A 111378-nucleotide genomic window follows, 5' to 3' on the forward strand; every position below is an offset into this window, starting at 1 on the left:
ATCCACTCCTTGCCGACAGAATCGATCTTACCGACGAGCAAACTGTTTGCCGCATACAACTCATCGTCGATGACTTGGAAGCGCAGAACACCCTTTTCGTCTAACACCGAACCATCAGACCGAATTGGCCCCACGGCCGGCGCGATAGGCCAGCGCCCTGCATAGAGGGTGAATCCACCCTTCTTGAATTCCTCAATCATCCCTATCACTCCGATTGGCTAAAGGACGAACTGTAGCTGATCCGAGAAATGTCACCACTCCAATGCCCGGGCATGGCCCGGCAAGGACTCCCCATGCTCACAGCAATTGACTTGTTTTCCGGCTTCGGCGGATGGACCCGGGGCGGGAAAGACGCCGGCCTCAACGTCCTCTGGGCAGCCAACCACTGGCCAGCCGCCGTGGAGTGGCACACCAGGAACAACCCGGAGACGCAGCACGTCTGCCAGGACTTGCATCAGGCTGACTGGTCGCAGGTGCCAAAGCACGACGTGATGCTGGCCTCTCCTTGCTGCCAGGGCCATGCAAAGGCTCGCGGCAAGGCGGCAGGGAACCCGCAGCACGACAACTCACGCTCGACCGCCTGGGCACCGGTGGCGAACGCTGAGGTCAATCGTCCGGACTTCGCTGTTATTGAAAATGTGCCGGAGTTCATGGACTGGATTCTCTACCCGGCATGGGCCGATGCAATGCAGCGCCTGGGCTATTCGTTGGCGCCGCATATCGTGGACTGCGCCGACCTTGGCGTGCCTCAGCATAGGGTTCGCCTGTTCATGGTTTGCTCCCGCAGCAAGGCTCCGCTCCACCTGCAGCTCCAGCAACACCAGCATGTGCCGGCCAGCGAGATTATCGACTTCAACGCAGGCAAGTGGTCGCCGATCATCAAGCCAGGTCGCGCCGAATCGACGCTGACTCGAGTGAAGAATGGCCGGGAACGGTTCGGGGAGCGATTTGTGATGCCCTATTACGGTTCTGGTTCTGGCCTCACCGGCCGCAGCCTGGACCGCCCGATTGGCACTATCACCACCCTGGACCGATGGGCCGTGGTCGACGGTGACCGGATGCGCATGATTACTGCCGATGAGGCCATGGCCGCGCAATCCTTCCCGAAAGACACGCAGCGCCCGGACAACCATCGGCTGACCATGCACATGACCGGCAATGCGGTACCGCCTCTGGCCGGCAGGCGGATACTTGAGGCGCTGAAAAAAACTGCATGATTCACAGTTACCTAAATGACTGACCGCTTAGAAATTCCCACCCCTCCCGCCAAAAGTGTCCTGCATAACCTTATCTATGGCAGATCTAACTGCTGCGTCTACGTCAGATTCGCTGACTACATGGCCACACCCGGCGCAACTCAAGCCGGCAAAGTCAGCTAACGAATGAATTTCCCGACGCTGCGTGTCCGCCATAACAAAAGGCCTGCTCCCACATTTGGGGCAAGCAAGTTCTACATCGACAGCCTCTTCGGATGTATCGCTCATTTCAAAGCTCCTTGATCCGGCCGTATGCCGGGCCATCAATCAATAGTCTACAAAACCAGATCACGCCAGAGCCCGGGTATGTCCCGGCAAGGATTTCCCGTGAAACGAATTTACCTCAGCGGCCCCATGACCGGCCTGCCTGAACTCAACTTCCCGGCCTTCGCCGCAATGACCGACAGCCTGCGCGCCGGCGGCCACACCGTCACCAACCCCGCTGAGATCAACCCTGAAGGAGGAACGTGGACCGACTGCATGCGCCGCGACATTGCCGCCCTGATGGACTGCGACACCGTGGCCACCCTGCCCGGCTGGGAGCATTCAAGGGGTGCCCGCTTGGAAGTCCTAATCGCCGAACGCCTCGGTATGACGGTTGTGAATGCCCATGATCTGGTAACGAGGGAGGCTGTATGAGAAACGTCAAAACGCGTGAAGGCATGGAGTACTGGGACAAGATTTGTTCCCTCAAGCACTACGGCTTCATCCACTCGCCGGACAATAGTCGGGTATTGAAGGCAGAAGGCATCGGCAACTGGATCGACAAGTTCGAAGCACAGGCGATCGTCGATCAAGCTCAGGACGAGATCAACCGTTTCCGCGCCGAGCGTGACGCCCTGCAGCAGCTACTCAACCAGCGTGACGAACAAGTCGAAAGCTTGAAGCTGCAGAACCAGGGCGAGCCGGTGGCGTGGATCTGTCACGGGCCAGAGGGAAGCGGCCTCGTTGCGCTGCAATGGTCGCACTTACCAACGCCGACCGGCCTTGTTCGAAAAATTGGGCTGTGCCTCGAGCAGCCCGCGCCAGCACCCGCCCCACTCAATTACGGATCGCTCGACGCAGTACAGCGCCTGGCTGTGTGTCGGGGTGATGTGGTGCCGGTGAGCGGCTCGACTTGCAACGAGATCCGTGAAGAGGCTGGCCAGCCAATCAACCGTCCGTGCAAAGCCTGCGGCGGCGGCGCCTGTATCGACCGCTAGACGGTAGCGAGTCACAGAAATCCCTAAAGCAGTACATCCGTACTCTTAGCGACAAAACTGTAACCCCTCCCCCTTCAAAGTCAGCCGCTATAGCGGCAAGGACGAAGTCATGTCTGAAGAAAAGAGAACCCCCGACGAAACCTGGTCAGCCAATGAAGAGTTGTTCAATTGCGACAGCCTGGGTGAGTTGCTTGAAGAGAACGACGACCTTGAAATCGGAGCAACCGTTTGGAAGGGAGAGAAATTCCCGATAAACACCGCCGGCTATGTCGATGCGGGCGACGTCATTGAAATGCTCGGCGAGCGCGCCTATGACGATGTGGGCGAATTCGCGGAGGACTGGCCGGATGTTCCTGATGAGGCCCGCCAGGAACTCGACGAACTCCTGTCCGCATGGATAAGCAAGCATTGCACCGCGACGTTCTACCGCGTTCGCAACGTCGTCGAGTACCAGATCACCGCAGAGGATATGGCGGATCGGGTGACGCCATGATCGCCACCCTCTGGTTCGCCTACGTCTTCATCTACAAGGGGCCGAGGCCATGAGTAATTTCAACTACAAATAGTCGGGAAACCGACAGTTCAACGCGCCGACCATTAACGCTCACCCAACAAGGAGAGCCTCATGAGAGCGTTCGCAGAAGCAATTGTCGCCATTGCACCAGTGACCAGCCGCAAATCCAGGAATCGCTTCCTCCGGGAATGCGACAGATGGACCAACCGCCTATGCAGGTGCGGCTTGGTCAGCCTTCAACAACGCCAGGAACTGCGGCGGCAAATCGCAGCGGCGTGCCTGGTGGCGTTGATGTAACCCCAATCCCCCTACATGCCTGCCGGTGAGCGGCGGGCGAACTTCTGCCGCCCAGCGCGGCAAGGACACCACTATGGAAATTCAAAGCGAAACCCTTGCCGAGGAAGAAATCGCGGCAATCACCGGTTACATGATCCCGTCAGGCCAGATCGCCTGGCTCAATCAAAACGGCTGGAAGTATGTGCTGACCCGCGCGCGCCGACCGGTAGTAGGCCGCGTCTACGCCCGCATGAAACTGGCAGGCGTAAAACCATCAGCAGAGAATGTCGCGGCCGAAGCCTGGTCACTGGATCTGTCAAAAGTAGGATAAATCGATGCGAGCAAAAAAGGCGGCAAACAGGGACCTGCCGCCGCGAATGATTCGGCGTGTGCGCACGTTGAAAGGCGGTAAAGAGTGGGTTGGGTATTACTACGACGGGAGGAATGAAGACGGGAAGCGGGTAGAAATCCCGCTCGGGGGTGACTTGGATATCGCCAAGGCTGAATGGGCAAAGCTCGACTGCAAGCCGGTGCCGAAAAAGAACGCCCTGTTGGGCCAGGTATTCGACCGCTACGAGCGAGAGATCATCCCCGGCAAAGCGCCGAAGACGCAGAGCGATAACTTGCTCAGCCTAAAGCAGTTGCGCAAGGCCTTCAGCGATGCGCCCATCGATGCTGTGACGCCGCAGATCATCGCGCAGTACCGAGATGGCCGGACCGCCAAGGTCAGAGCCAACCGGGAGATCTCCCTACTTTCCCACATCTACAACATCGCTCGCGAGTGGGGCATTACCGAGGGCAACCCCGCCACCGGAGTCCGGAAAAATAAGGAAGTACCGCGAGACTTTTACGCTAACGAGGAAATCTGGAGCGCCGTATATGCCGTCGCTGCCTCGGAGCTTCGCGACGCCATGGACTTGGCTTATTTGACCGGGCAGCGTCCCGCAGACGTGCTGTCGATGCGGGAAGCGGACGCGGTTAACGAATTCCTGCAGGTGTCCCAGGGCAAGACGTCCAAAAAGCTGAGAATCCGCCTGACTGCCGCCGGCGTCCTGAACGACCTAGGCGCCCTGGTGGAGCGGTTGATAGGCCAGCGGCGCTCACGCGGGGTGCGAACCCCATACCTGATTATCACCGAGGACGGCAGACAAGTGACCAAGCCAATGCTTCGCCTGCGCTTTGATGACGCCAGGACGCGTGCCATCGCGATAGCCAAGGAGCAGGGAGACGGATTGCTTGCCGCGAGCATTCGGCAGTTCCAGTTCCGTGACATACGCCCAAAAGCTGCCAGTGAAATCCTCGACCTTGGGGATGCGAGTCGACTGCTGGGGCATACGGACAAGCGGATAACCGAGACGGTTTATCGACGCGTAGGCGAGATCGTGAAACCGACCCGCTGAGGTCGAGTTATGCGGAGTTGCGGAAACTGCCTGAAATGATGCGGAAACTATCAATCGATAAGATAGCGACATCACCAAACCCCAGAAACGCAAAAGCCCCGCAATCGCGAGGCTTTTGTGAAAATCTTGGCGGGAAACCAGGGATTCGAACCCTGGGAACGCTATTAACGTTCGCCGGTTTTCAAGACCGGTGCATTCAACCACTCTGCCAATTTCCCTTTTGCATCACAGGATTATAATAGCCCATCCCGTGTCAGCGGGCGCCATAATACCCGAATGAAACACACTGTCAAACTCTTGCCATCGCTTGTTACAGGGCGTCTGTTATGATCCTTGCGACTGAATGTTTCAAAACTGAAGGAGTGTCGCCATGCGCGAACAGAATTACGCAGTGAATGGTCACGCGCAGGCTGAGCAGCTTGAAGTCAGCCGCGTGTTGCGCAATACGTACGGCTTGCTCGCCCTCACCCTCGCGTTCAGCGGCGTGATGGCGTATGTAGCGCAGCAAATGCGCGTTGGCTACCCGAATATCTTTGTCGTGCTGATCGGCTTCTACGGTCTGTTTTTCCTGACCAACAAGCTGCGCGACTCGGCCTGGGGCCTGGTGTCGGCGTTTGCCCTGACCGGTTTCATGGGGTTCATCCTCGGCCCGATCCTTAACCGTTACCTGGGCATGGCCGGCGGCGCGGAAGTGGTCAGCTCGGCCTTTGCCATGACGGCCCTGGTGTTTGGTGGCCTGTCGGCCTACGTGCTGATCAGCCGCAAGGACATGAGCTTCCTCGGCGGTTTCATCACCGCAGGCTTCTTCGTGCTGCTGGCAGCGGTTGTCGCCGGCATGTTCTTCCAGATCAGCGGCCTGCAGTTGGCGATCAGCGCCGGTTTCGTGCTGTTCTCCTCCGTGTGCATCCTGTTCCAGACCAGCGCCATCATCCACGGCGGTGAGCGTAACTACATCATGGCAACCATCAGCCTGTATGTGTCGATCTACAACCTGTTCATCAGCCTGTTGCAGATCTTCGGCATCATGAGCCGTGATGACTGATTGCTAGCGCTATAAAAAATGCCCCGTATCGTGAGATACGGGGCATTTTTGTTTGCGCAGGTTCAGTACCTGTTGGGTTCCATTTCCAGTTCAACCTTGAAGCGCTCGGCAATGTCCTGCTGGATACGCAGCGCCAGGTTGGCAATGTCGTGCCCGGTGGCCGATCCATAGTTGACCAGCACCAGCGCCTGCAGCTTATGCACGCCCGCATCGCCCTCGCGAAAGCCCTTCCAGCCGGCCTTGTCGATCAGCCAGCCGGCGGCGAGTTTCATCTGCCCGTCCGCCTGCGGGTACGCCACCAGGTCCGGGTACAGCGCCTGGAGCTCTGCGGCCAGCGCCTGGGACACCAGCGGGTTCTTGAAAAAGCTCCCGGCATTGCCCAACTCAGCCGGGTCCGGCAGTTTTTCGCGGCGGATGCTGCAGATCGCCCGGCTGACGTCGCTGGGCGTTGCGTCGGTGATCCCCTGCCCGGCCAGGCGCTGCTGCACCGGGCCGTAGTCGAGCTTCAGCTGGCTGGTGCGGCTCAGCGCAAAGCGCACGCGCAGAATCAACCAACGCCCGGTCTCGTGTTTAAACAGGCTGTCACGGTAGGCAAAGTTGCACTCTTGCAGGCTGAAATCCCGCAGCTCGCCGGTCTGGCGATCCAGGGCGGTCAGGCCGGCAAACACATCCTTGATCTCCACACCGTAGGCACCAATGTTCTGCATCGGCGCAGCGCCGACGGTGCCGGGGATCAGGCTGAGGTTTTCCAGGCCGCAGAAACCGTGTTCCAGGGTCCACAGCACAAATGGATGCCAGGCCTCGCCTGCTTCGGCTTCGACCACCACGTGCAAACCATCATCCTGCAGCACGCGAATGCCCTGGGTTGCCATGCGCAGCACCAACGCCTGGATATCCTGGGTCAGCAACAAGTTGCTGCCACCGCCGATCACCAGCAGCGGTAACGCATGGGCAGCCGCGTAGGCCAAGGCTTCACGCACATCGGCATCGTTGTGGGCCTCGGCGAACAACTGGGCGCGCACATCAATGCCAAAGCTGTTGAATGGCTTGAGCGATACCTGCGCAAGCACCTGCAAGGTCATAACCGCCCCTTCAATTCGATCACCAATAAATCACAGGCACGCTCGATCAGGTCGAGGACCCGCTCAAAGCCTTGTTCGCCTTCGTAGTAAGGGTCCGGCACCTCGTCCACTTGCGCCTCATAGCGGCGCAGGAACAAGTCCAGCTCCGCCTTGCCCTGCGCCGGGCGCAGCGCCTTGAGGTTGCGCAGGTTGCTGTGGTCCATGGCCAGGATCAGGTCATAACGCGCAAAGTCGGCGCGCGAGACTTGCTGGGCCCGCTGCGCCGACAGGTCATAACCGCGCACCAGGGCGGCACGCTGGCTACGCTGGTCCGGCGGGTTGCCCACATGCCAGTCGCCGGTGCCGGCCGACGCGACCTCGACCTGGCCCGCCAAGCCCGCTTCGCGCAACTTGTGGCGCAACACGCCCTCGGCGGTGGGCGAGCGGCAGATATTGCCCAGGCAGACAAACAGGACTTCCATCAAGCCCCCAGCAGGCGACGCACGCGCTCAAGGTCTTCCTGGGTGTCGACGCCAGCCGGTGGCGCTTCCAGCGCATCGCCCACATGGATACGCACGCCGTGCCACAGCGCACGCAATTGCTCCAGGGATTCGGTGTTTTCCAACCAGCATGGGCCCCAGCTGACGAAGTCATGCAGGAAACCGGCGCGGTAGGCGTAGATGCCGATGTGACGGCGGTATGGCACGCCCTCCGGCAATACGTCAGGGTGCTTGGCGAAGGCGTCGCGCGCCCAGGGCAGAATCGAGCGGCTGAACGTCAACGCGAGGCCATTGATGTCCGTGACAACTTTAACCACGCTCGGGTTGAGCAACGTGTCGATGTCTTCGATGGGCTCGCTCAAGGTCGCCATGCGCGCTTCAGCGTGGGCCGCCAGGTTGGCGGCCACCTGATCGATCACGCACGGCGGAATCAACGGCTCGTCGCCCTGCACGTTGACCACGATCGCATCCGGCGCCAGGCCAAGCTGCGTGGCGACTTCAGCCAGGCGGTCGGTGCCGGAGTTGTGGTCTTCGCGGGTCAGTACCGCTTCAGCGCCAAAACCCTTGCAGGCTTCGATGATGCGCGGGTCATCGGTGGCGACCACTACCCGTTCGGCGCTGCTTTTGCAGGCCTGTTCCCACACCAGCTGGATCATCGGCTTGCTGCCGATCAATTGCAGCGGCTTGCCCGGCAGGCGGGTCGAGGCGTAACGGGAGGGAATGATAACGGTAAAGGCGGTGGTCATTTATCCAGGCGCTCATCGGTGGTCAGGGTACGGGCTTCGCTCTCGAGCATCACCGGGATGCCATCACGGATCGGGTACGCCAGGCCGGCGCCCTTGCTGATCAACTCGGTTTTGTCGGCGCTGAGCTTGAGCGGGCCTTTGCAGATCGGGCAAGCGAGGATGTCGAGCAGTTTGGTGTCCATGAGTATTTCCTGGAAAAAGCGGTTAAGGCAAAAGTCGGGCGGGCAGCAGGCGCATCAGTTGGGTGTCGAACCAGGCTACAAATGCCGGCGACGGCACCGCGTCCACCGCAAGGTACCACCAGTCAGGCTGGGCAAAGGCGCGGCACTTCACCGCGTCCTTTTCGGTCATGACCAAGGGTAATGACGGCGTGAAATTCAGGACGTCTGCGCTGTAGGGCGCATGGTCGGCAAACGCATGGGGTATTGGCCGCCAGTGTAGCGTTTCAAGGGTATTGAAGAAACGTTGCGGGTTACCAATACCGGCGACTGCGTGCACCTGCTGGCCTGCCGGAAAATGCTCGGGCGGTTGGCGCTCAGCGGTTTTCAAGTTGATCAGCGCCGTGGGCAACAGGCGGAAAGCAAAACCACCCTCGCGATCCGCGGCGGCACCGTTATAGAGCACCGCATCGACGCTTTGCAGGCGCTCCTCGGGCTCGCGCAAAGGCCCGGCCGGCAGGCAATGGCGGTTGCCCAAGCCACGGGCGGCGTCGATCAGCACCAGCTCAAGGTCGCGGGCCAGGCGGTAATGCTGCAGGCCATCGTCGGAGAGGATCAGGTCCAGCGGCTCGCTGGCGAGCAGCGCCTTAACCGCGCGGCTACGATCAGGATCAATCATCAGCGGCACGCCGCTACGTTGCACGATCAGCAATGGCTCATCGCCAGCCACGTCAGGGCTATGGCTGGCCTCGACCCGCCATGGCAACTGCGGCGGTTTGGCACCGTAGCCACGGCTGACCACCCCAACGCGCAAGCCACTGCGCCGACAATGCTCGATCAGCCACAGGATCAGCGGCGTTTTACCCGTGCCGCCGACAGTGATGTTGCCGACCACCACCACCGGCACCGGCGACTGGTAGATCTGGCCCTCGCCCGCCAGGAAGCGCGCACGCTTGCGCTGCACCACACGGCGATACAACGACTCGAGCGGGCGCAGCAGCGCCAGCGCCGGGTGGCCCTCGTACCAGGCTTTGAGCAAACGATCGGAGATGGCCATCAGGGTTGCGTCGCCGCCTCAACGGTGGTCATGCGCAAATGGGTGAAGCCGAGCTTGCCGGCGGCGTCCATCGCGGTGATCACGGCTTGATGCTGGGTTTTGCCATCGGCACTGATCGACAGCGGCATTTGCGTATCACCGCCGGACTCTTTCTGCAGGGCATCCATCAGGCTGTTGAGATCGTTCTTCTCCAGCAACTGGTTATTCACCGAAAACACGCCGTCAGCGCTGATGGCGATGTCCAATTGCTTGACTTGCTGATCCTCGGCCGGCGAGCCGCTTACCGCTTCCGGCAAGTCGACGCGCAGCTGGGTTTGCCGGGTGAAGGTGGTGGTGACGACAAAAAACAGCAGCAGGATGAACACCACGTCGATCAACGACGCCAAATTGATATCGACATTTTCCCGTTGCTTGCGGCGAAACTTCACACTCGGCCCTCGACAAAATCGACATCACGATCGCCCTGCACCACTTCCACCAGCTTGATCGCTTCCTGTTCCATGCCGACCACCAGCTCGTCGATGCGGCGCTGCAGGAAACGGTGGAAAAACACCGAGGGAATACCGACCATCAGGCCCGCAGCGGTGGTGATCAAGGCCTTGGAGATACCGCCGGCCAGCACCGCCGCGTTCGTGGTCATGCCCGAACCCATGAACGAGCTGAAAATATCGATCATGCCCAGCACCGTGCCCAGCAGCCCCAGCAATGGCGCCATGGCGGCGATGGTGCCAAGCGCATTGATGTAGCGCTCCATTTCATGGATGACCCGGGCGGCGGCCTCTTCAATGCACTCTTTCATGATCTCGCGGCCATGCTTGGAGTTGGCGAGGCCGGCGGCGAGGATTTCACCCAAGGGCGAATTGGCGCGCAGTTCCTTGAGCTTGTCTTTGTCCAGTTGCTTGTTCTTGATCCAGCCCCACACCTGCCCCAATAGATGCTCGGGGGTGATGCGGCTGGCGCGCAGGGTCCAGAGGCGCTCGGCGACGATGCCGAGTGCGGCGATGGAGCTCAAGATGATCGGCAACATCATCCAGCCGCCGGATTTGACCAATTCCCACACAGTGAATGTCCCCTCGAAAAAGTGCGCCACTTTACCATATAGGTTCGCCGGCGGGGCTCGTCGGCCACAGACCCGCCCGTCGCCGGCCGCCGCCAATGGTAACGCCGGGTTACAGTAGCGCTTCGCGCCAGAAACGGCGTTGACTGCACGCAACAACCGGGGCTTGAAAGGCGCCCAATTGCAGACGTACGGCGCCCTGCTCGGCGCTGTCGTAGACACGGCTGCCCAAAGCCCGATAACGCTGCATCACCTGTGGATGCGGATGCCCGAATGCGTTGCCACGGCCACGTGAAATCAGCACTGACTTGGGCGCAAGCCGCTCTAGAAAGGGCCCGGATGAAGAGCTGCGACTGCCATGGTGCGGCGCTTGCAGCCAATCGGTCGGTACGGCCAAGGCTGAAGCGAGAAAGGCCTGTTCGGCATCGCGATCAATGTCGCCGGTCAGCAGCAGGCGTTCGCCATTGGCCTGGACCCGTAACACACAGGATTTCGGGTTGCTGTCTGTGGCGCCTGGCCACCTCCATAACTCGAACAACACGCCATCCCACTCCCATCTCTCACCACTGACACACGGCTGAACCGCAAGCAATGCTGGCAACCCTTCGACCTCGCCGCCCACGGCCCGCTTCACCGCCAGCGCGCGGGCGACCGCCGCCGCACCGCCCGCATGATCGGCGTGAGCGTGGCTGATCAGCATCATGTCCAACGCCTCTACCCCGAGCTTCCTCAAGGCTGGCACCACCACGCGCGCGCCCATGTCAAATGCCCCCGAGCGCGGCCCGGCGTCGTACAGCAAGGTGTGATGGCGGGTGCGCAGGATCAACGCTTGCCCCTGGCCGACGTCCAACTGGGTCACCTCCACCTGCCCATGCGGCACCAGTTGCCTGGGTGGAAAAACGGCCAGCAACAGCATCGGCCAACCCAGCAGCCGGAACGGCACGCCTTTGGGCAACAGCAATAACACCGCACCGGCCAGGCTCACCCACCAATAACCCAGCGGCACCTCGGCCGGTATCCAGGCCGGGCTTTGCCCTGCCAACAGTGCCAAACCCCTGAAAAACCCGTCCAGCGCGCCGCCAGCCAACCACAACAGGCCCGCCCCGACCAACGGCACCGCCAGCAACGCAGTGCCCAGCAATGCCAGCGGCAACACCACGAAGCTGATCCACGGCACCGCCAATAAATTCGCCAGCGGCGCACTCAGGCTGATGGGCAACCCCAGCACCAGCAATACCGGAAACAAGCCAATCGCAATCAGCCATTGGGGACGCGTCCACAACTGCCACCAGCTCCAGGCGCCCAAGCGCCCGCTGAACGCGAGCACCAGCACCGCGACGGCGGCGAACGACAACCAGAAACCCGGTTGCAAGCTGGCCAATGGCTCCAGCAGCAATACAGCATCGAATGCCAGCAACAACGGCCACCACACGCCCAAATGTCGAAAGCGCAAACGCCAGAGCAGAACCAGCCCGACCATCACACACGCGCGCTGCACCGGCACGCCGAACCCCGCCAATAAGCCATAGCCCAGCGCGGCGGCAAACGCCAGGGCGCACGCCCATGGCAGCCACGGCAAGGCGCGGGGCCAGCAGCCGTAGCGCGCCAGCCCGGCCACCAAGCCGTAGATCAGCCCCGCCAGCAAACCGATGTGCTGGCCCGAGATCACCAGCAGGTGCACCGTGCCGGTGTCTTGCAACACCCGCCAGTCCTCAGTGCCCAGCCCCGAGCCGTCGCCCAGCACCAGCGCTGCCAAACCCGCCTCGCGGCCCTGGGCATCGACGCTGCTCAGGCGCTGCCGGAGGCTGTCGCGCCAGGCGTTGCGGGCCGGGGCCAGGCGTTGGCCATCTTTCACCGAGCCAGTTGCGCCAATGCGCTGGGCCAGTAGCCAGGCTTCATAGTCAAAGCCATGAAAATTGAGCAACCCGGACGGGCGCTTCAACGTGACCGCCAGGCGCCAACGCTCGCCACTGTTCACCTGCGGGCCACCATGCCAGGATACGCGGATGCGCTTCGGCAGTTGGGCCTTGCGCGAGCGGTTGTCGGTCAACTCGAAACGTACACCGGTGCTTGTCTGTTGCGGCAGCCCGACTACCCACCCCTCTACCCAACGCGTCTGGCCATCCAGTGCTGGCGTAAGGCGATCATCCAGGGCCGACTGTGCGCTGAGGCAGGCCCAACTGATCCCCAGCAGGAAAAACGCCATCGGGTGGGTACGAAAAGGCAACAGCATCAGTGCGACAACCGACATTGCCAGCAGCCAACCGATAGAAGGCAGCGCTGGGAAAAATCGCAGCGACAGTAGGCCAAGTCCGAGGGCAAACATCCCAGTTCTCATGAATCATCCTTTTCAAGTGATCCATCAGTCTTAGTTGGCCCACCCGCACGGCCTATGATGTTTTGTCACAAAGTCTGAATTTTCTGTTTATAGAATGCGGGCATACTTGCCCCTCGAACTGACCTGGACCCCTTATGCCCCGGCGCCTATTCAAACGGTACATGCCCGATCCCACGAGTATCCGGGAACACAAGTCCTTACGATTTCTCGGCAAGTTGCTGCATGACCCCAACCTCTGGCACCTGAACCGGCATTCAGTGGCACGTGCCATGGCCGTCGGTTTGTTCGCGGCATTCATCCCGATTCCCTTGCAAATGTTATTGGCGGCGGTCCTGGCGATTGCCGTGCGCGGCAACATGCCCATTGCCGTCAGCCTGGTGTGGCTGACCAACCCGATCACCATGCCGTTCGTATTCGTCGGCACCTACCTGACCGGCGCCTGGCTGATGAATGTGCCGCCGCGCAGCCTCCCCGACAACCTGACCTGGGAATGGATCAGCAGCCAACTGAGCACGTTGTGGCAGCCGTTCCTGTTGGGCTCGGTGGTCTCGGGCCTGGTGTTGGGGGCACTGGCCTATTGCCTGACCATGGGCTATTGGCGTTGGTGGGTCGCGCACCAGTGGAAGAAACGCAAACAGCGTCGCGCGTGACGGTCACAAGCGCCCTTCCCCTGATCGTCAATAAACCCCGCCAACCCCGCACCACGCCTCTACAGGCACGCATTGCCTGCTCTCCCAATCGCCTAAAGATTGCCGCATAACATTAATTTGCGAGATTCCAGGCCGCGCAAATGGCTACACTGCGCAGGTGGCGTGGGCCGGATGCCTGCGCGGATGATTGAAATCAATGTGGTAGCAGGAGAGTGGCGTGCTTAGAAGAATGGGGATAAAAGGCCGCGTACTGTTGCTGACGTTATTACCGACCAGCCTGATGGCCCTGTTGTTGGGGGGCTATTTCACCTGGATGCAGCTCTCGGAGTTGCAAACCCAATTGCTGCAACGCGGCGAAATGATCGCCGAGCAACTGGCGCCATTGGTGGCCCCGGCCCTGAGCAGCAGTAATACCGACTTGCTCGAACGTATCGCCACCCAATCCCTGGAGCAGCCCGATGTACGCGCAGTGTCATTCCTCGCGCCGGACCGCTCGCCCCTCGCCCACGCGGGCCCGACCATGCTTAACCAGCCACCGGTCGGCAACAGTTCCCACCTGCTGCAGCGCACCGGCAATGACGCCACGCGTTACCTGCTGCCGGTGTTTGGCCGCCACCGCAACCTCGCCGGCGAGCTGATCCCGGACGAAGCCGACCGCCTGCTGGGCTGGGTCGAGGTGGAGCTTTCCCACAACGGCATGCTGCTGCGCGGCTATCGCAGCCTGTTCGCCAGCCTGCTGTTAATTGCCATCGGCCTGATCTGCACCGCCGCGCTGGCCCTGCGGATCAGCCGCACGATCAACTCGCCGATCGGCCAGATCAAACAGGCCGTGGCCCAGCTCAAGGACGGCAACCTGGAAACACGCTTGCCGCCGCTGGGCAGCCAGGAACTGGACCAGCTCGCGTCGGGCATCAACCGCATGGCCGAAACCCTGCAAAATGCCCAGGAAGAGTTGCAGCACAGCATCGACCAGGCCACGGAAGACGTGCGCCAGAACCTGGAAACCATTGAAATCCAGAACATCGAGCTGGACCTGGCGCGCAAGGAAGCCCTGGAGGCCAGCCGTATCAAGTCAGAATTCCTGGCCAATATGAGCCATGAAATCCGCACGCCGCTCAACGGCATCCTTGGCTTCACTCACTTGCTGCAAAAAAGCGAGCTGTCGCCGCGCCAGTTGGATTACCTGGGCACTATTGAAAAGTCCGCCGACAACCTGTTGGGCATCATCAACGAGATCCTCGACTTCTCGAAAATCGAAGCCGGCAAGCTGGTGCTCGACAGCGTGCCGTTCAACCTGCGCGACTTGCTGCAAGACACCCTGACCATCCTCGCCCCCGCGGCCCATGCCAAGCAGCTCGAACTGGTCAGCCTGGTGTACCGCGACACGCCGCTGGCGCTGGTCGGCGACCCGTTGCGTCTCAAGCAGATCCTTACCAACCTGATCAGCAACGCGATCAAGTTCACCCGCGAAGGCACCATCGTGGCCCGGGCAATGGTCGAGGACGAACAGGAAGACAGCGTGCAACTGCGCATCAGTGTGCAGGACACCGGCATTGGCCTGTCCAATCAGGACGTGCGCGCGTTGTTCCAGGCCTTCAGCCAGGCCGACAATTCGCTGTCACGCCAACCGGGCGGCACCGGACTGGGCCTGGTGATTTCCAAGCGCTTGATTGAGCAGATGGGCGGCGAAATCGGCGTCGACAGCACCCCGGGCGAAGGCTCGGAGTTCTGGATCAGCCTGAGCCTGCCCAAGACCCGTGACGACGTTGACGACCTGCCTTCTGCGCCGCTGCTCGGCCGCCGCGTGGCCGTGCTGGAAAACCACGAACTGGCGCGCCAGGCCCTGCAACACCAGTTGGAAGATTGCGGCCTGGAAGTCACCCCGTTCAACACCCTGGAAAGCCTGACCAACGGCATCACCAGCGCGCACCAGACTGAACAGGAGATTAGTTTGGCCGTGCTCGGCGTCACCGCCAATGACATTCCGCCCGAGCGCCTCAACCAGCATCTGTGGGACCTTGAGCACCTGGGTTGCAAGGTGCTGGTGCTGTGCCCGACCACTGAACAGATGCTGTTCAACCAATCGGTGCCCAACCCCAACAGCCAATTGCAGGCCAAGCCGGCCTGTACGCGCAAACTGCGCCGCGCCCTCGCCGACCTGATCAGCCCGCGCCCCTCGCGCAGCGAACCCGGCGAGCCACTGTCCAGCCGCGCTCCGCGAGTACTCTGCGTGGACGACAACCCGGCCAACCTGCTGCTGGTGCAAACCCTGCTCGAAGACATGGGCGCCAAGGTCCAGGCCGTGGAAAGCGGTTACGCCGCCATCGACGCCGTGAAGCAGGAAACCTTCGACCTGGTCTTGATGGACGTCCAAATGCCCGGCATGGACGGCCGCCAAAGCACCGAGGCGATCCGCCAATGGGAAAGCGAGCGCCACGGCACGCCGTTGCCGGTGGTCGCCCTCACCGCCCACGCCATGGCCAACGAAAAACGTGCTCTGCTGCAAAGCGGCATGGACGACTACCTGACCAAACCCATCAGCGAACGGCAACTGGCCCAGGTGGTGTTGAAATGGACCGGCCTGGCCCTGCGCAATCAAGGGCCGGAACGCGTGACCGACGGTGTTGGCAGTGGCGCGCAACTGTTGGTACTCGACCATGAAGAAGGCCTGCGCCTGGCCGCCAACAAAACCGACCTGGCCGCCGATATGCTCGCCATGCTGCTGGCGTCCCTGGAAGCCGACCGCCTGGCCATTACCGTCGCCCGCGAAGCCAACGACAACAACGCCTTGATCGAACGCGTCCACCGCCTGCACGGCGCCACCCGCTACTGCGGCGTGCCGCAACTGCGCGCCGCCTGCCAACGCGCGGAAACCCTGCTCAAGCAAGACGACGCCAAGGCCATGGCCGCGCTGGACGAACTCGACATGGCGATCGCCCGGCTGGCCAGTGAGGCGCGCGTCAGCGCGTGAGGCTACTTGCCTGGGGGACCGCCTTGTGTGGGAGCGGGCTTGCCCGCGAATACGGTCTGTCAGCCCAGGATGTATTGACTGACCCACCGCATTCGCGAGCAAGCCCGCTCCCACAGGGGTAATGTATTTAGTGAGTAAGAGCAGGAAGCTATTTTGATGCGCGTGATTCTATTCAGCAGCCAGACCTACGACCGCGACAGTTTTCTCGGCGAGCCACTGCCGCCGGGCCTTGAGCTGCAATTCCAACCTGCCCGGCTTAACCTCGACACCGTGGCCCTGGCCGAACACCACGAGGTGGTCTGCGCCTTTATCAACGATGACCTCAGCGCGCTGGTGCTGGAACAGTTGGCCGCCGGCGGCACACGCCTGATTGCCCTGCGCTCGGCCGGTTATAACCATGTCGACCTGCCTACCGCCAAGCGCCTGGGCCTGACCATCGTGCGCGTGCCGGCCTACTCGCCGCACGCAGTGGCCGAGCACGCCGTGGCGCTGATCCTTGCCCTTAACCGCCGCCTGCACCGCGCCTACAACCGCACCCGCGACGGAGATTTCAGCCTGCACGGGCTGACCGGTTTCGACTTGGTGGGCAAGACCGTCGGCGTGGTCGGCACCGGGCAGATCGGTGCCACCTTCGCCAAAATCATGGCCGGGTTCGGCTGCCAGTTGCTGGCGTACGACCCCTTCCCCAACCCGCAGGTTCTGGCCCTCGGCGCCCGTTACATGAGCCTGCCCGAGCTGGTCGCCCAAGCGCAGATCATCAGCCTGCATTGCCCGCTGACTGCCGACAGCAAACACCTGATCAACGCCCGCTCCCTGGCCCGGATGCAACGCGGCGCGATGCTGATCAACACCGGGCGCGGCGGCCTGGTTGACACGCCGGGGCTGATCGACGCCCTCAAGGATGGCCAACTCGGCTACCTGGGGCTGGACGTGTATGAAGAAGAAGCCCAGCTGTTTTTCGAGGACCGCTCCGACCTGCCGCTGCAAGATGATGTGCTCGCGCGCCTGCTGACCTTCCCCAACGTGATCATCACCGCGCACCAGGCGTTCCTCACCCGCGAAGCCCTGGCGGCCATCGCCGGCACCACCTTGAGCAACATCGCCGCGTGGGCCAAAGGCCAGCCACAAAACCTCGTTGAAGGATGATCAGCGGTCACATACCAGGCTCATGATGAGCGGGCACCCGTGATAGGATGCCGCGCCTATTTGGAGGATCCATGGCCGAACACGATTTCCGCTTCAGCTTGCTGAGCCCGCAACACACCCTGATCGAATGCCGCGCCCTGGTGCCGGGCCGTTATCAAATCACCGGCAATGGGGGTTCGATCAAGCATGGCGACGTGCTGATCGTCACCCTGCGCGGCAGTAAAACCCTGTCGATGCGCCTGACCGTCGAAGGTGATGCGCGCTACTCCATCCGCCCGGCGGGCCAGTGGGTCGCCATGGCCCAGGGGCCGAAATTCGGCGAGCTGGAGATTCATACCTGGAAGGTCAACTGCGACAGCTGCGACAGCGTGCTGGAGTTTGAATTCGCGGTAGAAACCAAGCTGACCAAAGAGCCGCTGCAGCCAGCTGCCAACGCACGCATCCAGGAACTGGGCTGGGCGAGCATGGGCGACAAGCACCGCTGCCCGAAATGCCAGCAGGCGGCACAATGAAAGGCCTGCTTCTGCTCGCGGCCGTTGGCGTTGGCCTGACGGGCTGCGCTGGCGATGCAGTGAAGCTCAAGCAGGATCACAGCTACGTGGTGGAGTGGATTGGTGAGCGGCCGTTGATGGATTACGCGCACCTGACCGTCACCCTCGGCGCCGATGGCCGCGCCTACGGCAATGGCGGTTGCAACCACTGGTTTGCGCCGTACACCGTGGAGGGCGACAAGCTGAGCTTCGGCAAGATCGGCAGCACCCGCAAACTCTGCGCCGAGGCGTTGATGGAGCAGGAGCACCGCTTCTTCCAGGCTCTGCAAGGCGTCGAGCGCTGGGACATCTCCCCCCTCGAACAGACGCGTTTCTGGCCCGCTGAAGGCAAGCCGATTCGGCTGTGGCTTGAAGAAGGCTGATAATCCCAATCTGCGGATGGGTGGGATCTAAATGTGGGAGCGGGCTTGCTCGCGAAGGCGGTGGATCAGTCAGCTAATGTATTGACTGACACACTGCATTCGGGAGCAAGCCCCCTCCCACATTTGATTGGGTACAACTCTCTAGCCGCGCAAGGCCTTAAGTTTCGCAAGCACCCCTTCCGCCGTCTGCTCGCCCATCAACTGCTCACGCACCTTGCCCTTGTCATCAATGATGTAGGTCACCGGCAGTGCCTCGCTGCGCGGAATATCGAAAATCTCCTCCGGGTTCTGCGCCAGTACGGTGAACTTGATCCCCAGTTTCTCGCTGGCAGCCTTGAGTTCTTCACCCTGCACGTTGTCGAAGTTGACCCCGAACACCCCCACATTCTGCCCTTTCAACTGCTCGGCCAAGGCATTCAGTTGCGGGATTTCCGTGCGGCACGGGCCACACCATTCGGCCCAGTAGTTAACCACTACCCATTGCTTGTCCAGGCGCTCGGACGCGACTTTCTTGCCGTACTGGTCAACGCCGTAGTCGTTACCGCAGCCGCTGAGCAGCAGGGTTGTGATGATCGCCAATGCACCGATCAGTCGCCTTGTCATGGGGTAATCCTTTGCAAAAAAATGAACGTTGGCTGCGACCTATCGCCTCTTACGGTTTAAGGACGGGACGCTGCGCAGGTAGAATACCCGCCACCTTACGCAAGATGCGACCCGCACATGACCGATCTGACGCTTTATCACAACCCGCGCTGCTCGAAATCCCGCGGTGCGCTCGAACTGCTGGAAGCCCGTGGCCTGACGCCGACCATCGTGCGCTACCTGGAAACGCCGCTGAATGCCGCGCAAATAAAGGCCTTGCTGGGCAAGCTGGGCATCAGCGCACGCCAACTGCTGCGCACCGGCGAAGACGACTACAAAACCCTCAACCTGGCCGACGCCAGCCTCAGTGAAGCGCAACTGATTGTTGCCATCGCCGAGCATCCGAAGTTGATGGAGCGCCCGATCCTGGAAACCGCCGATAAAGCCATCATTGGCCGCCCGCCCGAAAACGTGCTGGAGCTGCTGCCGTGACCGCGCCGTATGTGCTGGTGTTGTATTACAGCCGCAACGGCTCGGTCAGCGAAATGGCCCGGCAGATTGCCCGCGGCGTCGAGCAAGGCGGGCTGGAAGCACGCTTGCGCACCGTGCCGGCAATCTCCACCGAGTGCGAAGCCGTGGCGCCAAGCATCCCCGACGAAGGCGCGCTGTATGCCAGCCTGGATGATCTGAAAAACTGCTCGGGCCTGGCCCTGGGCAGCCCGACGCGCTTCGGTAATATGGCTGCGCCGCTCAAGTATTTCCTCGATGGCACCAGCAACCTGTGGCTCACCGGCGCCCTGGTCGGCAAGCCGGCCGGGGTGTTCACCTCCACCGCCAGCCTGCACGGCGGCCAGGAAACCACGCTGATGTCGATGCTGCTGCCGTTGCTGCACCACGGCATGCTGATCACCGGCCTGCCCTACAGCGAACAAGCGCTGCTCGACACCCAGGGCGGCGGCACGCCGTATGGCGCCAGCCACCACGCCGGGCCGGACGGCAAGCGCATGCTCGATCAACATGAAATCACCTTGTGCCGCGCCCTCGGCCTGCGCCTGGCCACCACCGCCACGCTGCTGGAGAACGGCCGTGGCCAGAAAGCCTAAGGTCCTGCCGCCCCAGTCGTGGTTGGAACCACGCGTGAAGGTGGCACGCGCGCTGAGCCTGCTGGCGTTTCTTGGCCTGGTGGCGCTGCTGTGTGTGTATTACCTGTTCATCGCCGACCTGCACGGCGCACGTCCGTGGGTCATCCTGCTGATCGAGCTGGTGCCGCTGCTGGTGCTGGCGCCGGGCATGCTGCTGGGCAGCGCACGCGGGCATTCGTGGCTGTGCTTTGTGGTGAACCTGTACTTCATCAAGGGCGCGCTGGCGGCCTATGACCCGAACCGGCAGTGGTTCGGGGTGCTGGAGATGCTCGCGAGTCTGGCGGTGTTTTGCACGGCGCTGCTGTATGTGCGGTGGCGGCATCAGTTGAATCGGCGGTTGGCGGCAGCCGGATAGAGATTCAGCGCCTGATAGTCAGTCTTCGCGAGCAAGCCCGCTCCCACATTTGTCCGCGTACATTCTTTGGAATGCGGTCGAATGTGGGAGCGGGCTTGCTCGCGAAGGCCTCACCTCGGTCTCAATGATTCACCGTGTAAGCCAGCATCATCGACAACTGGCACATCGGCCGCCCACTTTCGGCGTGCCACTGGTTAAACGCCCCTTGCACCGTGGCCAAATCCCGCAGGCTGGTCGGCGCTTTGTCGACGATCTTCTGCGCATTCAGGGCCGCGACCACGTCATAACTCGGCACAAACGTGTCCTTGCCGACCATGCGCAAAAAGCGCGGCGCCGACAGCCCGCCCAATTGGTGGCCGTGCTTGCTCAGGTACTTCCATAAGCCAACGATGTCGGTTACCGGCCACTCGGCGATAAACGCGCCGAAACTGCCCTTTTCCTGCTCGATGTCCAGAATCATCTGCGCGTTGCGTGGCACGCTCTTGAGCTTGCCCAGGTGACGAATGATGCGTGTGTCCTGCATCAAGCGCTCCAGGTGTTCGGCGCCCATCAGCACGACCTTTTCCGGGTCAAACCCAAAAAATACCTGCTCGAACGCCGGCCACTTGGCATCCACCACGCTGTGCTTGAGCCCTGCGCGAAACACGCGCAGCGCCAGGGTCGAGAGGTAACGATCGTCGCTGATCTTGCGCAATTGCGCCGGGGTCTTGGGTACAGGCAAATGGGCTTCCAGCTCGGCCGCTGAACCAAAGCGGTTCAGACAATATTCGTGCAGCCACTTGTAATCGCGCATGCCCTCTCCTGGGATTTGAATTGAAAACGGCGCTCGCAAGCGCCGTGTGTCAGAGCGTTGAATGGGCTCAGAGGTTCACAACATTGACGAAGCGCGAAGCGGCGCTCTCATCGATTTTCAGGCTGGTGAAGTCAAACAGGTTGCGGTCGGCCAGCTGCGACGGCTGCACATTCTGCAGGCTGCGGAAGATGCTTTCGGTGCGGCCCGGGGTCTTGCGCTCCCAGTCCACGAGCATTTCCTTGACCACCTGGCGCTGCAGGTTTTCCTGGGAGCCACACAGGTTGCACGGGATGATCGGGAACTGCTTGAAGTCGGAGTAGGCCTGGATGTCTTTCTCGTTGCAATACGCCAGCGGGCGGATCACCACGTTGCGCCCGTCATCGGCGCGCAGCTTGGGCGGCATGGCCTTGAGCGAGCCGTTGAAGAACATATTGAGGAAGAAGGTTTCGACGATGTCATCGCGGTGATGACCCAGGGCCATCTTGGTCGCGCCGATCTCATCGGCAAAGGTGTAGAGCGTGCCACGGCGCAGGCGCGAACACAGCGAACAGGTGGTCTTGCCTTCCGGGATCAACTCCTTGACCACCGAATAGGTGTCTTTTTCGACGATGTGGTACTCGATGCCGAGCTCTTTGAGGTAGGCCGGCAGCACGTGCTCGGGAAAGCCCGGTTGTTTCTGGTCCATGTTGACGGCGACGATCTCGAACTTGATCGGTGCGACCTTTTGCAGGTGCAGCAGCACGTCGAGCATGGTGTAGCTGTCTTTGCCGCCAGAGAGGCAGACCATGACCTTGTCGCCCTCCTCGATCATGTTGAAATCGGCGACCGCTTCACCGGCCAGGCGACGCAGGCGTTTTTGCAGTTTGTTCTGGTTGACCGTAAGAGTGCCCATGGCGCTTGGATCCGCTAGAGGTGTGTGACGAAAAGCCGGGTATTTTACTGCTAAGACTGGCCGAGATCCAATGTGGGAGCGGGCTTGCTCGCGAAAGCGGTGTACCTGTGATGAATGTATCAACTGACACAACGCCTTCGCGAGCAAGCCCGCTCCCACATTTCCAATCGCGCCTCGCCTGACAGACCTCACCGCGATTAGGGCCAATGTTTACAGCGCAATTTGCTCTAAAGCCCCACAGTTTTTCCGGTCATCACTTCCTATACTGCGACTTGAGGTCGCACAACTATCCAGGACCTTTGAGGCCATTTGGCCCGTGGGCGCTCCGATGGGGGGCGATAGTAATAACGACAGGAGTGACTGGCATGATCCATCACGTCGTGGGGCTGTTTACCCATCCCGACCAGGAATGGCGGGAAATCCGTGGCGATAAAGAAGAAAGCATCGGCCACATGTACCTCACTCACACCCTGATTCTCGCAGCGATCCCCGCCGTCTCCGCCTTTATCGGCACCACCCGGGTCGGCTGGGTCATCGGCAGCCGCGCGCCGGTCATGCTCACTCAGGAAAGCGCCTTGTGGATGACCCTCATGTCGTATGCGGCCATGCTCGGCGGCGTGGCGGTGATGGGCGCGTTCATTCACTGGATGGCCCGCACCTACGACGCCAGCCCGAGCATGGCGCGCTGCGTGGCGTTTGCCACCTACACCGCGACACCGCTGTTCATCGGCGGGCTGGCAGCGCTTTACCCGCATATGTGGCTGGGGATGGTCGTGGGCACGGCCGCCATCTGCTACACGGTGTACCTGCTCTATGTGGGGCTGCCGACGTTCATGAGCATCGACCCGGACGAAGGCTTCCTGTTTTCCAGCTCGGTACTGGCGGTAGGCCTGGTGGTGTTGGTGGCGATCATGGCATTTACCGTCATCGTCTGGGGCTTGGGCGTAGGCCCGATCTATACAAATTAACCTGATAAAACCGTAGGCAAAGCCACCGCAAGGTGGCTTTGTGCGTGATGCACGACCATTCGGCGCCTGACAGATTCGGAAACACCTGCTTTTGCGGCATACTGGACGTCTCTGGAGATATGGTCAGCATGCCCGAGCAACTCAATACCCGCGTCGAAGATTGTTTCCTGCAAGCCGAATCCTTTTTCAAACGAAGCTTCAAACGCCCCCAGGTCAGCCTCAAGCTGCGGGGCCAGAAGGCCGGTGTCGCGCATTTGCACGAGAACCTGCTGCGTTTCAACCCACAGTTGTACCGTGAAAACAGCCAGCACTTCCTCAAACAGACCGTGGCCCATGAGGTGGCGCACCTGATCGCCCATCAATTGTTTGGCGAACGCATCCAGCCCCACGGCGAGGAGTGGCAGCTGATCATGCGCGGGGTTTACGAACTGCCGCCGGATCGCTGCCACACCTATGAAATCAAACGCCGGCAGGTGACTCGCTACATCTACCGCTGCCCGTGTGCCGACAGTGATTTCCCGTTTTCGTCACAGCGCCATGCATTGGTGAGCCAGGGGCGGCGGTATTTGTGTCGGCGGTGTCGGCATACCCTGGTGTATACCGGGGAAACTCGGGTGGAGTGAGTGACCCATCGCAGGCAAGCCAGCTCCCACAGGGCCAAAATGTGGGAGCTGGCTTGCCTGCGATAGCGCCCGGGCAGTCAACCAATCACTTTGGCCAGCCGCAACTCTGCTATGCGCTGAGCACTGAAGCCTAACTCAGCCAACACCTCATCGCTGTGCGCCCCAACAGCCACACCCATATGCCGAGCCTGCGGCAACCCCTCAGAAAATTTCAACGGGCAGGCTATCTGCGCCTGAGTCGAGCCATCGCCGCGCGGCACCTGGCTGACCAATTCCCGCGCCTTCAACTGCGGATGCTCCAGCGCTTCACTCAGGCTCAACACCGGTTCCACACAGGCATCCAGCCCGGCAAACAGCTCACACAACTCAGCAAAGCTGCGCTTCTCGAACTCAACCTGCAGCGCCAGCTTCAGGGCTTTTTGCTGCTCGGGGTTGGGTGACAGGCCTTGCACCGCCAACTCCGGCCGCCCCAACGCCGCGCACAATTGCTGCATAAAGACAGGCTCCAGGCTGCCGACTGACATCCAACGCCCATCCCGGGAGCGGTAGTAATCGTAGAAACTGCCGCCGTTGAGCACATGGTTTTCCCATTCCGGTTCGACCCCACACGCCAGGTAACCCGCACCGGCCATGGCGTTCAGGCTGAACGAACAATCGGTCATGCTCACGTCCAGGTATTGGCCGACTCCGCTGTGCTGCCGCGCAATCACCGCCGCCAGCAACCCCACAACCGCGTGCAGCGAGCCACCGCCGACATCCGCCAATTGCACGCCCAGCGGCAGTGGCCCGCTGCCCTGCCGCCCGGTGTGGCTGGCGATGCCTGCCAGCGCCAGGTAGTTGATATCGTGCCCGGCGCGGTCCTTGTAGGGCCCGGTTTGGCCGTAGCCGGTGATCGACACATAGATCAGCCGGGGGTTGATCGCCTTCAGCGCCGCATAACCCAACCCCAAGCGCTCCATCACGCCGGGGCGAAACTGTTCAATGAGAATGTCGTAGTCCTTGACCAGCTCGTGCACGATCGCCAACGCCTCGGCCTGCTTGAGGTCCAGCGCCAGGCTGCGCTTGTTGCGATTGAGGTAGGCGTGGCTCGCCGACGTGCCCCGGTCATGGGGCGGCAACACCCGCAACAGGTCCATGCGCGTCGGTGATTCGATGCGCAATACCTCGGCGCCCATGTCCGCCAGCATCAAGGACGCAAACGGGCCAGGCAGCAAGGTGGAAAAATCCAGCACTCTAAGCGACGCCAAGGGACCTGACATGGGCACTCCATTTCGGTTTCGAATGCCCACAGCGTAGGCAGGCTTGGCGCTACCGGCAATCGTCAGAACGATCAGCGACAGTGACCGTTTTGATCACGGCGGGCTTTTTCGCGGCGGCGGCTTTATCATTGGCCCACGTTTGCTTGCAGAGTGCTCCATGAAGTTTGCCATTGCTGTGTTTTCCGCCGCCCATGCGCCCTCCTCGCGCCGCGCCTTGCTGTTCGCTCAGGCGGCGCTGGCGGGTGGGCATGAGATTGTGCGGCTGTTCTTTTATCAGGACGGCGTCTACAGCGCGTCCAATAACATCGTTGCGCCCCAGGATGAGCAAGACATTGCCCGTCAATGGCGCGAGTTCGTCAACACCCACCAGCTCGACGGCGTGGTGTGCATCGCCGCCGCCTTGCGTCGTGGCGTACTCAACAGCGAAGAAGCCACGCGCTATCAACGCGGCGCAGTGAACCTTGATGCGCCGTGGGCGCTGTCAGGCCTTGGGCAGTTGCACGACGCGGCCCAGTCTGCCGACCGCCTGATTTGTTTTGGAGGGCCGTGACATGTCCAAATCCTTATTGGTGATCAGCCGTCAGGCGCCGTGGTCCGGGCCGAGCGCGCGTGAAGCGCTGGATATCGTGCTGGCCGGTGGCGCCTTTGATCTGCCGATCGGCCTGCTGTTTATGGATGACGGCGTGTTCCAACTGGCGCCGCACCAGAATGCCAAGGCCGTGCAGCAAAAAGACCTTAGCGCCAACCTGCAGGCATTGGGTCTGTTCGGCATTGACGATGTGTTCGCCTGCCACCACAGCCTGGCCGAACGCGGCATGGCGCCGCCCGCCAGCGCCCAGCCGCTGAGCAGCACAGAAATCTCCCAGCTGATTGACCGTTACGACCAGGTGATTACCCTCTGATGTCGACTTTACATGTGGTGTCTCACTCCCCGTTTACCGATGGCCGCCTGGCCAGTTGCCTGCGCGTGTGCGGCAGCGCCGACGCGATCCTGCTGTGCGGCGATGGCGCTTACGGCCTGCATAACCCGGCCCTGCAAACCCAGGGCGTGAAGGTATTTGTGCTGGCCGAAGACATGCAGGCGCGCAACCTGCCGCTGCCGGACTGGGCCGACAGCGTGGACTACCCGGGTTTTGTGCAACTGTCGATTGACTACGACAAGGTCAACACCTGGCTATGAACACCCTGACCGTCGGTTCACGCACCCTTGAGCTGGATAAGGACGGCTACCTCGTCGACCTGAATGACTGGTCTGCCGAGGTCGCCGATGCCCTCGCCGCCGCCGTACCGCTGGAATTGACTGCGGCGCACTGGGAAATCCTCGAACTGCTGCGCGGCTTCTATGCAGAGTTCCAGCTGTCGCCCGCCACGCGCCCGCTGATCAAGTACACCGCCTTGAAGCTGGGCCCGGAAAAAGGCAACAGCCTGCACTTAAACACACTGTTCAACGGCACTCCCGCCAAACTCGCCGCCAAGCTGGCGGGCCTGCCCAGGCCGACGAATTGCTTATGACCGACTTTGCCCCGCTGACCCTTGAAACCCCTGCCGAGCACCCGTTTGCGCAGTTCGTGCGCATCCTGGGCAAAGGCAAGCGCGGCGCGCGCAACCTCACCCGTGAGGAAGCCCGCGAAGCCATGGGCATGCTGCTCGACGAAAAAGTCGAAGACACCCAGCTCGGCGCCTTCCTGATGCTGCTGCGCCACAAGGAAGAAAGCCCGGAAGAACTTGCCGGCTTCACCGAGGCCGTGCGCGAACGCCTGAATGCCCCGGCGCTGAAGGTGGATGTGGACTGGCCGACCTATGCCGGCAAGAAACGCCACCTGCCGTGGTATCTGCTGGCGGCCAAGTGCCTGGCGCAAAACGGTGTGCGCATTCTGATGCACGGCGGCGGCGCCCACACCGCGGGCCGGTTGTACACCGAGCAACTGCTGGAAGGCCTGCAAATCCCGCTGTGCCGCAACTGGCAGCAGGTCGAGACGGCCTTTGAGCACGGCAACCTGGCGTTTATTCCACTGGGCGACTGGGCGCCGCAGTTACAGCGCATGATCGACCTGCGCAACACCCTGGGCCTGCGCTCGCCGATTCATTCCCTGGCGCGGCTGCTCAACCCGCTGAACGCGCGTTGCGGGCTGCAAAGTATTTTCCACCCTGGTTACCAGGGCGTGCACCGCGATGCCAGCGGCCTGCTCGGTGACAACGTGATTGTGGTCAAGGGCGATGGCGGCGAAGTCGAGATCAACCCGGACACGATCAGCCACCTGTACGGCACCACCAGCGGCGAGAGCTGGGACGAAGAGTGGCCTGCCCTCTCCGCCCAACGCCACGTCAAACCCGCCACCCTTGAGCCTGAACAGCTGAAGGCGCTATGGCGTGGCGATGTCGAAGACAGCTACCCGCAACTGGCCCTGATCGCCACCATGGCCCTGGCCTTGCGCGGCCTCGGCCACCCACGGGAACACGCCTTCGAATTGGCGCAGCAGTATTGGGACGCACGGGACAGATCGATTTAACCGATCATTAGCGCCCGGTCTTTGCGCTTTTAGTTCGAACTCATCCCTTTAGACTGGGCTCCAACGCTTATTAGCCGAGGAGCCAGTCATGGGTTTGCTGATCGAAGGACACTGGAAAGACCAGTGGTACGAAAGTAGCGCAGACGGCGCGTTCCAGCGCGAACAGGCGCAGCGGCGCAATTGGGTCACCGCCCACGGCGAGCCCGGCCCAAGTGGCGACGGCGGCTTCAAGGCCGAAGCCGGTCGCTACCACCTGTATGTATCCCTCGCCTGCCCCTGGGCCCATCGCACCCTGATTATGCGCAAGCTCAAGGGCCTGGAAAGCCTGATCGACGTGTCTGTGGTCAGCTGGTTGATGCTGGAAAACGGCTGGACCTTCGACAAGGCCCACGGCTCTACCGGCGACAAGCTCGATGGCTTCGACTACATGCACCAGCGCTACACCGCCGACACTGCCGACTACACCGGCCGCGTAACCGTGCCGGTGCTGTGGGACAAGCAGCTCAAGCGCATCGTGAGCAATGAGTCGGCGGAGATCATCCGCATGTTCAACAGCGCGTTTAACGGGCTGACCGGCAACTCGCTGGACTTCTACCCCGAAGGGCTACGCCCGACCATCGACGCGCTGAACGAGCGCATCTATCCCGCCGTGAACAACGGCGTGTACCGCGCAGGCTTCGCCACCTCGCAACAGGCCTACGAAAGCGCGTTTGATGATGTGTTTGCCGAGCTGGATCACCTGGAACAGCACTTGGGTGAGCACCGTTACCTGGCCGGTGAGTACCTGACCGAGGCCGATGTGCGGCTGTTCACCACGCTGATTCGTTTTGATGCGGTGTATTACAGCCACTTCAAATGCAATTTGCGGCGGATCGCCGATTACCCGAATTTGTCGAACTGGCTAAGGGAGATGTATCAGTGGCCGGGCGTGGCCGAGACGGTGGATTTTGCCCATATCAAGGGGCATTACTACGCGAGCCACCGCACGATTAATCCCACGGGAATTGTGCCGAAGGGGCCGTCGCAAAGGTTTGATGCGGGGCATGATCGTGAGCGGTTGAGCGGTAAAGCTGTGTGGAGCTGATGATCGTTCCCGCGCTCAGCGTGGGAATGCAGCCCTGGACGCTCTGCGTCCGCTTTTAAAAGCACGACGCGGAGCGTCATAGGAGGCATTCCCACGCGGAGCGTGGGAACGAGCAGTGTCAGACCTGAGACTGCGCGCCTTCAAACCACTTCAGCTTCTCACGCAGCACCACCACCTCACCAACGATCACCAGTGTCGGCGCATGCACTTCATGCTCCGCCACCATGCGTGGCAGGTCCGCCAGGGTGCCGGTGAAGACACGCTGGTTGGACGTGGTGCCTTGCTGGATCAGCGCCGCCGGCGTATCCGCCGCTCGACCGTGCTTGATCAACTGTTCGCAGATGATCGGCAAACCGATCAAGCCCATGTAGAACACCAGGGTCTGCGACGGCCCGACCAAGTCATGCCAAGGCAGGTCCGAGGTGCCGTTCTTCAAATGCCCGGTGATAAAGCGTACCGATTGCGCATAGTCGCGATGGGTCAGCGGAATCCCGGCATACGCCGCGCAACCACTGGCCGCGGTAATCCCCGGCACCACCTGGAACGGGATGCCATGGGCCGCCAGCTCTTCGATCTCTTCGCCACCGCGGCCAAAGATGAACGGATCGCCACCTTTGAGGCGCAGCACACGTTTGCCTTGCTTGGCCAAATCCACCAATTGCTGGTTGATCTGGTCTTGCGGCACGGCATGGTCGGCGCGACGTTTGCCGACGTATATACGCTCGGCATCGCGACGGCACAGTTCGAGAATGGCCGGTGCGACCAAGCGGTCATACAGCACCACATCGGCTTGCTGCATCAGGCGCAGGGCGCGGAAGGTCAGCAGGTCCGGATCACCTGGGCCTGCGCCCACCAAGTACACCTCGCCCGGCGCATGCGGCGGCTTGCCGTTGACTTTCTCGACCAGCAAACGCTCGGCTTCATCGCCCTGCCCGGCCAACTGGCGGTCGGCAATCGGGCCTTGGAACACCTCTTCCCAGAACGCACGACGCTGCTGCACGTCCGGGTACAAACCTTTGACCTGGGCACGGAAACGCGCCGCCAACCCGGCCAACTGGCCATACGTGGACGGTATCCAGGTTTCCAGCTTGGCGCGGATCAGGCGCGCCAGCACCGGCGCATCGCCGCCACTGGACACGGCAATCACCAACGGCGAACGGTCGACAATCGCCGGGAAGATCACGCTGCACAAGGCCGGCGCATCCACCACGTTGACCGGTACGCAGCGACGCTTGGCATCATTGGACACTTGCGCGTTCAGTGGCTCGTCGTCGGTCGCGGCGATAATCAGGGTGCAACCGTCGAGGTCGGCCTCCTGATAGCCGCGCAAAATCAGTTCCCCGCCACTGCCCAGCACCAGTTCACGCAACTGGTCTTCGATCTGGGGAGCAACCACCCGCAGCAACGCACCGGCGTCGGCCAGCAGCCGGGATTTGCGCAAGGCAATCTCCCCGCCACCAACGACCAACACACGACTGCCGCGCAGGTTATGAAACAGCGGCAGAAATTCCATTTAGCCGATGACCTCAACGCCCGCCATGTACGGCTTGAGCACTTCCGGCACACGGATCGAACCGTCCGCCTGCTGGTAGTTTTCCAGCACGGCCACCAGGGTACGGCCTACGGCCAGGCCCGAACCGTTGAGGGTGTGCACCAGCTCCGGCTTGCCGGTTTCCGGGTTACGGAAACGCGCCTGCATGCGACGCGCCTGGAAATCGCCGCAGTTGGAGCACGACGAAATCTCGCGGTACTTGTCCTGGCTCGGCACCCACACTTCGAGGTCGTAAGTCTTGACGGCGCTGAAACCCATGTCGCCAGTGCACAGCGCCAGTACGCGGTATGGCAGCTCCAGCAGTTGCAGCACGCGTTCGGCGTTGGCAGTCAGGCCTTCCAGGGCTTCCATCGAGGTCGACGGCTCGACCACTTGAACCATCTCGACCTTGTCGAACTGGTGCTGGCGGATCATGCCACGGGTATCACGCCCCGAAGCGCCCGCTTCACTGCGGAAGCACGGGCTGTGGGCCACGAACTTGATCGGCAGTTGCTTGGCGTCGAGGATTTCGCCGGCGACGATGTTGGTCAGCGACACTTCGGCCGTCGGGATCAGGTACAGGTCGGCTTCGCCGTCGCGGCTGATCTTGAACAGGTCTTCTTCGAATTTCGGCAACTGGCTGGTGCCCATCAGCGCCGGCGCCTGCACCAGATACGGGGTGTAGGCTTCTTCGTAACCGTGTTCGCCGGTGTGCAGGTTGATCATGAACTGAGCCAGGGCACGGTGCATGCGCGCAATCGGGCCGCGCAGCAAGGCAAAGCGTGCGCCGGACATTTTGGCGGCGGTTTCGAAATCCAGGCCTCCGGTCAGTTCGCCCAAGGCAACGTGGTCCTTGATCTCGAAATCAAAGGCTTTCGGCGTGCCCCAGCGGCGCACTTCGACGTTGCCGTCTTCGTCTTCGCCCACCGGCACGGATTCGTGCGGAATGTTCGGGATGCCCAGCAGGATCGAATCCAGCTCGCTCTGAATGCCTTCCAGCTCGACCTTGCCGTCGGACAGCTCGGTGCCCATGCGCTCGACGTCCGCCATCAGCGGCGCGATGTCTTCACCGCGCTGCTTGGCCTGACCGATGGATTTGGAGCGCGCATTGCGTTCAGCCTGCAGTGCTTCGGTGCGGGTCTGGACGATCTTGCGCTGTTCTTCCAGCGCTTCGATGCGCGCAACATCCAAGGCAAAGCCACGGGATGCCAGGCGGTCCGCTACGTCCTGAAGGTTGCTACGTAACAGTTTGGAATCGAGCATGTCGGTCTCTCGTTTATCAAAGTTTGGTCAAGGACAGGCCAGCCCAGGTGGCGAGCAGCCCGCCGAACACGCTGATGCCCAAGTACCCGAAGGCAACCAGGGCTTGCCCGCTTTCCAGCAGGCGTATCGTGTCCAGTGAAAAGGATGAAAAGGTCGTCAGACCGCCTACAAAGCCGACAATCAAGCCGGCGCGAATCTCAATCGGCACTTCCGGGCGCAACAGGAACCAGCCGTACAACAGCCCGATGATCAAGCAACCCACCAGGTTGACCGCCAGGGTCGCCGCATAAAAATGCTTCGGCCAATTGGCGCTCACCCACGTACCGGTGGCGAAACGCAATAATGTACCAGCGATGCCGGCTACGGACACGGCAAGAATCGTCTTGAGCACTACTTTCTCCGCTGTTTGGGGCTGAGGCGATCGAGTTGGGCGAGGTGATTGAGTTTTTCGCCGATCTTCAGCTCCAGGCCACGGGGCACCGGCTGGTAGAACGGCTGCGGCTCAAGCTCATCGGGGAAATAGTCTTCGCCGGCGGCATAGGCTTCCGGCTCGTCATGGGCATAGCGGTATTCGTCGCCATAGCCCAATTGTTTCATCAGCTTGGTCGGCGCGTTGCGCAGGTGCAGCGGCACTTCCAGCGAGCCGTGTTCGGCAGCGGCGCGCAGGGCCGACTTGAAGCCCATGTACACCGCGTTGCTTTTCGGCGCGCAGGCCAGGTAGGTAATGGCCTGCGCCACCGCCAACTCACCTTCCGGGCTGCCAAGGCGCTCCTGCACTTCCCAGGCCGCGAGGCACAGGCTCAGCGCACGCGGGTCGGCATTGCCGATGTCTTCGCTGGCCATACGCACCACGCGGCGCGCGAGGTACAGCGGATCGCAGCCGCCGTCGATCATCCGCGCAAACCAGTACAGCGCGCCATCCGGGTTGGAACCGCGCACGGATTTGTGCAGCGCCGAGATCTGGTCATAAAAGGCCTCGCCGCCCTTGTCGAAGCGGCGGCGGGTGTCACCGAGCAGGCTTTGCAGGAGGTCGACGCCGATCTCGCTGTTGTCTTCCGCCAGGTCGGACGCGTTCTCCAGCAAGTTGAGAAAGCGCCGACCGTCGCCATCAGCGGCGCTCAGCAAAATCTTGAAGCCTTCGTCGCTGAGACTCAGCTGGCGCTTGCCCAACCCCTTGTCTTCGCCCAAGGCGCGCTGCAACAGCTTGCGCATCGCGGCTTCGTCGAGGCTCTTGAGCACATAGACCCGCGCCCGCGAGAGCAAGGCGTTGTTGAGTTCAAACGAAGGGTTTTCGGTGGTCGCACCGATAAATATCAGCGTGCCGTCTTCGACATAGGGCAGGAACGCATCCTGCTGAGACTTGTTGAAGCGATGCACTTCGTCGACGAACAGGATGGTGCGCTTGCCGTATTGCCCGGCCTGCTGCTTGGCCACCTCAACCGCCTGGCGGATCTCCTTGACCCCGGCCAGCACCGCCGAGACCGTTTCGAAGTGCGCATCCGAAACCTTCGCCAGCAACCGCGCCAGGGTAGTTTTACCCACCCCCGGCGGCCCCCAGAAAATCATCGAATGCAGCGCACCCTGCTCCAGGGCTTCGCGCAAAGGCTTGCCGCGAGCGAGCAGGTGTTCTTGCCCGACGTACTCATCCAGGTTGGTCGAACGCAAGCGCGCGGCCAAGGGTTGAGCAATCGGGTCACTTCGAAACAAATCCATGGGCAGCGCTTGAAACCTCTGGGCAGTTTATTCCTGGATCACGTCGGCACCCTTGGGGATGACGAACTTGAACTTGGAGGCATCGACAACGCCGTTGGCCTTGACCGCGGAGAACAGGATATCGGTGCGCTGGCCGACGCTGTCGATCAGGCGCATGTTATTGATCACGCCGTTGCCGAACGACAATTGCAGGCTGTCGAACAGCGTGTCCTTGGATTTCGGCTTGAGGGTGAACTCAATGACGTTGCTGGTTTGCTTGGAGGTGATATCAAAGCTGTCGCTGATTTTCGACACATCGCCCGACAGCAGCAGCGCCGGGGTCTGGTTCAAGCGCGGGTCGAGCTTCTTGATGGTCGCCTGTTCCAGGTCCGGGTCCCATAAGGTCACTTTCTGGCCGTCGGAGACGATGGTCTGCTCGTTCGGCGCGTCGGTTTTCCAGTAAAACAGGCCTGGGCGCTGCACGGCCATTTCACCGGCGGTTTCCTGCAACTGGGTGCCGCCGCCATCCAGGGTCAACTGTGAGAAGCGCGCAGTCAGGGTCTTGGATTGGTCCAGCAGGTTGGTCAGGCTTTTGACGGAGGCCGGATCAGCGTGGGCCGAAAGGGCGGTCAGGGCCAGGGCCGGCAACAACAGCATGCGGATAAGACGCATGGGAGTCCTCATTGAGTCGTTAGGGCGTGCCGCGTGCTGCCACGCGGCACGGGATCAGTCGCGCATCTGCCCGGGGGCGATGACTTCGCGCGAGCCGTTGGTGTTCATGGCGGTCACGACGCCGGCGTTTTCCATGGCTTCAATCATGCGGGCGGCGCGGTTGTAGCCAATTTTCAGTTTGCGCTGCACCGCAGAGATCGAGGCGCGGCGGCTTTCGAGTACGAAGGCCACGGCTTCGTCGTACAGCGCATCGGTTTCGGCGTCATCGTCGCCACCGCTGCTGCCGCCGTCAAAGCCACTGCCGGCTTCTTCGACACCGGCGAGGATGTCGTCGTTGTATTCCGGCGCGCCGCGCAGTTTCCAGGCTTCCACCACGCGGTGTACTTCGTCATCGGAAACGAACGCGCCGTGAACCCGGATAGGCAGGCTGGTGCCCGGCGGCATGTAGAGCATGTCACCGTGGCCCAGCAGCTGTTCGGCGCCGCCCTGGTCGATGATGGTGCGCGAGTCGATCTTGCTCGAAACCTGGAACGCCATGCGCGTAGGAATGTTGGCCTTGATCAGACCGGTGATCACGTCCACCGACGGCCGCTGGGTCGCCAGGATCAAGTGAATACCGGCAGCACGGGCCTTCTGGGCGATACGCGCGATCAGTTCTTCAACCTTCTTGCCGACGATCATCATCATGTCGGCAAACTCGTCGACCACCACCACGATGGTCGGCAGCTTGGTCAGCAGCGGTGCTTCGTCGTGGATGCTTTCGCGCTTGTACAACGGGTCGGTCAGCGGCGTGCCCGCGTCCTGGGCTTCCTTGACCTTGGCGTTGAAGCCCGACAGGTTACGCACGCCCATCTTCGCCATCAGCTTGTAGCGGCGCTCCATCTCGGCGACGCTCCAGCGCAAGGCGTTGGCGGCGTCCTTCATGTCGGTGACCACCGGGCACAGCAGGTGCGGAATGCCTTCGTAGATCGACAATTCCAACATCTTCGGGTCGATCATGATCAGCTTGGCGTCATCCGGGCCGGACTTGAACAGGATCGACAGGATCATCGCGTTCACGCCCACCGACTTACCGGAACCGGTCGTACCGGCCACCAGCAAGTGCGGCATTTTTGCCAGGTCGGTAATCACCGGCTTGCCGCCGATGTCGTGGCCCAGGGCCAAGGTAACCGGCGATTTGAAGTTGTCGTATTCCGGCGTCGACAGCACTTCGGAGAAGCGCACGATCTGACGGTCTTCGTTGGGAATCTCGATGCCCACCGTGGTCTTGCCGGGGATCACTTCCACAACCCGTACGCTGGTTACGGCCAGGGAACGCGCCAGGTCTTTCGCCAGGTTGGAGATGCGGCTGACCTTGACGCCGGCAGCCGGCTGGATTTCGTAACGGGTAATCACCGGGCCTGGGTGAATCGAATCCACGGAGACTTCGACGCCGAATTCCTTGAGCTTGATTTCCAGCAGGTGGCCGACAGCAGCCAGGGATTCCGGAGAGTAATTAAGTTGTTTCTTTTCAGCCGGGTCGAGAATCGAGATCGGCGGCAAGGTGCCTTCCACGGCGCTGTCGACAAACAACGGCGCCTGTTTCTCTTTCTGCACACGATGGCTCGGCTCGGGCGCCTTGGGCGGCGCCGGGGCGATCACCGGCGGCACCTGCTTCTCGCGGTCCGACATGTGTTTGCTCAAGGCTTGCTCGCGCTCGATCAGGCGTTCCTTGACCTTGGCCTGCTCGCGCCGGTCCGGCGTGGTCGGGGCCACCACCTCATTGACGCGGGTATCCACCTCACGCAGCTGCGCCACCATGCGCTTGCGCTCTACGCGGGCCGACCACCAACGGTTGGCGGCGCCTTGGAACAGCTCCAGCAGGTCGAGGGTGATCTTGCCGGTCACGTCCATCACCTTGAACCACGACAGGTCGGTGAACACCGTGAGGCCGAACAGGAACAGCGCGATAAACATCAAGGTGCTGCCCTGGATATTCAGGGTCTTGCGCGCCAGGTCGCCGAGGCTTTCGCCCAGCGCACCGCCCGCGCCCGCCGGCAGGCCGGTCGGTGCATGGAAATGGATATGCGCCAGCGCGGCGCCGGACAGCACCAGAAACACCAGGCCGATCAAACGCCAGGAGAACAGCCAGCCGCTCCACTGCCATGGCTCGTGACGCTGGCGGAAGATCTGCCAGGTCTTGATCGCCAGCAGCAGCGGGAAGATATACGCGAAGTAACCCAGCACCATAAACAGGATGTCGGCGCTGTAGGAACCGGCGGGGCCGCCGAAGTTCTGCACGTCTTCGATCTTGCTGTTGTGGCTCCAGCCGGGATCGTCCTTGCCATAGGTGAGCAAGGCCATCATCAGGAACAGGCACAGCGCGCCAATGGCAATCAGCGCGCCTTCCTTGAGTCGGTAGTGCAGGTGCTGGCGCCAGGCGGGCACGACTGCTGCTTTAGGTGTTGCGGCGGATTTCTTCAAAACGGGTCTTTTCCTGCGCCTTTAGCGCGTCCATCTGTTGAATGACTGCAAATACTGCCCAATCCGAGCAGCTGAAAATTAACCAATATCAGTGAATCTACGTTTAACACCCGCTGATGTTTGGGTGAAATGGCGACAACGCCACAATGGCCGCATTGTACGGGTTTGCGCCGACGATGCCACGCCCTTGCCCATCACCGGAGAGCATAGACAATTGAAGTGTCACAGCATGTTCAATTTGAGCATGCATTGTCTTTGCTGACAAAGGCTTATGAGCTGTTTTTAGCAATCCAGGCAAGCTTGGCAAATGGCCTGCATGGCCCAGCCCCGATTACGACCGCACCCACGGAGCAGAGTTGCAGCAACACGCGCTCACGCTTAAGCGTGCGGATATCGGATTCGGGCTGGCCCCACAGCGCTGCGTCGACAATAATCACCGCTCTTGCGGCAGGCCACAGACCTGCCACTGCCCTCCCCTTCCGTAAGCCTGGATGCCATGCTGACCTGGTTGCAACGCGATTCCCTGACATTTCCGCCGCTGGCCAAGGCCATGCGCGAACCCAATGGCTTGCTTGCCGCCGGTGGCGACTTGTCGGCCGAACGCCTGATCCAGGCCTATCGCCACGGCTGCTTTCCGTGGTTTTCCGAAGGCCAGCCGATCCTCTGGTGGTCGCCGGACCCACGCACGGTGATATTTCCCGACGAGCTGCACGTCTCGCGCAGCCTCGGCAAATTGTTGCGCCAGCAGCGCTACACCGTGACCTTCGACCAGGACTTCGCCGCCGTCATCCAGGCGTGCGCCGCGCCACGCAGCTATGCCGATGGCACCTGGATCACCGAAGGCATCCAGAGCGCCTACCTGGCGCTGCACCAGCGCGGCTACGCGCACTCCGTGGAGGTGTGGGACCAGGGCGAGCTGGTCGGCGGCCTGTATGGCCTGGCGATGGGCCAACTGTTCTTTGGTGAGTCGATGTTCAGCCGCGCTGATAACGCCTCGAAATTCGGCTTCGCCACGCTGACCCGGCAACTGCAGGCCTGGGGTTTTGTGCTGATCGACTGCCAGATGCCCAATGATCACTTGCACAGCCTCGGCGCCCGCGCCATACCGCGCAGTGAATTCGCGGACTTTTTGCGCAACCATTTGGATCAACCCAGCTCTGGACCGTGGGTTTCCTAGGCGACTTCCTCGCACCTGGCTTACACTTATTTCAAAGCTTATCCCGAGGGTTGATCATGACCGAGCTGGCGCGCTTGAAGTTTTATGCCACTCAAGCTCACTCTTGCAGCTATCTGCCCGACGAGCAGGCCACCACGCTGTTCCTCGACCCCAGCCAGCCGATGGACGTGCATGTGTACGCCGACCTGTCGGAGATGGGGTTTCGGCGCAGCGGCGATCACCTGTACCGGCCCCACTGCCAGAACTGCAATGCCTGCGTGCCGGCGCGCATCCCGACTGCGCAGTTTTTGCCGGACCGCAACCAGAAGCGCATCCTCAAGCGCAATGCCGACCTGACCATCACCGCGACCAAACCGCACTTCAGCGAAGAATATTTCGACCTCTACCAGCGCTACATCGAACAGCGGCATGCCGACGGCGACATGTTCCCGCCCAGCCGCGATCAATTTTCGACGTTCCTGGTGCGCGACTTGCCGTTTTCACGTTTCTACGAGTTCCGCCTGGAGGGTCGCCTGCTGGCGGTGGCCGTCACCGATTTGCTGCCCAACGGCCTGTCGGCGGTGTACACCTTCTATGAACCGACCGAAGAACGTCGCAGCCTGGGACGCTTTGCGATCCTGTGGCAAATCGGCGAAGCCCTGCGCCAGGAACTCGAAGCGGTGTACCTCGGCTACTGGATCAAAAACTGCAAAAAGATGAACTACAAGACCCAATATCGGCCCATTGAGCTGCTGATTAATCAAAGATGGGTAACGCTTAACTAGAACCCCTTGGCTTAAACACCCTTTTTCGGGCACAATGCACGCCGCTTTTGCCTGGCGCAGTTGCACCGGGCCATTCACTGGATACCGAGGGCTTTACTGCATGTCGAAAGAAGACAGCTTCGAAATGGAAGGCACTGTCGTCGACACCCTGCCCAACACCATGTTTCGTGTGGAGTTGGAAAATGGGCACGTCGTAACCGCGCATATCTCCGGCAAGATGCGCAAGAACTACATTCGTATTCTTACCGGTGACAAAGTGCGCGTCGAGCTGACGCCCTATGACTTGAGCAAAGGGCGCATCACCTACCGCGCTCGCTAATCAAGTCAATACAAAGCGCCCGGTTATGCCGGGCGTTTTTGTGTGTGCGTGATTTGTCTAGCACCGCAAAACCCATGTGGGAGCGGGCCTGCTCGCGAATGCGGTGTATCAGCTACAGATGAGTCAACTGTCCCGCCGCCTTCGCGAGAAAGCCCGCTCCCACATTTGATTTGCATCGTTTTCAAGACAGCAAAAAGGCGCCTTTCGGCGCCTTTTGCTTTTCCTGCAACTATCAATCAGGCCATTTCAGCCGTGGTTTCGAACTCGAAGGTCAGCTCGCCGTCCTTCAGGTCGATATGCACCACGCCACCATGGTCGGAGAGTTCGCCGAACAGGATCTCTTCGGCCAATGGCCGCTTGATCTTGTCCTGGATCAGACGCGCCATTGGGCGAGCGCCCATTGCCGCGTCGTAGCCACCTTCGGCCAGCCAGTTGCGCGCCGCATCCGTCACGTCCAGCTGCACGCGCTTGTCTTCCAACTGCGCTTGAAGCTCGGTAAGGAACTTGTCCACCACGCTTTTGATGACCTCATGGCTGAGGCGACCAAACTGGATAATGGTGTCCAGACGGTTGCGGAACTCCGGCGTGAAGCTCTTCTTGATCACTTCCATCGCATCCGAAGAGTGATCCTGGTGCGTAAAGCCAATCGAAGCCCGCGCAGCGGTTTCAGCGCCGGCGTTGGTGGTCATGATTACGATCACATTGCGGAAGTCCGCCTTGCGCCCGTTGTTGTCGGTCAGGGTACCGTGGTCCATGACCTGCAACAGCAGGTTGAAGACTTCCGGGTGGGCCTTCTCGATTTCATCGAGCAGCAATACGCAATGCGGCTGCTTGGTGATCGCCTCGGTCAACAGACCGCCCTGGTCAAACCCGACATAGCCCGGAGGCGCACCGATCAGGCGCGACACGGTGTGACGCTCCATGTATTCGGACATGTCGAAGCGGACCAGCTCAATGCCCATGGCCTTGGCCAACTGCCGCGCCGCTTCGGTCTTGCCGACGCCGGTCGGGCCTGCGAACAGGAACGAACCGACAGGCTTGTCCGGCGACTTGAGGCCCGCACGCGACAACTTGATCGCGGTGGACAACGCGTCGATGGCCGCATCCTGACCAAACACGGTGAGCTTGAGGTCGCGCTCCAGATTACGCAGCAGCTCCTTGTCGGAACTGTTGACGTGTTTTGGCGGAATCCGCGCGATCTTCGCCACGATGTCCTCGACTTGCTGCACGTCGATGCGTTTCACGCGCTTCTCGACCGGCTGCAGGCGCTGATAGGCACCCGCCTCGTCGATGACGTCGATGGCCTTGTCCGGCATGTGCCGATCATTAATGTAACGCGACGCCAGCTCAGCCGCGGCACGCAGCGCCTCATCGGTGTACTCGATGCCATGGTGCGCTTCGAAACGCCCCTTGAGGCCGCGCAGGATGCCGATGGTGTCTTCAACCGAAGGTTCGGACACGTCGACTTTCTGGAAGCGCCGCGCCAGGGCGCGGTCCTTCTCGAAAATGCCACGGAATTCCTGGAACGTGGTCGAACCGATGCAGCGGATATCACCCGACGACAGCAGCGGTTTGAGCAGGTTCGAGGCGTCCATCACCCCACCGGATGCCGCACCGGCACCAATAATGGTGTGGATCTCATCGATAAACAGGATCGCCTGCGGGCGTTTTTTCAGCTCACCGAGCAACGCTTTGAAGCGCTTCTCGAAATCGCCACGGTACTTGGTACCGGCGAGTAACGCGCCGAGGTCAAGGGAGTAGACGACGCTGTTGGCCAGCAGGTCAGGCACCTGGTTATCGACAATGCGCTTGGCCAGGCCTTCGGCAATTGCGGTTTTACCCACGCCCGCCTCACCCACCAGCAACGGATTGTTCTTGCGACGACGCGCGAGGATCTGCGCTACACGCTCAACCTCAAGCTCACGCCCCACCAGCGGATCGATCCGCCCCTGGCGCGCCAGTTCATTGAGGTTGCTGGCATAGGCATCCAATGGATTGCCCGAAGAAGAAGACTCACCGCCCTCGTCGTCCTGCATATCCTGCTCACCCTCGGAATGATCGCCGTGCCCAGGCACCTTGGAGATACCGTGGGCGATGTAGTTGACGACATCAATACGGGCAACGCTCTGCTGTTTCAGCAGGAACACCGCCTGGCTTTCCTGTTCGCTGAAGATTGCCACAAGCACATTGGCGCCTGTGACTTCACGCTTACCGGAGCTCTGTACGTGGAAAACAGCACGCTGCAGTACCCGCTGGAAGCCCAGGGTTGGCTGGGTCTCGCGGTCCTCGTCATGCACGGGGATCAGCGGCGTGGTGGAGTCGATAAACTCCTGCAGGTCATGCTTGAGTTTGTCGAGGTTGGCGCCGCACGCACGTAAAACGGTGGCGGCAGCTTCGTTATCCAAAAGTGCCAGCAGCAGGTGTTCGACGGTCATGAACTCATGACGCTTCGAACGAGCCTCCTTGAAGGCAAGATTGAGGGTGACTTCGAGCTCGCGGTTTAACATAGCTTCACCTCATACCCAAGTGGTCGGCGTTAACCGTCCTTCTCGATTTCACAGAGTAGCGGATGCTGGCTTTCCCTGGCGTACTGGTTGACCTGCATGGCCTTTGTCTCGGCGATGTCGCGGGTAAACACTCCACATACTGCTCGTCCTTCTGTGTGAACGGCCAGCATTACCTTGGTCGCCAACTCGCGGTTCAGGTTAAAAAACACCTCGAGTACTTCGACCACGAAATCCATCGGTGTGTAGTCATCATTGAACAAAACCACCTTGTACATCGGCGGCGCCTGTAGGGCAGGCTTCGCTTCCTGAACAGCAATGCCTGCAGAACCGTCGTCATCGTGTTCCTGATCCGGGCGATCCTGATTGAATGTTAGTCGAATCTGGCTGTTTGCATGCATGGAAAGAAAGGTTCGTCAGTGGTTCAAATACAGTGATGGGGGCGACCTGTCAGAATTTCAACACTGACCGTATGGTCGCCTTGACTATCGGCGAAACGGTGTTACAACCAATAGAGCCCACAGTGGGTAAAAAAGGTCCGCGCAGTCAACCTTATTTATTCGGGTTAGGACGGATAAACTGGATGATACTCCAGTGATGGAGTCTGGTGCAGAGGGATATGGTTATGTCTGGCGTCAAGATCGGAAAGGTCAAATGGTTCAACAATGCCAAAGGGTATGGCTTTATCAACGAAGAAGGTGAGACCGAAGACCTCTTTGCGCATTTCTCAGCGATCACCATGGAGGGTTACAAGACGCTGAAAGCGGGCCAAGCCGTGCAGTTCAACATCGTTCAGGGCCCCAAGGGCCTGCACGCTGTCGGCATTTGCGCAGCATGCGTGGCCGAACCTGGAAAAGCCCACGACGACACTCACGACAAGGGGCTCAAGACTGATCAACCCACTCATTCAAAAAACACACAAACGGCCTGATCAGCGCTTGAACAACTAAAAAACCGGCGGTCCTGACTCATCAGGACCGCCGGTTTTTTTATAGCCTAAGACTTACATATGCGAAATCAACGCATCGCCAAAGCCGGACGACGACACCAACTTGGCGCCCTCCATCAAGCGCTCAAAGTCATAGGTCACGGTCTTGGCCGAAATAGCACCGTTGGTGCCTTTGATAATCAAGTCAGCCGCTTCCGTCCAGCCCATGTGCCGCAGCATCATTTCTGCCGACAGAATCAATGAACCCGGGTTGACCTGATCCTTGCCGGCATATTTGGGTGCAGTGCCGTGGGTGGCTTCAAACATCGCCACGGTGTCCGACAGGTTGGCGCCCGGCGCAATACCGATACCGCCCACCTCCGCCGCCAGGGCGTCCGACAGGTAGTCACCGTTCAGGTTGAGGGTGGCGATCACGTCATACTCAGCCGGGCGCAGCAGGATTTGCTGGAGCATCGCGTCGGCGATAGCGTCCTTGACCACCACATTCTTGCCGGTTTTCGGGTTTTTGAACTGCATCCACGGGCCGCCGTCGAGCAGGGTCGCGCCAAACTCTTTCTCGGCGATGCCATAGGCCCATTCTTTGAAGGCACCTTCGGTGAACTTCATGATGTTGCCTTTGTGCACAATGGTCAGCGAGTCGCGATCATTATCCACGACATATTGCAGGGCCTTGCGCGCCAGGCGCTCGGTGCCTTCCTTGGACACGGGCTTGACGCCAATCCCGCAGTCCTGATCGAAGCGGATCTTGGTCACGCCCATTTCCTCCTTGAGGAACTTGATCACCTTGATCGCCTCCGGCGAACCGGCCTTCCACTCGATACCGGCGTAAATATCCTCGGAGTTCTCACGGAAGATGGTCATGTCGACGTCGCCAGGTTTCTTGACCGGGCTCGGCACACCTTCAAACCAGCGCACCGGGCGCAGGCACACATACAGGTCAAGCTGTTGGCGCAGTGCCACGTTCAAGGAACGAATGCCGCCACCCACCGGCGTGGTCAGCGGACCTTTGATGGAAACCACGTAATCCTTGACCGCATCCAGGGTTTCCTGGGGCAGCCAGGTGTCCTGGTCGTAGACTTGAGTGGCTTTCTCGCCGGCATACACCTCCATCCAGGAGATTTTGCGCTTGCCGCCGTAAGCCTTTTCAACAGCTGCGTCGACCACCTTGATCATTACCGGGCTGATGTCGACGCCAATACCGTCACCTTCTATATAAGGGATGATCGGTTGATCAGGAACATTGAGAGAATGGTCTGCATTGACGGTGATTTTGTCGCCGACTGCCGGAACCTGAATCTTCTTGTATCCCATGCTGAACTCCATCTATGGATTGAACATCTGGCTGCGTTCGAGCCTACTCCAGATAAATGGCGACTGAAACCTCGCGCCATGCTCATTTGCATCGAAAACAGCATAATTTGTCGCCTACAAGCCTGAAAGCAAAGGCAAAATCGCCAATCTTGAGCACATCGTGCCAACGTGGCGACAGATTGACGCCTGCGACCTTTAGACCAATGGACGACACACCTTTTGTATGAAGGCTCGGCGTAAGCATAGCGACCTATGTATAATGCCGCCGCTGACCCAAGAGTCACGACGGCGGACCGCTCTAGAACAACGCCCTCCGCCAGAAAGCAGGACTAATACAATAGTCCACCCGCTTGACGCTCGACTGATGCAAACCAACATCACCGCGAAGAAACCTCGACATTTCGCTCATGGATGACTTTGAACGAACGCGCTCCACCCGGCGCATCTCGAGTTTCTGCGCACGCTTTCAGCAAAGAAGAGAGTTAATCCGAATATGCCCACCCGCTCGAAGATCATCTACACCTTCACCGACGAAGCCCCGGCCCTCGCCACCTATTCACTGCTGCCTATCGTAGAGGCCTTCACCGCTTCCGCTGATATTGCCGTGGAAACCCGCGACATTTCCCTCGCCGCGCGCATCCTCGCAAGCTTCCCCGAGCAACTGGGCGCCAAGGCTATCCCGGACCACCTCGCCGAACTGGGCGACCTGGCCGTTACGCCTGAAGCCAACATCATCAAGCTGCCTAACATCAGCGCCTCGACCCCGCAGCTGCAAGCGGCGATCAAGGAACTGCAGGCCCAGGGCTACGCCCTGCCGGACTACCCGGAAACCGTAACCACCGACGCGGAAAAAGAAACCCGTGCACGTTACGACAAGGTCAAGGGCAGCGCCGTGAACCCGGTACTGCGCGAAGGCAACTCCGACCGCCGCGCACCGCTGTCGGTCAAGAACTATGCGCGCAAGCACCCGCACAAAATGGGCGCCTGGGCTGCCGACTCCAAGTCGCACATCGCGCACATGAACAACGGCGACTTCTACGGCAGCGAAAAAGCCGTGCAGATCGAAGCCGCTGACGCTGTCAAAATCGAGCTGATCGCTCAAGACGGCACAGCGACCGTCCTGAAAGAGAAGACTTCGGTACAGGCCGGCGAAATCATCGACACCGCCGTGCTGAGCAAAAAAGCCCTGCGCGCGTTCATCGCCGCTGAAATCGAAGACGCCAAGAAACAAGGCGTGCTGCTGTCGGTTCACTTGAAAGCCACCATGATGAAGGTCTCCGACCCGATCATGTTCGGCCAGATCGTTGCCGAGTTCTATAAAGACGCCCTGACCAAGCACGCCCCGTTGCTTGCGCAGATCGGCTTTAACCTGAACAACGGCATCGGCGACCTGTACGCTCGCATCAAGGCCCTGCCGGCCGACCAGCAAGCGCAGATCGAAGCTGACATTCAGGCGGTCTACGCCGCTCGCCCAGCGCTGGCGATGGTCAACTCCGACAAAGGCATCACCAACCTGCACGTGCCGAGCGACGTGATCGTCGACGCCTCGATGCCGGCCATGATCCGTGACTCCGGCAAAATGTGGGGCACCGACGGCCAGCTGCACGACACCAAGGCGGTGATCCCGGATCGCTGCTACGCCACCATCTACCAAGCCGTCATCGAAGACTGCAAGGCCAATGGCGCTTTCGACCCAACCACCATGGGCAGCGTGCCAAACGTTGGCCTGATGGCGAAGAAAGCCGAAGAGTACGGCTCCCACGACAAGACCTTCCAGATCAAGGCTGACGGCGTTGTCCGCGTCACCGACAGCAAGGGCAACCTGCTGATGGAACAGGCGGTTGAAGCCGGCGACATCTTCCGCATGTGCCAGACCAAAGACGCGCCGATCCAGGACTGGGTCAAACTGGCCGTCAACCGTGCCCGCGCCAGCAACACCCCGGCGATTTTCTGGCTGGACCCAAAGCGTGCTCACGACGGCGTCGTGGTCGAGAAAGTTCAGGCTTACCTGAAAGACCACAACACCGAAGGCCTGGACATCCGCATCATGTCGCCGGTCGACGCGATGAAGTTCACCCTGGAGCGCACCCGCAAGGGCCTGGACACCATCTCGGTGACCGGTAACGTGCTGCGCGACTACCTGACCGACCTGTTCCCGATCATGGAACTGGGCACCAGCGCCAAGATGCTGTCGATCGTGCCGCTGATGAACGGCGGTGGCCTGTTCGAAACCGGCGCCGGCGGTTCGGCTCCGAAACACGTGCAGCAACTGGTTGAAGAGAACTTCCTGCGCTGGGATTCCCTGGGCGAGTTCCTGGCCCTGGCCGCTTCCCTTGAGCATTTGGGTGTCACCTACAACAACCCGAAAGCCCTGGTGCTGTCCAAGACCCTGGACCAGGCCACCGGCCAGTTCCTCGACAACAACAAGTCGCCATCGCGCAAAGTCGGCAACATCGACAACCGCGGCAGCCACTTCTACCTGGCGCTGTACTGGGCTCAAGCCCTGGCCGCCCAGACCGAAGACGCTGCACTGCAAGCGCAGTTCGGCGAACTGGCCAAAACCCTGACCGACAACGAGGCAACCATCGTTGCCGAGCTGAACGCCGTACAGGGCAAGCCAGTGGACATCGGCGGCTACTACGCGCCGAACCCGGAGCTGACCAGCAAAGCCATGCGCCCAAGCAACACCCTCAACGCGGCCATTGCCAAGTTGAAGTAAGGTTGTAAGGATGCAAAGAAGCCCCGGCCCCGTGCCGGGGTTTCTGTTTCAGGACACTACGGTTTTGCTGAATATACCGGATCAAAATGTGGGAGCGGGCTTGCTCGCGAAGGCGGTGTGCCAGTCGCCCGATGCGCAACCTGACCCAGCGCATTCGCGAGCAAGCCCGCTCCCACACTGGCTGCAATCCTGCCCAAAGACCGCACCGCACCATGAATCGAGGTTTTGAATGACCTGGCAACCCCACATCACCGTCGCCACCATCGTCGAAGACAACGGCCGCTTCCTGATGGTCGAAGAACTCAAGGGCGGCCGCGCCGTGCTCAACCAGCCCGCCGGCCACCTGGACCCGAACGAAACCCTGACCGAAGCCGCCGTGCGCGAAACCCTCGAAGAAACCGGCTGGGACGTCGAGGCCACCGGCATTGTCGGCATCTACCTGTACACCGCGCCCAGCAATGGCGTGACCTATCAGCGCGTGTGCTTCACCGCCAAAGCGCTGAAACACCACCCGGACTATCAGCTCGACGACGGCATCGTCCGCGCCCGCTGGCTGACCCGTGACGAGCTGATGGCCTTGCGCGACGACTGGCGCAGCGAGCTGATCATCCGCTGTATCGACGATTATTTGGCCGGCCAGCGCCACAGTCTCGAACTGATCCGCCCTTCTCTTTAGCCTTGCGGGCGCGAGCCTGCTAGAATCGCGTCCTTTTTCAAGACACCCGTTGAAACCCTATGCGTGATCCAGCCCCTTCTGACACACAAAAGAAGCGCGTCATCGTCGGTATGTCCGGCGGCGTGGATTCTTCCGTTTCCGCCGTTCTGCTCATGGAGCAGGGTTATGAGGTGGAAGGCCTGTTCATGAAGAACTGGGAAGAAGACGATGGAACGGAATATTGCACCGCCATGGACGACCTGGCGGACGCCCAGGCCGTGTGTGACAAGATCGGCATCAAGCTGCACACCGCCAACTTCGCCGCCGAGTACTGGGACAACGTGTTCGAGCACTTCCTGGCCGAATACAAGGCTGGCCGCACGCCGAACCCGGACATCCTGTGTAACCGCGAGATCAAGTTCAAGGCGTTCCTCGACTACGCCATGATCCTCGGCGCCGACTTGATCGCCACCGGCCACTACGTGCGCCGTCGCGACGTCGATGGCCGCACCGAACTGCTTAAAGGCCTGGACCCGAACAAGGACCAGAGCTACTTCCTGCACGCCGTCGGCGGCGAACAGATCGCCAAGACCCTGTTCCCGGTGGGCGAGCTGGAAAAACCCGAAGTGCGCAAGATTGCCGAGAAACACGGCCTGGCTACCGCCAAGAAAAAGGATTCCACCGGGATCTGCTTTATCGGCGAGCGCCGCTTCAGCGACTTCCTCAAGCAATACCTGCCGGCACAACCGGGCGAGATCAAAACCACCGAAGGTGATGTCATCGGCCGCCACCACGGCCTGATGTACCACACCATCGGCCAGCGCCAGGGCCTGGGCATCGGCGGTTTGAAAGACGCAGGTGAAGAGCCGTGGTACGTGCTGGTCAAGGACCTGGAACACAACGTGCTGATCGTCGGCCAGGGCAATGAACACCCGCTGCTGTTCTCCGGCGCGCTGCTGGCCTCGGACATCTATTGGGTCAACCCGATCGACCTGAGCAGCCCGCGCCGCCTGACCGCCAAAGTGCGTTACCGCCAAGGCGACCAGCCCTGCACCCTGGAAAAAACCGCCAGCGGCTATCGCGCCACCTTCGATGACCCGCAACGCGCGGTCACGCCTGGCCAGTCCGTGGTGTTCTATGACGGTGAAATTTGCCTGGGCGGCGGCGTGATTGAAGTCGCCGAACCCTGGAGCAAATCGGCATGAGCCCGACCCAGGAGCAATTGACCGCACTCGGCGGGGTTTTCCTCGCCGCGGTACTGGTCGACAAGATCGCCAAGACCGGCCAGGTCACCGAGGCCGGCCTGACGTGCATGCTCGGCAGCCTGCTGATCCGCGACCCCAAGGACACCCTCGAGGTGTATGGCGGTGACGACCTGGCGCTGCGTGAAGGCTACCGCGCGCTGATTGGCGCCCTGGAGCGCGACCCCAGCACCTTGCAGCGTGAGCCGTTGCGCTACGCCCTGTCGATGCTCGGCCTTGAGCGCCAACTGGCCAAGCGTGACGACCTGCTGGAAACCATCGGCAAGCGCCTGCCGCAAATCCAGTCCCAGGTGGAACACTTCGGCCCGGCCCACGAAAACGTGATCGCCGCCTGTGGCGCGCTGTACCAGGACACCCTGAGCACCTTGCGCCAGCGCATTCAGGTGCACGGCGACATGCGCAACCTGCAGCAACCGAACAACGCCTCGAAAATCCGCGCCCTGCTCCTGGCCGGTATTCGTTCGGCGCGGTTGTGGCGCCAGTTGGGCGGCCATCGCTGGCAACTGGTGATCAGCCGACGCAAATTGCTTAAAGAGCTTTACCCGTTGATGCGCAACGAATAAGTCGCAGCAACCCAGTTTTTTATCGCCTTACGCGTAATACGCCGGTCAGTTGGCAACGGATCGGCGGATTTTTTCATGTATGATACGCGCCCCATTTCGTTGCCCGACTGTCCGAGAACACCCCATGCAGCTCTCTTCGCTCACTGCGGTTTCCCCTGTTGACGGCCGCTACGCCGGCAAAACCCAGGCCCTGCGCCCTATTTTCAGCGAATACGGTTTGATCCGTGCTCGTGTTCTGGTTGAAGTGCGCTGGCTCCAGCGCCTGGCCGCTCACCCCGCTATCAGCGAAGTGCCGGCGTTTTCCGCCGAAGCCAACGCTGTATTGAACACCCTGGCGGAAAACTTCTCCCTGGAGCACGCCGAGCGTGTGAAAGAGATCGAGCGCACCACCAACCACGACGTTAAAGCCATCGAATACCTGCTCAAAGAGCAAGCGGCCAAGCTGCCGGAACTGGCCAAGGTCAGCGAATTCATCCACTTTGCCTGCACCAGCGAGGACATCAACAACCTGTCCCACGCCCTGATGCTGCGCGAAGGCCGTGATGACGTGATGCTGCCGCTGATGCGCCAGACCGCCAACGCCATCCGCGAACTGGCGATCCGTTTCGCCGACGTGCCAATGCTGTCGCGCACCCACGGCCAGCCAGCCTCGCCGACCACGTTGGGCAAAGAACTGGCCAACGTGGTGTACCGCCTGGAGCGCCAGATCGCTCAAGTCGCCGCCGTACCGCTGCTGGGCAAGATCAACGGCGCCGTGGGCAACTACAACGCCCACCTCTCTGCCTACCCGGAAATCGACTGGGAAGAAAATGCCCGCGCCTTCATCGAAGACGAGCTGGGCCTGGGCTTCAACCCGTACACCACGCAGATCGAGCCGCACGACTACATTGCCGAGCTGTTCGACGCGATTGCACGCTTCAACACCATCCTGATCGACTTCGATCGCGATATCTGGGGCTACATCTCCCTGGGCTACTTCAAGCAGCGCACCATTGCCGGTGAAATCGGTTCGTCGACCATGCCGCACAAGGTCAACCCGATCGACTTCGAAAACTCCGAAGGCAACCTCGGCATCGCCAACGCCCTGTTCCAGCACCTGGCCAGCAAGTTGCCGATCTCCCGCTGGCAGCGCGACCTGACCGACTCCACCGTACTGCGCAACCTCGGCGTGGGCTTCGCTCACAGCGTGATCGCGTACGAAGCCAGCCTCAAAGGCATCAGCAAGCTTGAGCTAAACGAACAGAAAATCGCCGCTGACCTGGACGCGTGCTGGGAAGTGTTGGCCGAGCCGATCCAGACCGTGATGCGCCGCTACAACATCGAAAACCCGTACGAGAAACTCAAAGAGTTGACGCGCGGCAAGGGCATCAGCCCTGAGGCGCTGCAAACTTTCATCGACGGCCTGGACATGCCAGCCGCGGCCAAGGCCGAGCTCAAACTGCTCACCCCGGCCAACTACATCGGCAACGCGGTGGCCCAAGCCAAGCGCATCTGATCAGCGCAAGCCCTCTTGAGACGCCCGGCCGCGCCGGGCGTTTTTATTCCAGTCTGAAAAGTGCTTTCTTTCAATAGGTTACACATGAATCCTGATATCCCTCTTCAACTTCTGGGCGGCATCACGGCACGGGAATTCCTGCGCGACTACTGGCAGAAAAAACCGCTGCTGATCCGCCAGGCCATCCCTGACTTCGAAAGCCCCATCGACGCCGACGAACTGGCAGGCCTGGCCCTGGAAGAAGAAGTCGAATCGCGCCTGGTGATCGAGCACGGCGAACGCCCGTGGGAACTGCGCCGCGGCCCGTTCGCCGAAGACGCCTTCAGCACCTTGCCGGAGCGTGAGTGGACCCTGCTGGTGCAGGCCGTCGACCAGTTCGTGCCGGAAGTGGCCGAGCTGCTGGAGCACTTTCGCTTCCTGCCAAGCTGGCGCATCGACGACGTGATGATCAGCTTTGCCGCACCCGGCGGCAGCGTTGGCCCGCACTTCGATAACTACGACGTGTTCCTGCTGCAAGCCCAAGGCAAGCGCAACTGGAAAATCGGCCAGATGTGCAATTCCGAAAGCCCTCTGCTGCAGCACGCCGACCTGCGCATCCTCGCCGACTTCGATCAATCTGAAGAATGGGTGCTGGAACCGGGCGACATGCTTTACCTGCCGCCGCGCCTGGCGCACTTCGGCATTGCCGAAGATGACTGCATGACCTACTCGGTAGGCTTCCGTGCGCCAAGTGCTGCTGAAGTGCTGACCCACTTCACCGACTTCCTCAGCCAATACCTGACGGACGAAGAGCGCTACACCGACGCTGACGCCCAACCGGTCAGCGACCCGCATCAGATTCAGGGCGACGCCCTCGACCGCCTGAAAAGCCTGCTGGCCGAGCACATGAGCGATGAGCGCATGCTGCTGACCTGGTTCGGCCAGTTCATGACCGAACCGCGCTACCCGGAACTGGTGGCCGGCGAAGAATTGGGCGAAGAAGACTTCATCAACAGCCTGGAAGGCGGCGCGATCCTAGTGCGCAACCCAAGCGCGCGCATGGCCTGGTCGGAAGTTGACGACGACGTGCTGCTGTTCGCCAGCGGCCAAAGCCGTTATCTGCCAGGCAAGCTGCGCGAGCTGCTGAAGCTGGTGTGCTCGGCCGACGCCCTGCACAGTGACAACCTTGGCGCATGGCTCGCGGACGAGGATGGTCGCGACCTGCTGTGCGAACTGGTCAAGCAAGGAAGCCTGGGATTTGCCGATGAATAAGATTCGCGTACGTGTCGCGGACTGGCGAAAGGATATCGACGAGATTCGGCGCATTCGTGAAGCGGTATTTATCGCTGAACAATCGGTTCCACCTGAGCTTGAGTGGGATTCGGACGACGCCGACGCGGTGCATTTCCTCGCGTTCGAAGGCGATTTTCCGATTGGCACCGCACGCCTGCTGGCCAGTGGCGAAATCGGCCGCGTATCGGTGCTCAAGGACTGGCGTGGCCTGAAAGTCGGCGACAAGCTGATGGACGCCGTGATTGGGTTGGCCGAGCAACGTGGCCAGACCAAACAGTTCCTCAGCGCGCAGGTGTATGCGGCGCCGTTTTATGAGCGGTTGGGTTTCAAGATTGTCAGCGATGAGTTTCTTGAGGTCGGGATTCCGCATGTAGATATGGTGCGCGGGGGCTGATCCGAGACCCCGTCGCGCCCTTCGCGAGCAAGCCCGCTCCCACACTTGGACCGAGTACATCCTTTGGAATGCGGTCGAATGTGGGAGCGGGCTTGCTCGCGAAGGCAATCTCGGCAACACCCCAAATGCCCTGCCTGCCAGGGCATTTTGCCGTCTACGATTCAACTTGCGACCCACCAGGCCGACAAACTGGCACTATCACGCTAAATGACTCGCAGAGATAACGGACATGTCCCTACGCACCCTGCTCACCGCCCTCCTCCTGACTGCCAGCGTCTCAGCCGTGGCCGACACCGCCGTCGTCAACCTGAACAATCGCACCAGCGCCGACCTGCTGCCGGTGGCGCAGAACTTCATCGGCAAGGACGGCACCGTCAGCGCCTACGGCAACCAGCTCATTGTGAAAGCCGACCCTGGCAAGATCGAAGACCTGCGCGCCCTGCTCGCGCAACTGGACACCCCCGCCAAGCGCCTGCTGATCACCGTCGACACCAACGAAAACAGCCAGCAGAACACCGGCGACAGCCAGACCCGCATCATCAGCTACGGCACCGCCAGCCGTGACGGCGGCATCCAGCAGATCCAGGCCAGTGAAGGCGTGCCCGCGCTGATCCAGGTGGGCCAGAGCGTGCCGCTGACCACCACCCAGCCTGACGCCTACGGCCGCCCGCAAAACCAGACCCAGTATCGCAACGTCACCCAAGGCTTTTACGTCACCGCCAGCGTCACCGGCGAGACCGTACACCTGGCCATCAGTACCAACCGTGACCGCATGAGCAAGGAACGTCCCGATGTAGTGAACGTGCAAAGTACCGACACAACCGTCAGCGGCCGCCTGGGTGAATGGATACCGCTGGCCGGCATCAACCGCGAGACTCAGGCCGACAAATCCTCTACAACCCGCAGCTACTCTACTCAGGGCCGCGATGACCTGACTTTGCGGGTCAAGGTCGACACCCTGAACTGAAGCACCAAAAACTGACTGATGAGTCGTCTTAGACTAAAGATGTAGTGCTTTGAAAAAAGCACTACAAAACATTTGACGATCCAAAAAAGCCTGTGCATGATGGCCTCGCTCCCGCTAATCAGGGGCCCTGGCAAGGGCCTTCGGATCGCCGCTCTAAGCTACCCACCTGAGCCGATTCGTGTCTGTACCGCCCACAAGGTGTGTTTGACTTTGGTTGCGACTGGAACGAAGTTGTCCCGAGGGACGGAAGCTAACCAGGTAACCCGGCTACACACTGATGGATCGTACAGAGGCCCACGATGCCCGAAGACCGTTCGCAGTTTGCCCTTACCTGCTCAACTCCCCCTTGAGCCATTCGTTCATCCCGTCGCCTTCCCCGCCAAACCCGACTTGACCGCCTAAGCTTCTGGTCAGCGAGCAGCCATCACCACGCACTGAATACGTGGCTGGCAAATGGAATTCTCCACCTAGACCTATGCGACGAGGTTTTTCCCCATGGCACTGACACGCGAACAGCAAATTGCAGCCCTTGAAAAAGATTGGGCTGAAAACCCACGCTGGAAAGGCGTAACCCGCGCTTATTCCGCTGCTGACGTCGTCCGCCTGCGTGGCTCGGTTCAACCTGAGCACACCTTTGCAAAACTCGGCGCCGAAAAACTGTGGAAGCTGGTCACCCAGGGTGCCAAGCCGTCCTTCCGCCCCGAGAAAGATTTCGTCAACTGCATGGGCGCCCTCACTGGCGGCCAGGCAGTCCAACAGGTGAAAGCCGGTATCCAGGCGATCTACCTGTCCGGCTGGCAAGTGGCAGCGGACAACAACTCCGCTGAATCCATGTACCCCGACCAATCGCTGTACCCGGTGGACTCCGTGCCAACCGTGGTCAAGCGCATCAACAACTCGTTCCGCCGTGCCGACCAGATCCAGTGGAAAGCCGGTAAAGGCCCGGGCGACGAAGGCTACATCGACTACTTCGCACCGATCGTGGCGGACGCTGAAGCCGGTTTCGGCGGCGTACTCAACGCCTACGAACTGATGAAGAGCATGATTGAAGCTGGCGCTGCCGGCGTGCACTTCGAAGACCAGCTGGCTTCGGTGAAAAAATGCGGCCATATGGGCGGCAAGGTACTGGTGCCAACCCAGGAAGCCGTACAAAAGCTGACCGCTGCACGCCTGGCGGCTGACGTGGCCGGTACACCGACTATCATCCTGGCCCGCACCGACGCCAACGCAGCCGACTTGCTGACCTCCGATTGCGACCCGTACGACCAGCCGTTCGTGACCGGCGAACGCACCCAGGAAGGTTTCTACAAAGTGCGCGCCGGCCTCGACCAGGCCATCGCTCGCGGCCTGGCCTACGCGCCGTACGCCGACCTGATCTGGTGCGAAACCGCCAAGCCGGACCTGGACGAAGCACGTCGCTTTGCTGAAGCGATCAAAAAGGAATACCCGGACCAACTGCTGTCCTACAACTGCTCGCCTTCTTTCAACTGGAAGAAGAACCTGGACGACGCGACCATCGCCAAGTTCCAGCGCGAACTGTCGGCTATGGGCTACAAACACCAGTTCATCACCCTGGCCGGCATTCACAACATGTGGCACAGCATGTTCAACCTGGCGCACGACTACGCCCGCAACGACATGACCGCCTACGTGAAACTGCAAGAGCAGGAGTTCGCTGACGCCGCCAAGGGTTACACCTTTGTGGCCCACCAGCAGGAAGTGGGCACCGGCTACTTCGACGACATGACCACCGTGATCCAGGGCGGCACCTCGTCGGTGACGGCGCTGACCGGTTCGACTGAAGAAGAACAGTTCCACTGAGTGACTGAGTACACGGCCATTGCGGCCCCACGGAAGACCTAACCGCAATGCCGCACGATCTAACGCCCCGACTGGTTTGGGGCGTTTTTTTTGGCCTCAGGAAATGGATCGAGTTGGAAGCTGAACGCAATCAAATGTGGGAGCGGGCTTGCTCGCTCCCACATTTGGATCTCGGTACATCAGGCAGAGAGTGTGTTGCTGTGCTTTCGCTCCATCGGCTTAAGACCTGAGCACTGAAACTGCACTCGGTCAACGGGCGCCGACGTCGCCAGCGTCAAGTAAGCCCAGCCTTAACTGCCAGGGCTTTGCTTGATGCGCTCCCATGCGGCGGCAACCGCCTCGGCGCTGTCGGCCTTTATCCGTGCAAGATTGCGCGGGTACTCCACACCAGGGTTTTCAGTGAAGCGCGTGGCGGTGAATTGGCCATTGCTGGCGCGCAGGATGTAGCCGCTGTCCAGGCACTGCGCCGAGGCAAGAAACACCACGCCCGGCGTCACCCAGTCCGGCTTGAGTTCATCCGGTTCCTCGGTCACGCCCCACATGCGCGTCTTGGCCACCGGTGAGATCGCGTTGACGCGTATTCCGGCCTCGGCGCCTTCATGGCTCAGCGCGTTCATGATGCCCAGTTGCGCCATCTTGCCGGCGCTGTAGGCCACCAGCCCGGTTTGCTCGTACTGCGCGTACATGGCGCGGTCGGAGGTAGTCAGGATGATACGCGGCGCGCTGGATTGCAGCAGGTGCGGCCATGCGTGCTTGCACAACCACAGCGGGGCGTAGAGGTTGATGTCCATGGCGCGCTGCAGGAACGCGGCGTCGAGGTCGGCAATGTTCTGGTATCCGACCCAGCCGGCGTTGTGGATCAGGATGTCGAGCCGGCCGAATGCCTTGATCGCATAGGCGATTAATTTCCGGCAGCCCTCATCCGTGGACAAGTCGCCGCCATGCGCCACCACCGTCAGCCCTTCGGCGCGCAACGCCTCGGCAGCCGCCTGCACCACCGACGCGTCGGTGCCCGCGCCGACCTTGTCGGCGCCGATATCGCTGATCACAACCCGCGCACCCGCAACGGCCAGCGCCTTCGCATAACTGAGCCCCAACCCACGTGCGCCGCCGGTGATAATTGCGGTTTTACCGGTAAAGTCCATGTGCTTGCTCTCCTGTTCAGCCCACCACCCTAACAACCCGTGCAGCCCTTGTTCAATGCTGTAACACTTTGCAAGCAATCCCCATTCACGGCTGTCGAATTATTTCCTGCCCCCAGAAGCCATCTGGTAAAACCCGAGCTTCGCTTTTGTCCTGGAACCTTCATGTCCTCTCGTTTTATGGCTCGCCTGGGCCTGCGCTGGTTTCCCCTGCTGTGCATGGCACTGTTAATCGTCGGCTTGCCGGTGGGCTGCGCCGTGCTGCAACACAAGGAGCGCGAGCTGGTGTTCCGCATCGAGCCGGGCACTGCCGGGTGGTTTACCGGCCTGCCCAAGGCGGTGCAGGAATTCGATATCAAACCCGCCAGCTTCAAGTCGGGGCAGAACCTTCACGGCTGGTGGTACCCGGCAGACAACAAGGACGCGCCGGCGATCCTGTACCTGCACGGCGTGCGCTGGAACCTCACCGGGCAGTTTTTCCGCATTGAGCAATTACACGCCTTGGGCTTCTCGGTGCTGGCCATCGACTATCGCGGTTTCGGCCAAAGCCACGGCGATTTGCCGTCGGAAACCAGCGTGTATGAAGACGCCCGCATCGCCTGGGAGCGCTTCCAGGTGTTGCAACCCGACCCCGCCAAACGCCTGATCTATGGGCACTCCCTGGGTGGCGCGGTGGCCATCGACCTCGCGGCAGCGTTGAGCAAGCAGACACCCGTGCCGGTACGCGGGCTGGTGATCGAATCCACCTTCACCTCCCTGGGCGATGCGGCCGCTGCGGTGGCCAATACTTCGTTACCGGTGCGTTGGCTGCTGTCGCAGAAATTCGATTCCATCGACAAGATTGCCGACGTGCATATGCCGCTGCTGGTGGTCCATGGCCTGGCCGACCAATACGTGCCGCCGCGCTTCAGCCAGCAATTGTTTGACGCCGCCCAGGAACCCAAGCGGCTGTTGCTGGTGCCAGGCGCCACCCATAACAACAGCATGAACCTGGCCGGGCGCAGTTATGCCCAGGCGCTGGATAACCTGATGCGCGCCAAGGCGCCGGCACAGGTTGTTACGCACTCCACCGGCCGTGATGGCGACTCGTAAAACTGCTTTTCGGCACTGGGTTCGCGCTTGGCTGTCAAGCGCAAACCCTGCCCATACTGGCCCGCGCTGAAAGTTGATCAAATATTAACCGAGGGTTAAATCGCCTTCCCTGCCGGGCCTTCGCAAAGTTATCCACAGAGATACCCACGGTTTTCGTGGACAACTCTTTTTACTTTTTTACGTTTTTTTTGCTCAGTAAACCCCTGTGGGAAAGCTACCTGGCAGCAAAATGTCGCGGTTCACATCGCGTATATCGTTATAGCCGCACAGCGCCATCGTCACGTCCAACTCACGGGCGATGATGTCAAGGGCCTTGGTCACACCGGCTTCGCCCATGGCACCCAAACCGTACAAATGCGGGCGGCCGATCATCGTGCCTTTGGCGCCCAGCGCCATCGCCTTGAGCACGTCCTGGCCAGAACGAATGCCGCCGTCGAGCCACACTTCAATCTGCTCGCCCACCGCCTCAACAATCGCCGGCAATTGGCTGATGCTCGACGGCGCGCCATCCAGCTGACGGCCACCGTGGTTGCTCACCACCAACGCATCCGCGCCGGAATTGGCCGCCAGACGCGCATCTTCCACATCAAGGATGCCCTTGATAATGAGCTTGCCGCCCCAGCATTTCTTGATCCATTCCACATCGTCCCAGCTCAGGCGCGGGTCGAATTGCTGGGCGGTCCACGACGACAGCGAACTCATGTCCGCCACGCCTTTGACATGCCCGACGATGTTGCCGAAACCCCGGCGCTGGGTGCCGAGCATGCCCATGACCCAGCGCGGCTTGGTGGCCATGTTGAGGATATTCGGCAGGGTCAGTTTGGGCGGCGCCGACAAGCCATTGATCAAGTCCTTGTGGCGTTGGCCGAGGATCTGCAAATCGAGGGTCAGCACCAGCGCATCGACGCCGGCAGCCTTGGCGCGCTCGATCAACTGCTCGATAAACCCGCGGTCGCGCATCACGTACAGCTGGAACCAGAACGGCTGGCCGACGTGTTCGGCGATGTCTTCCAGAGAACAGATGCTCATGGTCGACAAGGTGTAGCGCAGGCCGAACTTGGCAGCGGCACGGGCGGTGAGGATCTCGCCATCGGCGTGTTGCATGCCCGCAAGCCCCGTCGGTGCAAGGGCAACCGGCATGGCCATGTCCTGGCCGATCATGCTGGCGCGAATCGAGCGTTCGTCGATATTGCGCGCCACGCGTTGGCGGAATTGGATGCGGGCAAAGTCACTTTCATTTGCCCGGTAGGTGCTTTCAGTCCAGGAGCCTGAATCGGCGTAGTCGTAGAACATCCTTGGAACACGTTTTTGCGCCAGCTTGCGTAAGTCTTCGATGGTTGTGATCAACGACATCTAGGTCACCTCTCCCTGAACTGAGCCCAGAGAGTAACCGTCCATCGGCCGTGCAACCAGTCATTGCGTTTATATCGCCAGAAGCCTAATCTCGCAAAAACCCGCATAAAGACGCACAAACATGCAAAACACTCATCAAGCCATCGATCTGCCCTCCTTACGCAAACAGAAAATCCTGTTGCTGCTGGAGCGCGACGGCAAGGTCACGGCCGCTGAATTGGTCGATCACTTTGCCGTGTCCCAGGACACCATCCGCCGCGACCTTGGCGAACTGGCCGCCGCCGGCCTGTTGCAACGCGTGCACGGCGGCGCCCTGCCCCGGCCCAAAGACACCGGCAAAGACTTCTTCACCCGCGTTGGCGAGACCAACGAGGTCAAGCGCCACCTGGCACGGCTGGCGGCTGACCGCGTGGAAGACGGCCAGATCGTGCTGTTCGATTCCGGCTCCACCACGCTGCAGATTGCCCAGTCATTGCCACGCTCGATCCGCCTGACCGTGGTCACGCCGTCGCCGATGATTGCCATCGCCCTGGCCGACCATCCCGATGTAAAGGTGATTCTGGCTGGCGGCCAACTTAACCCCGCCACCTTGTCCACCAGCGGCCAGGAAGCTGTGCGCCTTATCCAGAGCATCAAGGCCGACCTGCTGTTTACCGGCGTGTGCGCCTTGCACCCGCAAGTCGGCATCAGCTCGCTGCATTTCGATGAAGTGGCCGTCAAGCAAGCCCTGCTCGACAGCGCCTCCCACGTGGTGGCCGTGACCATGGCGGACAAACTCGGCGCGGTGGAACCCTTCGTGGTGGGCCCGTGCAGTCGCATCCACACGCTGATCACCGAGTGGCATGTGCCGAGTGTCGAGGCGTATGAGCAATTAGGCTTGGAAGTGCTGCGGGTCGAGGTTGAGTAGGGTCGAGGTTAAGTAGATACAAGGCATCGGCCACCGCATGGCCGCTGGCGGTATTGTCAAAGATGCACCAGGTGGGAACGCCCGCTGCGGCGGATTGGCTCAACTGGCGCGCAAACGCGTGCACGCGTTCCGGTCCATAGGCGCTATGGTAAATACGCGGCGATCCGTGCAAACGCCAATACTGCACGCCTGGCCAACCGGCGCCTGCGTCGATGACAGCAGGGTCGGCGAACACGCGCCCTATGTGCAAATCCTGCAACAACGGCTCGGCTTCACGCCAGGTCGCGTGACGCGGTTCAACCACCACAGCACCGGCGAAGCGTTGGCGTAATGCCGTGAAGAATTGCGCCGCTACAGCGGGTTCGTAAGCCAGCGATGGCGGCAGTTGAACCAGCAAGCAACCGAGTTTCTCGCCCAGTTGCAGGCACTGCTCGAGGAACGCGTCCAGCGCCGTTTCGCAGCGCTGCAAGCGCAGCTCATGGGTGATGTGTTTGGGCATCTTGACCGAAAAACGAAACCCCGGCGGCACCGATTGTGCCCAGCGTTCATAGGTCTTGGGCAGGTGCGGCCGGTAAAACGAACTGTTGATTTCCACCGCATTGAAGCGCGATGCGTAGCGCTGCAAATGCGTGCCCTCTTCGGCAAAAGCCGGCCAGTGTTCGCGGGGCAAACTCCACCCCGCGCAGCCCACCTGCAGCGCTGTGGTCAAAACAGCACCCTGGCCGCATCGCGCATGAAAATCTCAATGGTCTTGGGCCCTACTCCATCAAATTCACCCAGGCGTTTTTCAAACGCCTTGCGGTCGGCGCTGGCGCTGCGGATATGGCTGATCTTGCCGCCGTATTCAGCGTTCAACTTGGCACTGAGGTCGAGCAGGCGCTGCGCCGTGCTTTCGTCGTAACGCACGTAATGCGCACGCCCGAGCATGGTCACCAGTTCGCGCGAGGTGCAGTGCTGCAACTTGCGCGCGGTATCGCGGCCTTGCTCTTCCACAATCACCTTGTAGGCCTGCGCGGCGATGGGCGCCTGAATACGCTTGCCCATCAGGAAGCTGGCGATAAACCACTTGAACAGGCTGCTGTCGTCTTCGGGTGTGAGTTCGATGCCCAATTCAGACGCGGTAATCGACCTGGCCATACTCAGTGGCCCAGCTTGCGCTCGGCCTTGGCTGCCTGCTCATTGATCGCATCGGTCTGACGTTCGGTTTCTTTGATCGAGGTGGGCGTGAGCACCTTGTCGACGGTCTCGGTCTTCGGGTTCGGGCGCTCCAGGGTCTGGCCCTTGTCGGCTTTTTCAGTGCCTTTCTGGGCGTCTTCCGAGCTGATCGGGGTGGGGGTTTTGTCGGCAGTCACGGCGTTTCTCCAAGCAGTTGAAGGCCCACGAAAAATGGCGGGCACGTATGCAGCAGAGCCCACTGAAATTCGATAGTTCAAGGAAATTGCCGTGCAGCACCACCGGAGAAAAAAGCGCGAATTAATTTAAACCTTTTGGCGAAGGCCCCGCTCAACAGTCAGGTACGGCATCACGCCACTGTCGATTTCAAGGAGATCCACCATGACTACTCTGCTGATGAAAAAAATGGGCCTGACCTTTGCACTGGTCGCAGGCTCGATGTCCACGGCCATGGCCGCCACGTCCAACAGCTTTGTTGAGGACGCCGCCCAAGGCGGTATCACCGAGGTGGAAGCCGGCAAGCTGGCCCTGGAAAAAAGCAGCGCGGCCGACGTGAAAACGTTCGCCCAGCACATGGTCACCGACCACACCAAAGCCAACGAAGAACTCGCGGCATTGGCGAAGAAGCTGGATATCGAAGTGCCGGATGATGCCGCCCTGACTGACAAGGCCAAGAAAGCCATCCTAGAAATGCGCGATGAGTCGTTCGACAAGGCCTATGCCAACAATCAGGTGGCCGCCCACGAGAAGACCGTGGAATTGTTCAAGAAAGAAGCCGCTTCCTCGGACAACGCCGAGCTGAAGGCTTTCGCCAGCAAAACCCTGCCGACCCTTGAAGCCCACCTGAAAATGGCCAAGGAGCTGCAAGCCAAGTACGACCATTAATTTTCCCTGATCTACGACCCAAGGAGACACTCGACCATGAGTTCGCAACTCAACGGCAAGAAAATCCTCATCATCACCTCCAACACCGGCATCGAGCGCGATGAGCTGCTCAAGCCGCTGGAAGCGCTGCGCGGTTATGGCGCGACGGTGACGCACGCGTCCAGCAAAGGCGGCACCACCCAGACTTTCGTCGGCGACACGGAGAAGGACAAAACCGTGGAATCCGACGCCAAGCTGTCGGACGTGGTGGGAAGCGATTTTGACGCGCTGGTGATTCCCGGCGGCACCGTCAACGCCGATACGTTGCGCCAGGATGCGGCCGCATTGGCCCTGATCAATGACTTCGTCAAGGCCGGTAAAACCATCGCCGCCATCTGCCACGGGCCATGGGCGCTGATCGACGCTGGTGTGATCAAGGGCAAGACCCTGACCTCCTACAAAAGCGTGCGCATCGACCTGGAAAACGCCGGCGCTGCCGGTTGGGTGGATGCCGAGGTCAAGGAATGCCAGGCCAATGGCTGGACGTTGATCACCTCGCGTACGCCGGATGACTTGCCGGCGTTCAGCACGGCGATTGCCAAGGTGGTTGCAGGCTAAACCCGCCGCTTGAAGCACACCATCGTAACTGTGGCGAGGGAGCTTGCTCCCGCTGGGCCGCGAAGCAGCCCGCTCTTTTAAGAACGGGACCGCTGCGCAGTCCAACGGGAGCAAGCTCCCTCGCCACAGGATACTGGTTGCCGGCACTACCCAATGGTCAGCTTTTACGTTGATCAGCCATCTCACGTTTTGGCCCGAACAGCGCCCAGACAATCAGCCCGAACAGCGGCACAAAAATCAGAATGATCAGCCACAGCCCCTTGGTCTCCCAGCCACCGGTGCTGCGCAATACAACGTTGATCGCCCACAATTCCAGGATCAGCAGAATAACGGCCAAAATGATCCAGATAGTTTCCAATTGCATAGTTCACCTCCTGAGGTCTATGCATTAGGTCAAGCAGATGGCCCGAGGGTTCCATCCGATTTGCACCCGCGCGCTCACGCCCAACGGTTGCAGCTAATCCTGCGCGACCTTCTAGACTCAAGACTGAATCACCTCGCCTGCATTGAATTAAGGAGGTTCAGGATGACCGAGCACGTTATCCACTTTCATTGCCAGATCGACCAGGGCACCACCGAACGCTTTCGCGACTGCTGCCTGGATGCCATCGGCGAAGGCGCCAGCTCCCTGCTGCTGAACCTGTCGACCACCGGTGGCAGCACCAATTTCGGCTTTACCCTCTACACCTTTCTCAAGGCGCTGCCGGTGCCGTTGTGCGCGATCAACGCGGGCAATATCGAATCCATGGGCATCATCATGTTCCTGGCCGCCGACCGACGTATCACCACGCCACACTCACGGTTTTTGATCCACCCGATGAACTGGTATTTCAGCCAGAGCTCGGTGGACCACCAGCGCCTGCGCGAATACCTGTCGAGCCTGGATAACGACCTGGCGCGTTACGTGAAGATCTACGAGTTGGAGACCACCCAAGCCGAAACCCAGCTGGATATTTTCAAGTGCCTGTCGGCCGAAGAAAAAGTCATCGCCGCCCACGAGTCGCTGGCGTATGGAATCGCCCACGAGGTGCAGCAGGTGGTGTTTGCCGAAGACATCAAGCATTGGAAGGTCAGCGGTGGCTAATCGGTATTTTGCAACCGGCCACCCGCCCGACCATGCAAGCTGCACGGCAGCGACTCGCCAACTGCCGTCGCAATTAGCTGATTAGCAAAGCCTTTTAGAAATCATTCAAGTTGGTACACCTGATGCAACCGTTAGCGGACGAGGCGCGCACTTCGACACGCCCGACTGCTATCCGTGAGGTTCCACCATGAATGCCATCGACCTTCTCAAAGCTGACCACGAACGCGTCAAGGCACTGCTGACTCAACTGAGTGAGTCCACCGAGCGCGGCGTCAAGAAACGCACTGAATTGCTGGCCAAACTCGAGATGGAGATCAGCCTGCACACGCGGCTTGAGGAAGAGATTCTTTACCCGGCCTTCCGCAAAGCCGGCGGTAAAGAGCAAGACATCATGTACCACGAAGCCAAGGAAGAGCACCGCACTGTCGACGCCTTGGTGCTGCCCGACCTGAAGCAAACCGAGCCGTCCACCACCGAATTTTCCGGCCGTGTGAAAGTGGTAAAGGAGCTGCTGGAGCACCATATCGAAGAAGAAGAAACCGAGATGTTCCCGCAGGCGAAAAAGCTGCTGGGCAAGACCGTGCTTGAAGCGCTTGGCGCAGAAATGGAAGCGATGAAGGCAGCCCACAAAAAAGCCCAGGGCGCCAAGCCGATCGCGGCTTGATACCCGTTCGTCGCATGCGCGCGAAGTTTTTCAAACTTTGATTTCGCTTCGGCATTCCCAATTAAGCGACACCGTTGATTCATTCATTGAAGAGGGATTTTGAAATGGCTACCAGCGGAAAAACCACAACAGGTGCAGGCGGTAAAGCCAAGCCAGACGCAGCCAAGAAAAGCGGCGGCCAGGGCTCCGGCGGCAATTTTGCCAATGACCGCGAAAAGGCTTCCGAAGCCGGCAAAAAAGGCGGAGCCCATAGCTCCGGCGGGGCCGGCAAGAAGTCTTGATTGATGCGTTACCGTGGCCCGGGTTTTCCGGGCTGCGGTTCAAGCAAGGGGATTGAGTCATGAAGACCAGAACTTCCCACAGGATAATGCTCATCGTCGGCTTTTCAGCCCTGCTGGCCAGCCCTGCTTTCGCCGCCTTCGGCGATGCCATCGCCCCGGCAGCCAATTCGCTGAGCGGCAACAGCGCCGCCGGCTCCGCCCTGCCACCCGGCACTTACCCGAGCAGCCCTTCCGACAGCGACAAGAAAGCTGAGACACCGCCGAAGGAAAAGGCCACTACCGGCGGCTCATCCCATAAGCAGTCAGACAGCAAGAAGCCTAAAAAGAAGGCAGCGCCCAAGGACAACTAAGGTAGTAGCGCGGGTCGAACTGCTCCCGCGCCGGGCGAAAGTCAACGTCAGGGCACCGACTGCCAGCCGCTGAAACCACCCTGACGGGTCAGCGGGCTCCAGGCGAAATCCCCTGTACTGGCTGGCAATACCTGCTGTTCGGCTTCAGTTAAAGCGTCGCCTTTCCAGTCAAAAATCCGCGAACCTCGCCAGGCCAGCACCAGCCCGTGCGCCTGGCTGTCATCAGTATTTATCCAGCACGCTGCCGCGGCCGCCATGAAGGCCTCTATCGGCTCCTCATCAATTTGTGATCGATACGGCGAGCTGAGCAGCCATCGGCAGACGTTCAGGTGATAGGTCCAGTCCTGCGGTGGCTGGTTGCGATAAGCCCAGGTCATGAAGCTGCGAAACAGGTTCAAGCCCTCCGGCGGGTCGAGCTTGAGCAGTGCCGGGCAGATGTCGAACAAGGTGTGCCAATACGGCAACAAACGCGCATCCAGGTGCACGAAGCAGCGGGAATTGCTCGGGTATTCAGGCAGCGGCGGTTCCGCGCGCACGCGGCGGGTCGCCTTGCTGACCAGACGGCTGGCGCCAGCAGGCACTAGATGATTCATGAAACGCACTCACAGTCGTGACGATAGAACGCCTCCTGTTCACAGGAGGCCCAAGGCACACGTCAGAATGCGGGGGAAGCGCGGGGGTTGGCCGAGGGCCAGGAGTATCGCGGCGGGGCTTTGTTGCGGCGCTCATGGGCCGGGCGTGGGGTTTGCCCAAGGCCTAACAGCCAGGCCAGGCCGATCAGGAACACAATGGCCACGGTCAAGGCGGCACACACCGGGCAGGCAAAGTAGTTCGAGATGTTGCCGGAAGATGGGTTTCCCAACCCTTTGTCGGAAAGTGGCGCCTGGCTACCGCCCACCGAACAGAACGCGCCACCGATGCCATTGAGCTGCTGGCCCACCATTTGCCCATGGCCCAAACCGCAGGCGAACAGGTTCATCAGCAGGCAAAAGTACAGGGCCCAGGCGATCAGCGAACGGTCGGGGTGGCTCAATTTCATGGCGGCGACTCTACCACCGAAGCCCTAAAGGGATGAAGCACCGCGCGCGCCTGTGGCAGAACGTCGCAGATTACGTGGGCTGGCCTGGGTTGGTAGACTGTGCACCCGCATCATTACTCCTTTTCAAAGCCTGAAATGTTGATCCAGCGCACGGCAGGCGTTTCACAGGATGCACAGTTGATGAGTACGTTATTCACCCGCCGCAAAGTGCTGACCGGTATGGGCCTGTTGGGCCTGGGCAGCCTGCTGGGCGGCTGTGACTACAGCCCCAAGCTGAACTTCAAGTACGGCAAGGACCTCAGTGACAAGATCATGGGCCGCACCTTCAAGCTCAAGAACACCGACGGCGAAACCGTCACCCTGAGCTCGTTCCGTGGCCTGATGCCGGTGGTGTTCTTCGGTTTCACCCAATGCCCGGCCGTGTGCCCCACCACCCTGGCGCGCGCCGCGCAGGCCAAGAAGCTGATGGGCCGCGACGGCGAGATCATGCAAGTGGTGTTCATCACCCTCGACCCCGAACGCGACACCCCGGAAATTCTCGACAAGTACGTCAAGGCCTTCGACCCCAGCTTCGAAGCGCTGTATGGCACCCCGGAAGAAATCGCCGTGGCCGCCAAGGAGTTCGGGATCTTCTATGAAAAGATCCCCGCCGGCGACACCTACACCCTGTCGCACACCGCGACCAGTTTCGTCTTCGACACCCGCGGCAACCTGCGCCTGGGCCTGTCGGCATCCCTTACCGCTAAAGAGTGCGCAGAAGACCTGCTCACCGTCATGGAGGTCTGCTAATGACTGCCGTTCAACACCTCAAGCGCACCCTCATCGGCTTGTCCCTGCTGGGCCTTGCGGCGCACGCCAGCGCCCAGGTGCTGGTCACTGACGCGTGGGTTCGCGCCTCGGTGCCGGGCCAGCCGTCCAGCGGCGCCTTCATGACTGTCACTGCCGACACTGACAGCAAACTGCTCAGCGTGGCGTCGCCGGTGGCCAAGGACGTGCAGATCCATGAAATGAGCATGAAGGACGACGTCATGCGCATGGGCCCGGTGGACTCTGTGGAACTGCCGGCCGGTAAAGCGGTGAAGCTCGACCCGAACGGTTACCACGTGATGCTCATGGGCCTGACCGGGCAGATCAAGGAAGGCGACCAGGTGCCGCTGACCCTGACGGTGGAAAACGCCAAGGGCGAGAAACAGTCGATTGAAGTCAAAGCGCCGGCCCGTGGGCTGGATGGTATGGACCATAGCAAGATGCACTAAACCTGTGGCGAGCGGGCTTGTCACAACAAGCCCCCCCCGACAGGCAACCTCCATATCCAAAACCTCTACCATCAACACTTACTCTATATTTTCAATCTGCAAACAGACCCGATAGCCTGATTTTGACGCGCGCGCTTCACAGCGTGCGGCGGCTCATAATTCCAAAAATAATCGGGTATCCCTGTGAACACATCTCCCCGCGCCCTCAAAAGCCTGCTTCACCTGGCCGTGGCCTTCGCCCTGTTCAACAGCTTCGGCGCCTATGCGGCCAACACCGGCGAACTGCCCTGCACCACCACAGAACAATGCGCGGCCCAGGCGGCCAAGGTCGGCGCCACACCCGATAGCTCACAAACCGAGCACAAGGCCAAGGGCGACCCGACCCAAACCCAGTTCGCCTGGCTGAACCGCATCAACAAAGCCTCGATCGTGATGCTCACCGAAGAGGGCATCGTCGCGCCGGCCATGGGCCAGAAGATCGCCGGTGGCGTGCGTTACGCCATCGCCCAGGCCGACCAGCCCGGCGGCACGCGCCCAAGCGATGTGCTGCAGCTGGAAAAAATCATGACCGACAAGATCGGCCCTGAAGCCTCATTGATCCACTCCGGCCGCAGCCGCCAGGACATGCTCGCCACTTACCGCCTGGCCGCCCTGCGCAGCCAGGTGCTGGCCTACAGCGAGGCGCTGAATGCCACGCGCCTGCGCTTGCTGAACATCGCCGACAAGAACGTCGACACGCTGGTGCCCGCCTACACCAACGGCGTGCAGGCCATGCCGATCAGCTACGCGCATTACCTGCTGGCGTTTGAAGCCGCGTTCGACCGCGACGGCCAGCGTATCCGCGAGCTCTACACGCGCCTGAACAAAAGCCCGATGGGCACCGCCGTGCTGGCGAACTCGGCTTACCCGCTGAACCGTGAGCGCCTGGCCGAACTGCTGGGCTTTGATGGCGTGCGCGAAAACTCGCTGGATTCAAGCCAGGTTTCAACCTACGACATTCCCATCGAGGCGGCCAACCTGGCGTCGTCGTCAGCCATTCGCGTGGGCGCGATGATTGGCGACATCCACACCCAATACCACCAGATTCGACCGTGGTTGTTGCTCGATGAAGAAGCCACCTACACCAGCAGCGCCATGCCGCAAAAACGTAACCCTGGCCTGCTGATGCGTGCGCGTGAAAGCGCTTCCGACGTGGTCGGCCTGGCCCAGGCCGTGACCTTGCGTGCGCACAACGTCACCACCGGCATGACCGACTACAAGTTTGCCTTCGACTCGCTGGGCGTGTTCCGCTCGACCCAAGAGATGTTCGAGGCCATGGACGCGGTGCTCGACGCTCTGCAGATCAACCCGCAGCGCGCGCTGGAAGAACTCGAATCGGAATGGACCACGTCGATGGAGCTGGCCGACACCCTGGAGCGCCAATACAAGGTGCCGTTCCGCATCGGCCACAGCTTTGCCTCGCTGATCGTCACCGAAGCCCGCAGCAATGGCACCACGCCGAAAACCTTCGCCTATGCCGACGCGCAGAAGCTGTATCGCCAGGCGGCGGACAAGTACAAGTGGACGCCGAACACCCTGCCGCTGGATGAAGCGGGTTTGCGTGCGGCCTTATCGCCGACCACCATGGTGCAGACCCGCAAAGGCACCGGCGGCCCGCAGCCGCAGGAGGTCAAGCGCATGCTGGTGGAGGCGCGCAAGACCTTGGAGGGGGATCAGCAGTGGCTGAAAGAGCGGCGTGAGAAGCTGCAAAGCGCTGAAAGCAATCTGGACAAGGCGTTCGACAAGCTGGCCAATTCTAAAGGTTAAAACGCCTTCCAAATGTGGGAGCGGGCTTGCTCGCGAAGGCGGCGTGTCAGTCGATGAACAAGTGACTGAACCACCGCCTTCGCGAGCAAGCCCGCTCCCACATTTTAGATCACCAATTCCCGCTGCAGCACTTCGCGATCAATCAACCGCTGCCACCCGCAAATCGCCAGGCACGCCACGCAATTGCCCAGCACATTGGTCAGCGACCGGCATTTCATCAAGCGCTCCACGCCCAGCAGCAACCCCACGCCTTCCAGCGGCACCAGTTGCAGGATGTTCAACGTCGCGATCAGGGTGAACAACGCAGAGCCCGCCACGCTGGTGGAGCTCAACGAGGTGACCAGGCAAATCAGCAACACCGCGAGCATTTGCGGCAGCGCCAGTTCCACGCCCGCCATGTGCGCTAAAAACATAATCGCCGTGGTCAGGTACAGGTTGGTGCCCGCCAGGTTGAAGGTGTAGCCGGTGGTCAACACCAGTCGCACTAATTGACGGTCACAGCCCAAGGCTTCAAGTTTATTCACGCAGCCGGGAAGTGCCGCCAAGGAAGAACCGGTAAAGGTCACCAACAACAACTCTTCTTTTAAATAAACAATCAGACGCGACAACTTAACCCCCACTATCCGAGTAATAGTTGCCATCACCACCACCACAAATAACCCACACACCAGGTAGATAATCAGCACAAACTTAAACAGCGGCAATACCGAACTAACACCGTACTTTCCCACTACAAAGGCCATCGCCCCAAAGGCCGCCAACGGCGCAAATTTCAAGATAATCCGCAGCAGGTAGAACAGCCCTTTAACGCCCGCTTCGAACCCACCCAGGCAGCGATTGCCGAAGGCGCTGCCGCGCCCCAGCAGCAACCCGCAGATGAGCGCCGCGAGCATTACTTGCAGCACCAGGCTTTGGGTAAATACGTGATAAAGCGTGGACGACGCCGACAACAGTGAGAGTTCGTGCAGCAGGCTTTGCGCGGGTAATGGGGGAACAGGCGTAGCGCTATGTTCCAGGTTGAACACCCACCCGGTGGCCATGCCGACCATCAGCGCAGCGCAGGACATCAGTTGGAAATACACAATGATCCGCCGCACCACATGCCGGTGGTAGCGCTCGCGCTTGATACCGGCGACACCGGTGGCGACCAATACAAACAGCAGGAACGGCATTAATAAACCGACTAACTTTATAAAGCCGTCGCTGAGCAGTTTCATTTTAATCGCCAGGTCTGGATACACCAAACCCAAGAGCATGCCAAGTACGATGGCAATTAAAATAGGCAGTGTTCCATGTTTGGCCAATCGGGCTGACATCAACGCTCCCGCCTATTTTTATTTATTGTTATTGTCGTTGTCCGCGGCTTTCGGCATATTGACCGCCTGGCCGCTGCAGGCCGCAAATAATAAAGTCTTGCCACGGGATATACCACCATGGAACTTCGCCATTTACGTTATTTCATCATGGTGGCCGAAGAGCGAAACTTCACCCGGGCCGCCGCGCGCCTGAACATGCAGCAACCGCCCCTTAGCCAACAGATTCGCGCCCTTGAACAACAGCTGGGTTTCGACCTGTTCAAACGTCACCCCAAAGGCGTCGACCTGACGGCCGGTGGCCTGGTGTTTCTCGACGAGGCCCGCGTGATCCTCGCTCGCGTTGAGCACGGCGCCCTCAAGGCCGCCCGCGCTGCCCAGGGCATCGAAGGCACGCTGATGATCGGTTTCACCAGCTCCGCGGCTGCTCACCCGCTGATCCCGCGCATCATCCGCGCCTACCGCGAACGCTACCCCGGCGTGGAACTGTCGATCAACGAAGGCAGCGCCCGCGAAGTGACCGAGGACAGCATCGAAAAACGCCTCGACATCGGCATCCTCCGCGCGCCCGTCAGCACTCATCAAAGCCTGACCTTCCACCGCCTGCTCAACGAAGAAATGCTGCTCGCCCTGCCCACCGGCCATTCCTTGCTCAAAGACCCCGCCAGCGCTATCCCACTCACCGCGCTCAAGGACGAACGCTTCATCCTGGTCCGCCGCCCCGGCGCGCCGGGCATGTACGCCAACCTGATCAAGGCCTGCCAGAACGCCGGTTTCGAGCCCAGGATCGCCTTTGAAGTGGAACGCATGCTCACCAACGTCAGCCTGGTAGCGGCCGGCGAAGGCATCTCGGTGGTGCCGGCGTCGATGCGCGATGTACACCGCGAAAGCGTGGTGTACTGCCGGATCAAGGACGCCAGGCCAAAGCTGCTGGCGCCGATTACTTTGGTGCGGCGCACGTTCAACCCGTCGGCGCCGCTGCAAAATTTTATTGCCTTGGCGCGGGAATTGGGTGGGGTGTATCGCCGAGGGTGAGGCTCAGCTCACGACAAACAGCTTCGCCCATCAAGGACGCGTACTCATGCAGATCGACCCCGCTTTCATCCTTCACGAGACCGAGCACTGGCGGCTCAACCATCACCTGGCGTCGAAGCTGCCGGGTTACCTGATGCTGGGCGCCAAGACGCCGATCGACTCACTGGCCGATATGCCGGAGGCCGCGCTGGCGGAACTGGGCGGTTTGCTGGCCAACACCCAGCGGGTGATCGAGGCGCAGCTGCGGCCGAAATGGCTGTATATCAGCCGCTATGGGCACATGCCGGGCTACCCGCTGCACTTTCATTTCATCCCGATGTATGACTGGGTGGAGCGGGCTTTTTGGCAGGATGAACGTTATCGCCTGCTGCAAAACTTTGGATCGCCGGACCTGGCGCAGACGCTGACAGATGGGGCGGAATTGACGCTGTTTGTGTGGCGCGAATTTGGCGAGAGTTTGACACCGCCGGCGATTCAGGGCGATTCGGTTGAGCGGGTTATTGAGCGGTTGCGCGCAGCCTTCAGCGGCGAGTGAAGATCAAATGTGAGAGCTGTCGAGCCTTGGCGAGGCTGCGAAGGCGGCGGCACTGTTGGGACAGTTGTCGACTGACCCACCGCTTTCGCGGCCTCGCTGGAGCTCGACGGCTCCCACAGGGGATGTGCGGTGTTGATTAGATCGGAGGTTGCCGCTTTGAACGGTTGCGCATGGCCTTCAGCGGCGAGTGAAGATCAAATGTGGGAGCCGTCGAGCCTTGGCGAGGCTGCGAAGGCGGCGGCACTGTCAGCATAGTTGTCGCCTGACCCACCACTTTCGCGGCCTCGCTGGAGCTCGACGGCTCCCACAGGGGATTTGCGGTGTTGGTTAAATCGTGGATAGCCGCATTGAGCGGTTGCGCGGGAGCTTCAGCGGCGAGTGAAGATCAAATGTGGGAGCTGTCGAGCCTTGGCGAGGCTGCGAAGGCGGCGGCACTGTCAGCATAGTGGTTGCCTGACCCACCGCTTTCGCGGCCTCGCTAAAGCTCGACGGCTCCCACAGGGGATTTGCGGTGTTGGTTAAATCGTGGGTAGCCGCTTTGAACGGTTGCGCATGGCCTTCAGCGGCGAGTGAAGATCAAATGTGGGAGCTGTCGAGCCTTGGCGAGGCTGCGAAGGCGGCGGCACTGTCAGCATAGTTGTCGCCTGACCCACCGCTTTCGCGGCCTCGCTGGAGCTCGACGGCTCCCACAGGGGATTTGCGGTGTTGGTTAAATCGTGGATAGCCGCATTGAGCGGTTGCGCGGGAGCTTCAGCGGCGAGTGAAGATCCAGTGTGGGAGCTGTCGAGCTTTAGCGAGGCTGCGAAGGCGGCGGCACTGTCAGCATAGTGGTTGCCTGACCCACCGCTTTCGCGGCCTCGCTGGAGCTCGACGGCTCCCACAGGGGATGTGCGGTGTTGTTTAGATCGGGGATAGCCGCTTTGAGCGGTTGCGCGCGAGCTTCAGCGGCGAGTGAGGATCAAATGTGGGAGCTGTCGAGCTTTAGCGAAGCTGCGAAGGCGGCGGCACTGTTGGGACAGGGGTTGCCTGACCCACCGCTTTCGCGGCCTCGCTGGAGCTCGACGGCTCCCACAGGGGATTAGCTGTGTTAGTTAGAGCGCGGTAAGTCTCTTGATGATGGGGATACATGCCTGCGCTAATTACGTTCTCCTTTCATGCGTTTTCATTGCCCTTTTGGGTGAATGAATAACGGTCGATATCCGTTCGAAGTGTCCAGCCCTGGCCTTGCCAATACTGGGCGGCGTGGGTGTTGGTTTTGAATACATCCAGATGGCATTTATGGATGCCCAGTTGCTCCAGCGCAGCCAGGCAACGCTCGACCAGCGCCTGCGCGATGCCCTGGCGGCGATAGTCCGGCAGCACCAGCAGGTGTTGCAGGTAACCACGACGCCCATCATGGCCGCACATCACGCAGGCGATCACCCGGCCGTCAGCTTCAGCGACAAAACTCATCTCAGGGTTGCGCACCAGGTAGCGCTCGGTGGCCTCGCGAGAGTCGGCATCGCGCAGGGAAATGCCGGGGGTGTTTTGCATGAGGGTGAGGACGGCGTCGTAGTCGGCTGGGGTCATTACGCGAAGCGCGGGCATGGCATCTGTCCAATGTGGGGGCGGCGGTGCGACGATTCGACTTGCTCGCGAAGGCGGTGGGTCAGTGAAGGCTATAGTGACTGAAAAACCGCATTCGCGAGCAAGCCCGCTCCCACATTTTTTTGCTCGGCGGCGTTTGGCTGGCCGCTCTGCATCCGATATTTATGCTCTGTTCCCAGCTTAATAATATTTTATTAAAAACCGCCCTCCCCCTAGCCTTGAAGTCATGCCCACGCTGAATCCAACTGCATTACGCAAGGACAGACACATGACCCAAGCAATAACAACAATAGACACGCTGGTAGTCGGCGCCGGCCAGGCTGGCGTGGCCATGAGCGAGCACCTGAGCAAGCAAGGCGTGCCGCACCTGGTGCTGGAACGCAGCCGCATCGCCGAGCGCTGGCGCACCGGCCGCTGGGATTCGCTGGTAGCCAACGGCCCCGCCTGGCACGACCGCTTTCCGGGCCTGGAATTCGATGATGTCGCCGCCGATGGCTTCGCGCCGAAAGAGCGCGTGGCGGATTATTTCGAAGCCTATGCACGCAAATTCAATGCGCCGATTCGCACCGGCGTGGACGTAACCTCAGTGGTGCGCAACGTCGGCCGCCCAGGTTTTACCGTGCACACCAGCGAAGGCGTGATCGAAGCCAACCGCGTCGTCGCCGCCACCGGGCCATTCCAGAAACCGGTGATTCCAGCGATTGCGCCGAAAGACACCGCGCTGCATCAAATCCATTCCGCCGACTACCGCAACCCGGCGCAACTACCCGCCGGTGCCGTGCTGGTGGTGGGCGCCGGTTCTTCCGGCGTGCAGATCGCCGATGAACTGCAGCGCTCCGGGCGCCAGGTGTACCTCTCGGTTGGCGCCCACGACCGCCCGCCCCGCGCCTATCGCAACCGCGACTTCTGCTGGTGGCTGGGCGTGTTGGGCGAGTGGGACCAGGCCGCGATGAAACCCGGCCGTGAGCACGTGACCATTGCAGTCAGCGGCGCCCACGGCGGCAAGACCATTGATTTTCGCGAGCTGGCCCAGCAAGGCATGACCCTGGTCGGTTTGACCCAAGCCTTCAACGGCTCCACCGCCACCTTCCAGGCGAACCTGGTGGAAAACCTGGCACGCGGTGACGAAAACTACCTGGCCCTGCTGGATGCCGCCGACGCCTACATCGAACGCAATGGCCTCGACCTGCCGGTGGAGCCCGAAGCCCGCCGCGTATTCCCCGATGCCGAGTGCATCAAAAACCCAATTCTGGAGCTGGACCTGGCCAAGGCCGGTATCACCTCGATCATCTGGGCCACCGGTTTTGCCGTGGATTACAGCTGGCTGAAAGTCGATGCCTTCGACGCGAACGGCAAGCCGCAACACCAGCGCGGCGTGGCCCCTGAGTCGGGTATCTACTTCCTCGGTTTGCCATGGCAGTCGCGCCGTGGCTCGTCGTTTATCTGGGGTGTGTGGCACGACGCCAAATACGTCGCCGACCACATCGCCATCCAGCGCCAGTACCTCGAATACCGCGAAGCGGCGCCGGTTGTTCATAAATCGCCCGTCAGTGCCTGACCCCTATTTTCTGGAGTTTTTTTATGCCTACTCACACTCGCATCCGCATGTTCAACACCAAGGAAACCTACCCCAACCAAAGCCTGGACAACGACCTGTGCCAGGCCGTGCGTGCCGGCAATACCGTGTATGTGCGAGGCCAGGTGGGGACTGATTTCGACGGCAACCTGATTGGCCTCGGCGACCCACGTGCCCAGGCCGAGCAGGCGATGAAAAACGTCAAGCAACTGCTGGAAGAAGCGGGTTCGGACCTGAGCCACATCGTCAAAACCACCACTTACCTGATCGACCCGCGCTACCGCGAGCCGGTATACCAGGAAGTCGGCAAGTGGCTCAAAGGCGTGTTCCCGATCTCCACCGGGCTGGTGGTGTCGGCCCTGGGCCAGCCACAGTGGTTGATGGAAATTGACGTGATCGCCGTCATCCCCGAATAAGGAGCCGCACATGACCTTTTCAATCGTCGCGCGTTGCGCAGACACCGGCCAGTTGGGCATCGCCATCAGCTCATCGAGCATCGCCGTGGGCGCCCGCTGCCCGTGGCTGCGCCCCGGCGTGGGCGCGGTCTCGACCCAGAACATCACGCTGCCGGCGCTGGGCCCGGACGTGCTCGACCTGCTCGAACAAGGCCTTGAACCCGCCGCCGCCGTCGACCAAGCCCTGACACGCAACGGCTACAGCCAATACCGGCAACTCACGGCGATTGATCACCTGGGCCGCAGCGTGCATTTCAGCGGCAGCGAAACCCTTGGCACCCACAACGCGGTGTCGGGTGAACAGTGTGTGGCGGCGGGCAATATGCTCGCCGACCGCGCGGTGATCGAGGCGATGGTCAAGGCCTTCGAACACGCCGAAGGCCAACTGGCGGACCGGCTGCTGGCGGCCATGCACGCCGCCATCGCCGCCGGTGGCGAAGCCGGCCCGGTGCATTCCGCCGCCTTGGTGGTGGTGGGCGAACTGACCTGGCCGATCATCAACCTGCGCGTGGATTGGGCCGACGAACAGCCCATCGCCGAACTGCAAAAGCTCTGGGACGCCTACCGCCCGCAAGTGCAGGACTACATCGACCGCGCCCTCGCCCCCGACCGGTCCCCCGGCTACGGCGTGGCCGGAGACGAGCGATGAGCAGCAGCCGCGAGTTGCTGCAGACGCTGGTGGGGTTTGATACCACCAGCCGCGAGTCCAACCTGCAGTTGATTGAATGCGTGCGCGATTACCTCGCCGGGTTCGGCGTGGCCAGTGAGCTGGTCTACAACGAAGAACGCAGCAAGGCCAACCTGTTTGCCAGCATCGGCCCGGCGGAACTGCCGGGCATTGTGCTGTCGGGGCACACGGATGTGGTGCCGGTGGACGGCCAGCCATGGACAGTGCCGCCCTTCGCGCTGACCGAGCGCGACGGCAAGCTTTATGGCCGAGGCACGGCGGATATGAAGGGTTACATCGCCTGTGTGCTGGCGCTGGTGCCGGCGCTGGTCAAGGCCACCCTGCGCGTGCCGGTGCATATCGCCCTGTCCTACGACGAAGAAGTCGGTTGCCTGGGCGTGCGCTCTTTGTTGGCGGTGCTGGAGCAGCGGCCGGTGAAACCCATGTTGTGCATCATCGGCGAGCCGACTGAGCTGAAGCCGGTGCTTGGCCATAAAGGCAAGCTCGCCATGCGCTGTGATGTGCATGGCGAGGCCTGCCATTCGGCGTATGCGCCCTATGGCGTGAATGCCATCGAACACGCGGCCGAGTTGATCGGTGAGCTGGGCCGGATTGGCCAACGGCTGCGCGAGACGCAAGACCCACGCTTTGACCCGCCGTTCAGCACGGTGCAGACCGGGGTGATTTCGGGAGGCAAGGCGCTGAACATCGTGCCGGCGGATTGCCGGTTTGATTTCGAGATTCGCGCGTTGCCGTCGCAGGACCCAGCCGAGGTGGCTTCAGAACTGCAAGCCTACGCACAGCAACAGGTGCTGCCGCGCATGCAGGCCGTGAGTGCGCAGAGTGCGATTCGGTTTACCGAGTTGTCGGCCTATCCGGGGTTGGTCACCGATGAGCGCAGCCAGGCTGCCGAACTGATCGCGGCGTTCAGCGGTTCCCGGGAATTTGGCACCGTGGCATTTGGCACCGAGGGTGGGTTGTTTGATGCGGTGGGCATTCCCACCGTAGTGTGCGGGCCTGGGAGTATGGATCAGGGGCATAAGCCGGATGAGTTTGTGAGTGTGGAGCAGCTGGCGGGCTGTGAGGCGATGTTGCTGCGCATGCTCGACTCGATTCGCGCTTAAGCCGAACACGAACCTGTCACCCTGATCGCCCTGATCGTTCCCACGCTCTGCGTGGGAATGCCGCCAGGGACGCTCCGCGTCCTGCCGTTGACCTCAGCGCAAGCGTGACGCGGAGCGTCTGCGGATGCATTCCCACGCAGAGCGTGGGAACGATCGAAGGCGGTGTGTCAGTCACCCGATGTGCTGGCTGATTCACCGCTTTGATGATCGTTCCCATGCTCTGCGTGGGAATGCCGCCAGGGACGCTCCGCGTCCCGCCGTTGACCTCTGCGCAAGCGTTACGCGGAGCGTCAGCGGATGCATTCCCACGCAGAGCGTGGGAACGATCGAAGGCGGTGTGTCAGTCACCCGATGTGCTGGCTGATTCACCGCTTTGATGATCGTTCCCATGCTCTGCGTGGGAATGCTGCCAGGGACGCTCCGCGTCCCGCCGTTGACCTCTGCGCAAGCGTGACGCGGAGCGTCTGCGGATGCATTCCCACGCAAAGCGTGGGAACGATCGATGTGCTGGCTGATTCACCGCTTTCGCGGGCAAGCTCGCTCCCACAGTTTGGGCCTGTGTTCAGCCCACGTTCACGCCCCTCTTCGCGACAGTCGTGCGCAGCGCATAAGCCCGTTGCGAGGGGCTGAAGTGGAACTCGCAACGTGTGTAAAACCACACAGATATCGACTTTCATCTGTATCCGAAAAGCCAGGCGTTGAGCAGTCCTGTGACTGCCGCATCTTTTCGAAAAAAAGGTATTCCACATGCGAGTAGATACCCCCCAAGCCTCCTTTTTCGGTTCGGGCATCAAAGATTTACTGTTAAACGGCCGCAACCCTTTTGACACCGGCGGCTTGGAGGGCATGAGCAACGCCGAGGTTGCGCGCCATGCAAACGTAAGTTTTACCCCCAATCATGGCGTGCCGACCTATGAGGTCGCCAAGCAGTCCACGGGTGAGATCTTTGCGGGATGGAGCAGCGAAAACAAAGCCCTTAAATATAAAAACTTCCCCTTTATCAAATTCACGCGCACGCCCGCCAAACAAGAAGGCCGATCAGTGGGCGACAAATTCCACATCAGCGTCGCGCAAAAGGATATGGCCAAGGCTTTTGAAGTTGTCGGCAAGCTTATTAATTCAGAAGACAGCCCGATCAATAGCTGGAAAGCCACCGATGTCAGCCGTGCCGACCCAAGAGACACGCGTATATCGCAGGGCGCCCAGTTCACGCTTTATCCCAAACCCGACCGCACGGATGGCACCTATAGCCCCGAGCACATGGGGAAAATCCAGGCGTTGGTTAAGGCCATCGAGCAGGCGCTGCAAGAGGCAGGCATCAGCAAAAGCGAGCACAAACCCGCCTCCGATGTATCAGCGCCAGCGTGGGGATACGTGTCTTATCGCAATGAAGACCGAAGCAACCGGGTGGGCTCCGAAAGCCAAAGTGCTGCATTGAAACAAGAACCCTTTTTCAAGCTCATCGCCGGCATTGCGCCCTGACCATACAGGTCAAATGTGGGAACGGGCTTGATGATCGTTCCCACGCTCTGCGTGGGAACGCCGCCATGGACGCTCCGCGTCCCGCCTTTGACCTCAGCGCAAGCGTGACGCGGAGCGTCAGCGGATGCATTCCCACGCAGAGCGTGGGAAACGATCAATGATGTAACCGACCGGTGCCTAAGGTGTAAAAACCGCAGGGAAGTGAGAGTGAAAATTCGCCTCACGCCTACTGAACAATGCCTGGGAACTGAAAGAATTTGTTCGCCACTTAAAGAGGCAGCCGACTTGGATGCTTACAGACCCATCAATTTTTAGGTGTACACCATGACTAACATTGCGCCTTCTGCTTTTTTTCTCTCCCCTATGACGCCTCAAGTGGCGCCAAGCGCAGGGAGTGCTGACGCCCATAACAGGCCGAACAATGAATACAATCGCATCACCGTAACGGAAGAAAACTATCCGAGAGTGATCGACCTGCTCAGTGAAGCCGCCAGGCGCAATGATACCCAAGTGTCAATTCAGGAGCCGACATCAAGTGACCTGGACTATGGCGATGGGCCGATGAAGACTGAAACCTTCAGTTTCAACTTCGACCCAGACAAAGCCGACGGTACTTACAGTCCAAAATATCGGGACGCCGTAAACAACACAAACCAGTTGTTTAACGATTGGCTGCGCGTCGAGGGAATCAAGAACTACGGGCCTGAAAGTTAACCGGTAAAGGCACGCCCTTCTGATCGTGATCGTTCCCACGCTCTGCGTGGGAATACCGCCAGGGACGCTCCGCGTCCCGCCATTGACCTCAGCGCAAGCGTGACGCGGAGCGTCAGCGGATGCATTCCCACGCAGAGCGTGGCAACGATCGAGCACTAGCCCAGCAAACGGGCCAGCTCTTCACGGCAGTAGTCGACAAACAGCTGCACCGGTTTGGTCAACGGCGCCCGTCGTAGCCAAACGGCCGACAACCCGGAGCCCGTGACTGTTTCAGCCAACGGCACACACACCACCTTCTGCCCATCATAGGTGTACTCGGTAAACGGCTTGGTCACCAAAATCGAAAACCCAAACCCGCGCCCGACCATGCCCCGCACCATCTCAATCGACGGCGAGCTGAACACAATATTCGGCGTCAGCCCACGCTCTTCAAAGATGCTCACAAAGTACGTCCGGCTCGGCAGCACATCCAGCAAAATCATCGGCTCCAGCACCAGGTCCGCCAGCGACACCTTGGCCTGCTGCGCAAAGCGATGGTCCGCCGGCAGCAACGCGTACGGCTGCTGCGGCGGCATCAACGGCGTGGTTTCAATCGTGCCACCCAAGTCATGCTCAAACAGCATCGCCACATCAATACTGCCCGCCGTCAGCGCCTGCACCAGCTCTTGCTGCTCGCCGTCGCGAATGCGGATTTCCACGCCCGGCCAGCGCGCCTTGAAGCCGGCAATCAAACGCGGCAGATACAACGGCGCCACCGTCTCAAAGCAGCCGATATCGATCTGCCCCGCCACCACATCATTGTCGGCCAAGGCGTTTTGCTCGAACTCATGGGCCACCCGCAACAGCTCCAGCGCCTTGCGATAAAACCGCGCGCCGCTGGGCGTGAGCGAAACCCCCTGGGCGTGATGGCGGATAAACAACTGCACGCCAAAGCTGTCTTCCAGCTGCTTGATCGCCGTGGACACCGACGGCTGCGCGATATACAGCTTGCGCGAGGCCTCGGCGACGCTGCCGCACTCGGCCGTGGTAACAAAATATCTAAGCTGGCGCAGGTTATACGCGGCCATCGGGACCTCCGAAAACGGGGGACTTCGCCCCAAACACGTGCGTAAAAATCGGCTTTTTCACACTGATTCAAGCACCTGCAACATACCGGAGCAAAAAATCCGGCGAGATACTTTTTTTAAGGTCTATAGCAACAAACTTACTAATTTACCTCCCCGCGCCCATTGCAGATGATCACTCCAACAACAAAGCGCCGCACACGCGTCGCACAGCGAAGTACGTCAACGTACTCACCTTGCCTTGGAGCTCGTCATGGTTACCACTGCAACATCCTCCGCCCCGCTTATCGAAAAACACACGATTGGATACGTGCCCCCGGAAGATCGCCATGGAAAGGTAAGAGACCTGTTCACCCTGTGGTTCGGCGGCAACATCGCGCCGCTGCCGATCGTCACCGGTGCGCTGGGTGTGCAACTGTTCCACCTGAACCTGGTCTGGGGCATCGTCGCCATCCTCGTCGGCCACCTGGTCGGCGGCGTGCTGATGGCGCTGCACTCGGCCCAAGGCCCGCAAATGGGCATCCCGCAAATGATCCAGAGCCGCGCACAGTTCGGCTCCCTCGGCGCCCTGCTGGTGGTGGTCATCGCCGGCGTCATGTACATCGGCTTCTTCGCCTCCAACATCGTGCTGGCGGGTAAATCCCTGCACGGCGTAGTCGACAGCGTGCCCGTGCCCGTCGGCATCGTCATCGGCGCCATCGGGTCCGGCATCATCGGCATCATCGGCTACCGCTTCATCCACGTGCTCAACCGCATCGGCACCTGGGTACTCGGCGCCGGCATCGTGCTGGGCTTCGGCTACATCTTCACCCACGTGCAAACCACGGACTTTCTGACCCGTGGCAGCTTCAACATTTCCGGCTGGCTCGCCACCGTGTCCCTCGCCGCGCTGTGGCAAATCGCCTTCGCGCCCTACGTGTCGGACTACTCCCGCTACCTGCCGGCCGACGTGCCCGTTGCGTCCACCTTCTGGACCACCTACCTGGGCTCCGCCCTCGGCTCCAGCCTGGCCTTCATCTTCGGCGCCGTCGCCGTGCTCGCCACCCCAGTCGGCATGGACACCATGGACGCCGTCAAACTCGCCACCGGCGCCATCGGCCCGCTGATGCTCGTGCTGTTCTTGCTCAGCGTGATCAGCCACAACGCCCTCAACCTGTACGGCGCGGTACTGTCGATCATCACTCTGGTACAGACCTTCGCCTACCGCTGGATCCCCACTGCCAAAAGCCGCGCAGTGATCTCCATCCTCGTACTCGCCGCCTGCGCCATCGCAGCCGTGTTCGCCTCCAAAGACTTCATCGGCCACTTCGTCGACATGGTGCTGGTGCTGCTCGTGGTGCTGGTGCCGTGGACGGCGATCAACCTGATCGACTTCTACGCGATCCACAAAGGCAAATACGACATCGCCTCAATCTTCCGCGTGGATGGCGGCATCTACGGCAAGTACAACCCACAGGCGCTGCTGGCGTATGCAGTGGGGATTGCGGTGCAGATTCCGTTCATGAACACACCGCTGTATGTGGGGCCGATTTCGGAACACATAAACGGCGCGGACTTGTCCTGGGTGGTGGGGTTGGTGGTGACGTCGCCGTTGTATTTTTGGTTGGCGAGTCGGGACAGTGCGTATAAGCGCAGGATGGATGGGGGGAAGTTGGTTAACGGAGTTTGAGGTAGCTGAATGTAGTGATTTGATCCTGATGTTTTGAGCCACTCATATCCTGGTTTTGCGGCCGGGGTTTGGGTGGTTTTTCAGTTTGGGGCGGGCGGTTTAGTTTTCTATCAAGAGCCAGCTGATACACATGACGGTTGCGGATGTGAAAGCAATCAGTGTTGGTATGACCATCCAGCACTTGAGATGTCGTGGAATTTTATCAACGTCCTCGACCCGTACTAAACGCCTCCATTGAAGTATTTTTGGAATAAGAATGATGATACCCATAGCAATCAGCCGCTGAGGCCTTCCATCAAATGGAGCATGACAAATAATATCCCTGTGCACAGTGATGTAAGCGCTGCCCTCCACATAGCGCTCTGCTGCGTCGAGCTTTTTGAACATGGCACAAAAAAAGAGCGGGAAGCTTAGTGTCATGGCGACCCCAGCGCACATGCCGATATATTCAAAGACCATTTAATCCCCCGCCATCCTATAGAGAAATTTCCCTGTGCCTTCTCCCAAGGCGCTTCCGATCTTACCTACAGCAAGAATTTCTCTGGAAAGTACAGAAGCGCCAACCTCTGAGACGGAACCAATTCCTGCGCCCTGACCAATTAGAGTGGGGCCACGCCTATGTGTGGTTGCCTATCCAACCTTTATAAATGCAGGTAAATATGACGATTCCTTCTGTGAGTACTCAGATATCCAGCCTAATTCAAAACCTTCCCGTTACAGAACGTACACCTAGTAAAGTCGCCCCAGGCTCAAAGCAACCAATTTCTGTTCAAGGCGAGAGGGTTGACCAACGTTCGGTATCGGAAATTACGGCGGGCCCGTTGTTCAAGAATCTTGACTACATATTGAACCCTGAAGACCTGAAAGCCTTTAAAACGCACACGGGTGAGTGGGATGACTACCGCCTGCCCCCGGACGTTCAAAAGGCTAATGCACTGAAAGCTGAGGCGGTACTTCGCTTCATCGACAGGCAGGGTGGCGCCGATTCAACAGCCGGAAACGGCAAAATCGACGGCGAACAGCACATTGTTCCTATGCTTCTAAACCCGGAGAGCGAGTATTTTTCTTTTGAAGGCTCCGAAGCGCGACTGGTATTGGCGTTTGCTCGGGGCGGTTATCCCGCGTTGATGGATGCCGCCAATGACGCGGCTCAGAAAAAAAACGCTCCTCTTGGGACGGAACCTGCCGTACGCGGTGAGGCCAATGTGTCGAGTCCGCCTTCACGCGAGGAAACGCGTCCCGCAGGCGATCAACGTTCAGCCGCGGATATCTTCGACGGCAACCCTATTCTGAACGCGGGATTTATGCAGGAAATAATGGACCGTAACCCGCAGGAAGGATATCCGCTGAGGATTCGCGACGCCCTGATAAGGCGCGTAGGTGACTTCACCAAAAACAATCCAGACCCTGAATCTCGTGCCGATGCCATGTACCGCTTGGCGCATGTGGCTCATTTCATTGATAACGACCCTAGTTTGCGAAGGGGCCAAAGCAGACGACCAGAGTCTGGAAGGCTAGGCGGACTCTTGGATGACCCTAAGACCGAGATCGGCAAGATGGTGGAGTTCTCCAGTAGTGGTTATGAAGTGTTAAATAAGTCATGACTGCGCTCTAGCCGCTAGCAAGAACCCATGGTGCGGCTTACGACCCAAAGCTGCCTTACACGAGGTGTAGCTAACCGCCAAAAGCGGGCATTGAAAAACGGGGTTTGAGGTGGCTGAATGTAGTGGTTTGAGAGTGATTGAAGGGACCATCCAAATCGTGGCTTTGCGGCTGGGGTGTGGGTGGTTTTTTCGTTTGTGGAGGGGCTGCGAAATTGAGTGCCGTGTGAGCGACAAAATAAAGCTGCCCGTTATTCCTGTGCTTGGGACAGAATGAGATCTTCCTTGGATCTCTTCGGCCTCGCACACCATGGACGACATTCGTTTCACACCGGAACAGGTGGCATCCCGATCTGGCACTGCTCAGGTGGATAAGGATGTGAGGCACTGGTTAGTGGGGCTTCCCATTGCTGAGAGACTCGATTTTCTGAAGCAACTGTGGCCACTGAACTACCGATACACACTCAAACTGCTCCAGGCTGCGCAGCTATCGAGGCAGGAAAACGAGGATATGTTCAGGCACTGGTTGCGTACGGGTCAGCACAATGCGGCGCAGGAACTTATCACGCGGTTGGAGCCGGTTTTGGGGGATAGAAGGTTTTGGCAGATTGCTTCGCAGGAGGTGGTTACGCCGGTTATGCGGGAGTTCTTGAATTATTATGGTGGTGGGCGGTTGGGCTCTCAGGCCGACGAAAAATAAACCGATAGCCTTCTCGAGACGATCTATTTTCGGCGCGCCCAGCTACCACGGCCATCGGAAGCGCCGTTTCTCTGCGAGTTTTTCTAATCTCGGTGATAAGCAAAAAACGGCCAAATGCGGTCGTTCAATGTCTACGAAAATGAGCAGCGGTTCACTTGCAGGGTTGGCCGGAGCGCATAAGCTGCATAGGCTAATCGCCACCACGCGATTGAGGCTTGGGCTAGGCTGCCACCCGCGTGGTCTCGACCCTCGAAATTTTAGTGTGCGCGGCCAGCCTGGCTCCGCTCCCTGCATGAGCGCAAAGAATGATCGAGTCTATTAGCCTTTCTAATATCGCCACCTACAGCCCCGACAAGGCAGAAGAAATCGTTAACCTAAAACCGATAAATTTCTTCTACGGTGCAAATGGCGCGGGCAAGACCACTATTAGTCGGCTGATCGAAAATCCTGCCATTTCGGCGCACTCTCGGATCAAGTGGCTGAGGAACAGCCAGATCCCGGCAATGATTTACAACAATGACTTCGTCACCTCTAACTTCACCGACTCGAAAGAACTGCAGGGTGTTTTCACGCTGGGGAAGGCCGAGCAAGCCCAGCTTGATCGCCTAGCGTTACTCAAGGATGAAAGAAAGCGCCACGAACAGATGAAGACGAAGTCAGTCATTCTTCTTGATGGCGAGGATGGTAGGACAGGAAAGAATGCCGAACTCGTTTCTTTAGAAACAAAACTGGTCGCCCGGTGCTGGGAACAAAAGACAAAACATGACGAACATTTCAAGGGTGCTTTTACCGGCTTGAGAAATAATAGAGAGGCCTTTAAGGTTAGGGTATTGCAAGAGTATGCGAGCAGTACTTCATCTTTGGTCGATCTAGCTGACCTCCAGGCAAGAGCCTTGGTGTTATATGGTGATCAACCTTTGAAGATGTCTTCTGTTCCGACCTTGGACTTGAGGCGGCTGATTGCATTCGAAACAAGCCCAGTTCTGGCCAAGAAGGTAATTGGTAGGGATGATGTCAGCATCTCAGCGATTATCCAGCGACTAGGTAACAGCGACTGGGTTCGGCAGGGTATGAGATTTCTGGAACACACAGACGAGCAATGCCCGTTTTGCCAACAGAGTATTCCACATGATTTCGAGAAAAACCTTGCTGACTACTTTGACGAAAGCTTTGAAGCCGATTTCAAGGCAGTTTCTACTCTGCGCTCTACCTATTTCCAGGTTGCAGATGAAGTATTGAATCAGGCACGTGCTCTATTGGTTTCGGATTGTATCCACCTGGATAAAAACAAGATCAGTCTTGAGATCCAAACCCTGGAGACTGTAATTCTTGTAAACAAGGATCGAGTGGACAAAAAGGTTTCTAGTCCAAGCTCTGAAATTGAGCTTGAGGGGCTGACGGATATTCAGGATGGCGTCGCGGGGATTGTCGATGCTGCGAATGTGAAAGTGTCTGAACACAATCGCCTTGTAGCCAGTTTCGCCGCTGAACAGAACAAGCTCACCGGAGAGGTATGGAAGTATATCATCGATGTCGAGCTAAAAAATACGTTAACCGACTACACGTCCGAAAAGGACAAGTTGCAGAAATCCATCGGTGGCATCACATCGAGTCGGGACACGGCCACGAATAATATCAAAGCTGTTGAGATCGAAATTGACAAGATTGAAACAGCACTGACAAGTGTGAAACCGACAGTCATCGCCATAAACAAGATCCTCAAAAATTTTGGATTTCGTAGTTTTTCGCTCGATCCTGCCTGTGTAGGAAACTCCTATAGGCTTATCCGAAGTGATGGCAAAGACGCAAAGCAAACTCTTAGCGAGGGTGAAAAAACCTTCGTAACTTTCCTATACTTCTACCACCTGCTCAAAGGAAGCATAACGACATCAGGCATCACAAGTGACCGGATCGTCGTCATTGATGACCCAGTTTCAAGTCTCGATAGTGATGTGCTTTTTATCGTGAGTAGCTTGATCAAAGAACTCTTTGCGGAGGTCAGAAAGAAGGATAGCCATCTCAAACAGATTTGGGTGTTGACCCACAACGTCCACTTTCACAAAGAGATTACCTACGACCAACGGCGGAAGTCCGAAACTTCCCTCAGTGATGAGACCTTTTGGATCGTCCGAAAGCCTGGTGATTACTCTTTAGTCGAGTTTCATCCGAGCAACCCCATCAGAACTTCCTACCAGTTACTTTGGGCAGAGTTGAAGAAAACTCCTGTGCCAGCGCTTACGTTACAGAACACCATGCGAAGGATTTTGGAAAATTATTTCAAAATTTTGGGAGGTATAGATACGTACGTTCTGGTCGGAAAATTTGAAGGTCTTGAAAAGGTACAGTGTCAGTCCCTAATCAGCTGGGTCAATGATGGCTCGCATTACGCTCCGGATGAGCTGTACGTGGCTATCGGTGAAAATATGGCAGCCAGCTATATGAAGATTTTCTTCAAGATTTTCAAAGCTGCTAAGCATAACGCTCACTACAAAATGATGATGGGCGATGATTATGTCGATCTCGATCCGGATGAGCTTTCGGACGGTATTCAGGACGGCATCAGCGCTAATGTAGACGGTAGCTTAGTAGTTAGCGCCGTTGATATACCGGATTTGCCCATACTCGTCCCTGACCTATCTGCTGTCCACGCCGACAATCTGGCACTGGCACCGACTATTCCTTTGGCAGGTGGGGATAGTTCAGAGAGGGATTCAGATATGCCCTTCTAAAGATCATGAATGTGCTAAGCATGTGGGGGGGAGTAACGTAGTAAAGGTCGGAGATTCGTCCGAGGTCTGAATCAGATAAACGCTATGCGCTGCAGCGCCGATCTTAGCCTGACATTGCACGTGAATCGTGGACTTCCCTGAATTTCGCGGGGCTCCTGGAGAGGCAAGCCCAAGGGTAATTCAGGCCCTACGTCTTCGCTACTTATGAACCATTTCCGTACGTTGTTTGTTGTTTTGTAAGTGCGTCCAGTCTAACCATCCACTCAGGCTGAAGGCCTTGAATAACGGGGTTCTCCTCCTCATGGTCTATTTGGCCGTAAGCCCTCCTATGCCCAATATCGAGCGACAGGACAGGTGAAATACACCAACCCATCGGCGCTTCGGCAGTTGTGATGACAAAAGATACCGCCGCGGCGGCGGTGGGCGTGGGAACCGCGCTCCAAAAAAAACGCTGGGGAGGAACGCGGGTGCGAAGAATCGCGTAAATTCGTTAGCGGCGCCCCGCCAAAGTTAGTTAACTGGTTAACTCAGTTGGTTAACTCAAGTAGCGCTGTGGATCTGGCAGTCTCTGTTTCCCCCAAAAAACACTGGGGTATAGGTTCCTCCGCTCCCCCCCCCCGGAAACATTGGTTGTTCCCACTGTTCCCCCGTTTTTTGAAATCAGTAAGACATTGGATGGTGGACAATCGTGAAAGGTAACCCATGGCTATGCGCAGATCTGATCCTTACATGAAAAAATGGCCGACTTCGTCCCCCAACCAGCCAGACGACGGAAGAAACATGGTTTCTGCAGACTTTCAAGGTTCAGAGGTAGACAACCTGCGAGCGCGGCGGTACCGTGTGATTTTTGGCATCTTGATATCTATGTCGGTTTTGGCTGACGTCAACTTTGATATGCGGGCAAAATCTGTAAGGCAGGTTTATTAAATGGATTGGTATGCACCGTATAGCTTGGGAAAATCAACCAAACTTATCAGAAGGTTTCTCATTGAGATTGCATCAATGGAATCGCGGATTGCACGTCACGGGCTGCACGTAGCGCGAGAAATTTATGACTTTGATGATGCGACAGCTGCGATGGACGAATTTCCAGAGCTATTCAATTTATTGAAGCGAAACATTGCGCCTTTTGATATGGAAACTTATTCGCAACTAGAGTACTTAGACAAGGAAATTTCGCTGATCGACCAGATATCACTGATCAACCTTAAACTTCAAATGTCGCGCCACCCTGAATATACCTCACCACTTTCAAAGCTTGCCGAAATCATTTTTGATGGAAGGGTGTTTTCATCATCACAGACCAAGCGAATATTCGGCGAAGAAAGTATCTCAATCGAAAGAACAATAGTTAGCTGTGATAAGTTGTTATCTACACTTAAAATTGCTGAAGATGTTCTTCGGCGTCGAGAAGAGCTAGAGAGTGAAATTTTTAAACCTTCGAGAATCAAGGAAGATAGGGTTGTTGAGTTAATCGAAAGGGCAGAAGAGCAGATAAATCAGTCGTTAACGCTGTCCAGCGAGACTAGGTTACTGGTAAGCAACTATCTTGCAGAAATAAAGACTGAAGCAAAATCTAAAGCTCCAAAATGGCAAGCCATGATTGGGTCATTAGTCATTGTAGCTGCTCTCACGAGCGGGCTTGCGGACGCACCAGGAGCGACTAAAACGCTACAGAGTCTCATAGAATATATAGTCGGCGTATCATTGATAAACCCGGAGCAAAAGTTTTTAAATAGCCCAAATAATTTAGCTACAGGGGCAAACGAAATCGTTAATACAATTCCTATATAATGTAGTTAGCATTACCAATAACGATCAATAAAAATCTTTTGCCATTTTCCTTTGGCGCGCGTCAGCTGCACCGTGAGCTGTGGATAGTTGCGACCCTCCTTTCCTAAACGCTGTCTGGCTGCTTTTGGCTGCGGAAACTGACAGCTTTTGGCCGTTTGCCGCCATTCACGTTCGAGGGTTCTCAATTATTTTCATCCCGTTGCACTAAAAATCAATTGGCCGCGTTTCGTCAATCGTGTCCGCAATCTCGCTGTCCCCATCTCTGGAAGATTGATGGGTTGAATTTGGTGAATGGGGTTTGATACATCCTCTCGGTTGCACCTAGGCAAAGGGCACCTTATAGTTCGCCCCGTCGCCGGCCCAGGCCAGCGACAGGGTTTCGCAGCCCTAAAAACTATTACCAGTACCGTCAAACCCGACGCAGCCGATTCACAGCTGCCTCTCGTTTTATGGCGGTTGTGCGTGGGAGACCTTCGGGTCTGCCGGGTTATGGTAATAGTCCCCCGGTCTGCGAACCCGCGCACAGCTGCCACCCAATTGTTTCGCAGCAAAAGGTGGCAATTTTTCTTTCTTAAGGACTATTACCATGACTACTCAACACCCACCCCGCCGCTTCACCCCAATGTCCCAAACCGCAACCGACTACCCCGTCCTCCTCATCGACAGCGACGCCCCGCTCCGCGAGCTTCACGCTTGCGCCAGCGAGCGTCTGAACGCCGCCCTCGCCTACCTGCACCTGATGGCCTGTTCCAACGTATCCGACTATGCCGAGCACGACATCAATACCGTCGCCAATACCGCTCGGATCATGGTCCAGGATGTGGCGGATGTGTTTACGGTGATGGAGCGGCGGGGGTTTGATGTGGCTGCTGTGAGTTGATGTGATGTGAGCTGTGAGGAAACCCGCTTTGGCGGGTTTTCTGGTCTCTTGGCCTTGCTAGACCGCTCAACCCACGCCATCGGCGGCGAGGTTGCAATATTGCCCTTTGAAGTACAGCAACGGCTGCGTCGCCACCGTGTCTTGCAGGCTTAGCGCTTTGACTTCGCCAATGACGATCAGGTGGTCACCTGCGGCGTGTTCGGCGTGGATTTGGCAATCGAGCCAGTGCAGGCTGCCGGCGATGATGGGGTTGCCGAGTGGCGATGGTTGCCAGTCGACGCCGTGCCATTTGTCGGTGCCTCGGCGGGCGAACTGGTTGGAGATTTTGACTTGTTCACCGGAGAGGATGTTGACGACAAAGCGGCCGGCCTGGCGGATTTTGGGGTAGCTGGCCGAGGTGGACATGACGCTGAATGACACCAGTGGCGGGCTCATGGAGACGCTGTAGAACGACTGGCAGGTGAAGCCGATCGGTTCGCCCTCCAGGTGCGAGGTGATCACGGTGATGCCGGAGGCGTAGTGCCCGAGCGCTTCGCGAAAGTGCAGGGGCTCGATGGCAGTACTGGGAAGTGACATGGTAAGTCCTGGCTATGGGGTGCAGGTCGAAGGCTTGAAGCGGTGATTTTTCAATCCACCGCCTCACCCTCCCCGCGCAGCTCTTTTGAGGTTGGCTCAGCGCGGGTTCAAGAGTTCGCGGCGGACGATCTCTGCGCCGGCACTTAAGGCGTTCAGCTTGCCTCTGGCGACGCCACGGGATAACGGCGCCATGCCGCAGTTGGTGCAAGGGTAGAGTTTGTCGGCGTCTACAAACTGCAGTGCCTTGCGCAGGGTGTTGGCGACTTCTTCGGGGGTTTCAATGGTATTGGAGGCCACGTCGATGGCGCCGACCATCACTTTTTTACCGCGGATGAGTTCAATCAGGTCCATCGGCACATGGGAGTTGTGGCATTCAAGCGAGACGATGTCGATGCTGGATTTTTGCAGTTTGGGGAAGGCTTCTTCGTATTGCCGCCATTCGGAACCCAGGGTCTTTTTCCAATCGGTATTGGCTTTGATGCCGTAGCCATAGCAAATGTGCACAGCGGTTTCACATTTGAGGCCTTCGATGGCCCTTTCCAGGGTGGCGACGCCCCACTCGTTCACTTCATCAAAGAAGACGTTAAAGGCGGGCTCGTCGAACTGGATGATATCCACGCCTGCCGCTTCGAGTTCGCGGGCTTCCTGGTTGAGAATCTTGGCGAATTCCCAGGCGAGTTTTTCGCGACTTTTGTAATGGGCGTCGTAAAGCGTGTCGATCATGGTCATTGGGCCTGGCAGCGCCCACTTGATCGGTTGATCGGTTTGCTGACGCAAGAACTTGGCGTCTTCAACAAACACGGGCTTTTGGCGACTCACCGAACCGATGACGGTTGGCACGCTCGCGTCGTAGCGATCACGAATTCTGACGGTTTCGCGCTTCTCGAAATCGACGCCGCTGAGGTGTTCGATAAAGGTGGTGACAAAGTGCTGACGCGTTTGCTCGCCATCACTGACGATGTCAATTCCGGCGTGATGTTGTTCTTGCAAGGCCAAACGCAGCGCATCCTGTTTGCCTTCAATCAATTCTTCGTCTTGCAGTTTCCACGGTGACCACAGTGTTTCAGGCTGCGCGAGCCAGGCGGGTTTAGGCAAGCTGCCGGCAGTGGACGTGGGTAGTAATTTTTTCATATCAGATGACCTTGGATTTTTTAATGCGTCAAAGCGCGTAATGAGCGGACCACTGTTCAAGCACAGCTTGATAGGGTTTGATAAAGTTCTGCTCTACAAACTGCCCCTGCTCGATGGCCAGGCGGTTACGCTCTTCTCGGTCATAAACAATGCGCGTTAATGAATAGTCCTGGTGCTGCAAGCTGGGCTGATAGGATTTACCGGCTGCGGAGTTCGCGTTATAGATCTCAGGGCGGTAGATCTTCTGGAAAGTGTCCATGGTGCTGATGGTGCTGATCAGCTCAAGGTTGGTGTAATCACCGAGCAAATCACCGGAAAAATAGAATGCCAACGGCGCAACGCTGTTGGGCGGCATGAAGTAGCGCACTTTCAGGCCCATCTTGTTGAAGTATTCATCCGTCAGTGAGTATTCATCTTGCTGGTACTCAACGCCCAGTACAGGGTGCTGGTTTTCGGTGCGATGGTAGACCTTGCTGCTCGACACGCTCAGGCATATCACCGGCGGCTTACTGAAATTGGCTTTGTAAGTGCTTGAATTTACGAAGCACTTGAACAGCTTTGCGTGCAGCTCGCCAAAATTGTCGGGTGTGCTGAATTCGGTGCGGCCTTTGTTGTGGCCCAGCAACAGCACACTGAAATCATAATCCCGCACGTAGGAAGAGAAGTTATTGCCGACAATGCCGTCAATGCGCTCGTTGGTTTTTTGATCAACGATGTTTGTTTTGAGTATTTCGATTAAAGGGATGGCATTGCCCTTGTTATCAGCATCAATTTTCATCTCGACGGAAATAATTTCGAGCTCGACAGCATAACGATCGCCTTTGGGGTTATCCCAATGCGCCAGGGCATTGAAGCGATTGTCGATCATCTTTAAGGTATTGCGCAGGTTCTGCTGGCGACTTTTGCCCCGGGCCAAATTAGCAAAGTTGGTGGTAATGCGCGTATTTTCGGAGGGGTGATAATCCTCATCGAAACGAATGCGCTTGATCGAAAATGCAAATTCGTTATTCATTTTAATCTGACACTCTGATTCCTGAGATAAAGCCCGACGCCACGCCTTGATCTCGATGATATTTATAAGAACTATAATTAAGACGTATTGTAGGCAGCGACATTGCTTGAGAGATAATGAATTGATTTCACTAACTCGTTAGCCCTTCTCATGATGGATAAAGCGCACCGTTCCAACTTATGGAAGCCGCTGGCGGCGCGCTCTACCGATGCCTATCATGTAGCCCTTCGTTTATCGCACCAGGAAACGCCCATGCCCGCCCTCACCTTCCGTAACGCCCTCCCCGCCGACGCCGCGCGCTGCTTTGAAATCGAGATCACTGCCTACGAAGGCGACGAAGCCGCGACCCTGGAAAAGATCGCCACACGCATCGCGCAGTACCCCGAGGGCTTTTTGATTCTGGAGGCGGATGGCGCGGTGGTGGGCTTTATCAACTGTGGCTGCGCCCATCAGGTGGTGATGTCGGATGAGGCGTTCAAGGAGTTGGTGGGGCATTCGGCCGAGGCGCCGAATGTGGTGATCATGTCGGTGGTGGTCGACCCGGCGCATCAGGGCAAGGGTTATTCCAAGCTGTTGATGACGGAGTTTGTGCAGCGCATGCGCGCGCTGGGCAAGCAGACGATTCATTTGATGTGCAAGGAGCAGCACGTGCCGTTGTACACGCGCATGGGTTACACCTATGTGCAGCCTTCGCCGTCGGATCATGGCGGGATGGCGTGGCATGAGATGGTGATGGCGCTTTAACCGATTCAAGTGCTCAGCGCCTTTGTGTGTCGGGATTTGTGACGGTAGCCCGGCGCTCAAAGGGCTACTGTATTTCAGCACGTAAGAACCTTGTCGCTCGGGCCAACCTCTGGCGATTGACGTGAAACGTCAAACGAGGTTTTCAGCCTCGGCCTACAGCCACGCAGCTCACATTGTGAGCGTGGCGAGTGAGGTTTTGCTCCGTAACATCCTCTCCAAATCACCTCATTGAACGCCCTTCCACTGCTCGATAACTTGGGTTTCGAGCAGTCAACAAAGGTGTTGGCTGATCTTTTTCTTAAATATCAGAGAGGTGAAATCATGGTTTCAGTCGGTATGTCTGCAGCTTTGGCAAATTTTTTTCACGCAGCCCACACGAACGGCAATGAAAAACCAACACCCACGCCTGCTGAAGATGGGCGCGGTAATGACGTCCTGAGGTTACGCCCGTCCGGTGGGTATGACATCCTGAAGGGACACCCGTCCAGTGAGCATGACTCCCTGATGGTAAGCAGCACACCGCATGGCTATCTGCCCGACAAAGATCTGCGTGAATCCCCTCAAAACCAGTTTGGAACAACCCCTGTCAACAGCCGCGAACCCTATGATGCTCTCCTCGCCAATCTGCGTGGGGAATTGTTTCGGCGTAAATTAGAATATACCGACAGCGGCGAACCAAGCCCTCACCCCAAAGATGATCGTGCCGGATTATTCCTCCCTGGCGACCCAATCTGGCAACCCACCCAGAACGCCGACGATGGCCTTACCTACCAAGACCGCCAAGCAGCATGGCATGAATACCTTCACAACCAGTTTGAACCAGTCCGTATCGACAGCGACATACCAAGGCCCAACTCCAAAGATGATGGTCCCGAGAATCAAACCGAAATATTCGACCCCGCCACACGAATCCGGTAACCCACCTAAAACGCCGGCGATGGCCAATACAAACCGCTTGGCGATCCTTACCGCGAAGCCATAGATTTCGAGGCCAAGGCCGGCCCGCAGGCGTAACGCAACCGGCGGTATGGCGCGCAGCAACGCTGCTGCCTACCGCCCCACAAGCACCTATCGAGAGGCAGGGATGAGCGCACCCTTGATTGAAATCAGCGACCACGCCAACCCCGACGCCGAGCACCTGCTTGGCAGTGGCCTTGCCGCCTTCAATGAAGCCGTCACCGGCGCCAATGATCGTCGGCCGCTCACGGTGCTGATCAAAGACCCCGCCACCGGGCAAATCCTCGGCGGCATCACCGGCAAAACCTCTTTGGGCATGGCCTTTCTCGACCTGTTCCACTTGCCCGACACCCTGCGCGGCGCGGGCCTGGGCAGCCAGTTGCTGCAGGCTTTCGAAGACGAGGCGCGGCGCCGGGGTTGCCTGAATGCGGTGCTGTACACGATCAGCTTCCAGGCGCCGGGGTTTTACGAGAAGCATGGGTGGGTGCGGTTTGGCGAGATTCCTTGCACGCCTGCGGGCAGTAGCCGGGTGTTTTTGTGCAAGCAACTTTGAGCGTCGGGGTTGTACGTCGGGCCGTGGTGGATACAAGCCACGGCCATTGCGGAAACACCTGCTACTGAGCCCCTTTGGCGCAGTGGGATGATCCGGGTTTCCTCAACCCGGAACCGTCCTCATGGAAGACTTTCGCGCCCTCGCTCAGACGTCGGACACATCGGCCGGCGATACCGCGCTGCCTGTCACTTACAACCCATCGGCCACTTACTTGAATGAGCGCCAGGCCCTGCGCGTTGCAGGTGACCAGGCGTTGCTCGAGCAATTGATCAACCGGCTTACCCCCGCAGCGGGCCAGGCATTGTCGCTCCCCTCGCGGCCGGTGCCGATTGCCGAGCACTCACTGCTGGGCCAGTGGTGCAAGGTGTTCATCAAGGCCATCAACGGCAAGGGTTTTATCGCCTGGGCGCGCGCGCAGGGCTTTGATCTAAACACGCTGCGCCTACAGGGCAGCACGTTGCGGGTTCGTGCACACGGCCAGCTCAAGGTGCTCAACCTGGCCGATGCGTCGGCCTGGTGGGCACTCGCCAACCCGATCATCTACATCTGCCACGTGGTCGACCCGATGACACTGGGCTGGCCCTACATTGACGCGGCAACAGACATGACAGCACTGACGTTGCCGTTGAATCTGACACTGGCCTTCCATGGCTTGCCGGTGCCCGCCAATCGCCTCCAGGCACTGACCCTCGTCGAAGAGCTGCGTACCTTGCAGGGCTTCCCCGGGTTTGACAGCAGCGGCCGCAGCACATCGAGTCTCTACGCCGAATTGCGCGAACAGGCGCGCGACTGCCTGCAATTGGCCGACGTTCTGCGCCCTCTGGCTGAGGATCAAGACAGCCTCTCCGGGTTGGATATCTATCGCCGCCGCCTGCAGTTAACGTCGGACTCGCGACTGGCCAGGCACCTCAAGGAGGCGGCGGCCCTGTTACAGGCGATTAACGCTGAAAGCGATCCGTGTTCGACAACAGACGCATCGGGCGCCACGTACTTCGACTATCAACGAAAACGGCTCTGTGTCGCCGGGCGTGACGATAAGGGCGAGCTGGAGCCACAGGTGGCTGTCACGCAGGATGCGCGCTGGCACAGGCTGGTAGCACTGAGCGAACAACTGCACATTGATATCTACCCGGACCATAGCCTCAGCGTTGCCGCCGCATTGCACGCCTACGCCATCGCCCCTCCGCTGGATGCACCAGCGACCACCGCCCTGGCGAGTCGCCTGCGGCAATGGCCCGCGCCGGCGGTGCCGGTAGTGCTCAGCTCTGCGCGCGCCCTTACTGAGCTTTATTACGCTATTCAATATGTGGGCCTGTTAAATGACCACTTCACCCTCTGCAGTGCGCTGGCCAAGCTGATCAGCGGTGGAGTATTACAGGGGCCAGACGGCCTTGGGATGTTTGTCAGCGGCGACCCGGACACCCTCCAGGTGGTCGTAAACAAAGCCTGTGCAAGATTGCGTGTGCTGACTGACGACCCCGCATTCCTGGCCATTCGCAGGCGCGAACGCATTGCGCCCAGCAGCCATGTTTTGCTGGATGCATCCGGCAGCGTTGGCGCAATCGACCTGGACGGCAATTGGAAACTCCTCACGGATGCCGTCATGAACGAGCCCGATTTGGCCACACTGCTGCGCCCCCTCAAGAAACTGGCGGCCAAGACCGGTGGTGATCTGCGCACCAATGGCCTGATCAGCCTCGGCCAGGCCCTGAAGATGTACAAAGTCATCTTGCCCGACACGCTGCCAGAGGCTCGCCAGACACTGCGGCGCCTGGAGCTCAGCCCGCCGTTTCCACCCGGCCAACACTATTTCTGGCGCGCGCTCAAACCGCTGGACGATGCTCAGCCCTCGGCGTGGAAGCTCCTGGCGCTGCATCGCGAGCCGATCCTGACGGTCAACGCCACGTTCATGGCCGGCCAGGCAGTGCCGCTGTTCGAGTACCTCGGGCGTGCCGGGTTGGCCGGTAAGTCCGTGGCGGATGTGCGCGCCGAAGCGGACTTTTTGATGGTGCGCCTGCTGGCATCGCCCTTGGCCCAGCAGCTCGGTGAAGCGCTGGCAACCGCCTTGCAGTGGCACGGCAGCCGCAACGGGCTGATCCTGGCCGCGCTGATCCTGAGCCTGGATCCCCAGCCGCAAGCCCATCCCACACGCCTCAATTACTTCGACTGGCACGATGCCGACTGCTGGGGCGAGCCGGTGTCGTTTGTGCGCTACCAGATTGAAGTCAGCCTGCAAGGGCTTAGCCCACTGGTCGCAGCCCTGGCCGCGCACCTGGTGCTTTGCGAAAAAAGCCCGCAGTTGCTGGTGCGCGACCTACCTGAAATAACCCCCTACTTGAGCTCACAGGCCTGGGTTCTGCTGCGTCACCGCGTCGCCTGGATGGAAAAAGTCGTTCCCGGAAGTTCGCGCCTGTTGAACTACGAACACACCATGACCTTGGCAAACCTCACGCCGGAGAACAGCTGGAAAGCTTACCTCGCCGGCAGCGAAGCCAAAGGGCCGATCCTGGACTGGGCGGTGGCCAACGGCGTGCTGGCGCCCAAGACACGCTATGACGCACTCGAATTTACCCGCGCATTAACGGCCCTGAACGGTCAACGTACCCGCCTGACATCGACCCTGCAGGCGTTTGCCAAGCCCATCGTGACGCTGCGCCAGACCGCACTGGAGGATCTGCGCAGGGTTTATCCCGACAACGATTTGCTCGAAACCCCGGTATTGATGTGGCTGCCGGAGCACTCGCCCTTTTCCGAAGAGGGCCAGTTCGAAGGGGTGCATACCGGCCCCAAATACTCGTTCGTCGACCTGCATATGGCCGCGAGCCTGGACGTCACTTCAAACCGTTGGCATTCCTCAAATAAAGCGATCAAGTACCGGGAAATGGCCAAGCGCTTTTATTTGCTCGGGCAGATCAACGGCATATTTGCCAACGCCTTCAATCAGAAGCTTGAGCAGTTGCAGGCCGCGTACGCGGAGTCCATCCGGTGCGGCTTGGCTGACCTGACGTTGCCACGGCGCGAAGCCCTGGAATATGGCGAAGTGCGGTTTTTCACCTTGAGCCGAGCCAGCTCACGGGCCGACACGCCCGCCGAGGTAGGTCGGCTGGGTATCCTGGTGTATGTCGCTTATTACAGCGATGAACACCTCTATGAATGCTTCCCTCGACAGCTGTTGATCCGGCCTCGGCGCGACATTGATTACGCGCAGCTCATGCACGCCGTCAAAGCGGCCACCCCGCAACCGTGGATGCGTTTCGACTGGCCGGCGTATGCACACGGCGCCAAACCTGCCGAGATCGCTGCCACCGCGCCCAGCACTGACCTGCTGATCAGCCGGCTCGACCGCGACCTGCCTGCAGCAACCGACATTCCCGCCCAGGATGCCCTGAGCCGCCGCGTACCGCGCACCTTCGATTCAGCACGTTCAAAGGCTCTGACGAGGATCATTATCGAGCACCACCTGCTGCACGACGGCCTGGCATGGCGTGCCAAAGCCCGGCAGCCGATCACTCTGCAAGCCGCCGCCAGCGGCCGCGACCCTTGGGCGGAGTACCTGCGCGATGTGGCGTTGATACTGGGTTGAGGCTTGAACAATGGCGGGTTTTGTATAAGGCTGCTCTCCTGCGTATTTGATCGCCGCAAGGGAGCCTGCCCATGACCGCCGCTACTGCACCGCGCTTCTGGCGTGACGCGCGCCTGCCGTTCATCGAGGCGCGGACCATCGCCGATGGGCGCAAGGTCACCTACACGCGTCACGCCCACGAGCATTTTTCCATCGGCGCGATCACCACCGGGCGCAGTTATTACCACTACGGCGAGCAGACCTTTGAGATCAGCGCCGGCACGGTGGTGTTGATGAACCCCGGCGACGTGCATGCGTGCAACCCTATCTACGATCAGCCCTGGTCGTATCACATGATTTACCTCGACACGCCGTGGCTGACGGACCTGCAATACCAATTGGGCTTCAGCACCGATCAGGGTTATCGCCCCTTCAACACGCCCCACACCCGCGACACGGTGTTGTACAACGGCTTGATCGAGTTGTACGCAATTCTGCTGGATGAGCACGCCGAGCTGCTGCAAAAGCAAAGCGCGCTGGTAAGTTATTTCACTGAAGTGCAGCAGCGTTTGAACCCTTCGCTGACGCCGGTGCGCGAGGTCAACCACAAGCTGGAGCGCGCCGCCGAGTACATCCGCGCGCACTGCACCGAGGCGGTGAAGCTGGAAGAGATTTGCCTGGCGGCCGAGCTGTCGCCGTCTTACCTGATCCGCGCGTTCAAGCAGTATTACGGGCTCACGCCGCATGCCTTTCTGGTCAACCGGCGTATCCAGTTTGCGCGCACCCAATTGCGCAACGGCGAGCTGATCGCCGATGTGGCGCTGGCCGCCGGGTTTGCCGACCAGGCGCATTTCCAGCGTGCATTCAAACAGCATTTCGCCGCCACGCCGGGGCAGTACCGCGACTTGCTCAAGCCATCAGCAAATAACCCACACTGGCCACCAGCAACGCGGCCATTGAGCGGTTGAACAGGCGTACGCCTTGCGGGTTGCTCAGGTAGCGGCGCAAAAAAGTCCCGGCGTACGCCCAGCACGCCACCGACAGGTAACAGATCACCAGGTACAGCGCTGCGAACAGCCACACTTGGCCGGCGTCGCCATCGGCCACAAACAACCCCATGCCCGCCACGCAAGCCAGCCAGGCCTTGGGGTTGAGCCATTGCATGATCGCGCCGTAGAGCATCGACGGCGCGGTGGCGGTGCCCTCTGCGTCAAGGCGGCCATCGTCCACCGCCAGTTTCCAGGCCATGTAGAGCAAAAACGCCACGCCACCCCACTGGATCAACTGAGTCAGGATCGGCCAGCGCACCAGCACTTCATGCAGGCCCAGGCCGATCAGCACCAGCAGCAAGGTGAAGCCCACGGCGGCGCCGAACACGTGTTTCTGGCTGGCGGCAAACCCGAAGCGCGCACCAGCGCTGAGCGCGACCACATTCACCGGGCCCGGTGTGATGGAGGTGGCCAGGGCGAAGGCGGCCATGGAGATGATCAAGCTCATTGCGGTTCCTTTTTGTTATGCCAAGCGAAGATGGCATCACGGTAAAGGGCTGAACGGGCGAGGTATTGAAGAAAATCACCCTGAGCCCTTAGACGCTTTTATCCCATTGATATACCTGTATTTTTTCTTTCATGGGGCGCAGTTTGATAGACAAAAATGCGTATTTTCCAGACGAACCCGAATGCTGGAGTTCAGCGCTTTCTCACTGCAAAAAAGGAATCGCCATGTCTGGCGAGCATCAAGACCCCGATCCTGGTGGTGGACGGCGACCATGACGAAGCGATCAAGCGCGAACACACCGAGTACATCGCCGCGACCATTCCCGGCGCCGGGCTGCTGATTTTGCCGAACACCAGCCACTTCGCCTTCCTGCAAGACCCGGCGTTGTTCAATGCCGCACTGTTGGACTTCCTCGACAGCAAAAAGACCCTGTACCCTGTGCGCGCGCACCGGTTTCGCGCCCACCGTTTCCAGCCATGTCAGGACACCCATGCCCAACCCCATTCCTCGCCGGCGCGACGCCGCCGTCACCCGCGACGCCATTGTGTTGTCTGCGCGCAAGGCGTTTGCCCGATCAGGCTACGACGGCACCGGGCTGGGTGAAATCGCCGCCGGCGCGGGGGTGACGGTCATGCTGGTGAACCGCTACTTCGCCTCCAAGGAGCAGCTGTTTGCCGAAGTAGTCGCCGAAGCCTTGGCGAGACCGTTGGCCCTGACGCAAGGCAGCCTCAGCGCGGAAAACCTCGGCCGCACGCTCGCCACCGCACTGGTCAGCATCACTGAAGCCGGCAGCACGCCGCTGGAAGGTTTCCTGATCATGCTGCACGCGGCGTCGAACAAGCGCGCGGCGGCGATTGGCCGCGAGCAAATCGAAACAGGTCACCAGTCCACACTGGCCGCCACGCTACAGGGCGCGCATCACCAAGAGCGCGCAGCGCTGGTGATGGCGCTGGTGTCAGGCTTCCAAGTGATGCGCCAGATGCTGGAACTGTCGGCGCTGGCCAAGGCTGATCCACAGGTGCTGATCAACTTGCTGACGCCGCTGTTCCAACAGTTGGTGGATGGGAACCGCGTCTAACCGACAGTTGGCGGATGATTTCGATGACCGCTACCGCGTCGCGATGGCGCCTTGAATGGCTTAAAGCCCGCGACTGCGCAACCACTGTAAAAAGCCTTTTTTGACCGGCACCACGGGCACTTCCTGGGTCATTGCCTGCGCCGCGTGCACGCGGAAATCCAGCAGCGCCTTCATCGCCTCGCTGATGTCATGCCGCGCATCCAGGCAGGGTTTCAAGTATTCCTTCTCGATGCGGTACAGCGTGCAAAAAGTCTTGGCGGAAAAGTCCGCCAGCGTTGCCTGATCGGACAGAATGCCCGCCTCGCCAATGACCTCGCCCGGGCCCATGCGCCCCGCTTCGAACTTGTGGCCACCCTTGATCAACATCACCGAGACCACGCCGGACTCGACGATAAACAAATGATCGCTGACCTCACCGGCCGGCAGAATCATGTCGCCGGGGCGGTAGGTGTGCAGGGTCATGTTCTGGCTGAAGGTGTCTTTCTCTTCCTGGCGCAGCGTGGAGAAAATCGACGAACGCTCCAGCAGCGCCCGCGCGCCGGACATCGCCGCCGGTGTGTTGCCTTCGGTGGCGGACAACAGGCCCACACCCGCCGCCTGCAAATGCCGGAACGCCAGGTCGTAAAGCTGGTTGCGCACTTCACGCTTGAGGGTCATGGCTGGCACAAAGCCGCTGATTTCATATTCGACGCCGCCGCTGGCGGACGTCTTGAACGCCACGCTCGGCGCAGGCTTGGCCAGCAGCGGCCGGCAACCTTGCATGGCGCGCTCCAGCGCTTCGATCACGGTTTGCGGGCGCGCATGCGGGCTGACTTGCAGGCTGACCGCCAGGCCAAACATGTCCGCCGGGCGCGAAAAGTTGATGATCTTGGCCTTGGCCGCCAGGGAATTGGGGATCACCGCCATGCTGCCCTGGGAGGTTTGCAGGCGTGTGGCACGCCAGTCGATGTCGGTGACGCGGCCTTCGGTGCCGTCGATGGAGATCCAGTCATCCAGCTGATACGGCTTGGTGGTGTTGAGGACGATCCCGGAAAACACGTCGCTCAAGGTGCTCTGCAACGCCAGGCCGACGATGATCGCCACCGCGCCGGAGGTGGCGAGCACGCCCTTGACCGGAAGGTCGAGCACGTAGGCCATGGCGGCGATGATCGCGATGAGGAAAATCACCGCGCCCATCAAGTCCTGTAACAGCCGCCCGCCGTGGCCGACGCGCTGCATCATCAGCGTGCCGAGCAACACCGTGAGGGTGCGCGCAGCGAACAGCCACCAACCGATCTGCAACGCCGTGGCCGCCAGGTGCAAGGCGGTGTCGTCGGCGTACGGCGCGAGCTGCATGGGGTTCATGCCGTCGTTGAACAGCACGGCGCTGTACACGGCAAAAATCGCCAGGCGCGCCGCCAGTTTCCAGTTGGCGAGATTGGCGGAAATAAGGCGCCACACGGCGATGTCGATAAAGATCAGCGCCACGGCGCATAACATCGGGTGATCGGCGATAAATGAGGGCATCCAGGCGACTCCAGGGCGAATGCTCAGAAGATCGCATGAATCGGAGATGTCGGGTATAGCGCAGAGCAAAATGTGGGAGCGGGCTTGCTGTGGCGAGGGAGCTTGCTCCCGTTCGACAGCGCAGCTGGAGCCGGCTTTTTTGGGGGCGCTTCGCACCCCAGCGGGAGCAAGCTCCCTCGCCACAAAAGCCCGCTCCCACAAGGGTTTTGCGGTGGGCAGTCAGGCCTGCATTTGTCCGAAACGGCCGGACTGGTAATCAGCAAACGCCTGATGAATTTCCTGCTCGGTGTTCATCACGAACGGGCCATGGCCGACGATAGGTTCATCAATCGGTTCACCGCTGAGCAGCAGCACCTTGGCGTCGTCGTTGGCCTCCAGGGTGATGTGCTCGCCGTCGCGTTCGAACAACGCCAGTTGCCCTTGGCGCGCCACTTCCTCGCCATTGACCAATACCGTGCCGCGCAGAATCACCAGCGCGGTATTGCGCCCGGCGTGCAGGTCCAGCGTCAGCGCTTTACCCGCGTTCAGGCGCAAGTCCCACACGTCAATCGGCGTGAAGGTACGCGCCGGCCCTTGGGCACCGGCGAATTCACCGGCAATCAGGCGCAACTGCCCGGCGTCGTTGGCCAGCGGCAGCACTGGGATATCGCCGTCGACAATGGTCTGGTAACCGGCGTCGGCCATTTTGTCCTTGGCCGGCAGGTTGACCCACAGCTGCACCATCTCCAGCGCCCCGCCGCTGCGGGCAAAGGCTTGGGAGTGAAACTCTTCATGGATGATGCCTTTAGCGGCCGTCATCCATTGCACATCGCCAGGGCCGATGGTGCCACCGGCGCCGGTCGAATCACGGTGCTCGACTTCGCCGTCATACACGATGGTCACGGTTTCAAAGCCACGGTGCGGGTGCTGGCCTACACCGCGACGTTGTTCGGTGGGCGTGAAATCGGCGGGACCGGCGTGGTCCAGCAACAGGAACGGGCTGATGTGCTTGCCCATGGCGTCGTAGGAAAACAGCGTGCGCACCGGGAAGCCATCGCCGACCCAATGGGCGCGGGGGCTGGTGTAGATGCCGATGATTTTTTTCATGGTGTTCCTCCAGGTTGGCTACACCATAAGTCCGCCAGCCTTGGAGTACTAGCCGGCAAAAGCGGCCCTGATCGTCCTACGTATAGGACAATCCCTTGACTGGGCGTTGGCGCAACAGGTGGAACGCGACAAACGCCGTGACCGCAAAACTGGCCTGAATGATGATCATCGGCGTGGCGCTGCCATCGCGTAAATGGCTCAGCAACAGGCCGCTGCACGTGGCACCGAACATCTGCGAAAACCCCATCAACCCCGCCGCCAAACCGGCGCGGTGCGCGTTGGGCATCACCCCGCCCGTCACCGAACCCGGCAACACCAGGCCACCGCCGAGGGTGACCAGCGCCACCGGAATATCCACGCCCGGCACCGACAGGCCGAACAGCTCATACACCAGCACCGCCGATATCCCGCCGATAGCCACCAGCGTCACGCCCATCGCCACAATCCGCTGCGGCCCCAGGCGCAAGATGTTGCGCCGGGTGTAGGTGGAACCGACGATCAGCATCGACACAATCACGCCAAAATTGATGCCGTACTCCAGGCTGCTGAAGCCCAGCAGGTTAATAAACACCGCCGATGACCCGGCAATTACCGCGAACATCGCGCCATAAGTGCACGCCAGGGCCACGGCGTATGCGCGGTATTGGCGGCCCTTGAGCAGATCCAGGTACTGCCCGCCAAGGGTGCGCCAATGGCCGGCCTTGGGGTCGAGGTAATGGTTACTCTCGCGAAAGAACAGCAGCGCCCACACCAGCACCACACTGCCAATGATCAACGCCAGCACGATCGGCGCATGCCAGCCCAGCAGCTTGATCAGCAGCCCGCCAATCATCGGCGCGACGACGATGGCGTAGAGCATGCCGATCATGGTCAGGGCCAGTGCCGGCCCCGCTTCGGCCTTCCACACATCGCGCACCACAGTACGCGCCAACACCAACGCAGCGCAGGCGCCGAGGCCTTGCAGCACGCGGGCGGCGATGAACTGGCCGATGTCATTGACCAGCAACATCGCCAAGGTCGCCAGCACATACAACACCAGGCCGCCGATCAGCACCGGGCGGCGGCCAATACGGTCCGACAGTGGCCCGAACAGCAACTGCCCAAGGCCGAATGCAGCGACAAACGCCGACAACGCCATCAACGCCGAGCCTGCTGGCGCCGCCAGCGCCTGCTCGATGGCGCCGAGGCCAGGGATGATCAACTGGGTCGACACTTCACCCAGTGCCGTGAGGGCCACCAGTAAAAACAACACGCTTCGCGACGGGGCCGGGGCGTTTGCCATGAGGAATATCCGGGGGGCTGGATTAATTTATATTTCGACCATAATATGCGTAAAAAATTATGTCCATAATTTTTTTGCCTAATGGTCAACCCTCCTGGAGCCTGCCATGAACCCTCTCGCCCCGCGTCTTCTCACGCCCCTGGCCTTGTTGATCATCCTCAGCGGCTGCAACAGCCAGGCCGACACCGCCGCCGAAGTGCCCCCGCCGCGCCCGGTTCTGGCCGCCAAGGTAGAAGCGGCCGGCACCCAGCAGAGCGCCTATACCGGCGTGGTGGCGGCCCGCACCGAAAGCGACTTGGGCTTCCGGGTCAGCGGCAAAGTCATCGAACGCAAGGTCGACCCCGGCCAGCACGTGTCCCGCGGCGACACCCTTTTAGTGCTGGACATCGGCGACTTCGAACTGGCCCTGCGCTCGGCCAGGAACCGCGTAAACGCCGCCCAGGCGCAACTGCGCCAGCGCCGTGACGATGAAAACCGCTACCAGCGCCTGGCCAACACCGGCGCGGTGTCGCGGCAAATCTTCGACCAGTCGGCGACAGACCTGCGCGTCGCCGAAGCCGAGCTGGCTGCGGCGCAATCGGATGCCAGCCAGATTGAAAACCGCCGCACCTACTCGGTGCTCAAGGCCGACGGCGACGGCATCATCACCGATGTGCGCGTGGACCGTGGCCAAGTCGTCGCCGAAGGGCAAATCGTCGCGCGCCTGGCCCATGACGGCGCCCGCGAAGCCATCGTCAACCTGCCGGAAAACCAGCGCGACCAAGCCTCGCAAAAAGCCCTGGCCTTCCCCTTCGGCGCGCCGGACCAGGCCGTGACCGCCACGCTGCGCGAGCTGTCCGCCAGCGCCGACCCGACTACCCGCACCTACCGTGCGCGCTACGTGTTGCACGGCGCCGTCGACCGCTTCGCCCTCGGTTCGACCATCACCGTGCGCCTGCAAGGCAACGGCCAGGCCCAGCAAACCCGCGTGCCCATCGGCGCCTTGCAAGACGCCGGGCTTGGCACCGGCGTGTGGCTGATCGGTGATGACGACAAGGTCAGCTTCGCGCCCATCAAGGTCGCCAGCCTCGGCCAGGAAGACGCCCTGATCGACAGCGGCCTCACCCCCGGCCAGACCATCGTCGCCCTCGGCGCTCACCTGCTGCACAGTGGCGACGCGGTGCGCCTGCTGCCCGCCCAAGCCCTGGTCCTCAACCGTAAACAGGACCACTGAGCATGCGCGGCATTAACCTTTCCGAACTGGCGGTGAAACACCGCGCCGTTACGCTGTTTTTGATCATTGCGATCCTCGCCGCCGGGATCTTCTCGTTCGGCAAACTGGGGCGCGCCGAAGACCCGTCCTTTACCGTCAAGGTCATGACCATTACCGCCGCCTGGCCCGGCGCCACCGCCGAGGAAATGCAGGAGCAAGTCGCCGACCGCCTGGAAAAACGCCTGCAGGAACTCGACTATTACGACCGCGTCGAGACCATCGCCCAGCCGGGTTTTGTGTCGATGCGCATGACCTACAAAGAGTCCACGCGCCCCAGTGAAATCCAGGACCTGTTCTACCAGACCCGCAAAAAGCTCAGCGATGAAGCCGCGAAACTGCCCAAAGGCGTGATTGGGCCGTTCTTCAACGATGAATATTCCGACGTTTACTTCGCCCTTTACGCACTGGAAGCGGAGCACTTGCCGCACCGCCAGCAAGTGCAAATGGCCGAAGAGCTGCGCCAGGGTTTGCTCAACCTGCCCGGCGTGAAAAAGGTCAACATCCTCGGTGAGCAGGCCCAGCGGATCTTCGTCGAGTTCTCGTATGAGCGCCTGGCAACGTTGGGCATCAAGCCGGACCAGATCTTCGCCGCCCTCGCCGCGCAGAACGCCGTGGCGCCGTCGGGCTTCGTCGAAACTGCCGGCGCGCGCGCCTATATCCGCATCGACGGCGCGTTCGATAGCCTGGCGCTGATCGAAAACGTGCCGCTGGAAGTCAATGGCCGCGTGCTGCGCATTGCCGATGTGGCCACGGTCAGCCGCGGCTATGAAGACCCGCCCAGCTACCGCATCCGCCACCAGGGCGACCCGGCGTTGATGCTCGGCGTGATCATGGAGAAGCACTTCAACGGCCTGGAACTTGATAAAAGCCTCAAGGCCCAGGAAGCCAGAATCCAGGCCGACCTGCCGCTGGGGGTGAACTTCGCCAAGGTCTCCGACCAGGCGAAAAACATCAGCCTGGCGGTGAATGAATTCATGCTGAAATTCTTCGTCGCCCTGGCCGTGGTGATGATCATCAGCCTGTTGGCGCTGGGCTTTCGCGTCGGCTTGGTGGTGGCCGCAGCAGTGCCACTGACCTTGTCGGTGGTGTTTGTGATCATGCTGCTCACCGGGCGTGAATTCGACCGCATTACCCTCGGCGCGCTGATTATTTCCCTGGGCTTGCTGGTGGACGACGCGATCATTGCCATCGAGATGATGGTGGTGAAACTCGAGGAAGGCTTTGATCGGATTCACGCCGCCACTTTCGCCTGGAGTTCCACCGCCGCGCCGATGCTGACCGGCACGCTGGTGACGATCATTGGCTTTCTGCCGGTGGGTTTTGCGCGCTCGGGCGCCGGGGAATATGCCGGCAATATCTTCTGGATCGTTGGCTTTGCGCTGATTTCGTCGTGGCTGGTGGCCGTGGTGTTTACGCCCTACCTCGGCGTGAAACTGCTGCCGCAGATCAAGCCGGTGCCGGGTGGCCACGATGCCATTTACGCCGGGCGTTACTACCAGAAACTGCGTGGTTTAGTCGAAGCCTGCGTGCGCAGGCGTTGGCTGGTAACCGGTTTGGTCATCGCCGCCTTTGTGGTGTGCGGCTTGGGCATGGGCGTGGTGAAGAAGCAGTTCTTCCCCAACTCCGACCGTTCCGAGTTGATTCTTGAGGTGTATATGCCGCCCGGCAGCGCATTCAAAAGCACCGAGGCGGTGGCGGCGCAACTGGAAAAAGCCCTGCTGCAGGAGCCGCAGACCCGTATGGTCGACACCTATGTGGGCGGCGGCGCGCCACGCTTTTTCCTGTCGCTGAACCCCGAACTGCCCGACCCGGCGTTTGCCAAGCTGATCGTGCAAACCCCGGACTCGCAGGCCCGCGACGCATTGAAACTGCGCATGCGGGAGCGCATTGCGGCCGGTGAATTCCCGGCGGCGCGGGTGCGGGTCACGCAGCTGTTGTTCGGGCCGCCTGTGCCGTTTCCGGTGGTGTTTCGCGTGTCGGGGCCGAATGTGAATGTGCTGCGCGGGCTGTCCGAGCAGGTGCGTCGCGTGGTGGCCGCCAACCGGCTGACCAAGGACGCCTTCCTCGATTGGGGTGAGCGCACCAGCGGTTATCGCCTGGTGCTGGATCAGGACCGCCTGCGCCTGTTGGGTTTCACCCCGAACGAGGTCAAATCGCAGCTCAATGCCTTGCTCAGCGGCAACCCGATTACCGAGGTGCGCGAAGGCAACCGCACCGTGTCCGTGGTCGCCCGCGCCCAGGGCAGCCAGCGCGAAAACCTCGGCAACCTCAACAACATGACACTGACCAACAGCGCCGGCACTTCGGTGCCACTGGCCCAGGTCGGGCATTTCCAGGCGGTCATGGAAGAGCCGATCCTCAAGCGCCGCAACCGCGCGAGCACCGTGGAAGTGCGCGCCGACATCATCGACGGCGTACAACCGCCCGACGTGGAAATGGCCGTGTACAAAGACCTGCAACCGCTGATCGCCAAACTGCCTGCCGGTTACCAGATCGACATCGGCGGCCCGGTGGAAGAAAGCGCCAAGGCCAACGTCGCCCTGGCCGCACTGTTCCCGATCATGATTCTGCTGACGCTCACAGTGATCATGTTCCAGGTACGCTCGTTCGGCGTGATGTTCATGGTCTTCGCCACCGCGCCGCTGGGCTTGATCGGCGCCGTGCCGACCTTGCTGCTGTTCAACCAGCCGTTCGGGTTCAACGCGATTCTCGGCTTGATCGGCATTGGCGGGATCCTGATGCGCAACACGCTGATCTTCACCGACCAGATTCGCCAGAACCAGGAACACGGCATGGCGATTCGCGAGGCGATTATCGAAGCCACCGTGCGCCGCGCACGGCCGGTGATCTTGACCGCGTTGGCGGCGGCGCTGGCGTTTATCCCGCTGACGCTGTCGGTGTTCTGGTCTTCGTTGGCCTATGTGCTGATTGGCGGCGTGCTGGTGGGCACGGTGTTGACGCTGTTATTCCTGCCGGCGCTGTGCAGCCTGGTGCTTGGGCGGGAGCGGACGAAGACTACTGAAACATCCCACGCCACACCCGGATAAGCTCTACAGATATCACCTGAAAACCTCTGCAAAGTCCTTCGCCTGATCACACAGTGCGAGGGATTGCAGATGGTTTTTTGTGTTGGAACCCCTGTTGATGGGGCTGTCGCTTGAACCCGGCCATTGGCAGGCTGGCCCTGGCCCCAATGGATGCAAAGACGGTCGATGTTGAAACCGTCTTGCGCGACTTTCGGCAATGCCTGAACACCTTTGACCAATGGGCTTCGAGCTTCTGGAGCTTTTCGGCGCTGGAGGTCGAGCAGGTGTTCAAGGTGGGTGATGAAGTGGCGCTGGTCGCGCCCATCACCCGCTCTCTTTATCCCAGCAGCACCGTCGCCACCTGCCAGGCCAACGGCACCTTGACCCTGGTGCACATGTTCCAGAGCACACGGTTTGTGCCCATCGGCAACACGCCGGTGATACTGCAACGCGTCGACCCCAACGGCGGCCCACTGGGCGAGCCGATCCGCAAGACCATCGGCCCCAGCGGCATTCTCGAAATCACCGAGTGTGATCGCAACCAGCAATACCGAATCAATTTTTACCCCAACGTTTCCCAGGATCACGTCAAGGCGCTGTATGCGTCTTATCAGGCGGTGATCGCGGCGCTGGAAGCGCGTCTGCGCGACGAGTGGAACAACAGGTTCCAGGCGCAGTGGAAGGACTATACGGACGCGACCCCGCTGGACCGCCGCAGGGTGCTGGAAGCGGCGTTTCTCAGCGGCATGGGCAAAGCGCTGTACAGCCTGTGGGACAACATAACGCAGCTGTACGACCTGTTGGCGGACATCAAGCCCAACAGCGAAAAGTTGCTGCAATACCTCTCCCAAACCGAACTTGATGAACTGCTGAAGCTCGGCAACGACACGATTGCCAACGGCCTGCTGGTGCTCAGCGATGAGCCGCTGTTGTTCATTTATGTGTCGGCGATGGTCAGCTGGATGCGCATGCTGCCACCGCAAGAAATGAATGAGTTGATGGGGGAAATCACTGGCGAGGTGTTGATTAACTTGCTGCTGATCTGGGCGACGGCGGGCATGGGTGTGGCGGTGCGCCTGGGTGCTCAGGTGATTGGGCATATCAAGTCTGGGCGGACGCGAGGTTTGCTGGAGTTGCTGGCTAGAACCTTGGTCATGCCCAAGTTGGAGCCGCATGCCGAAGTGGTTAAGCCGTTGCTGGCCAGTAGTGCGGCGACTCAGATTAAGACGGTGCCGGTTGCGTCGTTGAAGGCTGGGGAAAATCTGGTTGCGAATGCGGTGCCTGCAGTTCGTAAGAAGACCCAGCAGACGACGTTGGCGCGCCAGGAACATGTCGATGATGTGCCTGTCGCTGCGAAAAATCCCCAGGGCGATGCGGCGGCCCCTGCGGATAAAACCGCCACCAATGGCTGCCCGGTGTCGATGGTTACCGGGGAAGAATTGCTGACCCTCACCGATGGCGCGCTGGACGGGATTTTGCCGTTTGAGTGGACGCGGTTGTATCGCACCAGTGCGGTGGAAGTGGACTGTGGGTTGGGGTTTGGTTGGAGCCATTCGCTGGCACAGCGGTTGGTAGTTTCGGGTGATTCGGTGGTTTGGACGGATCATGAGAATCGCATTACTGAGTTTCCGTTGCCTAGCGTTTCCCGGCCTGCGATTACCAACAGCCTGGCCGAAGCGGCGATCTACTTGGGTGCCCTGCCCGATGAGTTGGTACTGGCTCAGGCATCACGCTTTTATCACTTTTGCGATGGTCAGCTGACAGCGATCAGTGACGCGTATGACAACCGTCTGCGGATTTCTCGTGATCGTTTGGGGCGGATTGAGCGACTGGATAACGGTGTAGGCCGGTCTTTGTTTTTGCGCTATGAGCTTGGGCGCATTGTGGCGGTGGACTATCAGGTTCATCGCGCCAAAGGCCGTGAGCCGTATGTCTGGGTGACGGAGCAGAACGTCGTTTCCTACGCCTATGACGACGCTGGACGACTGGTTTCGGCGACCAATGCCGTAGGCGAAAGTGAGGTTTATCGGTACGACGATCAGCACGTCATTCTTGAGCGGCAATTGGCCGGTGGGGCGAGTTTCTTTTGGGAGTGGGAACGTTCCGGCAAGGCGGCGCGGTGCGTTCGGCACTGGGCCAGTTTTTCGCAGATGGACACGCGGTATGCCTGGGATGACAACGGCAAGGTTACGGTTCACAACGCTGATGGCAGTCAGGAAGTGTATGTCCATGACCAGCGCGCGCGGCTGGTGCAGCGGGTTGATCCGGATGGCGCCGAGCACTTCAAATCCTACGACGACAAGGGCCGACTGACGGTTGAGCAGGACCCGCTGGGGGCGGTGACGGCGTATCAGTATGACGATGCTGGACGCTTGGTGGCGTTGTTTCCGGGGGAGGATGAGCCGACATCCTACGAGCATGACAACGGGTTCGTACGGGTTGTGCGGCGGGGTGAGGCGGTTTGGAAGTATGAGCGTAATGAACAGGGCGACGTTACGCGTCAGACAGATCCTGACGGCAACGTTACGGACTACACCTATAACAAACATGGGCAGTTGGTTGGGGTTTGGTATCCGGATAACGGCTGTCATCGGCTGGTCTGGAATGAGCGTGGGCAGCTCCTTGAAGAGCAACTGCCGAATGGCGGGGTTAAGCGGTATCGCTATGACGATGTTGGGCGACAGGTTGCGCGTGAGGATGAGCATGGCGCGCTGACCCAGTATCAGTGGGATGGTGTGGGTCGGTTGGTTCGTGTCGTACTTCCTGGCGGCGCAGCGCGAGAATACAGCTACAACCCGTACGGAAAAATCACCTCTGAACGTGACGAACTGGGCCACGTCACCCGCTACGAATACGCCGACGGACTGCACCTGATCAGCCGCCGCCTCAACGCCGATGGCACCCAGGTCAACTACCGCTACGACAACACCCGGTTACTACTGACCGAGATCGAAAACGAGGTCGGTGAAATCTACCAACTTGATTACCACCCCAACGGCCTGATCCAGCAGGAAATCGGTTTTGATGGCCAGCGCACGGCGTACGTCTACGACCTCAACGGCAACCTGCTGGAAAAGACCGAACACGGCGACGATGGTAGTCAGCTCATTACCCGCTACGAGCGAGACGCTTCCGGCCGCCTCGTACGAAAAACCCTTCCCGATTCCAACGTTGTTGAATACACCTACGACCGCCAGGGCAACCTCCTCAGCGTCGACGACGGCCACTGGGCGTTAGCCTACGAATACGACAGCCAAAACCGCCTCACCGCCGA

General features: G+C 59.8%; 111 protein-coding genes, 1 tRNA gene and 2 pseudogenes (1 of these 114 cut by a window edge). 71 read left to right on the plus strand and 43 right to left on the minus strand.

The features are described 5' to 3' along the window. Nucleotides 1-200, minus strand: partial view of a hypothetical protein gene (locus tag HX783_RS02620; RefSeq protein WP_159955668.1) — the 5' portion only. It extends 52 nt beyond the left edge of the window; only the first 200 of its 252 coding nucleotides appear in the window; the start codon lies at nt 198-200; the stop codon falls past the left edge of the window. Between the two features lie 93 nt (nt 201-293). Between HX783_RS02620 and HX783_RS02625 the strand changes: the two genes are divergently transcribed. From HX783_RS02625 to HX783_RS02650, 6 genes are all read left to right on the plus strand, one after another. Next, entirely contained in the window at nt 294-1217 is a 924-nt protein-coding gene (locus tag HX783_RS02625; RefSeq protein ID WP_177015869.1) for a DNA cytosine methyltransferase, read from the plus strand. A 366-nt stretch (nt 1218-1583) separates the two neighbouring features. Continuing rightward, nucleotides 1584-1895 carry a DUF4406 domain-containing protein gene (locus HX783_RS02630; protein ID WP_177015870.1) on the plus strand — a complete coding sequence of 104 codons (312 nt, stop codon included), beginning with the start codon at nt 1584-1586 and terminating at the stop codon, nt 1893-1895. Continuing rightward, on the plus strand, nt 1892-2458 hold the full coding sequence (locus HX783_RS02635) for a hypothetical protein (RefSeq protein ID WP_177015871.1): 567 nt from the start codon (nt 1892-1894) through the stop codon (nt 2456-2458). Before HX783_RS02630 ends, HX783_RS02635 begins: the two co-directional genes overlap by 4 nt. A 109-nt stretch (nt 2459-2567) precedes the next feature. Continuing rightward, the gene (locus tag HX783_RS02640) at nt 2568-2951 is read left to right on the plus strand and encodes a hypothetical protein (RefSeq protein WP_177015872.1); all 384 of its coding nucleotides are present in this window, start codon (nt 2568-2570) and stop codon (nt 2949-2951) included. Between the two features lie 391 nt (nt 2952-3342). Next, nucleotides 3343-3579 carry a DUF4224 domain-containing protein gene (locus HX783_RS02645; protein WP_177015873.1) on the plus strand — a complete coding sequence of 79 codons (237 nt, stop codon included), beginning with the start codon at nt 3343-3345 and terminating at the stop codon, nt 3577-3579. Nucleotides 3580-3583: 4 nt separating this feature from the next. Further along, complete coding sequence (locus tag HX783_RS02650; protein WP_177015874.1) at nt 3584-4648, plus strand: tyrosine-type recombinase/integrase; 1065 nt, start codon at nt 3584-3586, stop codon at nt 4646-4648. 127 nt (nt 4649-4775) lie between these two features. Here HX783_RS02650 and HX783_RS02655 read toward each other — a convergent pair. After that, nucleotides 4776-4866 (minus strand) — tRNA-Ser (locus HX783_RS02655). 152 nt (nt 4867-5018) lie between these two features. Between HX783_RS02655 and HX783_RS02660 the strand changes: the two genes are divergently transcribed. Continuing rightward, nucleotides 5019-5690, plus strand: coding sequence for a Bax inhibitor-1/YccA family protein (locus tag HX783_RS02660; protein WP_159955664.1), 672 nt, complete (start codon nt 5019-5021; stop codon nt 5688-5690). Between the two features lie 62 nt (nt 5691-5752). On the opposite strand, the gene murB is transcribed toward HX783_RS02660, so the two are convergent. The 8 genes from murB to HX783_RS02700 form a co-directional block, all read right to left on the minus strand. Then, a complete protein-coding gene (murB, locus tag HX783_RS02665) occupies nt 5753-6772 on the minus strand; it encodes a UDP-N-acetylmuramate dehydrogenase (protein ID WP_177015875.1) in 1020 nt (339 codons plus the stop codon). Next, nucleotides 6769-7233, minus strand: coding sequence for a low molecular weight protein-tyrosine-phosphatase (locus HX783_RS02670; RefSeq protein ID WP_177015876.1), 465 nt, complete (start codon nt 7231-7233; stop codon nt 6769-6771). The genes murB and HX783_RS02670 overlap by 4 nt, the downstream gene beginning before the upstream one ends. Further along, on the minus strand, nt 7233-7997 hold the full coding sequence (kdsB, locus tag HX783_RS02675) for a 3-deoxy-manno-octulosonate cytidylyltransferase (RefSeq protein ID WP_159955658.1): 765 nt from the start codon (nt 7995-7997) through the stop codon (nt 7233-7235). Before kdsB ends, HX783_RS02670 begins: the two co-directional genes overlap by 1 nt. After that, nucleotides 7994-8179, minus strand: coding sequence for a Trm112 family protein (locus HX783_RS02680; protein ID WP_003174668.1), 186 nt, complete (start codon nt 8177-8179; stop codon nt 7994-7996). Before HX783_RS02680 ends, kdsB begins: the two co-directional genes overlap by 4 nt. A 22-nt stretch (nt 8180-8201) precedes the next feature. Then, on the minus strand, nt 8202-9212 hold the full coding sequence (gene lpxK, locus HX783_RS02685; protein WP_177015877.1) for a tetraacyldisaccharide 4'-kinase: 1011 nt from the start codon (nt 9210-9212) through the stop codon (nt 8202-8204). Beyond that, on the minus strand, nt 9212-9640 hold the full coding sequence (locus HX783_RS02690) for a biopolymer transporter ExbD (protein ID WP_159955654.1): 429 nt from the start codon (nt 9638-9640) through the stop codon (nt 9212-9214). The genes lpxK and HX783_RS02690 overlap by 1 nt, the downstream gene beginning before the upstream one ends. Further along, a complete protein-coding gene (locus tag HX783_RS02695; protein ID WP_106579832.1) occupies nt 9637-10272 on the minus strand; it encodes a MotA/TolQ/ExbB proton channel family protein in 636 nt (211 codons plus the stop codon). The genes HX783_RS02690 and HX783_RS02695 overlap by 4 nt, the downstream gene beginning before the upstream one ends. A 109-nt stretch (nt 10273-10381) precedes the next feature. After that, nucleotides 10382-12607 (minus strand): DNA internalization-related competence protein ComEC/Rec2, encoded by a 2226-nt coding sequence (locus HX783_RS02700; protein WP_177015878.1) that lies wholly within the window; start codon nt 12605-12607, stop codon nt 10382-10384. Between the two features lie 134 nt (nt 12608-12741). Between HX783_RS02700 and HX783_RS02705 the strand changes: the two genes are divergently transcribed. The 5 genes from HX783_RS02705 (at nt 12742) to HX783_RS02725 (ending at nt 18287) form a co-directional block, all read left to right on the plus strand. Further along, the gene (locus HX783_RS02705) at nt 12742-13257 is read left to right on the plus strand and encodes a DUF2062 domain-containing protein (protein ID WP_159955650.1); all 516 of its coding nucleotides are present in this window, start codon (nt 12742-12744) and stop codon (nt 13255-13257) included. 217 nt (nt 13258-13474) lie between these two features. Continuing rightward, nucleotides 13475-16228, plus strand: a complete 2754-nt coding sequence (locus tag HX783_RS02710) for a response regulator (protein ID WP_177015879.1) — start codon at nt 13475-13477, stop codon at nt 16226-16228. A 156-nt stretch (nt 16229-16384) separates the two neighbouring features. After that, entirely contained in the window at nt 16385-17374 is a 990-nt protein-coding gene (locus tag HX783_RS02715) for a 2-hydroxyacid dehydrogenase (RefSeq protein WP_177015880.1), read from the plus strand. Nucleotides 17375-17445: 71 nt separating this feature from the next. Next, complete coding sequence (locus HX783_RS02720; protein WP_159955644.1) at nt 17446-17886, plus strand: hypothetical protein; 441 nt, start codon at nt 17446-17448, stop codon at nt 17884-17886. Then, nucleotides 17883-18287 carry an META domain-containing protein gene (locus HX783_RS02725; protein ID WP_177015881.1) on the plus strand — a complete coding sequence of 135 codons (405 nt, stop codon included), beginning with the start codon at nt 17883-17885 and terminating at the stop codon, nt 18285-18287. The genes HX783_RS02720 and HX783_RS02725 overlap by 4 nt, the downstream gene beginning before the upstream one ends. Nucleotides 18288-18428: 141 nt before the next feature. On the opposite strand, the gene HX783_RS02730 is transcribed toward HX783_RS02725, so the two are convergent. Continuing rightward, nucleotides 18429-18890: a TlpA disulfide reductase family protein gene (locus HX783_RS02730; RefSeq protein WP_177015882.1), complete on the minus strand. Its 462-nt coding sequence runs from the start codon at nt 18888-18890 to the stop codon at nt 18429-18431. 117 nt (nt 18891-19007) lie between these two features. Between HX783_RS02730 and arsC the strand changes: the two genes are divergently transcribed. The 3 genes from arsC to HX783_RS02745 are packed head-to-tail and all read left to right on the plus strand — an operon-like array spanning nt 19008 to nt 20366. Next, a complete protein-coding gene (gene arsC, locus HX783_RS02735; protein ID WP_177015883.1) occupies nt 19008-19361 on the plus strand; it encodes an arsenate reductase (glutaredoxin) in 354 nt (117 codons plus the stop codon). Next, complete coding sequence (gene wrbA / locus HX783_RS02740; protein WP_177015884.1) at nt 19358-19972, plus strand: NAD(P)H:quinone oxidoreductase; 615 nt, start codon at nt 19358-19360, stop codon at nt 19970-19972. The genes arsC and wrbA overlap by 4 nt, the downstream gene beginning before the upstream one ends. Further along, nucleotides 19956-20366, plus strand: a complete 411-nt coding sequence (locus HX783_RS02745) for a DUF2069 domain-containing protein (RefSeq protein WP_177015885.1) — start codon at nt 19956-19958, stop codon at nt 20364-20366. The genes wrbA and HX783_RS02745 overlap by 17 nt, the downstream gene beginning before the upstream one ends. 121 nt (nt 20367-20487) lie before the next feature. Here the strand turns inward: HX783_RS02745 and HX783_RS02750 are convergent, their stop codons facing one another. Together HX783_RS02750 and ttcA are read right to left on the minus strand one after the other, a co-directional pair. Beyond that, nucleotides 20488-21159 carry a DNA-3-methyladenine glycosylase I gene (locus HX783_RS02750; protein ID WP_159955632.1) on the minus strand — a complete coding sequence of 224 codons (672 nt, stop codon included), beginning with the start codon at nt 21157-21159 and terminating at the stop codon, nt 20488-20490. 67 nt (nt 21160-21226) lie between these two features. Further along, nucleotides 21227-22051 carry a tRNA 2-thiocytidine(32) synthetase TtcA gene (gene ttcA, locus HX783_RS02755; RefSeq protein ID WP_159955630.1) on the minus strand — a complete coding sequence of 275 codons (825 nt, stop codon included), beginning with the start codon at nt 22049-22051 and terminating at the stop codon, nt 21227-21229. Nucleotides 22052-22416: 365 nt separating this feature from the next. Here ttcA and HX783_RS02760 point away from each other — a divergent pair, with 365 nt between their 5' ends. Both HX783_RS02760 and HX783_RS02765 read left to right on the plus strand, forming a co-directional pair. Continuing rightward, nucleotides 22417-23019 (plus strand): Yip1 family protein, encoded by a 603-nt coding sequence (locus tag HX783_RS02760; RefSeq protein WP_106579846.1) that lies wholly within the window; start codon nt 22417-22419, stop codon nt 23017-23019. A gap of 128 nt (nt 23020-23147) precedes the next feature. After that, nucleotides 23148-23642: a SprT family zinc-dependent metalloprotease gene (locus HX783_RS02765; protein WP_159955628.1), complete on the plus strand. Its 495-nt coding sequence runs from the start codon at nt 23148-23150 to the stop codon at nt 23640-23642. Nucleotides 23643-23719: 77 nt separating this feature from the next. On the opposite strand, the gene HX783_RS02770 is transcribed toward HX783_RS02765, so the two are convergent. Continuing rightward, nucleotides 23720-24901, minus strand: coding sequence for a CaiB/BaiF CoA-transferase family protein (locus tag HX783_RS02770; protein WP_177015886.1), 1182 nt, complete (start codon nt 24899-24901; stop codon nt 23720-23722). Between the two features lie 157 nt (nt 24902-25058). On the opposite strand from HX783_RS02770, the gene tusD reads away from it, so the two are divergent. The 6 genes from tusD (at nt 25059) to HX783_RS02800 (ending at nt 28495) form a co-directional block, all read left to right on the plus strand. Then, complete coding sequence (tusD, locus tag HX783_RS02775) at nt 25059-25451, plus strand: sulfurtransferase complex subunit TusD (protein ID WP_177015887.1); 393 nt, start codon at nt 25059-25061, stop codon at nt 25449-25451. 1 nt (nt 25452) lies between these two features. Continuing rightward, the gene (gene tusC / locus HX783_RS02780; protein WP_159955622.1) at nt 25453-25803 is read left to right on the plus strand and encodes a sulfurtransferase complex subunit TusC; all 351 of its coding nucleotides are present in this window, start codon (nt 25453-25455) and stop codon (nt 25801-25803) included. After that, complete coding sequence (gene tusB / locus HX783_RS02785; RefSeq protein ID WP_159955620.1) at nt 25803-26081, plus strand: sulfurtransferase complex subunit TusB; 279 nt, start codon at nt 25803-25805, stop codon at nt 26079-26081. The genes tusC and tusB overlap by 1 nt, the downstream gene beginning before the upstream one ends. Then, nucleotides 26078-26413, plus strand: a complete 336-nt coding sequence (locus HX783_RS02790; RefSeq protein WP_159955618.1) for a TusE/DsrC/DsvC family sulfur relay protein — start codon at nt 26078-26080, stop codon at nt 26411-26413. Before tusB ends, HX783_RS02790 begins: the two co-directional genes overlap by 4 nt. Beyond that, nucleotides 26410-27411, plus strand: coding sequence for a glycosyl transferase family protein (locus tag HX783_RS02795; protein ID WP_177015888.1), 1002 nt, complete (start codon nt 26410-26412; stop codon nt 27409-27411). The genes HX783_RS02790 and HX783_RS02795 overlap by 4 nt, the downstream gene beginning before the upstream one ends. A gap of 88 nt (nt 27412-27499) precedes the next feature. Further along, nucleotides 27500-28495 (plus strand): glutathione S-transferase family protein, encoded by a 996-nt coding sequence (locus tag HX783_RS02800; protein WP_177015889.1) that lies wholly within the window; start codon nt 27500-27502, stop codon nt 28493-28495. A gap of 118 nt (nt 28496-28613) precedes the next feature. Here HX783_RS02800 and cysG read toward each other — a convergent pair whose 3' ends face one another. The 6 genes from cysG to HX783_RS02830 are packed head-to-tail and all read right to left on the minus strand — an operon-like array spanning nt 28614 to nt 36116. Further along, nucleotides 28614-30008, minus strand: a complete 1395-nt coding sequence (gene cysG, locus HX783_RS02805) for a siroheme synthase CysG (protein ID WP_177015890.1) — start codon at nt 30006-30008, stop codon at nt 28614-28616. Continuing rightward, on the minus strand, nt 30009-31289 hold the full coding sequence (gene serS, locus HX783_RS02810) for a serine--tRNA ligase (protein ID WP_177015891.1): 1281 nt from the start codon (nt 31287-31289) through the stop codon (nt 30009-30011). It lies immediately after the preceding gene. A 16-nt stretch (nt 31290-31305) separates the two neighbouring features. Beyond that, nucleotides 31306-31680, minus strand: a complete 375-nt coding sequence (gene crcB / locus HX783_RS02815) for a fluoride efflux transporter CrcB (RefSeq protein ID WP_159955608.1) — start codon at nt 31678-31680, stop codon at nt 31306-31308. Next, the gene (locus tag HX783_RS02820) at nt 31680-33002 is read right to left on the minus strand and encodes a replication-associated recombination protein A (RefSeq protein ID WP_177015892.1); all 1323 of its coding nucleotides are present in this window, start codon (nt 33000-33002) and stop codon (nt 31680-31682) included. Before HX783_RS02820 ends, crcB begins: the two co-directional genes overlap by 1 nt. Before the next feature lie 27 nt (nt 33003-33029). Further along, nucleotides 33030-33653: an outer membrane lipoprotein chaperone LolA gene (lolA, locus tag HX783_RS02825; RefSeq protein ID WP_159955604.1), complete on the minus strand. Its 624-nt coding sequence runs from the start codon at nt 33651-33653 to the stop codon at nt 33030-33032. Nucleotides 33654-33707: 54 nt separating this feature from the next. Next, nucleotides 33708-36116, minus strand: coding sequence for a DNA translocase FtsK (locus HX783_RS02830; RefSeq protein ID WP_159955602.1), 2409 nt, complete (start codon nt 36114-36116; stop codon nt 33708-33710). 496 nt (nt 36117-36612) lie between these two features. Here HX783_RS02830 and aat point away from each other — a divergent pair, with 496 nt between their 5' ends. The 3 genes from aat to infA all read left to right on the plus strand — a co-directional run bounded on the left by aat (nt 36613) and on the right by infA (nt 38376). Further along, the gene (aat, locus tag HX783_RS02835) at nt 36613-37293 is read left to right on the plus strand and encodes a leucyl/phenylalanyl-tRNA--protein transferase (RefSeq protein WP_177015893.1); all 681 of its coding nucleotides are present in this window, start codon (nt 36613-36615) and stop codon (nt 37291-37293) included. A gap of 56 nt (nt 37294-37349) precedes the next feature. Further along, nucleotides 37350-38057 carry an arginyltransferase gene (locus HX783_RS02840; RefSeq protein WP_159955598.1) on the plus strand — a complete coding sequence of 236 codons (708 nt, stop codon included), beginning with the start codon at nt 37350-37352 and terminating at the stop codon, nt 38055-38057. A gap of 100 nt (nt 38058-38157) precedes the next feature. Next, on the plus strand, nt 38158-38376 hold the full coding sequence (gene infA, locus HX783_RS02845; protein WP_002553999.1) for a translation initiation factor IF-1: 219 nt from the start codon (nt 38158-38160) through the stop codon (nt 38374-38376). A 236-nt stretch (nt 38377-38612) separates the two neighbouring features. Here infA and clpA read toward each other — a convergent pair whose 3' ends face one another. Both clpA and clpS read right to left on the minus strand, forming a co-directional pair. Continuing rightward, nucleotides 38613-40883, minus strand: a complete 2271-nt coding sequence (gene clpA, locus HX783_RS02850; RefSeq protein WP_159955595.1) for an ATP-dependent Clp protease ATP-binding subunit ClpA — start codon at nt 40881-40883, stop codon at nt 38613-38615. Between the two features lie 29 nt (nt 40884-40912). Then, entirely contained in the window at nt 40913-41281 is a 369-nt protein-coding gene (clpS, locus tag HX783_RS02855) for an ATP-dependent Clp protease adapter ClpS (RefSeq protein ID WP_005789091.1), read from the minus strand. Between the two features lie 224 nt (nt 41282-41505). Between clpS and cspD the strand changes: the two genes are divergently transcribed. Then, the gene (cspD, locus tag HX783_RS02860; protein WP_177015894.1) at nt 41506-41811 is read left to right on the plus strand and encodes a cold shock domain-containing protein CspD; all 306 of its coding nucleotides are present in this window, start codon (nt 41506-41508) and stop codon (nt 41809-41811) included. Nucleotides 41812-41883: 72 nt separating this feature from the next. Here the strand turns inward: cspD and icd are convergent, their stop codons facing one another. Next, complete coding sequence (gene icd / locus HX783_RS02865) at nt 41884-43140, minus strand: NADP-dependent isocitrate dehydrogenase (protein ID WP_177015895.1); 1257 nt, start codon at nt 43138-43140, stop codon at nt 41884-41886. A gap of 493 nt (nt 43141-43633) precedes the next feature. Here icd and HX783_RS02870 point away from each other — a divergent pair, with 493 nt between their 5' ends. From HX783_RS02870 to aceA, 9 genes are all read left to right on the plus strand, one after another. Further along, nucleotides 43634-45859 carry an NADP-dependent isocitrate dehydrogenase gene (locus HX783_RS02870; RefSeq protein ID WP_177015896.1) on the plus strand — a complete coding sequence of 742 codons (2226 nt, stop codon included), beginning with the start codon at nt 43634-43636 and terminating at the stop codon, nt 45857-45859. A gap of 229 nt (nt 45860-46088) precedes the next feature. After that, nucleotides 46089-46535, plus strand: a complete 447-nt coding sequence (locus HX783_RS02875) for an NUDIX hydrolase (RefSeq protein WP_177015897.1) — start codon at nt 46089-46091, stop codon at nt 46533-46535. Between the two features lie 59 nt (nt 46536-46594). After that, entirely contained in the window at nt 46595-47719 is a 1125-nt protein-coding gene (gene mnmA, locus HX783_RS02880; RefSeq protein ID WP_177015898.1) for a tRNA 2-thiouridine(34) synthase MnmA, read from the plus strand. Continuing rightward, nucleotides 47716-48339 carry a high frequency lysogenization protein HflD gene (gene hflD / locus HX783_RS02885; RefSeq protein ID WP_017137510.1) on the plus strand — a complete coding sequence of 208 codons (624 nt, stop codon included), beginning with the start codon at nt 47716-47718 and terminating at the stop codon, nt 48337-48339. Before mnmA ends, hflD begins: the two co-directional genes overlap by 4 nt. Before the next feature lie 124 nt (nt 48340-48463). After that, complete coding sequence (gene purB, locus HX783_RS02890) at nt 48464-49834, plus strand: adenylosuccinate lyase (protein ID WP_159955583.1); 1371 nt, start codon at nt 48464-48466, stop codon at nt 49832-49834. An 84-nt stretch (nt 49835-49918) separates the two neighbouring features. Then, nucleotides 49919-51085, plus strand: a complete 1167-nt coding sequence (locus HX783_RS02895; RefSeq protein WP_159955581.1) for a cupin domain-containing protein — start codon at nt 49919-49921, stop codon at nt 51083-51085. Next, nucleotides 51078-51500 carry a GNAT family N-acetyltransferase gene (locus tag HX783_RS02900; RefSeq protein WP_159955580.1) on the plus strand — a complete coding sequence of 141 codons (423 nt, stop codon included), beginning with the start codon at nt 51078-51080 and terminating at the stop codon, nt 51498-51500. The genes HX783_RS02895 and HX783_RS02900 overlap by 8 nt, the downstream gene beginning before the upstream one ends. Nucleotides 51501-51729: 229 nt before the next feature. Continuing rightward, nucleotides 51730-52467, plus strand: coding sequence for a secretin N-terminal domain-containing protein (locus HX783_RS02905; RefSeq protein ID WP_177015899.1), 738 nt, complete (start codon nt 51730-51732; stop codon nt 52465-52467). Between the two features lie 495 nt (nt 52468-52962). After that, nucleotides 52963-54288, plus strand: a complete 1326-nt coding sequence (gene aceA / locus HX783_RS02910) for an isocitrate lyase (RefSeq protein ID WP_003219577.1) — start codon at nt 52963-52965, stop codon at nt 54286-54288. Nucleotides 54289-54578: 290 nt separating this feature from the next. On the opposite strand, the gene HX783_RS02915 is transcribed toward aceA, so the two are convergent. Then, entirely contained in the window at nt 54579-55433 is an 855-nt protein-coding gene (locus HX783_RS02915; RefSeq protein WP_177015900.1) for an SDR family NAD(P)-dependent oxidoreductase, read from the minus strand. Between the two features lie 162 nt (nt 55434-55595). On the opposite strand from HX783_RS02915, the gene HX783_RS02920 reads away from it, so the two are divergent. Beyond that, on the plus strand, nt 55596-56522 hold the full coding sequence (locus HX783_RS02920; RefSeq protein WP_159955576.1) for an alpha/beta hydrolase: 927 nt from the start codon (nt 55596-55598) through the stop codon (nt 56520-56522). A 192-nt stretch (nt 56523-56714) separates the two neighbouring features. Here the strand turns inward: HX783_RS02920 and HX783_RS02925 are convergent, their stop codons facing one another. Continuing rightward, nucleotides 56715-57875 (minus strand): alpha-hydroxy acid oxidase, encoded by a 1161-nt coding sequence (locus HX783_RS02925; protein WP_177015901.1) that lies wholly within the window; start codon nt 57873-57875, stop codon nt 56715-56717. A gap of 121 nt (nt 57876-57996) precedes the next feature. On the opposite strand from HX783_RS02925, the gene HX783_RS02930 reads away from it, so the two are divergent. Then, nucleotides 57997-58782, plus strand: a complete 786-nt coding sequence (locus HX783_RS02930; RefSeq protein WP_159955574.1) for a DeoR/GlpR family DNA-binding transcription regulator — start codon at nt 57997-57999, stop codon at nt 58780-58782. On the opposite strand, the gene HX783_RS02935 is transcribed toward HX783_RS02930, so the two are convergent. From HX783_RS02935 to HX783_RS02945, 3 genes are read right to left on the minus strand one after another with little or no spacing between them, the layout of a single operon-like run. Continuing rightward, complete coding sequence (locus tag HX783_RS02935; protein ID WP_177015902.1) at nt 58706-59491, minus strand: DUF72 domain-containing protein; 786 nt, start codon at nt 59489-59491, stop codon at nt 58706-58708. The genes HX783_RS02930 and HX783_RS02935 overlap by 77 nt on opposite strands. Then, nucleotides 59488-59919: a DNA methylase gene (locus HX783_RS02940; protein ID WP_177015903.1), complete on the minus strand. Its 432-nt coding sequence runs from the start codon at nt 59917-59919 to the stop codon at nt 59488-59490. Before HX783_RS02940 ends, HX783_RS02935 begins: the two co-directional genes overlap by 4 nt. Nucleotides 59920-59921: 2 nt before the next feature. Beyond that, nucleotides 59922-60134, minus strand: coding sequence for a hypothetical protein (locus HX783_RS02945; protein ID WP_177015904.1), 213 nt, complete (start codon nt 60132-60134; stop codon nt 59922-59924). Between the two features lie 202 nt (nt 60135-60336). On the opposite strand from HX783_RS02945, the gene HX783_RS02950 reads away from it, so the two are divergent. Both HX783_RS02950 and HX783_RS02955 read left to right on the plus strand, forming a co-directional pair. Continuing rightward, complete coding sequence (locus HX783_RS02950) at nt 60337-60840, plus strand: DUF4142 domain-containing protein (protein ID WP_177015905.1); 504 nt, start codon at nt 60337-60339, stop codon at nt 60838-60840. Nucleotides 60841-60876: 36 nt separating this feature from the next. Continuing rightward, a complete protein-coding gene (locus tag HX783_RS02955; RefSeq protein ID WP_177015906.1) occupies nt 60877-61437 on the plus strand; it encodes a type 1 glutamine amidotransferase domain-containing protein in 561 nt (186 codons plus the stop codon). Between the two features lie 157 nt (nt 61438-61594). On the opposite strand, the gene HX783_RS02960 is transcribed toward HX783_RS02955, so the two are convergent. Next, on the minus strand, nt 61595-61801 hold the full coding sequence (locus HX783_RS02960; protein WP_159955563.1) for a PLD nuclease N-terminal domain-containing protein: 207 nt from the start codon (nt 61799-61801) through the stop codon (nt 61595-61597). Between the two features lie 162 nt (nt 61802-61963). On the opposite strand from HX783_RS02960, the gene HX783_RS02965 reads away from it, so the two are divergent. From HX783_RS02965 to HX783_RS02980, 4 genes and pseudogenes are all read left to right on the plus strand, one after another. After that, on the plus strand, nt 61964-62521 hold the full coding sequence (locus HX783_RS02965) for an ATP-dependent Clp protease proteolytic subunit (RefSeq protein WP_159955561.1): 558 nt from the start codon (nt 61964-61966) through the stop codon (nt 62519-62521). 187 nt (nt 62522-62708) lie between these two features. Continuing rightward, nucleotides 62709-63185 (plus strand): hemerythrin domain-containing protein, encoded by a 477-nt coding sequence (locus HX783_RS02970; protein ID WP_177015907.1) that lies wholly within the window; start codon nt 62709-62711, stop codon nt 63183-63185. Between the two features lie 170 nt (nt 63186-63355). Continuing rightward, a pseudogene (locus HX783_RS30175) lies at nt 63356-63466 on the plus strand (KGG domain-containing protein); the annotation flags it as partial. A gap of 59 nt (nt 63467-63525) precedes the next feature. Then, nucleotides 63526-63816 carry a hypothetical protein gene (locus HX783_RS02980; protein WP_177015908.1) on the plus strand — a complete coding sequence of 97 codons (291 nt, stop codon included), beginning with the start codon at nt 63526-63528 and terminating at the stop codon, nt 63814-63816. Between the two features lie 47 nt (nt 63817-63863). Here the strand turns inward: HX783_RS02980 and HX783_RS02985 are convergent, their stop codons facing one another. Together HX783_RS02985 and HX783_RS02990 are read right to left on the minus strand one after the other, a co-directional pair. Then, nucleotides 63864-64409: a putative natural product biosynthesis protein gene (locus HX783_RS02985; RefSeq protein WP_177015909.1), complete on the minus strand. Its 546-nt coding sequence runs from the start codon at nt 64407-64409 to the stop codon at nt 63864-63866. Between the two features lie 62 nt (nt 64410-64471). Next, complete coding sequence (locus HX783_RS02990) at nt 64472-64855, minus strand: DUF2946 domain-containing protein (RefSeq protein WP_177015910.1); 384 nt, start codon at nt 64853-64855, stop codon at nt 64472-64474. Between the two features lie 180 nt (nt 64856-65035). Here HX783_RS02990 and HX783_RS02995 point away from each other — a divergent pair, with 180 nt between their 5' ends. The 3 genes from HX783_RS02995 (at nt 65036) to HX783_RS03005 (ending at nt 67917) form a co-directional block, all read left to right on the plus strand. Next, nucleotides 65036-65644 (plus strand): SCO family protein, encoded by a 609-nt coding sequence (locus HX783_RS02995; RefSeq protein WP_016969077.1) that lies wholly within the window; start codon nt 65036-65038, stop codon nt 65642-65644. Next, nucleotides 65644-66111: a copper chaperone PCu(A)C gene (locus HX783_RS03000; RefSeq protein WP_177015911.1), complete on the plus strand. Its 468-nt coding sequence runs from the start codon at nt 65644-65646 to the stop codon at nt 66109-66111. Before HX783_RS02995 ends, HX783_RS03000 begins: the two co-directional genes overlap by 1 nt. A gap of 183 nt (nt 66112-66294) precedes the next feature. Next, on the plus strand, nt 66295-67917 hold the full coding sequence (locus tag HX783_RS03005) for an argininosuccinate lyase (protein WP_177015912.1): 1623 nt from the start codon (nt 66295-66297) through the stop codon (nt 67915-67917). A 104-nt stretch (nt 67918-68021) separates the two neighbouring features. On the opposite strand, the gene HX783_RS03010 is transcribed toward HX783_RS03005, so the two are convergent. Next, nucleotides 68022-69233, minus strand: a complete 1212-nt coding sequence (locus HX783_RS03010; RefSeq protein ID WP_177015913.1) for a cation:dicarboxylate symporter family transporter — start codon at nt 69231-69233, stop codon at nt 68022-68024. Nucleotides 69234-69350: 117 nt separating this feature from the next. Between HX783_RS03010 and HX783_RS03015 the strand changes: the two genes are divergently transcribed. Beyond that, entirely contained in the window at nt 69351-70265 is a 915-nt protein-coding gene (locus HX783_RS03015; RefSeq protein WP_177015914.1) for a LysR substrate-binding domain-containing protein, read from the plus strand. A 46-nt stretch (nt 70266-70311) separates the two neighbouring features. After that, a complete protein-coding gene (locus HX783_RS03020) occupies nt 70312-70800 on the plus strand; it encodes an HIT family protein (RefSeq protein WP_177015915.1) in 489 nt (162 codons plus the stop codon). Nucleotides 70801-71952: 1152 nt separating this feature from the next. On the opposite strand, the gene HX783_RS03025 is transcribed toward HX783_RS03020, so the two are convergent. After that, nucleotides 71953-72387, minus strand: a complete 435-nt coding sequence (locus HX783_RS03025) for a GNAT family N-acetyltransferase (protein WP_177015916.1) — start codon at nt 72385-72387, stop codon at nt 71953-71955. Between the two features lie 226 nt (nt 72388-72613). Between HX783_RS03025 and HX783_RS03030 the strand changes: the two genes are divergently transcribed. From HX783_RS03030 to HX783_RS03055, 6 genes are all read left to right on the plus strand, one after another. Beyond that, on the plus strand, nt 72614-73945 hold the full coding sequence (locus HX783_RS03030; protein ID WP_371317650.1) for a flavin-containing monooxygenase: 1332 nt from the start codon (nt 72614-72616) through the stop codon (nt 73943-73945). Nucleotides 73946-73968: 23 nt separating this feature from the next. Beyond that, nucleotides 73969-74379 carry a RidA family protein gene (locus HX783_RS03035; protein ID WP_003207327.1) on the plus strand — a complete coding sequence of 137 codons (411 nt, stop codon included), beginning with the start codon at nt 73969-73971 and terminating at the stop codon, nt 74377-74379. Between the two features lie 10 nt (nt 74380-74389). Further along, nucleotides 74390-75067, plus strand: a complete 678-nt coding sequence (locus HX783_RS03040) for a DUF1028 domain-containing protein (protein WP_177015918.1) — start codon at nt 74390-74392, stop codon at nt 75065-75067. Next, nucleotides 75064-76209 carry an acetylornithine deacetylase gene (gene argE, locus HX783_RS03045; RefSeq protein ID WP_177015919.1) on the plus strand — a complete coding sequence of 382 codons (1146 nt, stop codon included), beginning with the start codon at nt 75064-75066 and terminating at the stop codon, nt 76207-76209. The genes HX783_RS03040 and argE overlap by 4 nt, the downstream gene beginning before the upstream one ends. 747 nt (nt 76210-76956) lie before the next feature. Next, nucleotides 76957-77691, plus strand: coding sequence for a type III effector (locus tag HX783_RS03050; RefSeq protein WP_256347091.1), 735 nt, complete (start codon nt 76957-76959; stop codon nt 77689-77691). Nucleotides 77692-78015: 324 nt separating this feature from the next. Then, entirely contained in the window at nt 78016-78405 is a 390-nt protein-coding gene (locus HX783_RS03055; RefSeq protein ID WP_177015920.1) for a hypothetical protein, read from the plus strand. Nucleotides 78406-78560: 155 nt separating this feature from the next. Here the strand turns inward: HX783_RS03055 and HX783_RS03060 are convergent, their stop codons facing one another. Continuing rightward, the gene (locus HX783_RS03060; protein WP_025857480.1) at nt 78561-79472 is read right to left on the minus strand and encodes a LysR substrate-binding domain-containing protein; all 912 of its coding nucleotides are present in this window, start codon (nt 79470-79472) and stop codon (nt 78561-78563) included. Between the two features lie 250 nt (nt 79473-79722). Between HX783_RS03060 and HX783_RS03065 the strand changes: the two genes are divergently transcribed. Then, nucleotides 79723-81138 carry a cytosine permease gene (locus HX783_RS03065; protein ID WP_177015921.1) on the plus strand — a complete coding sequence of 472 codons (1416 nt, stop codon included), beginning with the start codon at nt 79723-79725 and terminating at the stop codon, nt 81136-81138. Between the two features lie 99 nt (nt 81139-81237). Here HX783_RS03065 and HX783_RS03070 read toward each other — a convergent pair whose 3' ends face one another. After that, entirely contained in the window at nt 81238-81597 is a 360-nt protein-coding gene (locus HX783_RS03070; RefSeq protein WP_177015922.1) for a hypothetical protein, read from the minus strand. 200 nt (nt 81598-81797) lie between these two features. Between HX783_RS03070 and HX783_RS03075 the strand changes: the two genes are divergently transcribed. From HX783_RS03075 to HX783_RS03090, 4 genes are all read left to right on the plus strand, one after another. Next, nucleotides 81798-82742: a hypothetical protein gene (locus HX783_RS03075; RefSeq protein WP_177015923.1), complete on the plus strand. Its 945-nt coding sequence runs from the start codon at nt 81798-81800 to the stop codon at nt 82740-82742. A gap of 307 nt (nt 82743-83049) precedes the next feature. After that, nucleotides 83050-83439 (plus strand): hypothetical protein, encoded by a 390-nt coding sequence (locus HX783_RS03080; RefSeq protein ID WP_177015924.1) that lies wholly within the window; start codon nt 83050-83052, stop codon nt 83437-83439. A 305-nt stretch (nt 83440-83744) separates the two neighbouring features. After that, nucleotides 83745-86168, plus strand: a complete 2424-nt coding sequence (locus HX783_RS03085) for an AAA family ATPase (protein ID WP_177015925.1) — start codon at nt 83745-83747, stop codon at nt 86166-86168. A gap of 927 nt (nt 86169-87095) precedes the next feature. Next, a complete protein-coding gene (locus HX783_RS03090; RefSeq protein WP_177015926.1) occupies nt 87096-87962 on the plus strand; it encodes a hypothetical protein in 867 nt (288 codons plus the stop codon). A gap of 11 nt (nt 87963-87973) precedes the next feature. On the opposite strand, the gene HX783_RS03095 is transcribed toward HX783_RS03090, so the two are convergent. Next, complete coding sequence (locus HX783_RS03095) at nt 87974-88147, minus strand: hypothetical protein (protein WP_177015927.1); 174 nt, start codon at nt 88145-88147, stop codon at nt 87974-87976. A 401-nt stretch (nt 88148-88548) separates the two neighbouring features. On the opposite strand from HX783_RS03095, the gene HX783_RS03100 reads away from it, so the two are divergent. After that, nucleotides 88549-88842 carry a fructose-bisphosphate aldolase gene (locus HX783_RS03100; protein ID WP_159955527.1) on the plus strand — a complete coding sequence of 98 codons (294 nt, stop codon included), beginning with the start codon at nt 88549-88551 and terminating at the stop codon, nt 88840-88842. Between the two features lie 66 nt (nt 88843-88908). Here HX783_RS03100 and HX783_RS03105 read toward each other — a convergent pair whose 3' ends face one another. From HX783_RS03105 to HX783_RS03115, 3 genes are all read right to left on the minus strand, one after another. Further along, complete coding sequence (locus HX783_RS03105; protein ID WP_177015928.1) at nt 88909-89418, minus strand: flavin reductase family protein; 510 nt, start codon at nt 89416-89418, stop codon at nt 88909-88911. 96 nt (nt 89419-89514) lie between these two features. Further along, nucleotides 89515-90549: a methionine synthase gene (locus HX783_RS03110; protein WP_177015929.1), complete on the minus strand. Its 1035-nt coding sequence runs from the start codon at nt 90547-90549 to the stop codon at nt 89515-89517. 28 nt (nt 90550-90577) lie between these two features. Then, nucleotides 90578-91561 (minus strand): DUF1852 domain-containing protein, encoded by a 984-nt coding sequence (locus HX783_RS03115; RefSeq protein WP_177015930.1) that lies wholly within the window; start codon nt 91559-91561, stop codon nt 90578-90580. Between the two features lie 252 nt (nt 91562-91813). Between HX783_RS03115 and HX783_RS03120 the strand changes: the two genes are divergently transcribed. From HX783_RS03120 to HX783_RS03140, 5 genes are all read left to right on the plus strand, one after another. Beyond that, nucleotides 91814-92305, plus strand: coding sequence for a GNAT family N-acetyltransferase (locus tag HX783_RS03120; RefSeq protein WP_177015931.1), 492 nt, complete (start codon nt 91814-91816; stop codon nt 92303-92305). 228 nt (nt 92306-92533) lie between these two features. Then, nucleotides 92534-93223 carry a hypothetical protein gene (locus HX783_RS03125; protein ID WP_177015932.1) on the plus strand — a complete coding sequence of 230 codons (690 nt, stop codon included), beginning with the start codon at nt 92534-92536 and terminating at the stop codon, nt 93221-93223. A 166-nt stretch (nt 93224-93389) separates the two neighbouring features. Further along, nucleotides 93390-93815 carry an N-acetyltransferase gene (locus HX783_RS03130; RefSeq protein WP_177015933.1) on the plus strand — a complete coding sequence of 142 codons (426 nt, stop codon included), beginning with the start codon at nt 93390-93392 and terminating at the stop codon, nt 93813-93815. Between the two features lie 121 nt (nt 93816-93936). Beyond that, nucleotides 93937-97398: a hypothetical protein gene (locus HX783_RS03135; protein WP_177015934.1), complete on the plus strand. Its 3462-nt coding sequence runs from the start codon at nt 93937-93939 to the stop codon at nt 97396-97398. A gap of 71 nt (nt 97399-97469) precedes the next feature. Next, entirely contained in the window at nt 97470-98345 is an 876-nt protein-coding gene (locus tag HX783_RS03140; RefSeq protein WP_177015935.1) for an AraC family transcriptional regulator, read from the plus strand. Here HX783_RS03140 and HX783_RS03145 read toward each other — a convergent pair. Next, nucleotides 98287-98874: a LysE family translocator gene (locus HX783_RS03145; RefSeq protein WP_177015936.1), complete on the minus strand. Its 588-nt coding sequence runs from the start codon at nt 98872-98874 to the stop codon at nt 98287-98289. The two genes, HX783_RS03140 and HX783_RS03145, sit on opposite strands and share 59 nt — an antisense overlap. A 228-nt stretch (nt 98875-99102) precedes the next feature. Between HX783_RS03145 and HX783_RS30180 the strand changes: the two are divergent. Continuing rightward, nucleotides 99103-99297 (plus strand): annotated as a pseudogene (locus HX783_RS30180) (alpha/beta fold hydrolase); the annotation flags it as partial. 67 nt (nt 99298-99364) lie between these two features. Next, nucleotides 99365-99952, plus strand: a complete 588-nt coding sequence (locus HX783_RS03155) for a TetR/AcrR family transcriptional regulator (RefSeq protein ID WP_256347093.1) — start codon at nt 99365-99367, stop codon at nt 99950-99952. A 60-nt stretch (nt 99953-100012) separates the two neighbouring features. Here HX783_RS03155 and HX783_RS03160 read toward each other — a convergent pair whose 3' ends face one another. From HX783_RS03160 to HX783_RS03170, 3 genes are all read right to left on the minus strand, one after another. After that, complete coding sequence (locus HX783_RS03160; protein WP_177015938.1) at nt 100013-101458, minus strand: mechanosensitive ion channel family protein; 1446 nt, start codon at nt 101456-101458, stop codon at nt 100013-100015. A gap of 219 nt (nt 101459-101677) precedes the next feature. Continuing rightward, nucleotides 101678-102544, minus strand: a complete 867-nt coding sequence (locus HX783_RS03165; RefSeq protein ID WP_177015939.1) for a pirin family protein — start codon at nt 102542-102544, stop codon at nt 101678-101680. Between the two features lie 76 nt (nt 102545-102620). Then, nucleotides 102621-103826, minus strand: coding sequence for a multidrug effflux MFS transporter (locus HX783_RS03170; RefSeq protein ID WP_177015940.1), 1206 nt, complete (start codon nt 103824-103826; stop codon nt 102621-102623). A gap of 106 nt (nt 103827-103932) precedes the next feature. On the opposite strand from HX783_RS03170, the gene HX783_RS03175 reads away from it, so the two are divergent. The 3 genes from HX783_RS03175 to HX783_RS03185 form a co-directional block, all read left to right on the plus strand. After that, complete coding sequence (locus HX783_RS03175) at nt 103933-105039, plus strand: efflux RND transporter periplasmic adaptor subunit (RefSeq protein ID WP_177015941.1); 1107 nt, start codon at nt 103933-103935, stop codon at nt 105037-105039. Nucleotides 105040-105041: 2 nt separating this feature from the next. After that, nucleotides 105042-108125: an efflux RND transporter permease subunit gene (locus HX783_RS03180; protein ID WP_177015942.1), complete on the plus strand. Its 3084-nt coding sequence runs from the start codon at nt 105042-105044 to the stop codon at nt 108123-108125. Nucleotides 108126-108271: 146 nt separating this feature from the next. Further along, the coding region (locus HX783_RS03185; RefSeq protein ID WP_177015943.1) for a DUF6531 domain-containing protein at nt 108272-111378 on the plus strand (3107 nt) is incomplete at its 3' end.

Source organism: Pseudomonas sp. D2002 (assembly GCF_013385735.1).
In the GTDB taxonomy this organism is placed as follows: Bacteria; Pseudomonadota; Gammaproteobacteria; order Pseudomonadales; family Pseudomonadaceae; genus Aquipseudomonas.

Coding starts and splice junctions, on each gene's coding strand:
- HX783_RS02625 (WP_177015869.1), top strand. CDS start 294: ATGCTCACAGCAATTGACTTGTTTTCCGGCTTCGGCGGATGGACCCGG.
- HX783_RS02635 (WP_177015871.1), top strand. CDS start 1,892: ATGAGAAACGTCAAAACGCGTGAAGGCATGGAGTACTGGGACAAGATT.
- HX783_RS02640 (WP_177015872.1), top strand. CDS start 2,568: ATGTCTGAAGAAAAGAGAACCCCCGACGAAACCTGGTCAGCCAATGAA.
- HX783_RS02645 (WP_177015873.1), top strand. CDS start 3,343: ATGGAAATTCAAAGCGAAACCCTTGCCGAGGAAGAAATCGCGGCAATC.
- HX783_RS02650 (WP_177015874.1), top strand. CDS start 3,584: ATGCGAGCAAAAAAGGCGGCAAACAGGGACCTGCCGCCGCGAATGATT.
- HX783_RS02660 (WP_159955664.1), top strand. CDS start 5,019: ATGCGCGAACAGAATTACGCAGTGAATGGTCACGCGCAGGCTGAGCAG.
- murB (WP_177015875.1), bottom strand. CDS start 6,772: ATGACCTTGCAGGTGCTTGCGCAGGTATCGCTCAAGCCATTCAACAGC.
- HX783_RS02670 (WP_177015876.1), bottom strand. CDS start 7,233: ATGGAAGTCCTGTTTGTCTGCCTGGGCAATATCTGCCGCTCGCCCACC.
- kdsB (WP_159955658.1), bottom strand. CDS start 7,997: ATGACCACCGCCTTTACCGTTATCATTCCCTCCCGTTACGCCTCGACC.
- HX783_RS02680 (WP_003174668.1), bottom strand. CDS start 8,179: ATGGACACCAAACTGCTCGACATCCTCGCTTGCCCGATCTGCAAAGGC.
- lpxK (WP_177015877.1), bottom strand. CDS start 9,212: ATGGCCATCTCCGATCGTTTGCTCAAAGCCTGGTACGAGGGCCACCCG.
- HX783_RS02700 (WP_177015878.1), bottom strand. CDS start 12,607: ATGAGAACTGGGATGTTTGCCCTCGGACTTGGCCTACTGTCGCTGCGA.
- HX783_RS02705 (WP_159955650.1), top strand. CDS start 12,742: ATGCCCCGGCGCCTATTCAAACGGTACATGCCCGATCCCACGAGTATC.
- HX783_RS02715 (WP_177015880.1), top strand. CDS start 16,385: ATGCGCGTGATTCTATTCAGCAGCCAGACCTACGACCGCGACAGTTTT.
- HX783_RS02720 (WP_159955644.1), top strand. CDS start 17,446: ATGGCCGAACACGATTTCCGCTTCAGCTTGCTGAGCCCGCAACACACC.
- HX783_RS02725 (WP_177015881.1), top strand. CDS start 17,883: ATGAAAGGCCTGCTTCTGCTCGCGGCCGTTGGCGTTGGCCTGACGGGC.
- HX783_RS02730 (WP_177015882.1), bottom strand. CDS start 18,890: ATGACAAGGCGACTGATCGGTGCATTGGCGATCATCACAACCCTGCTG.
- arsC (WP_177015883.1), top strand. CDS start 19,008: ATGACCGATCTGACGCTTTATCACAACCCGCGCTGCTCGAAATCCCGC.
- HX783_RS02750 (WP_159955632.1), bottom strand. CDS start 21,159: ATGCGCGATTACAAGTGGCTGCACGAATATTGTCTGAACCGCTTTGGT.
- ttcA (WP_159955630.1), bottom strand. CDS start 22,051: ATGGGCACTCTTACGGTCAACCAGAACAAACTGCAAAAACGCCTGCGT.
- HX783_RS02760 (WP_106579846.1), top strand. CDS start 22,417: ATGATCCATCACGTCGTGGGGCTGTTTACCCATCCCGACCAGGAATGG.
- HX783_RS02765 (WP_159955628.1), top strand. CDS start 23,148: ATGCCCGAGCAACTCAATACCCGCGTCGAAGATTGTTTCCTGCAAGCC.
- HX783_RS02770 (WP_177015886.1), bottom strand. CDS start 24,901: ATGTCAGGTCCCTTGGCGTCGCTTAGAGTGCTGGATTTTTCCACCTTG.
- tusD (WP_177015887.1), top strand. CDS start 25,059: ATGAAGTTTGCCATTGCTGTGTTTTCCGCCGCCCATGCGCCCTCCTCG.
- tusC (WP_159955622.1), top strand. CDS start 25,453: ATGTCCAAATCCTTATTGGTGATCAGCCGTCAGGCGCCGTGGTCCGGG.
- tusB (WP_159955620.1), top strand. CDS start 25,803: ATGTCGACTTTACATGTGGTGTCTCACTCCCCGTTTACCGATGGCCGC.
- HX783_RS02790 (WP_159955618.1), top strand. CDS start 26,078: ATGAACACCCTGACCGTCGGTTCACGCACCCTTGAGCTGGATAAGGAC.
- HX783_RS02795 (WP_177015888.1), top strand. CDS start 26,410: ATGACCGACTTTGCCCCGCTGACCCTTGAAACCCCTGCCGAGCACCCG.
- HX783_RS02800 (WP_177015889.1), top strand. CDS start 27,500: ATGGGTTTGCTGATCGAAGGACACTGGAAAGACCAGTGGTACGAAAGT.
- cysG (WP_177015890.1), bottom strand. CDS start 30,008: ATGGAATTTCTGCCGCTGTTTCATAACCTGCGCGGCAGTCGTGTGTTG.
- serS (WP_177015891.1), bottom strand. CDS start 31,289: ATGCTCGATTCCAAACTGTTACGTAGCAACCTTCAGGACGTAGCGGAC.
- HX783_RS02820 (WP_177015892.1), bottom strand. CDS start 33,002: ATGGATTTGTTTCGAAGTGACCCGATTGCTCAACCCTTGGCCGCGCGC.
- lolA (WP_159955604.1), bottom strand. CDS start 33,653: ATGCGTCTTATCCGCATGCTGTTGTTGCCGGCCCTGGCCCTGACCGCC.
- aat (WP_177015893.1), top strand. CDS start 36,613: ATGCTGACCTGGTTGCAACGCGATTCCCTGACATTTCCGCCGCTGGCC.
- HX783_RS02840 (WP_159955598.1), top strand. CDS start 37,350: ATGACCGAGCTGGCGCGCTTGAAGTTTTATGCCACTCAAGCTCACTCT.
- infA (WP_002553999.1), top strand. CDS start 38,158: ATGTCGAAAGAAGACAGCTTCGAAATGGAAGGCACTGTCGTCGACACC.
- clpA (WP_159955595.1), bottom strand. CDS start 40,883: ATGTTAAACCGCGAGCTCGAAGTCACCCTCAATCTTGCCTTCAAGGAG.
- clpS (WP_005789091.1), bottom strand. CDS start 41,281: ATGCATGCAAACAGCCAGATTCGACTAACATTCAATCAGGATCGCCCG.
- cspD (WP_177015894.1), top strand. CDS start 41,506: ATGTCTGGCGTCAAGATCGGAAAGGTCAAATGGTTCAACAATGCCAAA.
- icd (WP_177015895.1), bottom strand. CDS start 43,140: ATGGGATACAAGAAGATTCAGGTTCCGGCAGTCGGCGACAAAATCACC.
- HX783_RS02870 (WP_177015896.1), top strand. CDS start 43,634: ATGCCCACCCGCTCGAAGATCATCTACACCTTCACCGACGAAGCCCCG.
- HX783_RS02875 (WP_177015897.1), top strand. CDS start 46,089: ATGACCTGGCAACCCCACATCACCGTCGCCACCATCGTCGAAGACAAC.
- mnmA (WP_177015898.1), top strand. CDS start 46,595: ATGCGTGATCCAGCCCCTTCTGACACACAAAAGAAGCGCGTCATCGTC.
- hflD (WP_017137510.1), top strand. CDS start 47,716: ATGAGCCCGACCCAGGAGCAATTGACCGCACTCGGCGGGGTTTTCCTC.
- purB (WP_159955583.1), top strand. CDS start 48,464: ATGCAGCTCTCTTCGCTCACTGCGGTTTCCCCTGTTGACGGCCGCTAC.
- HX783_RS02895 (WP_159955581.1), top strand. CDS start 49,919: ATGAATCCTGATATCCCTCTTCAACTTCTGGGCGGCATCACGGCACGG.
- HX783_RS02900 (WP_159955580.1), top strand. CDS start 51,078: ATGAATAAGATTCGCGTACGTGTCGCGGACTGGCGAAAGGATATCGAC.
- HX783_RS02905 (WP_177015899.1), top strand. CDS start 51,730: ATGTCCCTACGCACCCTGCTCACCGCCCTCCTCCTGACTGCCAGCGTC.
- aceA (WP_003219577.1), top strand. CDS start 52,963: ATGGCACTGACACGCGAACAGCAAATTGCAGCCCTTGAAAAAGATTGG.
- HX783_RS02915 (WP_177015900.1), bottom strand. CDS start 55,433: ATGGACTTTACCGGTAAAACCGCAATTATCACCGGCGGCGCACGTGGG.
- HX783_RS02920 (WP_159955576.1), top strand. CDS start 55,596: ATGTCCTCTCGTTTTATGGCTCGCCTGGGCCTGCGCTGGTTTCCCCTG.
- HX783_RS02925 (WP_177015901.1), bottom strand. CDS start 57,875: ATGTCGTTGATCACAACCATCGAAGACTTACGCAAGCTGGCGCAAAAA.
- HX783_RS02930 (WP_159955574.1), top strand. CDS start 57,997: ATGCAAAACACTCATCAAGCCATCGATCTGCCCTCCTTACGCAAACAG.
- HX783_RS02940 (WP_177015903.1), bottom strand. CDS start 59,919: ATGGCCAGGTCGATTACCGCGTCTGAATTGGGCATCGAACTCACACCC.
- HX783_RS02950 (WP_177015905.1), top strand. CDS start 60,337: ATGACTACTCTGCTGATGAAAAAAATGGGCCTGACCTTTGCACTGGTC.
- HX783_RS02955 (WP_177015906.1), top strand. CDS start 60,877: ATGAGTTCGCAACTCAACGGCAAGAAAATCCTCATCATCACCTCCAAC.
- HX783_RS02960 (WP_159955563.1), bottom strand. CDS start 61,801: ATGCAATTGGAAACTATCTGGATCATTTTGGCCGTTATTCTGCTGATC.
- HX783_RS02965 (WP_159955561.1), top strand. CDS start 61,964: ATGACCGAGCACGTTATCCACTTTCATTGCCAGATCGACCAGGGCACC.
- HX783_RS02970 (WP_177015907.1), top strand. CDS start 62,709: ATGAATGCCATCGACCTTCTCAAAGCTGACCACGAACGCGTCAAGGCA.
- HX783_RS02980 (WP_177015908.1), top strand. CDS start 63,526: ATGAAGACCAGAACTTCCCACAGGATAATGCTCATCGTCGGCTTTTCA.
- HX783_RS02985 (WP_177015909.1), bottom strand. CDS start 64,409: ATGAATCATCTAGTGCCTGCTGGCGCCAGCCGTCTGGTCAGCAAGGCG.
- HX783_RS02990 (WP_177015910.1), bottom strand. CDS start 64,855: ATGAAATTGAGCCACCCCGACCGTTCGCTGATCGCCTGGGCCCTGTAC.
- HX783_RS02995 (WP_016969077.1), top strand. CDS start 65,036: ATGAGTACGTTATTCACCCGCCGCAAAGTGCTGACCGGTATGGGCCTG.
- HX783_RS03000 (WP_177015911.1), top strand. CDS start 65,644: ATGACTGCCGTTCAACACCTCAAGCGCACCCTCATCGGCTTGTCCCTG.
- HX783_RS03010 (WP_177015913.1), bottom strand. CDS start 69,233: ATGTCAGCCCGATTGGCCAAACATGGAACACTGCCTATTTTAATTGCC.
- HX783_RS03015 (WP_177015914.1), top strand. CDS start 69,351: ATGGAACTTCGCCATTTACGTTATTTCATCATGGTGGCCGAAGAGCGA.
- HX783_RS03020 (WP_177015915.1), top strand. CDS start 70,312: ATGCAGATCGACCCCGCTTTCATCCTTCACGAGACCGAGCACTGGCGG.
- HX783_RS03025 (WP_177015916.1), bottom strand. CDS start 72,387: ATGCCCGCGCTTCGCGTAATGACCCCAGCCGACTACGACGCCGTCCTC.
- HX783_RS03030 (WP_371317650.1), top strand. CDS start 72,614: ATGCCCACGCTGAATCCAACTGCATTACGCAAGGACAGACACATGACC.
- HX783_RS03035 (WP_003207327.1), top strand. CDS start 73,969: ATGCCTACTCACACTCGCATCCGCATGTTCAACACCAAGGAAACCTAC.
- HX783_RS03040 (WP_177015918.1), top strand. CDS start 74,390: ATGACCTTTTCAATCGTCGCGCGTTGCGCAGACACCGGCCAGTTGGGC.
- argE (WP_177015919.1), top strand. CDS start 75,064: ATGAGCAGCAGCCGCGAGTTGCTGCAGACGCTGGTGGGGTTTGATACC.
- HX783_RS03050 (WP_256347091.1), top strand. CDS start 76,957: ATGCGAGTAGATACCCCCCAAGCCTCCTTTTTCGGTTCGGGCATCAAA.
- HX783_RS03055 (WP_177015920.1), top strand. CDS start 78,016: ATGACTAACATTGCGCCTTCTGCTTTTTTTCTCTCCCCTATGACGCCT.
- HX783_RS03060 (WP_025857480.1), bottom strand. CDS start 79,472: ATGGCCGCGTATAACCTGCGCCAGCTTAGATATTTTGTTACCACGGCC.
- HX783_RS03065 (WP_177015921.1), top strand. CDS start 79,723: ATGGTTACCACTGCAACATCCTCCGCCCCGCTTATCGAAAAACACACG.
- HX783_RS03070 (WP_177015922.1), bottom strand. CDS start 81,597: ATGGTCTTTGAATATATCGGCATGTGCGCTGGGGTCGCCATGACACTA.
- HX783_RS03075 (WP_177015923.1), top strand. CDS start 81,798: ATGACGATTCCTTCTGTGAGTACTCAGATATCCAGCCTAATTCAAAAC.
- HX783_RS03080 (WP_177015924.1), top strand. CDS start 83,050: ATGGACGACATTCGTTTCACACCGGAACAGGTGGCATCCCGATCTGGC.
- HX783_RS03085 (WP_177015925.1), top strand. CDS start 83,745: ATGATCGAGTCTATTAGCCTTTCTAATATCGCCACCTACAGCCCCGAC.
- HX783_RS03090 (WP_177015926.1), top strand. CDS start 87,096: ATGGATTGGTATGCACCGTATAGCTTGGGAAAATCAACCAAACTTATC.
- HX783_RS03100 (WP_159955527.1), top strand. CDS start 88,549: ATGACTACTCAACACCCACCCCGCCGCTTCACCCCAATGTCCCAAACC.
- HX783_RS03105 (WP_177015928.1), bottom strand. CDS start 89,418: ATGTCACTTCCCAGTACTGCCATCGAGCCCCTGCACTTTCGCGAAGCG.
- HX783_RS03110 (WP_177015929.1), bottom strand. CDS start 90,549: ATGAAAAAATTACTACCCACGTCCACTGCCGGCAGCTTGCCTAAACCC.
- HX783_RS03115 (WP_177015930.1), bottom strand. CDS start 91,561: ATGAATAACGAATTTGCATTTTCGATCAAGCGCATTCGTTTCGATGAG.
- HX783_RS03120 (WP_177015931.1), top strand. CDS start 91,814: ATGCCCGCCCTCACCTTCCGTAACGCCCTCCCCGCCGACGCCGCGCGC.
- HX783_RS03130 (WP_177015933.1), top strand. CDS start 93,390: ATGAGCGCACCCTTGATTGAAATCAGCGACCACGCCAACCCCGACGCC.
- HX783_RS03135 (WP_177015934.1), top strand. CDS start 93,937: ATGGAAGACTTTCGCGCCCTCGCTCAGACGTCGGACACATCGGCCGGC.
- HX783_RS03140 (WP_177015935.1), top strand. CDS start 97,470: ATGACCGCCGCTACTGCACCGCGCTTCTGGCGTGACGCGCGCCTGCCG.
- HX783_RS03145 (WP_177015936.1), bottom strand. CDS start 98,874: ATGAGCTTGATCATCTCCATGGCCGCCTTCGCCCTGGCCACCTCCATC.
- HX783_RS03155 (WP_256347093.1), top strand. CDS start 99,365: ATGCCCAACCCCATTCCTCGCCGGCGCGACGCCGCCGTCACCCGCGAC.
- HX783_RS03160 (WP_177015938.1), bottom strand. CDS start 101,458: ATGCCCTCATTTATCGCCGATCACCCGATGTTATGCGCCGTGGCGCTG.
- HX783_RS03165 (WP_177015939.1), bottom strand. CDS start 102,544: ATGAAAAAAATCATCGGCATCTACACCAGCCCCCGCGCCCATTGGGTC.
- HX783_RS03170 (WP_177015940.1), bottom strand. CDS start 103,826: ATGGCAAACGCCCCGGCCCCGTCGCGAAGCGTGTTGTTTTTACTGGTG.
- HX783_RS03175 (WP_177015941.1), top strand. CDS start 103,933: ATGAACCCTCTCGCCCCGCGTCTTCTCACGCCCCTGGCCTTGTTGATC.
- HX783_RS03180 (WP_177015942.1), top strand. CDS start 105,042: ATGCGCGGCATTAACCTTTCCGAACTGGCGGTGAAACACCGCGCCGTT.